The organism is Streptomyces sp. NPDC055955 (genome assembly GCF_042270245.1).
In the GTDB taxonomy this organism is placed as follows: Bacteria; Actinomycetota; Actinomycetes; order Streptomycetales; family Streptomycetaceae; genus Streptomyces.
Genome location: NZ_JBHJYS010000005.1, coordinates 227,330 through 336,461, shown reverse-complemented (window position 1 = coordinate 336,461; position 109,132 = coordinate 227,330). Strand labels below are relative to the sequence as shown.

The 109,132-nt window shown below is 68.0% G+C and carries 115 protein-coding genes and 8 pseudogenes (2 of these 123 cut by a window edge); 57 read left to right on the top strand and 66 right to left on the bottom strand.

Features of this window, described 5'->3' with window-relative positions; translation table 11 throughout:
- The 3 genes from ACFC96_RS12715 to ACFC96_RS12705 all read right to left on the bottom strand — a co-directional run.
- Positions 1–192, bottom strand: partial view of a hypothetical protein gene (locus ACFC96_RS12715; protein ID WP_376611971.1) — the start only. The gene continues 273 nt to the left of window position 1, outside the view; only the first 192 of its 465 coding nucleotides appear in the window; the start codon lies at positions 190–192; its stop codon lies off the left edge, out of view.
- Between the two features lie 87 nt (positions 193–279).
- On the bottom strand, positions 280–1,122 hold the full coding sequence (locus ACFC96_RS12710) for a helix-turn-helix domain-containing protein (RefSeq protein ID WP_376611970.1): 843 nt from the start codon (positions 1,120–1,122) through the stop codon (positions 280–282).
- Positions 1,119–1,859: a DUF6879 family protein gene (locus tag ACFC96_RS12705; protein WP_376611968.1), complete on the bottom strand. Its 741-nt coding sequence runs from the start codon at positions 1,857–1,859 to the stop codon at positions 1,119–1,121. Before ACFC96_RS12705 ends, ACFC96_RS12710 begins: the two co-directional genes overlap by 4 nt.
- 501 nt (positions 1,860–2,360) lie before the next feature.
- On the opposite strand from ACFC96_RS12705, the gene ACFC96_RS12700 reads away from it, so the two are divergent.
- The 4 genes from ACFC96_RS12700 (at position 2,361) to ACFC96_RS12685 (ending at position 4,076) form a co-directional block, all read left to right on the top strand.
- Entirely contained in the window at positions 2,361–2,594 is a 234-nt protein-coding gene (locus ACFC96_RS12700) for a hypothetical protein (protein ID WP_266667535.1), read from the top strand.
- Between the two features lie 11 nt (positions 2,595–2,605).
- Positions 2,606–3,127, top strand: a complete 522-nt coding sequence (locus ACFC96_RS12695; protein WP_376611966.1) for a hypothetical protein — start codon at positions 2,606–2,608, stop codon at positions 3,125–3,127.
- Between the two features lie 108 nt (positions 3,128–3,235).
- Positions 3,236–3,754, top strand: a complete 519-nt coding sequence (locus ACFC96_RS12690; protein WP_376611964.1) for a DUF6221 family protein — start codon at positions 3,236–3,238, stop codon at positions 3,752–3,754.
- A gap of 82 nt (positions 3,755–3,836) precedes the next feature.
- Complete coding sequence (locus ACFC96_RS12685) at positions 3,837–4,076, top strand: hypothetical protein (RefSeq protein ID WP_376611963.1); 240 nt, start codon at positions 3,837–3,839, stop codon at positions 4,074–4,076.
- Positions 4,077–4,128: 52 nt separating this feature from the next.
- Here ACFC96_RS12685 and ACFC96_RS12680 read toward each other — a convergent pair whose 3' ends face one another.
- Entirely contained in the window at positions 4,129–4,692 is a 564-nt protein-coding gene (locus ACFC96_RS12680; protein WP_376611962.1) for a hypothetical protein, read from the bottom strand.
- A 389-nt stretch (positions 4,693–5,081) separates the two neighbouring features.
- Here ACFC96_RS12680 and ACFC96_RS12675 point away from each other — a divergent pair, with 389 nt between their 5' ends.
- Complete coding sequence (locus ACFC96_RS12675) at positions 5,082–5,294, top strand: hypothetical protein (RefSeq protein WP_376611960.1); 213 nt, start codon at positions 5,082–5,084, stop codon at positions 5,292–5,294.
- 476 nt (positions 5,295–5,770) lie between these two features.
- Here the strand turns inward: ACFC96_RS12675 and ACFC96_RS12670 are convergent, their stop codons facing one another.
- From ACFC96_RS12670 to ACFC96_RS12635, 8 genes are all read right to left on the bottom strand, one after another.
- On the bottom strand, positions 5,771–6,265 hold the full coding sequence (locus tag ACFC96_RS12670) for a phage antirepressor KilAC domain-containing protein (RefSeq protein ID WP_376611958.1): 495 nt from the start codon (positions 6,263–6,265) through the stop codon (positions 5,771–5,773).
- 328 nt (positions 6,266–6,593) lie between these two features.
- Positions 6,594–6,896, bottom strand: a complete 303-nt coding sequence (locus ACFC96_RS12665) for a hypothetical protein (RefSeq protein WP_376611956.1) — start codon at positions 6,894–6,896, stop codon at positions 6,594–6,596.
- 343 nt (positions 6,897–7,239) lie between these two features.
- Complete coding sequence (locus ACFC96_RS12660) at positions 7,240–7,851, bottom strand: DUF4913 domain-containing protein (RefSeq protein ID WP_376611955.1); 612 nt, start codon at positions 7,849–7,851, stop codon at positions 7,240–7,242.
- A gap of 241 nt (positions 7,852–8,092) precedes the next feature.
- Positions 8,093–8,218, bottom strand: a complete 126-nt coding sequence (locus ACFC96_RS12655) for a hypothetical protein (RefSeq protein ID WP_376611954.1) — start codon at positions 8,216–8,218, stop codon at positions 8,093–8,095.
- Positions 8,219–8,264: 46 nt separating this feature from the next.
- Complete coding sequence (locus ACFC96_RS12650) at positions 8,265–9,443, bottom strand: DnaB-like helicase N-terminal domain-containing protein (protein ID WP_376611952.1); 1,179 nt, start codon at positions 9,441–9,443, stop codon at positions 8,265–8,267.
- Positions 9,440–9,676: a hypothetical protein gene (locus ACFC96_RS12645; protein ID WP_376611950.1), complete on the bottom strand. Its 237-nt coding sequence runs from the start codon at positions 9,674–9,676 to the stop codon at positions 9,440–9,442. Before ACFC96_RS12645 ends, ACFC96_RS12650 begins: the two co-directional genes overlap by 4 nt.
- A 105-nt stretch (positions 9,677–9,781) precedes the next feature.
- Positions 9,782–11,575, bottom strand: coding sequence for a type IV secretory system conjugative DNA transfer family protein (locus ACFC96_RS12640; protein ID WP_376611949.1), 1,794 nt, complete (start codon positions 11,573–11,575; stop codon positions 9,782–9,784).
- 351 nt (positions 11,576–11,926) lie between these two features.
- Positions 11,927–12,643, bottom strand: a complete 717-nt coding sequence (locus tag ACFC96_RS12635; protein WP_376611948.1) for a hypothetical protein — start codon at positions 12,641–12,643, stop codon at positions 11,927–11,929.
- A 386-nt stretch (positions 12,644–13,029) separates the two neighbouring features.
- Here ACFC96_RS12635 and ACFC96_RS12630 point away from each other — a divergent pair, with 386 nt between their 5' ends.
- From ACFC96_RS12630 to ACFC96_RS12615, 4 genes are all read left to right on the top strand, one after another.
- Positions 13,030–13,299: a hypothetical protein gene (locus tag ACFC96_RS12630; protein ID WP_376611947.1), complete on the top strand. Its 270-nt coding sequence runs from the start codon at positions 13,030–13,032 to the stop codon at positions 13,297–13,299.
- Positions 13,300–13,354: 55 nt separating this feature from the next.
- A complete protein-coding gene (locus ACFC96_RS12625; protein ID WP_376611945.1) occupies positions 13,355–13,714 on the top strand; it encodes a hypothetical protein in 360 nt (119 codons plus the stop codon).
- A 130-nt stretch (positions 13,715–13,844) separates the two neighbouring features.
- Positions 13,845–14,387: an SLATT domain-containing protein gene (locus tag ACFC96_RS12620; protein ID WP_376611943.1), complete on the top strand. Its 543-nt coding sequence runs from the start codon at positions 13,845–13,847 to the stop codon at positions 14,385–14,387.
- A gap of 8 nt (positions 14,388–14,395) precedes the next feature.
- Positions 14,396–15,265 carry a nucleotidyltransferase gene (locus ACFC96_RS12615; protein ID WP_376611941.1) on the top strand — a complete coding sequence of 290 codons (870 nt, stop codon included), beginning with the start codon at positions 14,396–14,398 and terminating at the stop codon, positions 15,263–15,265.
- Positions 15,266–16,180: 915 nt separating this feature from the next.
- On the opposite strand, the gene ACFC96_RS12610 is transcribed toward ACFC96_RS12615, so the two are convergent.
- On the bottom strand, positions 16,181–17,701 hold the full coding sequence (locus ACFC96_RS12610; protein ID WP_376611939.1) for a TerD family protein: 1,521 nt from the start codon (positions 17,699–17,701) through the stop codon (positions 16,181–16,183).
- A gap of 533 nt (positions 17,702–18,234) precedes the next feature.
- On the opposite strand from ACFC96_RS12610, the gene ACFC96_RS12605 reads away from it, so the two are divergent.
- The 3 genes from ACFC96_RS12605 to ACFC96_RS12595 all read left to right on the top strand — a co-directional run bounded on the left by ACFC96_RS12605 (position 18,235) and on the right by ACFC96_RS12595 (position 22,259).
- Complete coding sequence (locus tag ACFC96_RS12605; RefSeq protein ID WP_376611937.1) at positions 18,235–19,452, top strand: VWA domain-containing protein; 1,218 nt, start codon at positions 18,235–18,237, stop codon at positions 19,450–19,452.
- Positions 19,449–20,120, top strand: coding sequence for a DUF6308 family protein (locus ACFC96_RS12600; protein WP_376611935.1), 672 nt, complete (start codon positions 19,449–19,451; stop codon positions 20,118–20,120). The genes ACFC96_RS12605 and ACFC96_RS12600 overlap by 4 nt, the downstream gene beginning before the upstream one ends.
- A gap of 480 nt (positions 20,121–20,600) precedes the next feature.
- Positions 20,601–22,259, top strand: a complete 1,659-nt coding sequence (locus ACFC96_RS12595; RefSeq protein ID WP_376611933.1) for an IS1182 family transposase — start codon at positions 20,601–20,603, stop codon at positions 22,257–22,259.
- Here ACFC96_RS12595 and ACFC96_RS12590 read toward each other — a convergent pair.
- The 8 genes from ACFC96_RS12590 to ACFC96_RS12555 all read right to left on the bottom strand — a co-directional run bounded on the left by ACFC96_RS12590 (position 22,219) and on the right by ACFC96_RS12555 (position 29,782).
- A complete protein-coding gene (locus ACFC96_RS12590; protein WP_376611931.1) occupies positions 22,219–22,551 on the bottom strand; it encodes a transposase in 333 nt (110 codons plus the stop codon). The genes ACFC96_RS12595 and ACFC96_RS12590 overlap by 41 nt on opposite strands.
- Positions 22,552–22,594: 43 nt before the next feature.
- The gene (locus tag ACFC96_RS12585; protein ID WP_376611929.1) at positions 22,595–24,097 is read right to left on the bottom strand and encodes an ATP-binding protein; all 1,503 of its coding nucleotides are present in this window, start codon (positions 24,095–24,097) and stop codon (positions 22,595–22,597) included.
- A gap of 19 nt (positions 24,098–24,116) precedes the next feature.
- Complete coding sequence (locus ACFC96_RS12580; RefSeq protein ID WP_376611927.1) at positions 24,117–24,572, bottom strand: DUF6238 family protein; 456 nt, start codon at positions 24,570–24,572, stop codon at positions 24,117–24,119.
- 44 nt (positions 24,573–24,616) lie between these two features.
- Entirely contained in the window at positions 24,617–26,086 is a 1,470-nt protein-coding gene (locus tag ACFC96_RS12575; RefSeq protein ID WP_376611925.1) for an SCO6880 family protein, read from the bottom strand.
- An 81-nt stretch (positions 26,087–26,167) separates the two neighbouring features.
- Positions 26,168–27,538, bottom strand: a complete 1,371-nt coding sequence (locus tag ACFC96_RS12570) for an ATP-binding protein (protein ID WP_376611923.1) — start codon at positions 27,536–27,538, stop codon at positions 26,168–26,170.
- Positions 27,539–27,572: 34 nt separating this feature from the next.
- Entirely contained in the window at positions 27,573–28,259 is a 687-nt protein-coding gene (locus tag ACFC96_RS12565; RefSeq protein ID WP_376611922.1) for a hypothetical protein, read from the bottom strand.
- Complete coding sequence (locus ACFC96_RS12560; protein ID WP_266557819.1) at positions 28,259–28,558, bottom strand: DUF6112 family protein; 300 nt, start codon at positions 28,556–28,558, stop codon at positions 28,259–28,261. Before ACFC96_RS12560 ends, ACFC96_RS12565 begins: the two co-directional genes overlap by 1 nt.
- A gap of 84 nt (positions 28,559–28,642) precedes the next feature.
- Positions 28,643–29,782, bottom strand: a complete 1,140-nt coding sequence (locus ACFC96_RS12555; protein WP_376611920.1) for a C40 family peptidase — start codon at positions 29,780–29,782, stop codon at positions 28,643–28,645.
- 598 nt (positions 29,783–30,380) lie between these two features.
- Here ACFC96_RS12555 and ACFC96_RS12550 point away from each other — a divergent pair.
- Positions 30,381–30,484 (top strand): annotated as a pseudogene (locus ACFC96_RS12550) (site-specific DNA-methyltransferase); the annotation flags it as partial.
- Positions 30,485–31,265: 781 nt separating this feature from the next.
- Here the strand turns inward: ACFC96_RS12550 and ACFC96_RS12545 are convergent.
- The gene (locus tag ACFC96_RS12545; RefSeq protein ID WP_376611919.1) at positions 31,266–31,547 is read right to left on the bottom strand and encodes a hypothetical protein; all 282 of its coding nucleotides are present in this window, start codon (positions 31,545–31,547) and stop codon (positions 31,266–31,268) included.
- Between the two features lie 558 nt (positions 31,548–32,105).
- Between ACFC96_RS12545 and ACFC96_RS12540 the strand changes: the two genes are divergently transcribed.
- Positions 32,106–32,483, top strand: a complete 378-nt coding sequence (locus tag ACFC96_RS12540) for a hypothetical protein (RefSeq protein WP_376611917.1) — start codon at positions 32,106–32,108, stop codon at positions 32,481–32,483.
- A 171-nt stretch (positions 32,484–32,654) separates the two neighbouring features.
- On the top strand, positions 32,655–32,858 hold the full coding sequence (locus tag ACFC96_RS12535; RefSeq protein ID WP_376611915.1) for a helix-turn-helix domain-containing protein: 204 nt from the start codon (positions 32,655–32,657) through the stop codon (positions 32,856–32,858).
- Between the two features lie 40 nt (positions 32,859–32,898).
- On the opposite strand, the gene ACFC96_RS12530 is transcribed toward ACFC96_RS12535, so the two are convergent.
- Positions 32,899–33,168: a hypothetical protein gene (locus ACFC96_RS12530; RefSeq protein WP_376611913.1), complete on the bottom strand. Its 270-nt coding sequence runs from the start codon at positions 33,166–33,168 to the stop codon at positions 32,899–32,901.
- Between the two features lie 252 nt (positions 33,169–33,420).
- Here ACFC96_RS12530 and ACFC96_RS12525 point away from each other — a divergent pair, with 252 nt between their 5' ends.
- The gene (locus ACFC96_RS12525; RefSeq protein WP_376611911.1) at positions 33,421–33,612 is read left to right on the top strand and encodes a DUF6381 family protein; all 192 of its coding nucleotides are present in this window, start codon (positions 33,421–33,423) and stop codon (positions 33,610–33,612) included.
- A 1,351-nt stretch (positions 33,613–34,963) separates the two neighbouring features.
- Here the strand turns inward: ACFC96_RS12525 and ACFC96_RS12520 are convergent.
- Together ACFC96_RS12520 and ACFC96_RS12515 are read right to left on the bottom strand one after the other, a co-directional pair.
- Positions 34,964–35,389, bottom strand: coding sequence for a hypothetical protein (locus ACFC96_RS12520; RefSeq protein WP_376611909.1), 426 nt, complete (start codon positions 35,387–35,389; stop codon positions 34,964–34,966).
- A 359-nt stretch (positions 35,390–35,748) separates the two neighbouring features.
- Positions 35,749–36,942: a tetratricopeptide repeat protein gene (locus ACFC96_RS12515; protein ID WP_376611907.1), complete on the bottom strand. Its 1,194-nt coding sequence runs from the start codon at positions 36,940–36,942 to the stop codon at positions 35,749–35,751.
- A 102-nt stretch (positions 36,943–37,044) separates the two neighbouring features.
- On the opposite strand from ACFC96_RS12515, the gene ACFC96_RS12510 reads away from it, so the two are divergent.
- On the top strand, positions 37,045–37,485 hold the full coding sequence (locus tag ACFC96_RS12510; RefSeq protein WP_376611905.1) for a hypothetical protein: 441 nt from the start codon (positions 37,045–37,047) through the stop codon (positions 37,483–37,485).
- A gap of 26 nt (positions 37,486–37,511) precedes the next feature.
- Here ACFC96_RS12510 and ACFC96_RS12505 read toward each other — a convergent pair whose 3' ends face one another.
- The gene (locus ACFC96_RS12505) at positions 37,512–37,985 is read right to left on the bottom strand and encodes a hypothetical protein (protein ID WP_376611904.1); all 474 of its coding nucleotides are present in this window, start codon (positions 37,983–37,985) and stop codon (positions 37,512–37,514) included.
- Between the two features lie 557 nt (positions 37,986–38,542).
- Here ACFC96_RS12505 and ACFC96_RS12500 point away from each other — a divergent pair.
- The 3 genes and pseudogenes from ACFC96_RS12500 to ACFC96_RS12490 form a co-directional block, all read left to right on the top strand.
- The gene (locus ACFC96_RS12500; RefSeq protein WP_376612299.1) at positions 38,543–38,746 is read left to right on the top strand and encodes an XdhC family protein; all 204 of its coding nucleotides are present in this window, start codon (positions 38,543–38,545) and stop codon (positions 38,744–38,746) included.
- Between the two features lie 234 nt (positions 38,747–38,980).
- Positions 38,981–39,148: pseudogene (locus ACFC96_RS12495) on the top strand (IS256 family transposase); the annotation flags it as partial.
- Between the two features lie 319 nt (positions 39,149–39,467).
- Positions 39,468–39,701 (top strand): annotated as a pseudogene (locus ACFC96_RS12490) (transposase); the annotation flags it as partial.
- A gap of 24 nt (positions 39,702–39,725) precedes the next feature.
- Here the strand turns inward: ACFC96_RS12490 and ACFC96_RS12485 are convergent.
- Positions 39,726–40,042, bottom strand: a pseudogene (locus ACFC96_RS12485) (transposase); the annotation flags it as partial.
- A gap of 478 nt (positions 40,043–40,520) precedes the next feature.
- Complete coding sequence (locus tag ACFC96_RS12480) at positions 40,521–41,276, bottom strand: alpha/beta hydrolase family protein (RefSeq protein ID WP_376611902.1); 756 nt, start codon at positions 41,274–41,276, stop codon at positions 40,521–40,523.
- A 414-nt stretch (positions 41,277–41,690) separates the two neighbouring features.
- On the opposite strand from ACFC96_RS12480, the gene ACFC96_RS12475 reads away from it, so the two are divergent.
- Complete coding sequence (locus ACFC96_RS12475) at positions 41,691–41,906, top strand: hypothetical protein (RefSeq protein WP_376611900.1); 216 nt, start codon at positions 41,691–41,693, stop codon at positions 41,904–41,906.
- Between the two features lie 97 nt (positions 41,907–42,003).
- Here the strand turns inward: ACFC96_RS12475 and ACFC96_RS12470 are convergent, their stop codons facing one another.
- A complete protein-coding gene (locus ACFC96_RS12470; RefSeq protein WP_376611898.1) occupies positions 42,004–42,324 on the bottom strand; it encodes a hypothetical protein in 321 nt (106 codons plus the stop codon).
- A 178-nt stretch (positions 42,325–42,502) separates the two neighbouring features.
- On the opposite strand from ACFC96_RS12470, the gene ACFC96_RS12465 reads away from it, so the two are divergent.
- Positions 42,503–43,735, top strand: a complete 1,233-nt coding sequence (locus ACFC96_RS12465; RefSeq protein ID WP_376612297.1) for an IS701 family transposase — start codon at positions 42,503–42,505, stop codon at positions 43,733–43,735.
- Positions 43,736–43,831: 96 nt separating this feature from the next.
- Complete coding sequence (locus tag ACFC96_RS12460; RefSeq protein WP_376611896.1) at positions 43,832–44,311, top strand: hypothetical protein; 480 nt, start codon at positions 43,832–43,834, stop codon at positions 44,309–44,311.
- A 69-nt stretch (positions 44,312–44,380) separates the two neighbouring features.
- Here ACFC96_RS12460 and ACFC96_RS12455 read toward each other — a convergent pair whose 3' ends face one another.
- Positions 44,381–44,755 carry a hypothetical protein gene (locus ACFC96_RS12455; RefSeq protein ID WP_376611894.1) on the bottom strand — a complete coding sequence of 125 codons (375 nt, stop codon included), beginning with the start codon at positions 44,753–44,755 and terminating at the stop codon, positions 44,381–44,383.
- A 955-nt stretch (positions 44,756–45,710) separates the two neighbouring features.
- Between ACFC96_RS12455 and ACFC96_RS12450 the strand changes: the two genes are divergently transcribed.
- Both ACFC96_RS12450 and ACFC96_RS12445 read left to right on the top strand, forming a co-directional pair.
- On the top strand, positions 45,711–47,246 hold the full coding sequence (locus tag ACFC96_RS12450; RefSeq protein ID WP_376611893.1) for a CHAD domain-containing protein: 1,536 nt from the start codon (positions 45,711–45,713) through the stop codon (positions 47,244–47,246).
- 228 nt (positions 47,247–47,474) lie between these two features.
- Entirely contained in the window at positions 47,475–47,642 is a 168-nt protein-coding gene (locus ACFC96_RS12445; protein WP_376611891.1) for a hypothetical protein, read from the top strand.
- On the opposite strand, the gene ligD (ACFC96_RS12440) is transcribed toward ACFC96_RS12445, so the two are convergent.
- Positions 47,620–48,630, bottom strand: coding sequence for a non-homologous end-joining DNA ligase (gene ligD / locus ACFC96_RS12440; protein WP_376611889.1), 1,011 nt, complete (start codon positions 48,628–48,630; stop codon positions 47,620–47,622). The genes ACFC96_RS12445 and ligD (ACFC96_RS12440) overlap by 23 nt on opposite strands.
- Positions 48,627–49,265, bottom strand: a complete 639-nt coding sequence (locus ACFC96_RS12435) for a DNA polymerase ligase N-terminal domain-containing protein (protein WP_376611887.1) — start codon at positions 49,263–49,265, stop codon at positions 48,627–48,629. Before ACFC96_RS12435 ends, ligD (ACFC96_RS12440) begins: the two co-directional genes overlap by 4 nt.
- A gap of 273 nt (positions 49,266–49,538) precedes the next feature.
- Between ACFC96_RS12435 and ACFC96_RS12430 the strand changes: the two genes are divergently transcribed.
- The 8 genes and pseudogenes from ACFC96_RS12430 to ACFC96_RS12395 all read left to right on the top strand — a co-directional run bounded on the left by ACFC96_RS12430 (position 49,539) and on the right by ACFC96_RS12395 (position 57,890).
- Complete coding sequence (locus ACFC96_RS12430; RefSeq protein ID WP_376611885.1) at positions 49,539–50,096, top strand: hemerythrin domain-containing protein; 558 nt, start codon at positions 49,539–49,541, stop codon at positions 50,094–50,096.
- Positions 50,097–50,118: 22 nt separating this feature from the next.
- Positions 50,119–50,530, top strand: a pseudogene (locus tag ACFC96_RS12425) (CBS domain-containing protein).
- Between the two features lie 46 nt (positions 50,531–50,576).
- The gene (locus ACFC96_RS12420; RefSeq protein WP_340460860.1) at positions 50,577–50,741 is read left to right on the top strand and encodes a CsbD family protein; all 165 of its coding nucleotides are present in this window, start codon (positions 50,577–50,579) and stop codon (positions 50,739–50,741) included.
- Positions 50,742–51,028: 287 nt separating this feature from the next.
- Positions 51,029–51,148, top strand: a complete 120-nt coding sequence (locus ACFC96_RS12415) for an LPFR motif small protein (protein WP_376228873.1) — start codon at positions 51,029–51,031, stop codon at positions 51,146–51,148.
- Positions 51,149–51,352: 204 nt separating this feature from the next.
- The gene (locus ACFC96_RS12410; protein WP_376611883.1) at positions 51,353–51,544 is read left to right on the top strand and encodes a CsbD family protein; all 192 of its coding nucleotides are present in this window, start codon (positions 51,353–51,355) and stop codon (positions 51,542–51,544) included.
- A 262-nt stretch (positions 51,545–51,806) separates the two neighbouring features.
- Positions 51,807–54,920, top strand: a complete 3,114-nt coding sequence (locus tag ACFC96_RS12405; RefSeq protein ID WP_376611881.1) for an FAD-binding and (Fe-S)-binding domain-containing protein — start codon at positions 51,807–51,809, stop codon at positions 54,918–54,920.
- A gap of 16 nt (positions 54,921–54,936) precedes the next feature.
- The gene (locus ACFC96_RS12400; protein WP_376611880.1) at positions 54,937–56,766 is read left to right on the top strand and encodes a thiamine pyrophosphate-requiring protein; all 1,830 of its coding nucleotides are present in this window, start codon (positions 54,937–54,939) and stop codon (positions 56,764–56,766) included.
- The gene (locus tag ACFC96_RS12395) at positions 56,763–57,890 is read left to right on the top strand and encodes an enolase C-terminal domain-like protein (RefSeq protein ID WP_376611878.1); all 1,128 of its coding nucleotides are present in this window, start codon (positions 56,763–56,765) and stop codon (positions 57,888–57,890) included. The genes ACFC96_RS12400 and ACFC96_RS12395 overlap by 4 nt, the downstream gene beginning before the upstream one ends.
- Before the next feature lie 132 nt (positions 57,891–58,022).
- Here the strand turns inward: ACFC96_RS12395 and ACFC96_RS12390 are convergent, their stop codons facing one another.
- Both ACFC96_RS12390 and ACFC96_RS12385 read right to left on the bottom strand, forming a co-directional pair.
- The gene (locus tag ACFC96_RS12390; RefSeq protein ID WP_376611877.1) at positions 58,023–58,559 is read right to left on the bottom strand and encodes an isochorismatase family cysteine hydrolase; all 537 of its coding nucleotides are present in this window, start codon (positions 58,557–58,559) and stop codon (positions 58,023–58,025) included.
- Between the two features lie 64 nt (positions 58,560–58,623).
- Positions 58,624–59,580 (bottom strand): LLM class F420-dependent oxidoreductase, encoded by a 957-nt coding sequence (locus ACFC96_RS12385; protein ID WP_376611875.1) that lies wholly within the window; start codon positions 59,578–59,580, stop codon positions 58,624–58,626.
- A gap of 569 nt (positions 59,581–60,149) precedes the next feature.
- On the opposite strand from ACFC96_RS12385, the gene ACFC96_RS12380 reads away from it, so the two are divergent.
- The 3 genes from ACFC96_RS12380 to ligD (ACFC96_RS12370) are packed head-to-tail and all read left to right on the top strand — an operon-like array spanning position 60,150 to position 64,279.
- Complete coding sequence (locus ACFC96_RS12380; protein WP_376611874.1) at positions 60,150–61,490, top strand: NAD(P)/FAD-dependent oxidoreductase; 1,341 nt, start codon at positions 60,150–60,152, stop codon at positions 61,488–61,490.
- Positions 61,487–63,334 carry a transketolase gene (locus tag ACFC96_RS12375; RefSeq protein WP_376611872.1) on the top strand — a complete coding sequence of 616 codons (1,848 nt, stop codon included), beginning with the start codon at positions 61,487–61,489 and terminating at the stop codon, positions 63,332–63,334. The genes ACFC96_RS12380 and ACFC96_RS12375 overlap by 4 nt, the downstream gene beginning before the upstream one ends.
- A gap of 15 nt (positions 63,335–63,349) precedes the next feature.
- Positions 63,350–64,279, top strand: coding sequence for a non-homologous end-joining DNA ligase (gene ligD, locus ACFC96_RS12370; protein WP_340460650.1), 930 nt, complete (start codon positions 63,350–63,352; stop codon positions 64,277–64,279).
- A 70-nt stretch (positions 64,280–64,349) separates the two neighbouring features.
- Here ligD (ACFC96_RS12370) and ACFC96_RS12365 read toward each other — a convergent pair whose 3' ends face one another.
- Positions 64,350–64,901, bottom strand: coding sequence for a type 1 glutamine amidotransferase domain-containing protein (locus ACFC96_RS12365; protein WP_376612295.1), 552 nt, complete (start codon positions 64,899–64,901; stop codon positions 64,350–64,352).
- An 87-nt stretch (positions 64,902–64,988) separates the two neighbouring features.
- Positions 64,989–65,750, bottom strand: a complete 762-nt coding sequence (locus ACFC96_RS12360) for an ANTAR domain-containing protein (protein ID WP_376611870.1) — start codon at positions 65,748–65,750, stop codon at positions 64,989–64,991.
- A 129-nt stretch (positions 65,751–65,879) separates the two neighbouring features.
- Between ACFC96_RS12360 and ACFC96_RS12355 the strand changes: the two genes are divergently transcribed.
- Positions 65,880–66,233, top strand: coding sequence for a winged helix-turn-helix domain-containing protein (locus ACFC96_RS12355; protein ID WP_340460747.1), 354 nt, complete (start codon positions 65,880–65,882; stop codon positions 66,231–66,233).
- A gap of 73 nt (positions 66,234–66,306) precedes the next feature.
- Positions 66,307–66,675: a DUF6479 family protein gene (locus ACFC96_RS12350; protein WP_340460748.1), complete on the top strand. Its 369-nt coding sequence runs from the start codon at positions 66,307–66,309 to the stop codon at positions 66,673–66,675.
- A 120-nt stretch (positions 66,676–66,795) separates the two neighbouring features.
- On the opposite strand, the gene nrfD is transcribed toward ACFC96_RS12350, so the two are convergent.
- From nrfD to ACFC96_RS12330, 4 genes are all read right to left on the bottom strand, one after another.
- On the bottom strand, positions 66,796–67,758 hold the full coding sequence (nrfD, locus tag ACFC96_RS12345; RefSeq protein WP_376611867.1) for an NrfD/PsrC family molybdoenzyme membrane anchor subunit: 963 nt from the start codon (positions 67,756–67,758) through the stop codon (positions 66,796–66,798).
- Positions 67,755–68,684, bottom strand: a complete 930-nt coding sequence (locus tag ACFC96_RS12340) for a 4Fe-4S dicluster domain-containing protein (RefSeq protein WP_376611865.1) — start codon at positions 68,682–68,684, stop codon at positions 67,755–67,757. The genes nrfD and ACFC96_RS12340 overlap by 4 nt, the downstream gene beginning before the upstream one ends.
- Positions 68,681–71,926, bottom strand: coding sequence for a formate dehydrogenase (gene fdh / locus ACFC96_RS12335; RefSeq protein ID WP_376611863.1), 3,246 nt, complete (start codon positions 71,924–71,926; stop codon positions 68,681–68,683). Before fdh ends, ACFC96_RS12340 begins: the two co-directional genes overlap by 4 nt.
- Before the next feature lie 772 nt (positions 71,927–72,698).
- Positions 72,699–73,394 carry a UdgX family uracil-DNA binding protein gene (locus ACFC96_RS12330; RefSeq protein ID WP_376611862.1) on the bottom strand — a complete coding sequence of 232 codons (696 nt, stop codon included), beginning with the start codon at positions 73,392–73,394 and terminating at the stop codon, positions 72,699–72,701.
- Positions 73,395–73,868: 474 nt separating this feature from the next.
- On the opposite strand from ACFC96_RS12330, the gene ACFC96_RS12325 reads away from it, so the two are divergent.
- Positions 73,869–75,071 carry a PP2C family protein-serine/threonine phosphatase gene (locus ACFC96_RS12325; protein WP_376611860.1) on the top strand — a complete coding sequence of 401 codons (1,203 nt, stop codon included), beginning with the start codon at positions 73,869–73,871 and terminating at the stop codon, positions 75,069–75,071.
- A 515-nt stretch (positions 75,072–75,586) separates the two neighbouring features.
- Here ACFC96_RS12325 and ACFC96_RS12320 read toward each other — a convergent pair.
- Together ACFC96_RS12320 and ACFC96_RS12315 are read right to left on the bottom strand one after the other, a co-directional pair.
- Entirely contained in the window at positions 75,587–76,387 is an 801-nt protein-coding gene (locus ACFC96_RS12320) for a SigB/SigF/SigG family RNA polymerase sigma factor (RefSeq protein WP_376611858.1), read from the bottom strand.
- A gap of 347 nt (positions 76,388–76,734) precedes the next feature.
- A pseudogene (locus ACFC96_RS12315) lies at positions 76,735–77,345 on the bottom strand (glutathione-dependent formaldehyde dehydrogenase); the annotation flags it as partial.
- A 1,107-nt stretch (positions 77,346–78,452) separates the two neighbouring features.
- On the opposite strand from ACFC96_RS12315, the gene ACFC96_RS12310 reads away from it, so the two are divergent.
- Positions 78,453–78,902, top strand: a complete 450-nt coding sequence (locus tag ACFC96_RS12310; protein ID WP_376253033.1) for an SRPBCC family protein — start codon at positions 78,453–78,455, stop codon at positions 78,900–78,902.
- A 25-nt stretch (positions 78,903–78,927) separates the two neighbouring features.
- Here the strand turns inward: ACFC96_RS12310 and ACFC96_RS12305 are convergent, their stop codons facing one another.
- On the bottom strand, positions 78,928–79,419 hold the full coding sequence (locus tag ACFC96_RS12305; RefSeq protein WP_376612293.1) for a flavin reductase family protein: 492 nt from the start codon (positions 79,417–79,419) through the stop codon (positions 78,928–78,930).
- A gap of 393 nt (positions 79,420–79,812) precedes the next feature.
- Between ACFC96_RS12305 and ACFC96_RS12300 the strand changes: the two are divergent.
- Together ACFC96_RS12300 and ACFC96_RS12295 are read left to right on the top strand one after the other, a co-directional pair.
- Positions 79,813–80,282: pseudogene (locus tag ACFC96_RS12300) on the top strand (iron-containing redox enzyme family protein); the annotation flags it as partial.
- 633 nt (positions 80,283–80,915) lie between these two features.
- Positions 80,916–81,290, top strand: a complete 375-nt coding sequence (locus tag ACFC96_RS12295) for an SsgA family sporulation/cell division regulator (RefSeq protein WP_376612291.1) — start codon at positions 80,916–80,918, stop codon at positions 81,288–81,290.
- 173 nt (positions 81,291–81,463) lie between these two features.
- Here the strand turns inward: ACFC96_RS12295 and ACFC96_RS12290 are convergent, their stop codons facing one another.
- Positions 81,464–81,829: a GNAT family N-acetyltransferase gene (locus tag ACFC96_RS12290; protein ID WP_376612289.1), complete on the bottom strand. Its 366-nt coding sequence runs from the start codon at positions 81,827–81,829 to the stop codon at positions 81,464–81,466.
- Positions 81,830–82,155: 326 nt separating this feature from the next.
- Positions 82,156–82,536, bottom strand: coding sequence for a VOC family protein (locus ACFC96_RS12285; protein ID WP_340459829.1), 381 nt, complete (start codon positions 82,534–82,536; stop codon positions 82,156–82,158).
- A gap of 414 nt (positions 82,537–82,950) precedes the next feature.
- Between ACFC96_RS12285 and ACFC96_RS12280 the strand changes: the two genes are divergently transcribed.
- The 5 genes from ACFC96_RS12280 to ACFC96_RS12260 all read left to right on the top strand — a co-directional run bounded on the left by ACFC96_RS12280 (position 82,951) and on the right by ACFC96_RS12260 (position 85,768).
- Positions 82,951–83,277 (top strand): plasmid stabilization protein, encoded by a 327-nt coding sequence (locus ACFC96_RS12280; protein ID WP_340459828.1) that lies wholly within the window; start codon positions 82,951–82,953, stop codon positions 83,275–83,277.
- A gap of 209 nt (positions 83,278–83,486) precedes the next feature.
- Entirely contained in the window at positions 83,487–83,642 is a 156-nt protein-coding gene (locus ACFC96_RS12275) for a DUF6131 family protein (RefSeq protein ID WP_328541385.1), read from the top strand.
- Positions 83,643–83,716: 74 nt separating this feature from the next.
- Positions 83,717–84,109, top strand: coding sequence for a hypothetical protein (locus ACFC96_RS12270; RefSeq protein WP_340459827.1), 393 nt, complete (start codon positions 83,717–83,719; stop codon positions 84,107–84,109).
- Positions 84,110–84,560: 451 nt separating this feature from the next.
- Positions 84,561–84,785 carry a DUF5133 domain-containing protein gene (locus ACFC96_RS12265; RefSeq protein ID WP_340459903.1) on the top strand — a complete coding sequence of 75 codons (225 nt, stop codon included), beginning with the start codon at positions 84,561–84,563 and terminating at the stop codon, positions 84,783–84,785.
- Between the two features lie 164 nt (positions 84,786–84,949).
- Positions 84,950–85,768: a SigB/SigF/SigG family RNA polymerase sigma factor gene (locus ACFC96_RS12260; protein ID WP_376611856.1), complete on the top strand. Its 819-nt coding sequence runs from the start codon at positions 84,950–84,952 to the stop codon at positions 85,766–85,768.
- 209 nt (positions 85,769–85,977) lie between these two features.
- Here the strand turns inward: ACFC96_RS12260 and ACFC96_RS12255 are convergent, their stop codons facing one another.
- Together ACFC96_RS12255 and ACFC96_RS12250 are read right to left on the bottom strand one after the other, a co-directional pair.
- Complete coding sequence (locus ACFC96_RS12255; RefSeq protein WP_340459901.1) at positions 85,978–86,112, bottom strand: hypothetical protein; 135 nt, start codon at positions 86,110–86,112, stop codon at positions 85,978–85,980.
- Between the two features lie 196 nt (positions 86,113–86,308).
- Positions 86,309–87,214 (bottom strand): helix-turn-helix domain-containing protein, encoded by a 906-nt coding sequence (locus ACFC96_RS12250; RefSeq protein ID WP_376611854.1) that lies wholly within the window; start codon positions 87,212–87,214, stop codon positions 86,309–86,311.
- 135 nt (positions 87,215–87,349) lie between these two features.
- On the opposite strand from ACFC96_RS12250, the gene ACFC96_RS12245 reads away from it, so the two are divergent.
- The 3 genes from ACFC96_RS12245 (at position 87,350) to ACFC96_RS12235 (ending at position 90,527) form a co-directional block, all read left to right on the top strand.
- Entirely contained in the window at positions 87,350–88,618 is a 1,269-nt protein-coding gene (locus ACFC96_RS12245; RefSeq protein WP_376611852.1) for an MFS transporter, read from the top strand.
- Between the two features lie 110 nt (positions 88,619–88,728).
- Positions 88,729–89,751 carry a zinc-dependent alcohol dehydrogenase family protein gene (locus ACFC96_RS12240; RefSeq protein WP_376611850.1) on the top strand — a complete coding sequence of 341 codons (1,023 nt, stop codon included), beginning with the start codon at positions 88,729–88,731 and terminating at the stop codon, positions 89,749–89,751.
- Between the two features lie 62 nt (positions 89,752–89,813).
- Entirely contained in the window at positions 89,814–90,527 is a 714-nt protein-coding gene (locus ACFC96_RS12235) for an SDR family NAD(P)-dependent oxidoreductase (RefSeq protein ID WP_376253057.1), read from the top strand.
- Positions 90,528–90,541: 14 nt separating this feature from the next.
- On the opposite strand, the gene ACFC96_RS12230 is transcribed toward ACFC96_RS12235, so the two are convergent.
- Positions 90,542–91,255 carry a TetR/AcrR family transcriptional regulator gene (locus ACFC96_RS12230; RefSeq protein WP_376253060.1) on the bottom strand — a complete coding sequence of 238 codons (714 nt, stop codon included), beginning with the start codon at positions 91,253–91,255 and terminating at the stop codon, positions 90,542–90,544.
- A 128-nt stretch (positions 91,256–91,383) separates the two neighbouring features.
- Between ACFC96_RS12230 and ACFC96_RS12225 the strand changes: the two genes are divergently transcribed.
- Both ACFC96_RS12225 and ACFC96_RS12220 read left to right on the top strand, forming a co-directional pair.
- On the top strand, positions 91,384–92,061 hold the full coding sequence (locus tag ACFC96_RS12225; RefSeq protein ID WP_376253062.1) for an SDR family NAD(P)-dependent oxidoreductase: 678 nt from the start codon (positions 91,384–91,386) through the stop codon (positions 92,059–92,061).
- A gap of 292 nt (positions 92,062–92,353) precedes the next feature.
- On the top strand, positions 92,354–93,604 hold the full coding sequence (locus ACFC96_RS12220; protein WP_376611848.1) for an alpha-amylase family glycosyl hydrolase: 1,251 nt from the start codon (positions 92,354–92,356) through the stop codon (positions 93,602–93,604).
- 158 nt (positions 93,605–93,762) lie between these two features.
- On the opposite strand, the gene ACFC96_RS12215 is transcribed toward ACFC96_RS12220, so the two are convergent.
- Positions 93,763–94,218 (bottom strand): DUF2231 domain-containing protein, encoded by a 456-nt coding sequence (locus ACFC96_RS12215; protein WP_376253066.1) that lies wholly within the window; start codon positions 94,216–94,218, stop codon positions 93,763–93,765.
- Between the two features lie 215 nt (positions 94,219–94,433).
- Between ACFC96_RS12215 and ACFC96_RS12210 the strand changes: the two are divergent.
- Positions 94,434–94,607: pseudogene (locus tag ACFC96_RS12210) on the top strand (uracil-DNA glycosylase); the annotation flags it as partial.
- A 173-nt stretch (positions 94,608–94,780) separates the two neighbouring features.
- On the opposite strand, the gene ACFC96_RS12205 reads toward ACFC96_RS12210, so the two are convergent.
- The 11 genes from ACFC96_RS12205 to ACFC96_RS12155 all read right to left on the bottom strand — a co-directional run bounded on the left by ACFC96_RS12205 (position 94,781) and on the right by ACFC96_RS12155 (position 102,167).
- Positions 94,781–95,809, bottom strand: a complete 1,029-nt coding sequence (locus ACFC96_RS12205; RefSeq protein ID WP_376611846.1) for a cation diffusion facilitator family transporter — start codon at positions 95,807–95,809, stop codon at positions 94,781–94,783.
- A gap of 146 nt (positions 95,810–95,955) precedes the next feature.
- The gene (locus ACFC96_RS12200; protein ID WP_340461038.1) at positions 95,956–96,198 is read right to left on the bottom strand and encodes a hypothetical protein; all 243 of its coding nucleotides are present in this window, start codon (positions 96,196–96,198) and stop codon (positions 95,956–95,958) included.
- A 45-nt stretch (positions 96,199–96,243) separates the two neighbouring features.
- On the bottom strand, positions 96,244–98,055 hold the full coding sequence (locus ACFC96_RS12195) for a complex I subunit 5 family protein (protein WP_376611844.1): 1,812 nt from the start codon (positions 98,053–98,055) through the stop codon (positions 96,244–96,246).
- Positions 98,052–98,399 carry a sodium:proton antiporter gene (locus tag ACFC96_RS12190; protein WP_340460568.1) on the bottom strand — a complete coding sequence of 116 codons (348 nt, stop codon included), beginning with the start codon at positions 98,397–98,399 and terminating at the stop codon, positions 98,052–98,054. Before ACFC96_RS12190 ends, ACFC96_RS12195 begins: the two co-directional genes overlap by 4 nt.
- Positions 98,396–99,160, bottom strand: a complete 765-nt coding sequence (locus tag ACFC96_RS12185; RefSeq protein WP_376611842.1) for an MnhB domain-containing protein — start codon at positions 99,158–99,160, stop codon at positions 98,396–98,398. Before ACFC96_RS12185 ends, ACFC96_RS12190 begins: the two co-directional genes overlap by 4 nt.
- The gene (locus ACFC96_RS12180) at positions 99,157–99,426 is read right to left on the bottom strand and encodes a hydrogenase subunit MbhD domain-containing protein (protein WP_376611840.1); all 270 of its coding nucleotides are present in this window, start codon (positions 99,424–99,426) and stop codon (positions 99,157–99,159) included. The genes ACFC96_RS12185 and ACFC96_RS12180 overlap by 4 nt, the downstream gene beginning before the upstream one ends.
- Positions 99,419–99,889 carry an MrpF/PhaF family protein gene (locus ACFC96_RS12175; RefSeq protein ID WP_376611838.1) on the bottom strand — a complete coding sequence of 157 codons (471 nt, stop codon included), beginning with the start codon at positions 99,887–99,889 and terminating at the stop codon, positions 99,419–99,421. The genes ACFC96_RS12180 and ACFC96_RS12175 overlap by 8 nt, the downstream gene beginning before the upstream one ends.
- Positions 99,890–99,941: 52 nt before the next feature.
- Entirely contained in the window at positions 99,942–100,148 is a 207-nt protein-coding gene (locus ACFC96_RS12170) for a hypothetical protein (protein ID WP_376611836.1), read from the bottom strand.
- A 243-nt stretch (positions 100,149–100,391) separates the two neighbouring features.
- Positions 100,392–100,853 (bottom strand): hypothetical protein, encoded by a 462-nt coding sequence (locus ACFC96_RS12165; RefSeq protein WP_376253090.1) that lies wholly within the window; start codon positions 100,851–100,853, stop codon positions 100,392–100,394.
- Positions 100,854–100,874: 21 nt separating this feature from the next.
- Complete coding sequence (locus ACFC96_RS12160) at positions 100,875–101,432, bottom strand: hypothetical protein (RefSeq protein ID WP_328543537.1); 558 nt, start codon at positions 101,430–101,432, stop codon at positions 100,875–100,877.
- Between the two features lie 516 nt (positions 101,433–101,948).
- Positions 101,949–102,167, bottom strand: a complete 219-nt coding sequence (locus ACFC96_RS12155) for a hypothetical protein (protein WP_340459908.1) — start codon at positions 102,165–102,167, stop codon at positions 101,949–101,951.
- Positions 102,168–102,966: 799 nt separating this feature from the next.
- On the opposite strand from ACFC96_RS12155, the gene ACFC96_RS12150 reads away from it, so the two are divergent.
- Positions 102,967–103,209, top strand: a complete 243-nt coding sequence (locus ACFC96_RS12150; RefSeq protein ID WP_340459909.1) for a hypothetical protein — start codon at positions 102,967–102,969, stop codon at positions 103,207–103,209.
- 805 nt (positions 103,210–104,014) lie between these two features.
- Here ACFC96_RS12150 and ACFC96_RS12145 read toward each other — a convergent pair.
- Entirely contained in the window at positions 104,015–104,236 is a 222-nt protein-coding gene (locus tag ACFC96_RS12145) for a hypothetical protein (protein ID WP_376612287.1), read from the bottom strand.
- Positions 104,237–104,805: 569 nt separating this feature from the next.
- On the opposite strand from ACFC96_RS12145, the gene ACFC96_RS12140 reads away from it, so the two are divergent.
- Positions 104,806–105,021: a hypothetical protein gene (locus tag ACFC96_RS12140; protein WP_376611835.1), complete on the top strand. Its 216-nt coding sequence runs from the start codon at positions 104,806–104,808 to the stop codon at positions 105,019–105,021.
- Positions 105,022–105,522: 501 nt separating this feature from the next.
- On the opposite strand, the gene ACFC96_RS12135 is transcribed toward ACFC96_RS12140, so the two are convergent.
- Positions 105,523–105,735 carry a hypothetical protein gene (locus tag ACFC96_RS12135; RefSeq protein WP_376253095.1) on the bottom strand — a complete coding sequence of 71 codons (213 nt, stop codon included), beginning with the start codon at positions 105,733–105,735 and terminating at the stop codon, positions 105,523–105,525.
- A gap of 487 nt (positions 105,736–106,222) precedes the next feature.
- Here ACFC96_RS12135 and ACFC96_RS12130 point away from each other — a divergent pair, with 487 nt between their 5' ends.
- Positions 106,223–106,630: an Asp23/Gls24 family envelope stress response protein gene (locus tag ACFC96_RS12130; protein ID WP_376611833.1), complete on the top strand. Its 408-nt coding sequence runs from the start codon at positions 106,223–106,225 to the stop codon at positions 106,628–106,630.
- 248 nt (positions 106,631–106,878) lie between these two features.
- Positions 106,879–107,400 carry a hypothetical protein gene (locus tag ACFC96_RS12125; RefSeq protein WP_376611831.1) on the top strand — a complete coding sequence of 174 codons (522 nt, stop codon included), beginning with the start codon at positions 106,879–106,881 and terminating at the stop codon, positions 107,398–107,400.
- Positions 107,401–107,477: 77 nt separating this feature from the next.
- Here ACFC96_RS12125 and ACFC96_RS12120 read toward each other — a convergent pair whose 3' ends face one another.
- The 4 genes from ACFC96_RS12120 to ACFC96_RS12105 form a co-directional block, all read right to left on the bottom strand.
- Positions 107,478–108,005: an AAA family ATPase gene (locus ACFC96_RS12120; protein ID WP_376611829.1), complete on the bottom strand. Its 528-nt coding sequence runs from the start codon at positions 108,003–108,005 to the stop codon at positions 107,478–107,480.
- Positions 108,006–108,533: 528 nt separating this feature from the next.
- On the bottom strand, positions 108,534–108,824 hold the full coding sequence (locus ACFC96_RS12115) for a gas vesicle protein K (protein WP_376253104.1): 291 nt from the start codon (positions 108,822–108,824) through the stop codon (positions 108,534–108,536).
- Positions 108,821–109,012 carry a gas vesicle protein gene (locus tag ACFC96_RS12110; protein WP_376253107.1) on the bottom strand — a complete coding sequence of 64 codons (192 nt, stop codon included), beginning with the start codon at positions 109,010–109,012 and terminating at the stop codon, positions 108,821–108,823. The genes ACFC96_RS12115 and ACFC96_RS12110 overlap by 4 nt, the downstream gene beginning before the upstream one ends.
- Positions 109,009–109,132, bottom strand: partial view of a GvpL/GvpF family gas vesicle protein gene (locus ACFC96_RS12105; protein ID WP_376611827.1) — the 3' end only. It continues 674 nt past the right edge of the window; only the last 124 of its 798 coding nucleotides appear in the window; the start codon falls outside the window, past its right edge — the gene reads right to left on this strand; the stop codon is at positions 109,009–109,011. The genes ACFC96_RS12110 and ACFC96_RS12105 overlap by 4 nt, the downstream gene beginning before the upstream one ends.

The window sequence follows — 109,132 nt, the reverse complement described above, 5'->3', positions numbered from 1 at the left end:
TGGGATGCGTCTGAGTGCCTGGAGGGCGACGCTGAGCTGTGCCTCCGCGGCAAGCCAGTGGGTGCAGTGGATCGGCGCGAGGCCGTCCATGTCCCACACTTGGTGGGCGAGTTCCGGATGGCGAGCACATTCGGCGAGCCAGGTGTCACCTGCCTCGCGCGCGGGTGTGGTGGTGCGCGTCGTTGTGGCCATGACCAGGACCGTAGGAGAGCACCTCGTGACCGGGTTGATCGATTGCGCGTGATTGCGTGCGCCCGATCCGCGATTGCAGCGGATTGCTTACGGAGATTCCAGCGAGGCCCGAGCCCGCCCGATGAGGCGGCGCGCATCGCGGCCGTATGCCGCAGCCTCGGTGAGCCAGTCCCACGCCCGCTCGTAGAGACCGATGTCCGCGTCGCCGTCGAGCCACAGTTCCTCGCTGATCGTCTCGACAATGACGAGGCGCCGGTCATAGATCCAGAAGCCGTGCGCCGGGGTGCGCCGGAGCTGCGCTCCCAGAGGAATCACACCGAGCTGGACAGACGCCATCCCGACCACGTTGTACAGCCGGTCGAGCTGGGCCGCCATCACCTCCAGCGGGCACAGCCGTATGAAGAGCGCGCCCTCGGAGACGAGAAAGGTGAACGACTTCCCTGGCTGGTACAGCGCCTCTTGCCGCCGGATGCGGGATGCGACCGCCTCATCGATCGACCGGGGGATCTGCCGGAACTCGGCGTTCGCCTCGAACACGGAGCGGGCGTACTCCGGGGTCTGCAACAGACCGGGTATGCGGGCGACTTCGAACGCCCGGATCTCCCGCGTGGCTGACGTCTCGGCGATCGCGAGTTCCTGCCGAGCATGCTGGCCGGCCGAGAGAGTGCGCCGCAGCGAGCGGTGTTTCATCTCCAACCCGGCGAGCAGGCCGTGCAGTTCGTGGGCGACATCCGGCCTGCCGACTCCCTCGGCCCACGCCGTGAGGTCCTCGGCGCTGGGGGTCTGCTTACCGCCCTGCAGGCGGGAGACCTTCGAAGGCTGCCACCCCAGTTGCGCGGCGAGGTCCTTGCCCTCCAGACAGGCATCGGCGCGCAGCTCACGCAGCCGCGCGCCGAGGGCGTCTCGTGCCGTTTGAAAGTCCGTGCTCACACGGTGGAACGTACCTGGCTGACGACGTCTTCGGTACGGGTGGCGTGGTGCCAGGCGGCATCGCGGGCCTGGCAGGCGGCGAGGACTTCGGCAGGGTCCTCGGTGACGTACACACCAAGGGTGGTGTCGTCCTCGTCGAACGCGAAGCGGGCGACGACGCGGGAGTCGAAGAGCCAGAAGTCGTAGTCCGGCAACCGCAGGTCCTGCGCCTGCGTGCGAGTGAGGTGGCGGATGTCCTCGCCCGCGGCGACGTTCCCGAGTCCGCTGGTGAGGAGGAACTCCTGGCCCTGCGTGGCGGGCTCGTCGAGGAGACGGACGCGCTCGAAGCGCTTGCCCTGCGCGGTCTGGGCCCGGACATTCTCGCGCCACGAGTTGTCGGGGTCCTGGGTGATGTCCTCGCCCGCGATGAAGCGCGCCCACTTGGGGCTGTTGCGGTCGGAGGCGTAGCCCTTGCGGGTCTCCAGGCGCCAGGCGGTGTGTCGGAACTCGCGGAACAGGTGGGAGATCTCGCCGAACGGCACCAGTTCGGGCGCAGGGGTGCGAGGGGCGTAGCGAGTGAGGAGCGAGCGGGGTACACGGACGAACGTCTCGCTTGGCTTCACGTCGCGGAGGGAGACGAGGCGCTGGGGGTCGGTCTCGCGGTCGCCTTGCACGAGGTACTCATCGGTCTCAGGGATCTCGTACAGGGTGGGGCAGTCTCCGTCATCGCTGGTGGTGCCGATGAACCGCAGGGTCATGTCGTCCTCCGTCAGAGGGTGTTGGAGGAACAGCATGCGCCGAGAAGGACGCCAGGATGGCGGCATTGCGTCGGATTGCAGATCAGGGAGGGCTCGTTGTGATTGCGCGCAATCAGCCCTGACGAGGGAGCCTCTCCCGCACCTGTAGGCGGATCAGGCGACCGCGACCGACCACCTTGACCTTCTCAACGCAATGAAGGTCATGATCCTTCGCCTGGAGAGGGACGGCATCGCCGCGCAGCCGGAGGTGTCCGCAATCCTCGCGAATGACGAGGTTGGTCCGGATCTTCTTCTCTGCCGGCGGTGGCTGCGGCGGGAAGGCGGGCGACGGTGGCGGCGTGGTGTTGCTCGTGGGTCCCCCTGCGGTTGTGCTCTCTCTGCGCATGATGCGCCGTTGTGTGGGATCCGTGAAGGCAAAGTGCTGGATTCGTGACGCGGCAGCCGGTCACGAACTCATCACTCCCACACCCGACATCACACCCCTACGCCACACTCGCGCGCATGCCAGACACCACCGCCACGCGAGGCTGGCGCCCCTCGCGCACCACAAAGATCGTCGCCGCGCTGCTCGTCCTCATAGCCTGGACCGCCATGGCCAACTCCTGGACTGACAAGGGGTGCAGCCTCGTCCAGGGCTACAGCTTCACCATCGCCCACGGAGGAAGCCCCGACCGTGACCAGGGCTGCGAGGACGAACCCGGCGGGCCCGCGTATACCGACGAGTACTACGGCTGAGGTGGCGCGCAGTGAACTGGGGAGACGTACCCACGTGGGGCGGCGTGATCTTCGCTGCCCTCGCGGCGGCCGCAACGATCTGGACGTTGAAGAGCCAGCGAGACCAGATCGGCGAGCAGCGGCAGTTCATCGCAGAGCAGGCCGCCACGCTGGCTCTGGAGCGCGCGGAGCTGCACGCAGCCGCCCTGAAGTGGCGACAAGAGCAGGCGAGACGTGTGCGCCTAGTGAATTCGCGGCCGTACGTCGGGCTGGTCAACGACAGCGACGACCCGATCACCGACGTGACGTGCACCGACGATGGTGTCGAGATTGACCGCGTATTCGTCGCTGACAGTACGAATCGGGCGTCAGCTGAATTGCTCGCAGCGATCTTGCAGGGAGCGGCCAACACCCCTGCCGCAGTCGTCGGTGTCGGGCAGGCTGCGTCGTTTCCGAGAGAGCAAGGCAACAGGGGCCGACTGGTGTTCGAGTTCACCGACGCCGCGGGTGTGCGGTGGCGTCGCGATGATCTGGGCTCCGTATCGGAGGTATAGCAAGGCCCCGCCACGACGGGGGAACGTGGCGGGGCCTTCGACGGTGCAGGACATCGAGCGGGGATACACGGGCTCGGGCAAGGATCGCCCGCGCAAGGAGGCGTAGCCGTGGATGACCTCGTGCAGTGGCTCGGCGAGCAGCTCGACGAGGGCGAACGGATCGCGTGGACGACGGGCGGAAACGCCTGGCGTAGGCAGGAGTTCCCATCGGACGCGGTCGCGGTCTACGACTCGAACGGGGATGTCGCCGTGTACGCCGAGGGCTGGCCGTCTGAGGGGCAGGCTGAGCACATCGTCGAGCATGATCCGGCGCGGGCGCTGCGCGGGATTGACGCCAAGCGGCGGGCTCTCGACCATTACCAGGCCATCCATCGACGCGTGGTCGTCCAGGGCGCCGAACCGTATGTCCTGGCCGAAGGCGTGGTGGCCAAGCAGATTCAGATCATGGCCACGGCCGCGGCCCGGGTGCCTCGAGGAGTGGCGGCCGTAGTTGCGTGCGGCCGAGCCTCCGTCCGTGGGTGTCGTGGCGTGTGTGCGCCATGTGTTCACACGCCACACTCTCCCCTTTCGCATCGGGCGCTCCCGGCGTACGTTCGATGCGTGGGTGCGGGCGAGCGTCACTTGTGAGCGGTCCGCCCGCGCCCCCTCTCCAAGCGCCAGCCTCGCGGGTTATGGCGAGGGCTCTCACGCAGCCACTTAAGATCCGCTCGTGACAGACATCCCCGATGAATTGATCGAGCTGGAGCGTTCGGCCGAGGAGGCGCGCGCAAGGCTCGCCGGCCTTGCGGACGAGGAACATACTGCGCAGTGGCGGCGCTGGCGTGAGGCATCCGCGGCCGTGCTGGCTGCGATCACGGAGCACGCGAAGGCCACCGGGCAAAACCGGTACGACGTCGAGCGGGCCGTGAAGACGGCGGTCCGGCATGCCGAGGAGGACCCGGCCGAGTAGCCGAGCAGGACGTGAAGACAAAGGCCCGGAGCGGCGCCTGAGTTGACGACAGCTACGCCGCGCTGTCCGGCCACGCCTTCAGCTCGGTCCACGTCTCGTCCGCGGACTGCTCGGCCAGCGTGACACGGGCGCCCGGCATGCTGCCATAGCTGCCGATCCATGACCGGAATTTCCGCTCCCCGGTCTCGCGGATGGACCACGAGCCCTGCATGACGACAGCGCCCCCGGTCGTGAGGGTGACGCGGTATCGCTCCAGGTTGGCCATGACCTGCACTCTGTGACGCCCCTTCGGCGGGTCGACGAGGACCCGCGCAATGACGCCGGCCTCCTCGGCGGCGTCGCGCAGTACGTCGAGCGTGGCGGCGATGGGCGCGGTCGGTCGGGTGCGGTCGGCGGTGGCGAGCATGCAGTCCCGGCATAGGTCGAGCCAGCGCCGCCCGTGGCTGAGGGTGTCGACGATGCGGGTCGAGCGGGCCGGAGTGCCGCAGGCTGCGCAGGGGAGAGGCTCCGGGCCGAGGCGCTCGGCGGCGTCCTGCGCGTTCGCCGGTCGGCGCGGCGCCGGTTTCAGGTCGGCCGGGTCGAGGGCGAGTGATCGCAGCAGGTCAGGGACGTTCACGGCTACCTCCTGCCCTGCGATGAGTGCGTCGACCGCCGACGTATTATCGAACATATGAACGATAGCTCGGTCCCGCGCCTCGACATGCTGCGCTTCGCCCGCCGCATCGCCGTGCGATCTCCGTCGGCGGGCATGTGGTGGTGCTGGGCGTGGCAGCCTGGCTGATCATCGGCAGCTTCTGACCATGCCCGGCCGGGGCGGGGCGATGCGCACGGAATACGTCCATGCTTGCCCGCACTGCCAGCCCGACACCGGGCTCGGCGTCCTCGACTGACGGAGCCCGCGCGGGCTGGAAGAGGGTAGAACTCTGGGCGGGGCTCTCTGTGATCCTCACGCGACCGAGCTTGCTGCCGCATGCGTGGCCCCGCCATTCGGGCGACCATGGAGCTATGGAGGTCGCACTGATCATCGTGCACCCGCCGCTCGGCACGGGCGGCCGACGGGTGGTTGCGCGCGGGCAGATCCTGGGCCTCGCCTACTCGGACGGGGACGTCATCGAGTTCCTGCGCCGTGCCGGACTGCCGGATGCGGAGGAGCTGCTCGACAATCCGTCGTGGGTGAAGTGGCGCGGCGGACGAGCCCACCACTACGAAGCGGCCTGACTTCGACGGCCTAGGAGCAAGGCACGCACGCAGCCCGCCCGGGCCGCCAGGCCAAGTGGGGGCGCGGTGTGGATCGTGCATGGGTCGGTGACCTCTACACGCGTTCACTGCTATGCATGACCCTAGCGGTCTGCCGAGTTCTCAGGGCACCGACGGAAAGCCTCTCGTGAGGTAGCGCTGCCCCTTCACGTGCTGCCTCACTTGCTCCGTCCGTGGAGCTGCGGGTCCGGGGCCATGCCCGCTGTGTAGGCCGCGAATGGAGGGGTGGAGCCGCGCTGTCGGCGGTGCGGCTCCGCTCCTCTACGGCCTGTTGGCGCGGCGGCCGGGCGCACCACTATGAGGCGGCGTAGGTGGATCGCGGAGGCCTGATCCACTCGGCCGCGGGCGCACGCTGAGGAGCCTCAGTGTGCGCACCACAGCGCTCCGCGCGGTGGCTACCCCTTGCCATGGGCAACGGCAGTCGACCCCCTGTCGCGTCAGGCGGCGGCGCGCCCCTGCCGGCGATCGAAGATGAGGTCGGCGCCCTGTGTGGTGGCGTACGCCACCTCGTAGGAGACGCGGCCGTTGGACTCGACCTTGATTTTGAAGTGGCCCGATGACTGGTACATGCGGCGGGGCATGTTCTGGTTCGAGCCGAACCTCGATACTTGCTTACGGAAGATGTTCTCCGCGATGAGCCAGTTCGTCATCTCCTTCACGGGCATGTCGAGAATGTCCGCGATGGCCGTCATGCCGATCAGTCCGTCCGAGTTCATGAACTCGTCCCACTTGCCGGCCTTCGGGGCGAGCACCTTGTTCTCGGCGGTGAGGGCCTTGTTCTCCCGGACCTTGGCGAGGAGCTCGACGAGCGCCTCCTCGTAGTCCTGCGGGAGGGCAGGCGCGGACGCGGCGTCTATTTGTGCTGCTGTGCCATGGAGCTGTACCTCCTGGTCTTTGCCCTCCGCAGGGTCATCACCCCTGCGAGAGGGCACAAATCGTTGGCCTTCGATTCGAAGGTCATGCCGGTCAATCAGGTTACGGCACGGTGACGACAAGGGTGTCGGACCATGTGGGCACTGAGTGTCGAACAACCTTCAAATTCATGCCGTCTGACGCTGCGTCGTGTCGATTCGTGACATCGAGTGCCGCCAAGTCGGGCGGAATCACAACGTCCTGTGACAGAGATCTCGCAGGTGTGTATGTCAGACACCGCATCAAGACGGCGGTGCCGCCGGACCCGCTGTGGGAGCCCTTGGAGGCGCAGAGGCCCGCCGATCGTAGGGGTACGGTCCCGGCGGGCCTTCTGCTACCCGCAGCTTCTCAGGCTGCGACGACCCCAGCCTCCGTCCAGATCCGCCCGCACCCCGCGCAGTGCGCAACCGGCGGCCGGCCCTCGCCACCGTGCATGTCGATCTCCCCACCGCACGCGCACCGTTGGGCCAGCGTCCGCGTGTGTGCGGCGATGTCGAGGGCCCGCTCCACGCGCCCGGCCGCGCCCGCGGCGTTTGCCCCGGCCAGCGCGGCCATGTGAGAGTCGCCGATGCGGGCCTGCCAGGCGTCGGTGTAGATACCGAGAATGCTGCCGTGCGGCGTGATGGTCGTTGCCAGGTTCGGCAGCGTCATCGGGCGAGGTGCGCGAGCATCGGCCCACCAACGGCGTGAACGCGTGCCACGTGGACAGCGAGCCGTCCTCGTCGTCGCGGGGGTCGGGATCTTCCAGCCGGTTTAACTCCGAGCATGACGTGGAACGCGACGTACTCCGCGGCGCCGGGTTCGCTCCACATGGCTGCCCGGTCGTAGAACAGCAGTAGTTGTGGCGGCCACCGGCATGTAGCACTCGTCGATGGGCCCGGACATGTCATCCGAGCGCGTGACCGAGAGGAAATCCTTCTCGATCCGCTCAGTGGCGGCATTGAAGCCGTCGATCTGGTAATCCGGCTCCGGGGGCACGTACGTGTTGGCCATGTCAGGCTCCCGGAGGCTGGGGGGAGGCCAGCAGTCGATGGTTGGGGCGGGTTGCGTTGGTGGTGCAGGCCCCGAATGGGCCGTCAGGCGCGCGGAGTTGTAGCAGCGTGGGATCGAGGTGATCGCGGTGCCAGGTCGATGGGCCGGTGAGGCCGGCCTCGACGTCGGTGAGCTGCTGCCAGGCCAGCCACAGGGCGTGCAACCGTGCCACCGCTTCGGGGTGGTCCTGCCACTGTTGGCACCACGGGCGGCTGGTGGTGACCTCCCGCCCGTACACCGGCAGCAGCAGGTCGTCCAGCCAGTTGGTCAGCGCGGCGAGTTCCTCGGTGTACGCCGTGCCGTCGAGTGCCAGGATGAAGATGGTGGTCGGCGCCTTCTCCGAGGCGGCTGGCGCGGCCTCCGCTGTAGCGGAGGCCGGGGTCTGGCTGTCATCGGACTTGGCCTCGCCCTTGGTGCCGTCGTTGATGGACGGCTCCTCGTCGGTGAGGCGGGCGAGCGTTTCGTTCTGCTTGCGGGTCGCCGTGACCAGTTGCGTAACGGTGGAGACAAGGTCGTTCAGGTCGTGGTCCGGTATGCGTACCGGCTCGGCGTTGTCCCGTGCGGGCTCGGACATCTCGACACCTCCGAAGAGTTCATGGGACGTCGAGAGTCCGGAGATTCAGCGGTTTGGCCCCGCCGGAGGTCTCGTGTAAAAGACCCGGCTCACCGCGCGATCCGACGAGGGCACCAGTTTTTCGAAGGAGCAAGTAACTCAAGGCGGGTGCCTGTTGGGGAGCGACGCCGTTGCAGAGCGCGGTCGGTTTGGCAGGCATGCCCTGCCTCGGGTGCCGGTTACTCATCCTTCGTCGAGGTGCCTACATCCACTCCAAGAACCGCGGGTTCAGGGAGCGAGCGTCGTCGGCGGGACGGGGCGCGAGCAGGGAGCCCGGGGTGTACGAGTGAGCGATCTCAGTACGGAGATTCTCGAACTCGTGGGCCATGGCGTACATCCGTCCTTGTCCAAGCAGTCCTGGCTGGCCTGATCGTTTATGACGGACGCCGGTGGGTGCGACGGCCGGTGCTGGCGGGCCGGGGGACTGCGGTGGACGCTGGCGACAGCTTGGTGTCCGTGAGGCGGCTGCGGGCACGTGCGGCATCCGTGCGGGCGCTCGGAGACGGGGGGCCGGGCGGGCCGAGCGATGGACGCGGTTCCCGCTCAGCTCCGAGCGCTGTGCGAAGGCGACGGCGGAGGTCGTCCAATGGACCGAGCGCGTGCAGGGCGTAGCTGATGAGCTGCCCAGGGGCGAGCGCGTCGCGGTCGGCTAGGGCTCCGACCTGCCGGGCTGTCAGAGTTGCGGTGCGGACGAGAGAGGCTTGGACGACCTGCTCGCCGAAGTGTTCGGCTGCTCCACCGAGCAGGGGGTCACAGATCCGCCGTACGCGCTCGGAATCGAGAACCCCGTCGGCCAGCGCACCGCGCCGCTGGGTCTCCCACAGCACCGTCAACTGGTCGATCGGTTCGCCGCGATGGTGCAGTGCACTGAGTGCGCGGTAGATCCGCTGATGACCGGGGTCGGCGAAGTCGTCGGGATGGAGCCAGCGCACCAGGTCGAGAAGCTGCTCGGGTCGGGATGCGAGGCAGCCGAGGAGGAACTCCTCATCAGCGAGCCCCTGTTCGCTGACGGGTTGGGGAGGGGCGGCTTGCGGCACGTACGCGGCGGGCGGCTGGGCGGGCCGGGCCTCGGTTCCCCAAGCGCGGGCAAGGTCGGTCAGCACGTCGGAGAGCACTTGGGCGTGGTGCAGCGTCTCCGTCACCGTCCCGTTCCGGTCGTCGGTGAGCGCGGCCTGGTGCAGGCGGGTGGCGTGCTGGGCGACGCTGCGGTGGATGGCGCCCTCCAGGACCATCCGTCCGTACACCGGGGCGTGGTGGGGGCGCGGGCACGAGGAGATCAGGAGGTGCGGGTACGACGGGGTCAGCCCGCGAGCGTGAGTGCTCGCCTCCTGCAAGGTGTCGGTGATCCAGGCCAGGGTTACGGGTCCACCCACCGGCGCGGTCGTCGCTGGGTGTTCGGCGGCCTGGAGCTTGAGCATCGCGGCGTAGAGCGCGGAGTGCGCGGGACGAGAGAAGTGCTCCGGGCGGAGCCAGGCATCAAGCCGGTCGAGCTGGTCGGGATCCAGGAACAGTGCGCCCAAGACGGCTTGCTCGGCGTGAACGAGCGGGGTCACCGCTGCGCCTTGCGTGCGGCCCGGCCCTGGGCGCGAATCCCAGCAACGGCACGGTCGGCGGCGGCCAAGGCGCTGGTCAATCGTTGCAGTTCGCCAGTGAACGTCGGGTCCGATGCGAGCAGGAAGCCGCTCGGGGACACGAGCCACCAGTGGGCGCCGCGCTTCACGACGGGGGTGCCGGCGAGACGTTCGGAGCGGCGAACGGAGGCCCAGGACGGTGTGGGGTGGGACATGGGAGTGAGTACCTCACGAGGAAGGGGCGAAGGCCCCGGGATGTACTGGCGTTCGGCGGATTACGCCGTCGCGTCTCGCCCTGCGGGGGTTCATCTTCGGCGGGGTCACGTGGCCGGACCCAAGCCGTCGCGGCGCAGGGTCTTGGCCAGGGCGCGCCCGGTGATGGCCGCGGTTTCCCTGGCGGACGCGGCGCCCAGCCGATCGGCGTTGGGCTCGCGGTACCAGGGCTTGAGGCTGAGGAGGGCGGGGCGGATGCCTGTGGCGAGCAGGAGCGCGGAGCCCTTGGGCAGGGCGCGGATCGCATCGGCAGGCAGCACCCGTTCCTGGCGCATGGAAACTGAAGTGGACTTCCCCGACTCGCTGGTAGACACCGAGACCGTACGGACATCGTGGTCGCCCACCAGGCGGGAGAGCTTGTCCGCGAAGTCGGCGTCGTCGATACCGGAGCCGACGAGCTTGATCGTCGCAGCCGACCAGAGCGCGTCCATGCCGGCCTCGCCCCACACTCGGACGCCCTGGCGGTAGGACTGCAGAATCGTGATCGGGATGACGCCCCGGCTGCCGAGGTGGGAGTACAGGTCCGGCAGGTCCGCGATCTTGCATACGTTGGCGGCCTCGTCGAGGATCGCGAGCAACGGGGCATCGAGCCGGCCACCGTCGCGCTCTGCCTGGACAACGGCCGAGCGCATCACGGCGTCGGCAGCGGCGGCGATGATCGCCGAAGCCGAACCGCCGCCGTCCTTCGACAGCAGGAACAATGTGTCCTTGCTGGTGGCGAACGCCTCGGGCTTGAACTCAAGGATCTTGTCCATCCCGCTGGGTGGGGTGACCCAGTCGGCGATGGCCGGGTTGAGAAGGCAACTGACGTACTGCCGGGCGGTTTCGAAGATTCCGTCACGGGTTTCGACGGCGCCGGCCACGGTGCCATGAAGTTGGGCGGCGACCGCGTCCAGCCCGGCGTCCTGGAGCAGGTCGATGGGGGAGCGGTCGGCTGGGGAGGCGAGCCAGGCCAGGACGTCGGTGATCGGCCGTCGGCCGCGGGCGGCGGCGAGGAACAGCGCGGTGAGAGTGTTCGCGGCGGCGGTCGACCAGAAGTCGCCCGCGCTCGATTCGTTCACGGAGGCGGTCACGAAGTGCCCGGCCAAGCGGCGGGCCCCGGCGAGATCATGGGCGTTGGCGAGGATGTCCCACCACATAGCCTGCGGGGTGTGGGCGATCTGTTGAGGATCGAGCGTCCACACCGTGCCGGCCTCGGCGCGGGCCGCGAGCGTGGCGGTGTAGGCGTCGCGCGCCGCCTTGTTGGAGGTCAGCAATACGGGGCCCGGCGCGCGGAGGATAGCCGGTATCGCCAATCCGGAGGTCTTCCCGGAGCGGGGCGCCATGATCGCGAGGAGCACGTCCTCCCACGATGAGCGGACCTCCCGCGCACCGGGGGTGAGCGTGCCGAGCAGGACCCCGCGGTCGTCGGGTGCAACAGCCTTGGGCTTGTTGCCATTGAGACTCGGACGGAGATCGATCGCCTTGGCCGCGACCTTCTTGGGCATCAGGTCGGCCAGGTCCCGCTGGTCGGCCAGTCCCTTGGGATTGCCGCGCAGCCGGAGCCACACCTTCATCCCGAGCAGGGCGGTGGCTAGGAGGATGAGTGCAGGGAGGGCGTAGCACCCGCTGATCACGGCAGGGTGGGCGAGATGCGGCCAAACACGACCGGGGTGCAACAGCGATTCTGTTGGTCGGAAGGAGGCCCACGGATCGGAGCCGATAGCCGCGTTGAGGAGGTTGCCGAACAGCCAGGCGAGTGTCCCGCCCCCCATGGCGAGCGCGGCGACCGCGATCAAGAGGTAGAGGAGGGCGTCGGTGCCGGTGGTGGTCGACGGTGTGCTGGTGCGTGCAGGAGACAAGGCGCGGTCCCGTTACGTGCTCAGTGGCGGGCGATGGGTGGGACCAGCGGCTTCTTCTGGTGATCATGAGGGGGCTCCAAGAGGCTGTGGCGCGAAGGAGGAAGGGGACGGCAGTCGGTGCAGTCCGGGTTGAGCGAGCCAGCCCGTCGGCCAGCCGGGCGGCCGGAGCGTACGAGCTGGGGTGTGCGGGGTGCCTGCACTGCTCGGTGCCGCCCCGTCGGGGTGCGGCGTAGCGCTCGCCGGGTGGTTGCCGAGGACGACCGACGCTCGTCTGCGATGGCGGCGGCCACCCTGAGGCGACGTCCGGCTCGAGCTGCAGATTCGTCGTGAGGTCTTGTTGGCGCGGATCAGCTAGCGGGTGCGGCTCGGCTCCGGGGCAGCTGGGGTGGGGTGGTACTTGACGGAAACAGCGGGCCGTAGTGGCGGCGAGACACCCGTACAGGCCGGGGAGAGGGCAGTGGCGGCCTGGGCTCGGCGCTGTTGCATGGTCGATACAGGGTCTGGCCTCCCGCTGTCGCGCACGGAGGAAAAGGCGTCGAAGGCGAGGTCGGTACGGACCTGCAGGGTCTCGACGTACTGGAGGTCGCCCTCGCCATGGAGCGGGACGCCCTCGTTGGTGCGGATCTCAGTGCCCATGGCCCCCAGGGTGCCTTCGGAGTCGCGGACCTGATCGTGCACGATGATCCGGTCGGCACGGATGTCGGCGTCGAGGGGGCGGGCCGAGGCGACCGTCGCCTCCTCGATGCCGGAGACCGGCACGATGGGAGGTTTCTCCGGCAGGTCAGTGGGACCTCGGCTCGGGCTCAGCCGGGTGTAGGGCTGAAGATCGTACGCGGCGTCGGAGGTGACGCTGTACTGCGCGGCCCGCATGGATTGCACGGCTTGTGCTCCGCGCCGCAACGGTTCGCGGGTCGGATCGGTGAGGCTGTACAAATCGCTGCCGGGGAGCCGCTCGAAACCGACGAGGCGAAGGATGTGCTCGGCGATGTGGTTCTGGTGCGATGTCGCTGCCACGACGCCGTAGCGGCCGTGATGGCCGACGGTTATGTGCGGATGTGTTTCCGCCACGAAGATGCACCTCGCAGAAGTCAGGGCCGTGCGGAGGACGAGAATGCGGCCCGAAGCCGGGTTTGGTGCGGCCGGTAATCTGAGCTATTGAGCGCGAGCGCGGCGGCCGGGCAGCGCGGAAGAACCGATCCGGCCGGTGGCCAGAGGCGTCTCGATCGCCGCAGCGGTGTGGGCAGGCCATGTGGCCACGTGTGGTGACCAGGCGGAGGCTGCCTCGACCCGAGCCGAAGGGGTATCCACCGGAGGCCGGCCGCGTCGGCGAGGGAGATAGGGCCTTCCTGGTCCGAGCCACGTCGACGCTTCCACGTTTCGTCACGGCCACCGCTATCGGTCTGGCCGTCGCCGCGGGTGCGGCTGCTCCGGCAGTAGCCGCACAGGCCCCGGTCGTGCACGAGGTAGCCAGCTTCGACCAGTCCGCCAAGGAGGAGCCGGAGGGCATCACCACCACGCCTGACGGCGCCACGTACCCGTCGTTCAAGTCGGCGCAGCAGGTGGTCCGGGTCGACCCGGACGGCTCCTACCACGTGGTGGCGACGCTGCCTGGCCAGTCGTCCGGAATCGGCGGCCTGATCAGTCTTACCTCGACCGACGACGGAACGATCCTCGGCGCACTCAAGAACGACGATCCGCAGTACAACGGCGTATGGGCGATCTAGCCCGACGGCAAGACGTCGCGCGTTGCCGCGATGCCGACGTCCGCCTTCCCGAACGGTGCCTGCTGCCAGTGTGCTCGGCCACATGCCGTCGGGCGCCCGCGTCGACCAGATCCTCCAGGGCAAGACAATCTGGAAGGTCTCCGCCATGGCGCTGACGTATCGGATGCACGACCTGGGACTGCTCACCGACTGGCAGTACCGCTCCGCGTGCGCCGAGCTCAGCACGCGCGGCAACCGCACGGATGAGCCGCAGGGCCTGAAGAAGCGGGAGTCATCCCAGGTCCTGAACAAGGTCTTCCAGGGGCTGCGCTCCAAGGGCGTGCGGCCCGGTGACGTCGCCGAGGAACGTCACCACAGAGGAGATGAAGGCGATGGTCTTCGGGCTGACCATGACGGCCGTGGAAGGCAGCGGTGAGCACGTCACCACGCCTAGAGACAGAGGTGTGTTGACGCTCGTACGGTGACCTGCTGATGCGGTCGAGCTGTTCTTCGTGGGGTGTCGACTGACGCGCACATTGTCAGTGCCGACTCGTACCGTGGTTCGCATGGCAGAACCTGACGGCATGACGAATGCAGCCCGACGGAGCGCGATCGAGGCCGAGTTGAGACGGCTTGAGGAAAGCGCTCTGTACAGCGGGCAGATGCAGTTCGAGATGACCAAGCAGTGGCGCGGCATCAACCTCTGGCTCGGCCTGCCGGCGAGCGGGTTGGCGGCCATCTCGGGCACCGTCGCTCTTGTCTCGGCCACGGGACGGGTAGCGGCCGGCGTCATCGCCCTCGTGGCGTCCGGCTTCGGCGCCATCCTCACCACGGTCAACGCCTCGCACCGGATGAACCAGGCTGCGGCGTCCGCCAACGCCTACCTGGAGATTCAGACCGCAGCTCGCCAGGCCCGGGAAGTCGACCTGCCGTACTTGGCCGTCGAGGAGGCGCGGCAGGTGCTGGCCGAGATCACGGCACGGCGGGATGAGCAGAATAAGACCGCCGAGCCGCCGAACAGACGCGCCTACAAGAAGGCCCGCCGCAACATCGACAGCGGTGGACAGACCTATGCCGTCGACGAGACGGCAGCACGGACGGGACGGTAGAAAACGCGATGGCACTCTCGGTATCCCAGGGCTTCGACATCTTCCTGGAACGACTGACACCTTTGCAGAGTGAGCGGGATGCCAAGGCGCGGCATCGGCGCAGCGTCGAGACCTCACTGACGAACTCTGCCCGATTCACCGTCCAGCGCTTCCGCGAGACCGGATCGTTCGGGCACGGAACCGGCGTCCGTAACCACTGTGACGTCGATCTGCTGGTCAGCATGAGTGCGAACCAGCCGACATCCGACACCGCCCTCCTCTGGGTGAAGGAGACGTTGCAGGCCAGCTTCCCGACCACCGTGGTTCAGATCCGGCCCCCCACCGTCGTCGTCATGTTCGCCGACGGGGCGGAGAAGTGGGAGATCCTTCCCGGCTTCCGTACCTCACCCACGGGCGACACGCCGGTCTATGACATCCCAGGACCGACCGGCGGGTGGATGAGTTCCGCTCCCACCTCGCACCTGGAGTACGTCAACGAGGTCAACCAGCGCGATGGCATCCGCGGAGGCGCGAAGAAGTTGGCCAGGCTCGCCAAAGCCTGGAAGTACTTCAACACGGTGCCGGTCTCCTCCTTTTACCTGGAGATGCGCGCAGCCCAGTACATGGAGGTGCAGACATCCTTCCGACCTCTCGTTCACCTCTGTGGCTACTTTGAATGGCTGGACAAGATCCAGTTGGCTGACATGAACGATCCGAAGGGGAAGGCCAGCCGGTTCGCCGCGTGCTCCAGCACGGCGCCGCGATCGAGCACTCTGTCGAAGCTGCGGACTGTCGCGGCGCGCGCTCGAAAGGCTGCCGATGCCGAGCACGCCGGGGATGCGTCGTCCGCCTTCGGCTGCCTGGATCTGGTGTTCGGCGGGAGGTTCCCCGGGCGCTGACTGCGATGATCGATGCGGCATTCCGTCTAGCCCCGCCGCGCTTCAGTTGATGAAACTCGTCGAAGAGCAAGTCTCCAGCCGGAAGCGGGCACAGGCCAGCTAAGCACCTGCTGGAGTCGGTTGGGGTCAGCGGTGGGCTCTCCCTGCGCATCGATCGAATTGCGATCCGTGCTTGGAGATGAGGCAGCAGGCAGAGGATCCATTGCGACAGTCAAGGTCACGTGAACGGATGCTGGGTCATGCGGACGCCGAATTGGGTGTCAGAACTGCGTGTGGGGCGGTGACCACTGTGATGTCAACGGTCAAGGGTCCTTTGCGGTCGCGGGCCTCGCTCAGGAGGATGGCGTAGTAGTCGAGGCGGAGGCGTAGGAGCGGCAAGGGGTGCGGAGCGCGCCTTGGAGGGCGCTGGCCTCGAGGACGGCAGACCTGGCCGCTGGTCCGCCGTTCTGTCGAAGCGCCAGAGCCCAAGGGCTGAGGGAGCGCTCTCCTTGAGCGACGCCGCACCACACCAAGATCAACTTGTGGCCTCAAGGTGGCGGGGGCACGGCCGGATGGCCGGTATAGGGCCCCATGAACGAAGTCCGCTTCCGGTTCGCGGGCGCCCAAAGTCTCCTCCAGCGCGGAGATTTGGCCGCGCGTCCGCGTGCTGGTCGTCACGAGCAGCTTTCCGATAACTAGCCCCATTTGAGCGGCGATCGATCCAGGAACGGCCGCCGAGGTCGAACCGTTGGCGCGTGCGGGTGACGGCTACGTAGGCGAGGCGAGCTTCGCGGTCGCCAATCGGTGTTGGCACAAGCAGGTCGAGAACGTTCCGTGGTGTCAACTGACGGGCGTGATCACAGCTTTGACCAAGATTCATAGTTGGAGTAAAGGAGGGGTAGTTGGTATAAGGGTCAGCCCTTCTTTCGGCGTCGATTATTCGACGTCGACTCCGTAGGCCCGAGCGAGGCCGTCGAGCCCATCCGCCCAGCCCTGGCCCAGGGCCCGAAGCTTCCACACGGGGTTGCCGTCGACACTGTGCCGATAGAGCTCGGTGATGACCATGGCTCGAATGGAAGGATCGGCGGGAGGCCTGAAGGTCCAGGCGGTTCTGCTTACGCAGTCCAGGTCCAGCGTTGCGTGAGTGAGGGACCCGCAGGTCAGTCCTGTGTCGACATCCATGTTGATGGCGACGGCCACCCGGTGCACCCGGTCGGGCAGGACGGAAAGATGGACGGTGGCGCGTTCCACCGTGTGTGATCCCTCCTGGTGCTTGCCGAGGAGACGCGCGCCTCCGTCGGCGGCGGAGGGTTGGTTGTAGAAGACGAAGTCTTCGTCACTGCAGACCCGGCCTTCGTTCCCGAGCAGGAACAGAGTGAGATCTGCGTCTGCGCCGGCGGTGGTGAAGGAGACGCGAAGACCCTGCCAGGCTTCCTCGGGCAGTACGAGAGTCTGACCCGGGATGAGTTCCGCAGACGTGGGCGGAGGGGCGACAGGTGCGGGGTGCGGCGCTGAGAGAGTCTGTTGCTTCCACTCGGCGAACGCTCTGATCTGGTACGGGTTGCCGACCGCGGTGCGGGGGTCGGGAGACGTGTTGGCACCGAGGGCGGTGTCCAGGTCGGCGAGGGAGGGTTCGCCGGAGATGGAATCGTCTTGGGCGCCGTCCAGCAAGGCTTGCAGACCGCCTACGCGGGTGGTGTCCAGCGGCTTGAGCGTGCTGGATAGATTGCCGGACGTGGTGGTGGTGACGGAACAGGCGGTGTCCTGCCCGATGTCCAGGAAGCGCAATGCGTCCTCGGGGTCCCGCCAGGGCGTGGACTCGATCGCACGCCGTGTCCAGCGGCCGTAGGCGACGAAGCCGAGTCGCTGGGTGTCGGGAAGGCGAGTCATGACTGCCAGGTCGATGGCTTCGATGCCGGGTGCGGTTGCGAAGCCCTCCTTGAGGGTGGCGATGATGTTGGAGCCCATGGCTGTCAACCACCACAGAGTCCGGTCGCGCTTGGTGAGGTTCTTCAGGGTGGGGCGCCCGCTGGGAGTCAGGCCGGCAGTCTGGGTGGGCATCGTGTCGAGGTCCTGCTGCCGCATCACGACCGACAGGACCGAGCCGTCCACGCCGACCGCACAGCCAGCGGCCGGATTGTCTGAGAACGCGGTGTTAACCGCCTCGCAGACAGTGGCCTCGTCGTTGGCGAGCAACGCGTGCCACCACTGTCCGGCCTCGGTGACCACCTGTTCACGGATGGCATGCAGACGTGCCGTCTCCGAGGCCAGGTACGCGGGAGCATCCTGTTGCGCGCGCTGTTTGGCGGTAGCCCGCTCGGCTCGTGCGAGTCGACCCACCCCTTGTAGGTGAAAGGTCTGAGCCTCGGCGAGTGCCCATGGCAGGCCAAGTTGTGGCGCGGCCGGGAGTAGGGGCGGTTGCGCAGCGGTGAAGGTCTGCAGGTGGATGCTGGTCATCTGCCGCCTTAGCTCTTGCAGCTGAGCGATGGCGGCATCGCGTTCCGCCTCTTGTTGTGCCCTCTCTGCTTGGCGGCGCGCTCGCTCCAACTGGCTGGCCGAAGGGGCGACCGACCGAGTCTGCGTGGTACGACGTGTGCTGGTGCGACGACTGCCCCTGAGGGAACTCGACGCGTAGAAGGGGCCGAGTCCCGTCGACACCCGCGCGCCACCGCTGCCCACACTGAGCCGCGCCGCACGTGGACCGACAGATGTCCGCACGCCGCGTGTAGAGACGCGCACACTCAGCCCTGGCACACCGACACGGAACCCGAATCCCATGGCCCACCCCTTTCCCCGGGGCACAGTGTGGCATTAACAGATGCTTCGGGAGTGCGTGCGAGGCTCATCCGCCCCTGGGAAGTTCGTCATCCGGGTCGGGAGTAGAGACCGCAGTCATCTCAGGGGGCGCATTCCGCCCAAAGCCGTGACGGTCGAGCACCAGCGGACTACCGTTTTCCCTCTCAGCGATCAATGGGGCGAGCATGCAGTCGATGTCGTTGCGCAAGGGTGAGAACAACACGCTCATGGCGGCGCCGGTGGTACTGGCGGTGTCGGTTCAGGGCTTGGCTGCGGACGTCTCGGCTCTGTTGCTGGGATCCGACGGCAGGGTTCGTAGCGACGACGACTTGGTCTTCTACAACCACCCGTCCCAAGACGGTGTGTCGATCGCCGGGTCGGCGGTCACGGCCGATCTCGTGCGCGTGCCGACCGACGTGGACCGAGTGGTCGTCGTGGTGAGCGCCGATCCGCTGCAGCCTGGCGCGGTCTTCACTCGGGCTCCGCTTCTGACGGTTAACCAGACAGGCTCTCCGGCCATGTCGTTCACCGCGCCGGACTTCACGTCTGGGGAGACGGTTGTGGTTCTGGCGGAGCTTTATCGGCGCAACATCGGATGGAAGATCCGTGCCGTGGGACAGGGGTACGCCTCCGGCTTGGCCGGTCTGGCCACCGACTACGGAGTGGATGTCGAGCCCGAGCCCGACCCCACTCCTGCGTCTCTCCCCGCCCAAGGGCGCCGGAATTCGGGGTCAGCGGGGCCTGCGGTGGATTTGTCGAAGGTCGAACGGCTGGCCCCCGGGCTGTTGTTTCCGGCTCGTCAGGCTGGCAATACCCTGGTGGACCGGGGCATCGCGAATCGGCGTGCGGCGGTGTACCTGATCTTGGACCACGACTGGCACATGGAAGAGCTGTACGAGTCGTTCGCGGTGCAGGCCTTCGCCGAGCGTGTCCTGGCGCTCTCGGCCAACCTTGATGACGACGGCACCGTGCCCGTGGTTTTCTCCAGCGGACAAGACCCCTTCCTGGAGGAGATCCGGCTGGACAACTACCGTGGTCGTATCGGGCAGCTGCACACCCAAGTCGACTGGGGGTGGGGCAATGTCGCCGAGGCCATGCGTCGCGCAGTGCGGCATTACCAGGAATCGAGAGCCGCTGACCCGGCCTTTATCGTGACCCAGGTCGGAGACGAGCCCTGGGACAAGGCCGAGGTTCGCTCCTTGCTGCAGAACACCGCATCACTTGGGGTGTTCTGGCTGTTTGTCGGGTTCGGGCGCGGCAAGCTTGCGTTCTACAAGAACCTCAACGCATCCACCTCCGCCACCTTCACCAACGTCGCTTTCTACGATGCGAGTAAGAACCCGGGATCGGTGCCCGACGAGCGGTTCTACGCTGGCCTCGTCGATGCCTTCGCCGTCTGGTTGCGGCGTTGAGTCAATCGCCGCTCGCCCAGCGACTGAGCAGCCTCATCACCTCTGATCTGGCTGTGTCCAATCTCCGGCGCTACTTTGGCGCCAGCCTGTTCCATGAAGCAGCGCCGTTCACGGGTAGTCGTTTCGAGCACCTGGCAGGCGGAGGGGACCGTGAGCCGGTTGCGAACGTAGTGACCGCCGATGACCTGATTGCTGTGCAGACCCTGTCGGTCAGGATTCCTGCGCAGGTGGCCCTGGATCTCCTGGAAGGTGACCTCGGCCTCCGATTGGCCACGCTGCTGAGCGATATTCCCTTCGACGTCGACATGGTCGAGGTCGAAGCAGCCGATTTGAGCAAGGGGGCGCCCGCGGATACCGCCTGGCGCGTTCTCTGGGATCAGCGCGGAATCGGGTGGGTGACGGCCGGAAAGCTCCTTGCCCGGAAGCGGCCGCGGCTGCTGCCCGTCTACGATCAGGTCGTTCGCTGCATCCTCGGACGGCCGAAGTCATTCTGGCTCGACCTGCATGGCGCGCTGCGCGCCGACAACCACGCGCTACACCGCGAACTGTTGGCCCTGCGGCAGGCCGCCGACCTCCCGGTGACCGTCAGTGCGCTTCGGGTCTGCGACGTGGTGCTCTGGATGCATCACCGTACGGATCATCAGCAGAGAAGCTGCATCGGTACCTGAACTCTGTTGGACGCACACAAGGGTCTCCGCCCGCAGGAGGGAGCTGGCCTCGTGGTCCCGGCGAAACACCTCCTGTGTCGGCGACGGCTGAAAAGTGATCCCGGCACTGAAAGTGATCCAGAACCACAATTCAAGCGTCGCCGACACCTCCTGACCTGCTGTGTACCAAAGTGCCAACTATCTCGCTGATACCTTACTTCCAGTCGCAGAACCTAGTTGGCATCAGCGCACGTCACGAACGTTTCCTAGTGCCAATTAGCGATCCTGGTCACAGCAGATCTGGGGTCTGCTTGACGTCCTTCCCGACACCTTCGACAAGATCCCGGAGACCCTGGACACGGCCTCTAAGAAAGCCCGTCCGCGTAAGCCCGGGCCTGTAGGACTTTGTTGGCGGATTCGGTAACTGCTCTTGGCGATCTTGTTCGGTCGGGCAGTCTGGTGGTTCGGTTCCATCGTGCGGGGAGGCAAGGAGGGGCTGCGATGTCGCTGCGCCCTGTGTCTGCTCTGTCCGTCCCGGAGGCCACCACGCGGGTGGCTCGCGCCGCATTCCGTAAAGGCTGCCTGGCCATGCGGATCCGGGATGAACTCGGTCCGCTGTTCGAGGATGAGCAGTTCGCCCGGGCATTTCCGCGCCGGGGTGGTCCGGCGTGGTCGCCGGGCCAGTTAGCGATGGTCAGCGTGCTGCAGTTCGCGGAGGGCCTGACGGACCGGCAGGCTGCCGACGCGGTGCGCGGGCGGATCGACGTCAAGTACGCGCTCGGCCTGGAGCTGGACGATCCCGGGTTCGACTTCTCCGTGCTCAGCGAGTTCCGGGACCGGCTGATCGCGCACGGCCTGGAGGAACTGGTCCTTGACCGGCTGCTGGAACGAGTGAGTGAGCTGGGGCTGCTGCGGGCGGGAGGCCGCCAACGCACCGACTCCACGCACGTGCTGGCCCAGGTGCGGACGCTGAACCGGATGGAGTTCGTCGGCGAGACGCTGCGCGCCGCGCTGGAGACACTGGCCGTCGCGGCGCCCGGCTGGCTGCGGCAGACCGCCGCGCCGGAGTGGTTCGAACGCTACGGCAAGCGCATCGATTCGTTCCGCTTTCCCAAAGGAGCCGACGCCCGGCAGCAGTGGGCGCTGACCGTGGGAGAGGACGGATTCGCGCTGCTCGAGGCCCTCTACGCACCCGGCGCATCGGTCTGGTTGCGGGAGATCGAGGCGGTGCAGGTCCTGCGGATTGCGTGGGTGCAGCAATATCACCGTGATGAGAAGGGGGTGCGCTGGCGGGAGGGCAAAGATCTCCCGCCTGGCAGATTGAGGCTGTCCAGCCCCTACGACACCGACGCCCGCTACAGCGTCAAGCGCGGCGCGGGCTGGGACGGCTACAAGGTCCACTTCACCGAGACCTGCGAACCGGACGCCCCGCACCTGATCACGAACGTGGTCACCACCGACGCCACCGTCCCCGACGCTCAGATCACCGAGCCCGTCCACCACGCTCTGGCCGTACGCGGCCTGCTGCCGGCCCTCCACCTGGTCGACTCCGGCTACACCTCCGCCGCACTGCTGGTCGCCGCCGCCGGGCAGAACATCGAACTGATGGGACCGGTCTTCGCCGACACCACCGCCCAAGGCCGCGCCGGACAGGGCCTGGGACAGGACGCCTTCACCATCGACTGGCCGGCCCGCACCGTCACCTGTCCCCGCGGCCGGCGCAGTGCCAGCTGGTCTGAGCAGCGTAAACCCACCGGCACCGAGATCATCCGGGTCCACTTCGCCAAGACGGACTGCGACGCCTGCCCGGTCCGCGCCCAGTGCACCAGCGCCACCAACCCCAAGCACGGGCGCAGCCTCACCCTGCTCACCCAGCCCCAGCAGCAAGCCCTCGACCAGCGCCGACGCGAGCAGGAGACCGATGAGTGGAAGGCCGCCTACGGCACCCGCGCAGGTGTCGAAGGCACCATCTCCCAGGCCGTCCGGGTGACACGCACACGCACCACCCCCTACCGCGGGCTGGACAAGACCCACCTCGGTCACGTCCTGACCGCCGCCGCACTCAACCTCCACCGACTCAACACCTGGTGGAGCGGGATCCCCATCGGCACCACCCACATCAGCCGGTTCGCCCGCCTCGGCTTGGAACTGGCCGCCTGAACACACCGAATCCGCCAACAAAGTCCTGTAGGCCGGTGAGCACAGCCGCCCACACGCCCTCGCGCTGCCAGCGGCGGAAGAGTCCATAGACCGTCTGCCGCGGCCCATACTCCGGTGGCAGATCGCGTCTGGGGCGCCAGTGCGCATACGCCAGCGGATCCCATCGATCAGCTTCCGTCGGCCCCAACGATGGCCGGCCCAGCACCGCGACCGGCAACAACGGCTCCAAGACGGCACACTGGCCAGACACCCTACGAACGACTCCGACAGAAGGCTCAGAACCCACTTTCATGAACCTCCGTCAGGTGCACACCTAGTGCTTAATGCACCTCGGCTCAGGCGTGCATCCGGGCGTCGGTGTCGAATATTTCGCGTTCCCGTGGGTGGAGCAGGTGTTGGGTGATGAAGGATCGGCCCGCGACCTTCCACAGGCCGCGCCCCTTGGTCAGTGCGGAGACCGCCTGGGTCTCGACCCCGGTTAGGCCCAGTAGTGAGGCAGCGGAACCCAGTTGGTCGGCTTCCTGGCGGTAGATGATCCGTGTGGAGCAGTCGGTGAGAAGGCCTTCGGCCAGCGCTCGGCCCCGGGAGCCGGCATCGCCCGCGGTGAGCAAGTCGGACAGGCGGTGGATGACCATCATGTTGGCGATGCCGAGCCCTCGGCTGAGTTTCCACTGGGACTGCATGCGCTCCAGCAGGGCGACGTGTCGCATCACCCGCCAGGCTTCGTCGTAGATCACCCAGCGTCGCCCTCCCGGGGGGTCGGCAAGCGCGGACTCCATCCAAGCCGAGGCGCAGGTCATCGCCAGGACGAGAGCCGTGTCATCACCTGCGCCGCCCAGGCGAGACAGATCGATGGAGAGCATCGGCGCGGCCGGGTCGAAGGCCACGGTCGAGGGGGCATCGAACATGCCGGCCAGGTCGCCGTGGACGAGGCGCCGCAAGGCGTGCGCCAGGTCCTCGGCGGCCTGCCCAAGGCGCCCCGACAGCTCCCCGAGCGCACCGTCGAGGCGCTGGGAAGAGCCGAGTACGTACGCCACTTCGCCGAGCAGTGGTGTGGTGCCCGTGGCCTCGGCATGCGTAACCACCTGGTCGAGTGCCACGTCGAGTGCGGTGTGCTCCATCGGGTGAAGGTCGCGCCGCAGGACGGTTTTCGCGAGGGAGCCGAGCAGGAGAAGGCGCCGCTTGCGGACCTCGCTGGCCCAGTCCGTCTCGCTGACACCGGACGCCTTGGCGGGCGCGTCCAGCGGGTTCAGGCGGCCCTGGAGCCCGGGTCCCAATGCGATGGTCTGCCCGCCCAATTCCTGGGCGACGATGGTCCATTCGCCCTTGGGATCGCAGGGTACGTAGATGCGGTAACCGAAGGCCACGGCTCGCACGGCCAGAGACTTGGCCAGTGCGGACTTGCCCATGCCGATGACCCCGGCGAGCAGGATGTTGGGGTTGGTGAAGCCGTCGAGCCGTCCGTACAGGGCGAACGGGTCGTAGGTGAAAGCCGCTTCCGCGTGCACGTCGCGTCCGACGTAGATGCCTTGGGCGCCGAGGCCGCCCTCGGCGAGGAAGGGGTACGCGCCCGAAGCGGTCGCCGTCGTCATCCGATGGGTTGGGAGTTTGAGGCGGCTACCTCGGGCGGACGCGGGACCGGGGCGCCCGGCGGGCGGATAGGTGGCACGCAGGTCGGGGTCGGTTCCGGCCTGCACTTTGCGGCCGTCGGGCCGGGCGGCATTGCGGGCCTGGTCGCTGGCGGCGGCGAACTGGTTACGGGCGGCGCGGGCCGTACGGCGGTCGCTCTTGCGGGGAACGAACAGCGGGCTGGCGGAGGCGCGAGTACGGGGGTACATGGCGTGGTGCTCCTGGTGGTCAGTGCCGGGTGAGGCCGGTGAAGGGGTCTCGCAGGTCGGCCGGGGTGTGGTCGCGGCGAACTCGGGCGGAGGCCGCCAGATGGCGCTGGCACACAGTGAGTTCGGGCGCGCCCTCGGGCAGCCGGGCCCGGCCCGCCTGGCGGGTGAGGTGGCGGCCGGCGCCTGGATGCGGCGCCGCGTGGAAGGCTGCGTGGAGGTGTTCGGCTGCTTGCCACAGCCGGATCCGACAGGCCCTGAGATGATCGCCCTCGGCATCGGCGACCTGGGCGGTGCGTACGGTGTGCGCGTCGAGCAGCCCGTAGAGGGCGACTAGGTGGGCGTGCAAGGTGTCCAGTTCGGTGCGGCTGGCAGCTACCGGGGCGACGGGCATGTTGATGGCCTGGTGGAAGTCGAGCGCGGCGGTGGCGAACGGGACGAAGTCCTCCGCCAGTTCGGGCAGGGGCTCGGTCGGCATGATGGTGCCCTTCGGTTGAGCGCGGTCGGTGGTGCTGGGGTGCGCTACGGGCGGGCGAGTGGCAGGGCGGCGTTGGTGAAGGCTTCGGCCTGCTGCCAGGTCAGCGGACGCAGATCGATGAGCGCGGCGACGGCGGCGGTCTCGATCGCGGCGCAGGCGGCGTTGAGCTGTACGTCGCTGTCGGCGCTGACAGTGAGCAGCCCGGTGAGGGCGACATCAGCGTGCCCAGCGATGAGCTGGCGTTCGCGCTGCTTGATATCGGCGTACTCGACCAAATCCTCCTCGGAATCGACCTGCCCCTTGCGGGCTCGCTCGGCGGCGTCCGCGATCACGGTGGCCTTCTTGCGTTGTACGTCCTTGAGGGCGGAGTCCAGTGCCTTGGGCTCGTACGTCAGCGACAGGGTGCGGCGCACGCCGGAGGTGAACAGGAGCTGGTGCAGGAAGCCCGGCGAGGTCTCGATGCGCGGCCAGTTCTCGATCCAGAACGTGGTGTGGTGGGCCGAGTCGGTGTGGATCCGGTCGGCCTTCTCGACCAGGACGACGGGACCAGCGGCAGCTGGGTCGGCTTGCGGGCGTCCCGAGGCGGACCACTGGTCGAGGGCGGCCGACATCTTGGGGTCATACGCGGTGCGGATCACGGCGGCGATCTGGGTCGCGTGCAGCCAATGGCTCGGCATGAGACCGGAGTTGCGGGCAGCCTGGTCGAAGGTGGAGGTGAGCTGGGCCAGGACGGCGAAGCCGCCGGTGAGTCCGCCGCCGGCCTGGTTGATCAGGCGGCGGGCTGCCTTGAGGTCGAGGGCCAGGGCGACGTATGCCTCGTGCGGGGCAGCTGCCGGACCAGCGGCGCTCAGCAAGTCACGGTAGATGGGTCCGGCAAGCGGCGACTGCGTATCGCCGTGCTGATTCCAGTAACGGTTCAGCGCGTCACCGGAGTCGGGGACGGTGCGCTCGAGGACCTGGACGCGGGCGATGTGCCCGGTGCGCGCGAGAGCGGCGAGTGTGCGGCCCCAGCCGGTGACGTTGCTGGTCTGGGTGGCGGGGTCTAGCAGGGCGAAGGCGCGGGAGGAGACCTTGACCACGGCGGTGAGGGTGCCCTCGTGCGGGTCGTGCACTGCGCCGAAGCGGCCGCCCGGGGCGGTGGTCACGCGCAGCGATGCAGCGGTACCGGGAAGGTGGAGCAGGCCCTCGCGCTGCGGCCGGGTCGAGGGCCGCGCGAGCCAGACCAGCTGGCCCCGGAAGCGACGCAGCGCGTAACGGGCCACGATCGGCGCCCAGTCGGCGAGCGAGCGCCCGCGGTGGCGCATGAACACGGCGGCGAGTGCCATAGCCCACAGCGGTATGAGCTTGAGTGCCCCGGTCACGCCAGCTGAGAGCAGCATCGCGAGCAGTAGCAGGCCGGTGACCGCGACGACGATCAACTGTGGGGCCGAGAGGCCGAGCAGCACGCCACGGTGTGAGCGGTGTGGGAATTTCACGGTGACCGGACTGTCGGGGTGAGGAGAGGCGGTGTGCATGGCGAAGCCGTCCTTGGCACGTGAGGAGAAGGAAGGGGGAGGGGCGGCCGCGCTGGACCTCCGGCCGACCGTGAGCTAGGGCTATGAGCCCGAATCACCCGGTGGCGCGGGATAGATCCACCGTTGCGGGGTGGCAGAGCCCTGCGGCGCGGGCCCGCCTCGTCGTGGTGCCGGCGGATCCTGGTGCGTGACCCGCGGCGGTGCGACGGAGGCATCCTGTGGCGTTGGCGCCGAGGCCGCTGGAGCGGAGTCGCTCGCGAAGCCCTGGATGGGGCGCTGGATGAGAGGTACTCCCCGGTCGCCGTCTGTGGGAGGGCGGCGGATCAGCGCCTGACCCTTGTCGCTGGAGGCGTTCGGTGCCTCGCCGAAGCGGAAGTGGGCCTGGTTCGGCTTCTCGTCTCCGCCAGAGCTGCCGGTCGGATCGATTCCGGAGGCAACACCTTCCGGTCCCTGGCCCGGCACCTTCGCCGGACCCTGCGGAGCATGCATCCCCATGCCGGCCTGTATGGCGAGTTGACCTGCGGTCTTGGCTGCGCCAGCGGCCACCGCCATGCCCGCGACACCGGAGCGGTGCACGTCGTCATGGCCGCCGCCGTCGGCTGCCCAGTGTACGAACTTGTACGTCGCATACGGGCAGAGCATGACGAGGACCATCACGACGATGCCCGCGAGCGCATCGGACAGGGCGCTGAGGCCGTCGTTCGCGTTGGACTTGCCCATGGCCGAGACGCCCAACAGGAACACGATCGTCATCAGGAGCTTGGAGACGATCAGGGTACTGGTGGCCTCGATCCAGCCACGCCGCCACCGCTTGGCGACCTCCCAGCCGCCGCCGGCCCCGGCGAACACGGCCAGTGTGACGAGCACGAGGATGCCGACCTTGCGGGCCACCATGACTGCCCAGTAGAGGAAGGCGCCTACAGCGCAGCCGAGTGCCATGAGAGAGGGGATGGCCCAGCCTAGGCCGTACATCGGCCCCAGTTCGTTGACCTTGATGACGCGGCGCACCGCATCGTCCACCGAACTGTTGGCAGCCTTGAACAGCCCCGCACTGAGCGCGTCGACCACGGTGATTGCGACGGTGGTGCAGGCGATGGCAGCGAAGGCGAACAGGACTCCGGCCATGGTGCCGTAAACCGCCTGGGCGAGGGCTCGCTCGTCCCGTCGCCAGGCGGCGCGGGTGAGTTGCAGACAGAACGTCCCCACGGTCAGGATCAGGCCGATGGGCAGGATCAGTTCGTAGTTGCTACGGAACCACTCGGCGTTCAGATCGATGCCCGTCGTCTGATCGACGGCCTTCGACGCCAGATCAGCTGCTGCCTGGGCCATTTCACCCATCGACTTGGCGATCCAGGCACCGATTCCGTCCGTGACTGCCTCGCCGGTCGCGCCGACAACACCGTCCACGGTGGCGCACACCGTGTTCATCAGAGGAAGGTCGCAAGCCCCCATCAGGTCACCTCCTTTCGAGAGTCGTGGGGGTGGGTCACGGCGCGACGCTCGGCAGGACCCCGACCAGGGCACAGCTCTGGTGCGGCCGGCACTGGACGGCGAGCGTTGTCGAGCGGGACTCGGCCCCGGCGCCTGAGCCCTTCCAAGCGATGGACTGCTTGCCGGTGACCGTGACGGCGTAGACGTACGCCTCCGTGATCGCGCCGGGATCCTGGGCCAGGGCCGTCTTGAACGCCTGCGGGAAGTGGCCCTCGCCGACCGTGGCCCTCGCGTGCTGCTGGTTGTCGTGCATCCGTGACCACAGCACCGGGCTGGGTACCTGGTCCGTGACCGACGTCCAGTCCGCGTACTTCTTCTCGCTGGTCATCCACTGTTTGAGGCCGGCCAGATGCTCGGCCTGGGAGGAGGAACGTGTGTCGTACGTCCACAGGACCTTGGTGGCCGCCTTGCCGAAAACGATCGGATCGCTGGAATTCGGCGGTGCGGCGACCGCCGAATCTGCGTGCGGAGCGACGGGCGCGGAGGCCGACGCCGAGGAGGATGGCGGAGCCTGGGTAGCCTTGGCCGAAGCGGGGCTCTCCGGACGTGTGACGTACGCGAGGAGCCCGGCGACCGCCAGAAGCACAGCGAGGACGACACCGCCGATCGCAGCGCGGCGCAGAACCGAGGCCGGAGCCTGGGGCGTTCGCTCGCCAGAGGAGAGGGTTGGCTTCTTCGGCATCAGTGGACCTGCGTCCCCATCGCCGAGAAGAACGCCACGATGCCGTTGGCCGCGCCGAGCAGCAGCGCGCAGCCGGCCGCGACGACAGTGCCCTTCTTGCCGTTGGCCTCCGCCTGGTGGCCGCCGCTGTGGTGGCCCCAGGCCCAGACGATCGCCGAGATCGCGAGCGCACCCACCACGGCGATGATGCCGAACAGGTTGATGCTGCCAATGACCTTCTTCAGGACATCGAGTCCAGGCAGCCCGCCCTCCCTCGGGCTGACGCCCGGGTTGTACGCCAGGATTTGGGCATGCTGCATGAGCTTCACTGGTACTCCAGTACGGTCTTGGGCGCGCGAGAGCCCGGAGAGGGTGGAGCGAGAGGAGAGGGGAGAGGTGGCCGGTCAGACGATCCGGCGGGCGGCCAGCACGTCCGGTCGCCAATCGGCAAGGGGCGAGATCTTGACCACGTCGCCGGTGCGCGGAGCCTGAAGGATCAGGCCCTCACCTATGAACATCCCGACGTGTTCCGGGACTTCGGCGGTGCCGTGAGTGAAGAGGAGATCGCCCGGCCTGAGGGCATCCAGGCTATGCGCCTTGCCCTCCTTGACCTGCGTGTAAGTGGTTCGGGAGATCGAGACCCCACCGGCTTTGTATGACGCCTGCATCAGGGAAGAGCAATCGCAGCGGCCCATCGGATCCTGACCGTGCGGATCCGAACACTCGCCACCCCACTGATACGGAGTGCCGAGCTGGCCGAGCCCCCAACGGATAGCCGTGCGCACAGACTTCGGAGCGTCGGTCGGGATCTTGTAGCCCTTGGGGACGGAGCCGGCGGGGATCGGACCGAGCGCGGACCCGTCCTCGCCCGTGCCGCACCCGGAGGGCAGAGAATCCGTCTCCCCGTCGTGGGTGTCCTTGGAGCCACTCTTGGCGGACGTCGACTCCCTGGACAGCGACTTGGCGATGGCCTTCTGCAGAGCTGTGGCCAAGGGAGTCCACTTGGCGTATGCGTCGGGTGATCCGCTCTGCTGGACCGCCTGCGCGGCCTGTGTGACGGTCATGGACTGCCAGCCCGAGATGCTGAGCAATTCATCGTAGAACTTCGTCGATGCCTGCACCGGATCACGGACCTGAGCGGACGTCCCCCAGCCCTGACTGGGACGCTGTTGAAAGAGGCCGAGTGAATCCCGGTCGCCGTAGTCCAAGTTCCGCAGACCCGACTCCTGCAGTGCCGTGGCCAGGGCAACGATCTGCCCCCGCGCCGGCACCTTCATGGCAACACCCATGGCCTGGATCGTCTTGGCATTCCGGATCTGCTCCGTGGGATCGTCCAGGCTCACAACCGAAGCGAGCCGTTTGCCGCCGCCCTTGAGGATCGACCCCACCTGTTTGGCCACCACCGAGGAATCGAAAGCCTCTGTATCACCATCAGAGCAGGCGGCCTGAGCGTCAGCGGCACCAGCTGCGGCGACAGCGATCGGCGCAATCAACAGCAGCGGACCGAGCAACACCACCCCCACTATGCCTGCGGCCGTCTTCAATGTCGCGGGCCATACGTCGAGTGGTGGACCGGAGCACAGGGTCCCGGTGAAGGGCGTGCCAGTGCCTGCTGCATCAGCAACTCCTTACGCGTAGGCGGCACGACACTGGCGTTCTCGTCGGAAGGGTCACCAACGTCGCGCGGGCAGGAATTAAGGGACTCGTGGAAATAGGGGGCCCAGGGGTCGGCAGCAGATAACTCCCTTCCCCTGAACGCCCTTCGCGGAGAGCGGCAGCAAGCCGCCTTCGTAATCTCAGACTCCACACGGAGAATCGCTCCTGCCCAATTCGCAGCACGTTCGGTGAGTGCCAGGGTGTCGTCGCCTGGATGCGGCAACGCGTATTGGCACAGCTCAACTGGTGCGTAGCCGGGCCCCGTCCGTTGAACATGGCTGGACTGTAGGGACGTATTCCGGCCGCACCAAACGAACCCGAACCTGATCGTCCCGCGCAGTCGTCGGGCGAGTTCAGGTCAATAGGTGCGGCCGTGAAAGGTGGCTAATCTCCAGCCACATGCTCGCCAGGGAAGGCTTCCTTCGCGGCCTCCAGGCGTGGCCCATTCACACGCACGGAGACCCCGCGGAAAGAGAGAACCGCGCAATGCCGTACACCCGGCACCGAGGCGACGCGCTGAGCGCCTCGCCACCATCCCCGACAACAGCGTCGATGCCCTCATCACCGATCCGCCCTACAACAGCGGCGGCTGAACCGGCAGCGACCGCACCGGCAGCAGTTCCCGCGCGAAGTGCACCAGGGAGCAGCCAGTGCTGCACGTGGAGGGGTACGTCCGTGCGGACGGCACGCGGGTCCGACCGCACTCGCGATGGGCGGCCGGCGCAAGGGGGGAGATGAGTGTCCTGGCTGTCATCGCCCTGGTGTTCGTCGGTTTCTCCAGCACTTCAGACAGCGGCCGCGCGGACGGCTCCGAAAAGAAGGTGCCCCGGCCCCGGTCAACCGCCGTGTATCCGGTGAAGTTCCCGGAATGGGACAGGCCACGGCCCCGGCCGATGCCAACCGTCTCCTATCCGATCCGGTGGGACCGGAGCCACTGAGCGACATGTGGAGGCATCCCGCGGGTAACTGCAGCCGGATTCGCGCGTTGGAACTACATGACCACGACGACCCAGCCCGCTCCGGTCATCGGACGCGAGGAAACGGTTCCTTCTTCGTCTGGTGAGCCGATCTTCGCGCAGCTGGCCACCCGCTGGAAGACGGAGGGGCGTGTCGTCCCGGGTCAAGTGGACCGGGAGTGGGCCAGGCTGACTGGCAGGTGTCCGTGGCCCACCCGATAGGTCAGCGGGTGCGGGTCCATCCCCCCAACCCCGCACCCGCTGTACCGGCCGGCAGCCTCGCCGATCTGCCCCGGTCACCGAGGCTGCTGGACCGGCGGGTCAGGTGGGGCCCCTCCCGGTCCCGGTGCAGGGTCTCGCAGGTCGCCGCGGCGGCGGCAACTTCCGGGGGCTGGTCCCGCTGGCGGGGAGGTGTTCAGGCGGTGTTCGTGGTGAACAGGCGTTGGGCGGCGGTGGTGGCTCCGGTCAGGCTGAGGGGGATGTCGAGGCTCTGGCACATGCGGTGGGCGCGGACGGCGACGCTGAGTGTGGCGGGTGTCGGTTCCCCGGCAGGGACCTGGACGGTGACGTGGCGGGGCCGGTGGGTGTGGACGAGGGTTTCGATCTCTGCGGCGGCTGCGGCCCGGGTGTGGGCGTCGAGGCTGTGGTGCAGGGTCATGTGCAGGGTGTCGCCGTCGACGCGGTGACTGATCAACATGAGGGCCTCCGCTTGCCGTGTCTTTGAGCCGTCCTTCGTCCCGGGAGTCCGGCGCGAGGCTGTTTGGTGTTCCAGGGTGACAGCTGGGCGGCGTTAGAGCAGTTCACGGCCGCTGTCGGCGGGTCGCATCGCACTCCCGGACCGCGCGGGGCCGCTGATCCGGAGACCGAGGGGCGGCTGTTCGGGGCGTGCGGTGAGGTGGCGTCCGCGCGGTGCGGGCGTGGCCCCCACCGCGCCCGCACCGCTCCCCCAAGGAGCTGCGAGGCGCCCGTCGGCGCCGCGCTCCGGGCTGCCCGTTGCCGGCACCGAGGTTGGGACCCCGCCGCTCGGGCAGCCCCACCAGTCCACCATCTCGGCCCGTTGGCACGAACACCGCCCCAGTGCAAAGCCCTGGCCATGCCCGTGAAGGGGGAGGCGGGCCAGGGCTGGCGGTCACGCGGTCCGGGAAAGGGAAACCGGGCCGTTGTCGCGCACCATCTCAACGATTGCTTTGCCCGCAGGGACACGCTCCGCGTCCACGCGGCGCGCCTTCGCCTGGCTGCTGGGAGGATGCTTGTCATGGAGCCGCTGCCGACGCCCTGCCCCGCCGACCGGATCCCGGACGCGACCGGCATGGACGCGTTCGAGGCCGCGTGCAAGGCGGCCAAGGAGCAGCGCGTCGTGTTCATCGCGGTGGAGGGCCAGGGCCTGCTGTGGACGGTCAAGGCCGACGCGCTCACCGCCCCGCAGCACACCATCACCCCCACCGTCCAGGACGCCGTGCGCGAGGCCGTCGCCCGCCTGATCCGCGCCCGGGAGATCCGCCCCGACTCCTCGGCCGGCCCCGTCGACTTCGTCCTGCACGACGTGGACAGTGAAGGACGGGCCCGTGAACTGGCCGCCGCCCTCTACGGCGACCTCGAACCCCTGTCCCGCGCCGTGCCCCCCACCACCTGACCACCGCACCGCGCCTGGCCGGCGAGAGGTCAATCGCAGCGCCACCTCCCGCGCCGCAGTCACCTCTCACTGGCACACGCCCCGGACAGGCCGCGGGCGAACCAGGCTGTTTCCCTGACAGGCCGCCGCAAGCTGCGCGATGATCGCCCTTCCAGCCGGGAGGAGACGGGCATGGACAAGGGCAAGCGGATCACCGGTGCGGCACGCGACCAGGTCGCCGCCGATCTGAAGGCCGCATATGAAGGCGGCGCCTCGATCCGGAGCATCGCCGAGAGCACCAATCGCTCGTACGGGTTCGTCCACCGCATCCTTACTGAGGCGGGCGTCACCCTGCGCGGGCGCGGCGGAGCCATGCGCAGCAAGCCCAGTTCATGATGCTCTACCGTGACCGGGCATCACAGACGGAACAGACGGGTCACTGCCCGCAGTGTGGGCACCGGTCGCTGCGGCGGGCCCGGGTCTGAACGACCAGGCCCCGTTCCCTGAGCCGTCGCAGGTGATACGCGACGCTGGATGCGCTGGTCAGTCCCACGTCCGCACCCAGCTCGCGCACGGACGGCGCCTCGCCGTGCTCGGTGATCCACTCCCGCGCGCACGCGACGATGCGGCGCTGCCGGCGAGCCGCCGGGTAGACAAGAGCGGAATATTCCGCGGAAATCCGAGCGGCCCGAACCTGCTCGACCATGGTTGCTGACATCACCTGACGCCAGCACCCGCGTGGGGACGTCTGCCGACGCCCACAGTCTCGTACCCGATCCCGTGGAACCGGAGCCACTGAAGGCACCCCGCAACGTGAGCAGGGCCCGGCACGCAAGCCGTCATGCGAGGGCTTTCCCAACTGCGTAGATAACGGTGGGTGACTGATCAACGTGCCGAGCGTGACGGGTCCTGTTTCGCTGATGTGGCCCGCTCTTCCCCCGTCACCCAAGGAGTGATCATGAGCGCTGCAGGCGAGTCCGGTCGTCGTGATGCCCAGCAGATGCGTGCTCGGGCCGCGGACCTGGAACAGGCCGCGGAACGTGCCACTGACCCGCAGGAGCGTCAGCAACTGAAGGACAAGGCCCGCGAGCTCAAGGAGCAGAGCGAGCATGCAGGCGGTACGGGCAAGCGGGACATCGACCCGATGTAGTTCCGGCAGTTCCGAACACAGACACCGGCCGGTGTCTTTCCGCTCAAGCGCCTCCGCCGCCAACGACACCGGCAAAGGCAGTACCGCCCAGCCGTCCCGGCTCCGGTTCAGGGGCAACCGGATGACCCGGCGCCGCCCGTGCCGTGGCTCCTTTACCTGTCGATCACGGCGGCGTACGAAGAACACGTGGCCCGGCCCGGTTCGGCGAAAGCCGGGCCGGGCCCTCCGCCGTTGGAGACGCAACCTCCACCCAAACGAAACCGCCCACGAATCGCCGTCGGCGGCCCGGAAGGCGGCGTACCGGACCTCGGCAGCCCGGTAAGGGGCGGCTACTCACCCGTTCGAGTGACCTTGAGGTCCTGGTATCCGAGTAGCCTCGTGAAGTGACCGAGTTACCGGGACCGGGGGAAACCGTCGGAGCGCTGATCGAGCGGGTCGTGTCGGCCGTCCGTGAGGGAGACGACACCGCCTTGCCCGCCTTGCTTGGCCGCTTCGCGCGCGAGGCCGACGTGCGTGCAGCCTTCGCACTGCGGCAAAGGCTGCTACGGGACCTGCTGGACGAACCGCAACCGGGATATCAAAGCCCTCGGCCAAGCACCCGATGACCTCGGCTTCGACCAATGCCCCAGTCCTCACTAACGCCACGTCCGGGTGGCGTTCCCAGACGCGCTCGACGCGTTCGCCGATCACATGGACGGCTACCGCGCCGAGGTCGCTTAATTAGCGGGGCGGGGGTGGGATTTCCTGCAGCCCGGCTCGAAAGGTCCGCTAGCGAAAAGGCAGGCTGGTCAGTCGGCGGATTCGCTGGACAGGCTCCGGCGGAGGCGCATCAGAACAGTGCGTCCTGATCTGGGCTCTCTGGGTTCTGCAGCGGTGAAACTTCTTCGCCTCGCCACTTGCCCTCAAGATGCTTGCGCCAACCTTTAGGCGGCGGCCACGGCACTCCCCATTCGGCGGGCTGCTTCCTCGTCCAGCGGCCATCGGGGGTCTGCGCGGCGGTGACTTCATCAGGCGAGGGCAGGTGGACATGACGGATGGCTGCCCAGTTGATCCGCCCTCCTACGCGTGGCGTCGGCCCGTACGAGGCGCAAGAGTGATTGGGGCAGGCGCACCACCCTGCCTGACATCAGTGCCCACAGTACGCGCATCGCCCGCTGCGGCGGCCGCGGGTATCCACCTCAATGCCCTGCTCGCGCAGCTTCCGCAGCTGAGACCCCGACCGCCGCGGCGAGGTCGCGCAAGCAGGGAACCTCTCCGTACCGGGTGAACGGCGATCACGTCCAGGCCCACCCCCGAGCCCAGCGGCCCTGCCAACACCCCCGGTGGCAGGGCCGCTTCACCTCCCGGTGCCTCACCCCTCCGGATGCTCCCGGAACCACGCCACCATCCGCTGCAACGGCAGTGACACCGCCAGCGAATTGCCCTTCGCCCCCAAGTTGTCCCGCCCAAAGTGATCGGCCTGGCGCTCCGCCTCCGCCACATCGCCGATCGGCTCTGCGTACGTCTGCCGGTCCTTCGCTTCCATCGCCTTACGGACCTTCACCGCGGCCGCCAGCTTCCGCGTCATGAACTGCTGGCAGTCATCCGCGTCAGTGCAGCCCGACGCGGTCTCCTGCTCGTACGCCGCCAGAGCATCGCGGGGCGCCACCGGTTTCGCCTCGGACGCCGACGCGGATGGCTTCCTGCCTCCGCCCGAGTCGTCTCCGCTACAGCCGGCCGCACCCCCAACCACGATCACTGCCACCACGATCGACCCCACCACTCGCATACGCCCCATGCGGGGCATGGTCCACCTGAACACCGGCCCGGGGAACCCGAACCGCAACGTCGGGGATCACCAGGACAGGCGCGGGGCCTCACAACAACACATGCGGGAGCCCCGACCGCCAGGCCAGCATCGCGCGCCTCCAGGGCGGGGCTCAAGGCCCCTCTCCTTGTTCTCGCCGCCCGTGTAGAGCCCTCCGGTGCCGTACCGGCTGGTCAATCGTCATGTTCTGAGTCATGCGCGCTCCGCGGCCGCGCTATCTGACCCGCGTCACCGTCACCCGTCTCCGCTAGGACCTCCACCACGACGCCCTGGCAGGTCGTCACATAACGGGCATGCAAGTGCCACGGCAGAGCTGGAGAACCGTCGGCCTACAGCCCGAATCGCCTCCACCGTTTCGCGCCTTCGGCGTCTCCGTCCCGCTCGTGTGCCCGCGCCAGTCGTATCAGGGCTTCCCTGCCTCCGATGTCGGTGGCCCGTTGGGCGAGTCGTTCTGCACCGTGGAGATCTCCAGCCTCCTCGCGCCGCCGCGCCAGCCGCACCAGGCCGTTGACGTTTCCCGCATCGGCGGCCCGTTGGGCGAGTCGTTCTGCACCAACGAGATCCCCAGCCTCCCCACGCCGCCACGCCAGCTCCACCAGGGGGCCCGTGTCCCCGGCATCGGCCGCCCGCTGGGCGAGGGTTTCTGCGCCGCAGAGGTCCCCAGCCCGCTGGCGCAGTTGCGCCAGCTGCGCCAGGGCGCCCGTGTCTCCGGCGTCGACTAGCCGCTGGAGCAGCTGTTCTGCACCGTCTGGATCCCCTGTCCGCCCGCGCCGCCAGGCCAGCTCCGCCAGGGCGCCGATGCCCCCGGCGTCGGCGGCCCGCTGGTACAAGTCTGCCGCGACGCGGAATCGGCCCCGGTGATCGGCCGCTTCTGCCAGGGCTTCCAGGTCTGCTGTGCTGGCTGCGTGGACCCGTGCTGCAGTCCAGAAGGAGTCCGGTGGGAAGACATGGGAGCGGATGGTGCGTGCGTGGTGGTCTAGGTAGTCGCTCAGGCGGTAGATGTCTGGGAGGGCACCCATACCCTCCGGGTTGGCGACAGGTTCCAAGGCTGCGGCCACGCCCATGACCTTTTCACGCGCATAGTCGAGAGCTTCGGCGAACCAGGTGTCAGGGTCCGCGGCGGCACGTTGTTGTTCGGTCAGGTAGCCAGGGGCGGCAGCCTTGAGGAGTGCGGCTGGCAGCGGTGAGGTGTGGCCGAGACGGCGGGCGTCCATGGCCGTGGTGATGACAGCGTGCCCGTAGGGGCTGTGGCTGGTTGCCTGGTGATAGTGGTCGACCAATTGCGGGCCTGCCGCGAGGGTCTGAGTGATCCTCCCGCCGGCGCTCGTGCTCATGGCCGTGGCCAGCGATCGGTCGCGGTGGACGAGCGAGCTTTGCAGGGCCGTGGCGGTGAAAGACACCGGAACGTCGACTGGTTTGACCTGATTGAGCAGGGCTCGGGCGATCGGGTACACGTCCTTGCCAGGCTTTGGGGTGGCTGTCAGGGTGCGGTGGTACTCGGGCCACAGCGTGCCTAGGATCACGACCGGTCCTGGGCGCTCCAGTCGGCTGTGCAATGCGGCGGCGGCATCCTCTGCGTCGGTCCCGATGAGGAAGTTCTGGGCTTCGTTGAGCCACAGGACGGTGTGAGGGGCGAGGGCGTCGGCATCGAGCAGGGAGAGGAGCCTCCTGGCGTTCTTCGGGAATACCAGTTGCCAGTCCTTCAGGCAGGCGCGGATGGCTTCGAAGGCGGCCCGGGTCTTGCCTGTGCAGGACTCTCCGCGTACGAGTACCAGCGTCGTCTGATCAGCGGAGGCTGCCTTGACCAGCTGCTCGCGCAGTTGCTGGTCGTGGTCGCGTTCGATGTAATCCGGGAGTACGAAGGTGCCGTCGTCAGCCGGTCGAGGCGTGCCATGGATGGCGGGGTGGACGCCGAGCTGCTGCGCCGTCCACGACGCGACAGGCCGCGGACGATCGATCCGGGCAACATCCTGCTGCTCGGAAATATGCTGGTGGATCTGCCCGATACTGTAGGCCGCGACCCCACTGCGTGTTGCCTGGACAGATACGAAGCGAGCTGGGCTTGAAGCTGGAGTGGTGGTGCCGGGCCCGCTCAGCCCTGGGGCAGTCCCGGCTGCGGAGGGTTTCCCAAAGTCACGCTGCCCATGTTCCAGGCGGCTGCGGACGCGTGGTCGGCATGGATGCCTACGTTCCCGCCGACGGCTTGCCCGCTCTGGCTGGCTGACACCCCGCCTTGGGGAATGCGCTGGCTAAGCAGGGCGCTCAGTTGCTCAGCGGCCTGGTCCCGCTCGGTGTCGTCGAGGCTTTCCAGAACGGTCTCGATACGGACCTGCCACGCCGCCTCCTGACGGATGCGCACCCGCTCCAGCTCGGCCGGGCCGGCCGTGTCCAGCTCGCCTGCGGTCTGATCGAGGCGCTCCAGTTCGGCGTTCTCGCGCTGCAGGTTTCCTCGGCCGAGCCAACGGCCCAGTTGCTGGCGGAGCCCTGCCCATGCGTCAGTGGTTGCGGCCTGCACCACCGTAGTGCCTCCCGCCGCGGCCAATGCGGTCAATGCTTCTGACAGCATCCTTGCCCTCTTCTCTGATAGGCCAGATCCACCCTGGGGCAAGCGCCATACCTGGCGCCTTCCCCCATTCACTCCATCAGACACGTACCTCCGTTGTCCCTGGTTCCGTTGTGAGATCGCCAGCAGCCGCTCCATCCCTTCTCTTGCGTGGGTATCCCCGGCTTCAGCCGGGGCGGGTAACGAATCTGCGGGCTGCTCTGACCGGTCATGTGTGCATGGGCGTTCCGTCTGCAGTGGGGTTGTCAGCTCGCAACAAGCCACGCTCCGGCGGTTGGACAAGGCGTTCGCGGCGTTCGCCGGTGTCGACGTGACCCTCGGGCGTGCCGCTGCCGGCGGCGATCGTCGCCCTCTCGCCGTGATCAGCGGCGGTTCGACCGAGTGGCGGACAGCATTGGATCGGCCCGGCCGGATGCCCTTCTTCGCTGGGACGCCCGCGACCTGGGCCGTGACGGTCTGCTGCGCTACGGCGCGGTCGGGCCGTGCCACGGCGAAGGCGCAGACGTGACGGGGGCGCGGCTCGCGAGGTGTTCGTCCAGTGCTTCGCGCCGCCGCCCCGGATGCTCGTGTTCGGTGCCGTCGACTTCGCGGCGGCGCTGGCCCGGACAGGCGCGTTTCTCGGCTATCGGGTCACGGTGTGCGACGCGCGCCCCGTGTTCGCCACCGAGTGCTGGCTGCCGGGCGCGGACGAGGTCGTAGTGGAGTGGCCGCATCGGTACTCAAGGCTGAGGCGGAGGCCGGTCGGATCGACGGGTACACCGTGATCTGCCTTCTGACCCACGACCACAAGTTCGACGCTTTACTGCAGGAGGTCGCGCTGCGGCGAGCAATGCTCAAGACCTGTGGATCGACCTCGGGTTGAATGCGAAGGGCGTACCTTCCCGAGTGATCGATTGATGGTCATCGAGTAGGCCGGTGCTGCGAACACCGGTCGGGAAGGCACGCCCGCGCTCAGCGTAGTCAATGCTGGCGGCACCACCACCGACGGTTCCTCGCTCATCGACGACATCGTCCGTGAGGGTGCGAGGCGGAAGCTGGCCGCCGCACTGGAAGCCGAAGTCAACACATATATAGCCGAGTTGGCCGAGCAACGGGACGAGGCGGTCCGTCGTCTGGTGGTCCGCAACGGCTATCACCAGCCCCGTGCGGTGACCACCGCGGCGGGGACGTCGTAGGCCTTGTCTGCGTGCAGGCGCTTGGGCTTGAAGTGGCGGCCGCCGATAGGGGTCGTGTCTCCTTACGTTGTTCCTGGGGTTGCTTCCGGTCACTCGCAGGATCGGAAGGCCCAGGGATGCTGGGTGTGGCTGCGTGTCTCCAGCCCAGTGGTGGCTTCAAACGATTGGCCGCCCGGCATCCCGCGACGCCCCGACCACTCATTGGGATGCGCGGCAAAGATCGCTTGGTAAGGACACGCTGGCGAGGTCGTCTGCTGCGACAGATAGAGGAACGACTTCGGAGGCGGCCGTGCCCCAACTGTGGGCTGTTATGGATGCAGGCAAGGCCGAGCACCACTGCGTGGTGCTCGGTGCCGACGGCACGCGGAAGCTGACGCAGCGTGGGGTCAACGACGAGAATGCATTGCTCAAACTGATCAGCGATGTACTGGAGTTGAGCGACGGTGAGCCGGTCACGTGGGCGATCGACCTCAACGCTGGCGGGGCTGCCCTGATGATCGCGCTGCTGACCGACAACGGGCAACAGGTCCTTTACATCCCCGGCCGCACCGTCCATGACGGATGCGAGGCTGTCGTGGACGTTGGCCGCGGAGACGCCGACGAGGAGGGGCAGTCCGTTCGCGTCCGACAGGACGTGCATCTTGGAACCTGGCTTAACCTGCGGTGGGCCGTCGACTTCGATATCCCGAAGCACGGCGGCAGCGCCCGCCAGGCGCATCCACTTACCAGGACGTAGATGATCGCGGCGAACAGCGTCTCATCAGGTGTGTCCTGCGTCCCGCCACCCTGCGCCCGCACCTTCGACGGCGGGATCAGCGGCTTAGCGATCTCCCACAGCCCGTCCGGAACAATCCAACTCGGTGTCTGTGCTCTTGTTACCCACAGGTCGGCCGGAGCACTCGACGTGGCTCCCCCCTCGGCCTCCGCCTTCGAACTGGCACTGTGAAAGGCGGATTTGGACTTCGTCTCCAGCGAGTCCCAACCGTACGAGACCCAGAGTCACGGACCAGGCGGTTGCCCCCAGCACAGCCAGGAACACAGCTGCGGACGAGCAGGGAACGACGCTTCCAGAAGGCGCCCTTGGATTCCTCGTTGTGGTTGGCTATGTGCTCCGTCAGCGTCGTCCAGAGGTCCGCGGCACCGTGTGCCGGGCCCACCAGCACGCCGCTGGGGCCAGAAAGCCGGCAGCCGCCTGTCGCTGCCGCGCCGCATTCGACGGCGATGGCGGAGCTGGCCCGCCGGGATCGGAATGACGGTGCGTGGCTCCGTTCACTTCAAACCGCAGCGGGTGCCCGCCCATTCGATGGCCAATCGGTGCTCTGCGGCAGCGGAGACCTTCACACGGCGGCGTGAGGCCGTGTGGTCAGGGGCGTGGCTCGTCGAGGTACTGGTCGGCCCAGGCGCTGATGATGTGCGCGGCCCGCTGCGCCTGTCCGCGCGCGGTCAGCAGGTGGTCCGCGCCTTCGAGGGAGATGAAGCTGCGGGGGTGGCGGGCCTCTTGGAAGATTTCCGCGGCGTTGTCGATGTCGACGGTGGAATCGGTGGGGGAGTGCGCGATGAGGAGCGGGAGGTTCAGCTCGCCGATCCGGTCGCGCAGGTGGGCCTTGCGGACGTCCTCGACGAAGGCGCGCTTGAGGACGAGGGTGCGCCCGCCGACGAACCACTGGTGAGAGCCGTCGCTGAGCACGCGGTCCAGGACCGAGTCATACTGCCGCTCGACGTGGCTCGGGTCGACGGGCGCGGCGATGGTGGCCAGCGCGCGCAGACCGGGGATCTCGCCGGCGGCGGCGATGGCGGCGGCGCCGCCCCAGGAGTGCCCCACCAGCAGGTCCACAGGGGTACCGCGCTCGGCCATGAAAGCCGCGGCGCGGATCGTGTCCTGTGTTTTGACGGTGAAGGACCCGTCTCCCCAGTCGCCGTCGGAGTCGCCGATGCCGAGGTTGTCGAAGCGCAGCATGCCGATGCCCTCGCGGGCCAGCTGCTTGCTGACGCGGGAGGCGGCCGGCGAGTCCTTGCCGAGGGTGAAGCCGTGCGCGAAGAGCCCCCAGCCGCGGACTTCGCCCTCCGGCAGGTCGATCACTCCGGCCAGTTCGGGGCCGACGACGCTTGGGAATCTCACTTTTTCTTTCATCTGTGGTGCTCACCTAGGCAGGAACTGATCGAGGGACAGAGGCGAGAGTGGCACCGGCCGGTGCCACCGAGAGCCGGTGAGCAGCATGCCACGCGCTGCTCGCCACTTTCGACAGGCCAGACGCCAACCGGGCAGGGGAGGGAACCCGGAGCGTCTGCGACTGGGTCTCTCGGGCCCGGTGGACGCCCCGGGCGATCGACCGCGTCGCCCGTGGGGGCGGGGATCGGGTCGATACCGGGCTGGACGGCCGGGGTCGGGTTCGGAATCCGGTTGACCGTGAACTGAGAGTCGTCCGAGGTCGGGTTCGATCACCTGCGCCACCGACCCCGGTCGCTCCGCGCCCTTTCCAACGGCACCTTCGAGTGCCGCGGCGGCCACCAACTCACCACGCAAGACCGCGACTTGGACGGCGACCACGTGTGGGCCGTGGACGCACATGGCACCTCGGGTACGTCGTCGACCCAGCACGCGCCGTCGAAGCCCTCCGCGACACTCGACGACCTCGGCTGCTCCGCCAACCAATGGCCCACCCCTGACTACGCCGTCCGAGTGGCGTTCCGAGACGCACTCGACGCATTCGCCGACTACGTGGACACCTACCGCGCCGGGGTCGCCTAGTACTCCAGCCGTAGATCGTGATCTTGCCGGCCCGGTACCAGCTCTCGGGCCGAACTGATCCTCGTCTTGATTGGTCCGGTCTGATGCGCTTGCTGTCTCAGCTGGACTGGTCAGTGGAGGGGCTGATGGTGCTGTCTGTGCCGTAGAAGCGGCCCTGGTCGCACAGAGCGTCGATCTCGGCGTTGTCTTCCTCGGTCAGTTGCGCATCCAGCGCGACGCTGATGACGCGTCGGGCGCGGGCCAATCGCCGAGCGACGTCCCAGTCGGCGATGAACTTGCCGACGGTGTACTCGTCGGCGGTTCCGGATGCCTGGCGGGATCCGAGTCGGTCGAGGGAGACCACGAACTCGTTCAGGTCCTGCAGGACTCCGACGACCTCGTTGAGGGGCATGCGGATCTCTCGGGAGGACATGTCCATCGGCCGATTCAACTCCAGAGCTGGTACTCAGGCCCAGAGCCTGATCTTGCTGGTCAAGGCTGGTCCGGGAACGCGTGCGGCCACCGGTGATCATCGGTTTGTGAAGACAGACGATCAGACAGTGGCCGCAGGTCACAGCATAGATCCTGCCCGCTGGCAGGACATGTTCGAGGTGTTGATGAGCCGCATCGCGGGGCGGTTCGCCCGGGTGGAACCACGGCGCCGGGCGAGGGCGCTGGTGCTCGGGTTGCTGTCGGACCTGCCACGCAAGAATTGCTGGACGCTCGCCGAGCACGCGGGGGACGCATCCCCGGACGGCCTGCAGCATCTGTTGTCGAGGGCCAGGTGGGACGCCGAAGCGGTCCGCGACGACATACGCGGCTTCGTCGTGGAGCAGTTGCACGACGACGACGCGGTGTTGGTCGTCGATGAGACCGGCGACCTGAAGAAGGGCACCGCCACGGTGGGGGTGCAGCGCCAGTACACCGGCACGGCCGGACGCATCGAGAACAGCCAGGTCGCCGTCTACCTCGCCTACTCCACCCCTCGTGGGCACGCGGCGATCGACCGGGAACTCTACATCCCGCGCTCCTGGGCCGAGGATGCGGCCCGCTGCAAACAAGCCGGGATCCCCGACACCGTTGGCTTCGCCACGAAACCCGCGCTCGCCGCCCGCATGATCGGTCGTGCGCTGGATGCCGGTGTCCCCGCGTCCTGGGTGGCCGGTGACGAGGTCTACGGAAGCAACCCGCACCTTCGGACCGTGTTGGAGGGGCGCGAGGTCGGCTATGTCCTCGCCGTCGCCTGCGACCATCAGATCACCACCCCCGCGGGCAAGTTCCGCGCCGACGCCCTGGTCAAGAAGACGCCGAAACGGGCTTGGCAAAAGCTTTCCGCCGGCGCCGGAGCCAAGGGGCCCCGCTTCTACGACTGGGCCCTGGCCGACATCGCCGACGACCGGCCCGGCCGCCGCCACCTGCTCGTCCGCCGCAACCGGCGCACCGGTGAACTCGCCTTCTTCCGCTGCTACTCGGCGGCCCGGGTGCCACTGTCCACCCTCGTGAAAGTGGCCGGGCGCAGGTGGACGGTCGAGGAGACCTTCCAGTCCAGCAAGGGTCTGGCCGGACTGGACGAACACCAGGTCAGACGGTGGACGTCCTGGCACCGTTGGGTCACGCTCGCGATGCTCGCCCACGCCTTCCTCGCCACGGCCACCGCCAACGAACGGGCTCAAGAGCAGGCTCCAAACGGCCTGATCCCGCTGACCTGCAACGAGATCCAGCACCTGTTCACCACGCTCGTCGCCCCGACCGTCCACACGGTCACGCACAGGCTCCGCTGGTCCGAGTGGCGACGACGCCATCAAGCCCGGGCCCGCGCCTGCCACTACCGACAGCGGGCCGCCCAATAACCACAAAGATCACGATCTACAGCTGGAGTACTAGCGTGGTGGGGTGGGGGAGGGATTCCCCCGGTCCCACCCCCGCCCTCGGGAAAAGGGCCCGGCATGCATTTCGTGTGCTGGGCCCTTTTCTTTTTCTGTATATGGCTGGTGTTGAGAATTCGGTATAGGGCCCGCGAGGCGTTCGATCGAGTTCGCACCGCGGTCCCGCCGCTCGACGGCACCCGCCGGGGACTCGGCGAGGTCGTCACCGCCTTGCTCGAAAATCCCGACGCCGAGCTGCTCACGATCCGGGCGGACGTCACCATGCGCTCAAGGTCACGGCAGGAGATCGCCGAGATCCTGCGCGAGCACGGCCAGAGCCTCGCCGAGGCGCTACTTCCCTCCGTCACGGCCGCGGTCCGCGCGGCCGGCCGCGAATTCGTCAGCGATCCCGCCGCGGCGGCGCTACAAGTTCTGCGAAGCCCAGTGCATCTATGTCTGCCACGGCGCGCCAGTCAGGTGAACTGTCTGGCGCGTCGGGCGCCTCTCCCGGGGCTGGTCGTCCCCATGGCGTCAGATCCCAAGGAGTTCTGGCTGTTGTAAAAGGGGAATTGCAGGCTATCGGGTACCGCAGTGCCCCAGGGATTCAAATGGGTCACGGCGTGGCTGCAATTAGAAGGGGGTGTCGTCCCAGCAGGTCATGGCGACCCAGCCCCACTGTCCACCGAAGGTCTTGACCTTGATCCAGCCGTTTGCGCGGTTGTATCCGCATCCTTTGTAGGGGTCACCTACGATGGCGCTGTTCGGGGAGCAGACACGGTTCTGGTCGTTTGGCACTGCCTCCAGGATTCGGGCGTTGTTCTTCGCGAATTCCCTGATCTGACCCCAGGTGCTGATGGGTGTCACCATCCCCGTTGCGCAGCTGTCAGTGAATGACGCGGACTTGGCGGAGTGATCAGCGGCGTTTGCGGTGCCTGGGATGGCAAGGCTGATGGCTGCGGCAGCCGCCAGCGACGCGACTGTCCTTGATCGCAGAGACTTCTTCACAGGCTTCTCCTCTTGTTTCATCTCGTGCATTCGACGCTGGCGTCTGCTGCAGGGTTGCTGACAGATTCGGTCACGCAGCCTGGAGGGCCGGGACGGTGCATGACGGGCAAGATCGTCATGCACCGGCGGACCGGCCTTCTTGACCCGCCTCGCGTCTTACCGAACACGTTCCACCAGCTGGTGTCCCGGCAGATCCGCCATGCGGTCCGGTCAGCTGTGCCAGCTCCCACGCAGCGGGCTTCGTCGGCCAGCAATGGGAGCCGAACTCCGCATCGCGCGGGGGCGTGGAACAACGCGTTCGCGCGGGCGCTTTCCGCGAACCGGGCACCGGCCTTTCCAGCCGGCGACAGTAGGGCTGTCGGGCGAGCTGGAGGATCCAGCAGGTGACCGTGCCGGGAATCCCGTCTCCGGCGAGCTCGCGAGGTTTTCGAGGTCTTTGGGGTCTGATGCCTGGACGGAGGCGCCGGCACCGATGTTGGTCAAAGCAGAGTGAGCAGGGCGGCCTTGCGAGGGCCGGTGAGCGTGTTATGTTCTGGCCACAGCCCAGGATCTCCACCCCGTCGGCAGCGGCCCGCATGCCGGGCACGAGTCGTAGCCCCGACTGGATGGAAGCCGCCGAATTGATCGGCGAGTAGCGGCGCGAGCGGCACTGTTTGTGTGCCGCCGAGCTGTGCACCGCGGGTGCTGGCCGCTCCCGTCGCTCCGGGCGGGCGGAGCCTGCGCGAGACCGGGCGCACATACCCCGGTGGATGCCCAGTGACCGACGTGACCTCCGCACGCGGTCCACGCCATTCGCTGGGCGGGAGGGCGGGAGGTGAACGCCAAAGCCGGCCAGCGCGGAGGGAAGAGTGGACGCCAGGGTTCGGGACGTACCTGCTTTGCTGGTGCGGCTCTCGTGCGCGACTTTATTTCCAAGGTTGTGTTTCGTTGAGTCAATCGTGCCTACCGGTAGAGCATGGTCCAGTCGATGCGAGAGACAGAGCGAAAGTACGAGGTCCCGTCGTCCTCCGATACCTCCTGGCTGACACCGTTGGACCGAGTGGAGGGCGTCGCCTCGGTTGTCGACCGGAGCCTCGAGGAGCTCGACGCGGTCTACTACGACACCGATGATCTTCGGCTGTCCGGTTCTTCGGCCACACTGCGACGAAGGACCGGCGGCTCCGACGCCGGGTGGCACCTCAAACTGCCATTGCCGGGCGACAGCCGGGAGGAGGTCCAGGCGGCTCTGACTGACGCCGTCCCGGACGCCCTGCGCGACCTGGCCCTGTCCCGCACCCGAGGAGCCGAACTGACCCCAGTGGTGCGCATCCGATCGACCCGTGAGGTGCGCGAACTCGTCGACGCCGAAGGTGGCGTGCTGGCCGAACTGAGCATCGACGCGGTGCGCGCGGAGTCCCTGCGAGCACAGGGTGGGAGGGCGGCATGGCGCGAGATGGAAGTAGAGCTTGCCGAGGACGCCGATCCCGCGCTCCTGGACGCAGTGGAGAGGAGGCTGCGCGAGCACGGCATCGTACGTGCGCAGTCGTCGTCGAAGCTGGCGCGGGCCCTTGACGAGATGGCGCCCGTTACGGCCGGCGAGCGTGACGAGGCCGCCGACCTCGCTGAGGGCTCGGCCGGCGAGCAGGTCCTTGCTTACGTACGGGAGCAGATCCGCGTCCTGACCGCCCTCGATCCGGCCGTGCGACGCGACCGGCCCGACTCGGTGCACCGGATGCGGGTCGCCTGCCGTCGCCTGCGCAGCTGTTTGCGCTCGTACCGATCCGTTCTGGACCGCGAGGTCACGGACGCGATCCGAGGGGATCTGAAGTGGCTGGCCGGCGAGTTGGGCGCGGAACGCGATCAGGAAGTGCTGATGGAGCGTCTCACCCGGGGCGTCAAAGCCCTACCCAAAGAACTCGTCCTCGGCCCCGTCTCGGCACGGCTACAGGCGTGGAACGTCGCTCGTGGCTCCGAGTCCCACCAGCGCAGTCTCGACGCCCTGGGCTCGCGCCGCTATCTGGCCCTGCTCGATTCTCTCGCCGCGCTCGGGCAGCAGCCACCGCTGCGTGCCAAGGCCGGCAAGGCGGCGGACAAGGTCATGGCCAAGGCGGTTCTCAAGGAGTTCGACCGACTGGCCCAGCGCATGGTCCCCGCTTTGGACCTGGCGCCGGGGCCCGAGCGCGACGTGGCCCTTCACCAGGCCCGCAAGGCCGCCAAGAAGGTGCGTTACGCCGCTGAGGCGGCCCGTCCGGCTCTCGGTAAACCGGCCAAGCGCTTGGGTAAACGTGTCAAGGCGGGCCAGAAGGTCCTGGGCGACCATCAGGACAGTGTCGTGGCCCGGGGCACCATCCGCGACCTGGCCGTGGCGGCCCAGACGTCGAGCGAGGCCGGCTTCACCTGGGGCGTGCTCTACGGCGGGGAGCAGGCCGTCGCACACACCCGGGAGGAGGAACTGCTGACGGTGTGGGAGCGGGCCTCCACCCCCAAGCTGCGCAAGCGGCTCAGCCGGTAGAGGGACTTGGTGCGAGGGGGAGCGGTTGCCGCGTCGTCGTGAAGGAGGTTGCAGAGCGCGCACTGAGCGCGGCTGACTTCAGCAGCGTCACGTGTGTGGGACCCGGAGGGTCTACGTTTTCGGAAAGGGCGGCGCGGGTGGCTTCATCGTATTGGTCGCGTTGAACATAGGAGGCGGGTTCCGCCACGCGCAGTTCGAGCACCTGGACAGCGGCGTGAGGGTGGGGGCATGGAAGCCGTGCTCACCGACGGCGAGTTCGAGGGCATGCGCATCACCGACGTCATGGTCGAAGACATTGGCGAGGGCAGCGATACGTGCTGCCGGGCAGCAACTGCAGGATCGGGTACGTACACGCACCAGGCTGCCTCGCCGCTCATGGCTCACCGCGCTCCCTGACGACGTCGGTCGGATCCTTGTCATCTCGTAGCCCCACGTAGCGGGGGTGACGCAGCATGCCGTCGCGTGTCCACTCCGAGAAGGCGATCTGCGCCACGAGCCGAGGGCGCACCCAGTGGGCGGTCCGCTCGGCGATCTGTCCCTCGAAGGGCGAGTCGACTGACTGGAGTTGGTCGAGTTCCTGCCGCAGCGCAAGCAGGGTGCGCCGGTCGAACCCCGTGCCGACCTTGCCCGCGTAGCGCATCCGCCCGTCCTCGTAATAACCGATGAGGAGGGCGCCGATACCCACCCGGCTGCCCGCGGGTTCGGTGAAGCCGCCCACCACGAACTCCTGGCCCCGGGCACACTTCAGCTTGAGCCAGTCTTCCGAGCGGCGTGTCTGGTACGTGCTGTCGGCACGCTTGGCGATGAGCCCTTCCCAGCCTCGTCGGCACGCGTCGGCGAGCAGTTCGGGACCGCCCTCATTGCGATGCGCACTGAACCGCAACGGCGCCGTGAACGTGATCGAACGTCGCAGGAGGGACTTGCGGGTACGCAGCGGCAGCCGCCGCACGTCCACGCCGTCGAGGCGCAGCAGATCGAAGACGTAGTAGGTCACTGCCACCTTGCTCGCCGCGACATCGGCACTGCGGGTGAGTCCCATGCGCTGCTGGAGCCGTGCGAAATCCGTCCGGCCGTGCGAGTAGGCGACGATCTCGCCGTCGATCGTGAAGTCCGTACCGTCCTGTGCGGCGAGCGCGTCGACGATCTCGGGGTAGGTGGCGTCGAGCCGTCGCCCGGAACGGGACCGGAGTGTGACGCTGCCGTTCTCGCGCACCGCCAGGACCCGCATACCGTCCAGTTTCCGTTCGAAGATCCAGCCCTGGGGGAACTCGCGCCGGTCACTGAGCGTCGCCAGCATCGGTGAGGCCGCCAGTTCGACTCCGGGAGCGGCCACGCGGGTGCGGCTGTCCAGTTCGGGCGGCAGTGCGTCCAGCAGGCCGGTCATTTGCGCTCACCACCGCTCGCCTCCCATGTGGGCGCGTCCGGCGCCTCGGCGACCTGGCGCAGCGTCCGGCCGCTGCGGGCCGAGCGGGCCCGCCGAGGATCGGGGGTGCTGCCACCACTGCCGTGTCCGTGACCGGTCCGAACGAGAAGCCACGTCGCCTTCTCGGGAGCCTCGCCGCTCGCCTCCTCACGGCCGCGGAACCGGGTGAGTGCGTACCGGCCGTGCAGCTTCTTGCCGTGCAGCTCGAACGTGGCGTGACCGTCCTCCAGGGCCTGCCCGAACGGCACCGGCCGGTTCCGCTTGTCATGGCTGGTCGGCCGGTACGTACCACGGTCCCAGACAATGACGGTTCCACCGCCGTACTCGCCCTTTGGAATCAACCCCTCAAAATCCCCGTAGTCCAGGGGATGGTCCTCGGTGGGGATGGCGAGCCGCTTGTTTCCTGCGGGTCGGGGGAGGGCCCCTTCGGGACCGACCAGGACTTCAGTACTCCTGTGGATCTGCACCACGAACGTGGGCTCCTCGTCCGTGGTCGGTGGCGCCTCGTCCTTCGTCGCGCGTTCGCCGATCGGCTCACGCGTCCGGTCGAAGTGCCGCTTCGCGCGATAGGTGCTCAGTTTGTCCTTCTCGCTCACGGCAGCTCCTTCCTTCGGGGCCGCGGGACCGCTGCGGTCGAGTACCCGTGATCGTCAGGGACACACGACCCTCGGCCACCGTGTGACGCCGTGGAATCGATGAGCTCGTGATGGCTCCGGGCGACGGTGGTGTGTCGGCGGAAACGAGCACGGGCGTGCCGGCCGGCGAGGTACGGGCATGTGTGGCGGCGTGGCCTTCGGGTACCCAGGCGGTCCAGAGGGCGAGTGCGCCGACTCGTTCTCGGTGACCAGATCGAAAAGGAGGACCCGGCCATGGGGCACGGTGGAAACGTCATCGCGGAGCTGACAGTCGACCATCGCGAGGTGGACGAGCTGTTCATCCGCATCGAGGCGCAGCCGGCCCGGGACACCCGGCGCCGCGAACTGGCGGATGAACTGACCGTCGAGCTGGTACGGCACTCGGTCGCCGAGGAGCAGTACCTCTACCCGGCGGTGCGTGAGCACGTCGACGGCGGCGACGTCTTGGCGGACAAGGAGCTCGAGGACCATGCCGAGGCAGAGCGGCTGCTCAAGGATCTCGAAGGCCGCGACGCCGACGACGATCAGTTCGACACACTCGTGGCGAAGCTGAAGTCCGAGGTCACCGAACACATCCGCGACGAGGAGGGCCGGCTCTTTCCGCTGCTGGCAGCTGCCTGCACACCGCAGGAGCTGGAGGAGCTGGGAGACAAGGTCCGCAAGGCCAAGAAGACGTCCCCGACCCGCCCGCACCCTTCCGTACCCACCACACCTCCCGGCAACAAGATCCTCGGCCCCGGCGTCGGTCTCGTCGATCGAGCCCGTGACCTTCTGACCGGCCGCAAGCGCTGAACGACCACCATGGGAGCGCATGATGGCGACTGCGAGAGAGATCATGACCGCAGACGCAGAGTGTGTCGGTGAGCACGAGAGCCTTCTGGCCGCGGCGCGCAAGGTGACGGGTCTCGGTGTCGGAGCGCTGCCTATCTGCGGCGGCAACGAGAGGCTCAAGGGCGTTCTGACCGACCGCGACATCGTGGTGAAGGTTCTGGGCGAGGGAAGGGGCCGGCGCACACGGCGGGAGAGCTGGCGCAGGGCGAGGCCGCGACCATCGGTGCCGATGACGACGCCGCCGAGATACTGCGCACGATGTCAGCGCACTAGGTCCGCAGGTTGCCACGTCATCGACGGGAACATGCTGATCGGCATGGTCGCGCCGGCCGACATCGCGCGCCCTGCCGGACCCGCGGGTCGGACAGCTCCTCGAAGCGCTGTCCACCGACTGACGATCGCCGGCCGCCCAAGCCGGCGACGTGGGAAGAAGGAGTCACCATGACTGGCAAGGTCGGTAGGAACAAGGCCAAGGGCAAGGTGAAGGAGATGGTCGGTAAGCTCGCCGGCCACCGCCGCATGCAAGCCGATGGCAAAGCTGACCAGGCGAAGGCGGAGACGAGCAAGGCCATGCGCGAGGTCCACGACCGTGGCCGCGATGCCTAGGACTCGAATCCGTAAGGACACGACCGAAACTCCCAAACATGCGGAGACCTTGCCCCTGTGTTTGAGGGGCCGAGGTCTCCCCCTGGGGCGGCACGCCAGTCGCCTTGTGCAGGAGTTCATGCGCACGCGCCTCCCACCGGCGCACCCCCGGCAGGTCTCGGCGTCGCAGCACTGCGCGGCGTAGACACACCGCCGTCATGTCGAGTGCCTGCAGCGCGCGAGGGTGCCCGAGCGCCGTACCCCCATAGACGCGACACACCCTGACAGACACGTCCAGGAGGCCGCCCATGTTCCGCGCCATCGCCGATGTGCTCCGCGCCATCGGCAGCACGCTCGCCGCCGTTGTGACCCTGCCGTTCAGGGCTCTCGCCCGGCTGTTCGGCGGGGCATCACGCTCGGCGGGCTGACGACGTCCCCGGACGCTCGGAGCGCGACCGTTCGTCCTGCTCGCGGTGGAACGATCGACCTCCTTCACTGCCCTTATGGGCGTGCCATCCCGACCATGAGGCTCGGTGACACAGTGTAACCGTACGGCGGGCGATCTCTCTTCGTCTCTCCTACGTTGGAGGAGCAGTCGTCACACAAGACGCCACAGAGAACGAGGAGTTGTCATGGCTGGTAAGGGCGGCACAGACAAGGTCAAGGGCAAGGCCAGGGAGACGACCGGCAAGGTCACCGGCCATCGCGCCCAGGAGGCCGAGGGCAGGGCCGATCAGGCGAGGGGCGAGGCCGGGGAGTCGCTGCGCGAGGTCCACGATCGTGCCCGAGGGGCTGCTGAGCCCCTCAAGCGCCGCCACAGCTGACCCTCACTTCGTGGAAGGCCCCCACCCACCAAATGGGTGGGGGCTCCTGCGTGCGCGGACTCGCCTACCCGTTCGTCACTGTCTGTGTCCGTTAGTCGGAGGGTGTGCTGGGAACTCGGGCCTGGATCTCGGCGACCCATGGCGAGGACGACGAGGCCGAAAGTGCCGAAGACGGGACCTGGACACCGCGGCTTTGGGTGCTGGGACGCCGAACGACAGACGCGGCACGGGTTCTCGGACCCATGGAGAAGGGAGGTGACAGATGGCCTCAAAGGGCGGCGCGCCGTCCGGCGAGGGCCCCGGCCTAACGGAGGCGGGCCCGACCGTCGACGTTTCGGCGCTGCGGCGTGAGCTGTCGCGGCGGGTGGATGGTGAGGTCCGCTTCGACGCCGGCAGCCTGGGCGCCTACGCGACGGACGGCTCGAACTACCGCCAGGTGCCGATCGGCGTGGTGGTGCCGCGAACCGTCGATGCGGGTGCGGAGACAATCGCCGTGTGCGCCGAATTCGACGCACCCGTGCTGTCCCGTGGCGGCGGAACGAGTCTTGCGGGTCAGTGCACCAACGCTGCCGTCGTCATCGACTGGACCAAGTACTGCGACAAGCTGGTGTCCGTCGACGTGGCCAGGCGCACGTGCGTGGTGGAGCCGGGCATTGTGCTGGACGAGCTGAACCGGCAACTGTCGGAGCACCAGCTGAAGTTCGGTCCGAAGCCCTCGACCCACAGCCACTGTTCATTGGGCGGGATGATCGGTAACAACTCCTGCGGAGGCTCCGCCCAGGCGTACGGCAAGACCGTCGACAACGTACGACGGCTGGAGATCCTTACGTATGACGGTACGCGCTGCTGGGTGGGGCCCACTTCTGATACGGAGTTCGAGGAGATCCTTGCCGCCGGCGGGCGCAGGGCCGACCTGTACCGAGGGCTGCGGGAGATCATCGATCGCTGTCTAGGGGATGTACGACGGGGCTTTCCCGCCATCCCGCGCCGCGTGTCGGGGTACAACCTGGACTCGCTCCTGCCGGAAAAGGGATTCGACGTGGGACGGGCGCTGGTCGGGAGCGAGGGAACCCTCGTCACCGTCCTGCGTGCCGAACTGGACCTGGTGCCGGTACCGCCCTGCGAGGCCCTGCTCGTCCTCGGCTACGACGACATCTGTACGGCCGCCGACGACGTTCCGCGCCTCCTTGAGCACAGCGTGCCGACCCAACTGGAAGCCATCGACGGACGCATGGCGCAGTTGATGAGAGAGGAGCACGCGTATCTGGATTCGCTCGATGCGTTGCCCCAAGGAGAGAGCTGGCTGCTCGTTCAGTTCAGCGGCGACACCCAGGATGACGTCGACCGCCAGGCGCGAGCGCTGGTCACGGCCCTGGGGCGTGAGGAGAAGGACGCGACGGTCGCGTTCTCCGACGATCCGGCCCGTGAGCACCAGATGCTTCGGGCACGGGAGGCAGGGCTCGGTGTGACGGCGCGGCCGCCCGACGGCAGGGAGACCTGGGAGGGGTGGGAAGACTCGGCCGTCCCACCGGAACGGCTCGGCGACTACCTGCGTGAACTGAGGGCACTGTTTGACGAGTTCGGCTACGACCACCCATCTCTCTATGGGCATTTCGGGCAGGGATGTGTGCACACCCGCATCCCCTTCGACCTGACGAGTGCAGACGGTGTGGCCGACTTCCGGGAGTTCCTGCTCCGTGCCGCGGATCTGGTCACCTCCTACGGCGGTTCACTGTCGGGCGAACACGGCGACGGGCAGGCGCGCGGCGAGCTCCTGCCGAGGATGTTCGGCGAGCGGCTCGTCGCCGCGTTCGGTCAGGTCAAAACGCTTTTTGATCCCGACAACCGGATGAATCCGGGCAAGGTCGTGGAGCCTCGGCGGGTCGATGAAAACCTTCGGCTGGGCCCGCTGTGGCGCCCGCGCGATGACGAGACCCACTTTCAGTTCCCCGACGACCAGGGTTCTTTCACCCGTGCCGTGATGCGCTGCGTGGGGATCGGAAACTGCCGGTCCCACAGCGGCGGGGTGATGTGTCCGTCGTACCGGGCCACCGGAGAGGAGGAGCATTCCACGCGCGGGCGAGCCCGCTTGTTGTTCGAGATGCTGAGCGGGCATGCGGACTCGGCGGTGACCGACGGTTGGCGATCCACCGAGGTGCGCGATGCTCTCGATCTGTGTCTGGCCTGCAAAGGGTGCAAGTCCGACTGTCCCGTGGGCGTCGACATGGCCACGTACAAAGCCGAGTTCCTGTCGCACCACTACGCACGCCGACTGCGGCCGGCCGCACATTACGCACTGGGCTGGCTCCCCGCGTGGGCGCGCCTGTCGCGGATCGCGCCGCGCATCGTGAACGCGGCACTGAACGCCCCCGGTCTCGCCCGCATGGGCAAACGTCTGGCAGGGGTGGCGGCCGAACGGCACGCGCCCGCCTTCGCACAGGAGTCGTTCGTCCAATGGTGGGCCGCGAGGGACACACCCGAACCCGATCCGGCGGACGAACGCACCGTCGTGCTGTGGCCGGACACGTTCAGCACCTACTTCCACCCCGCCGTCGCCAAGGCGGCAGTCAGGGTGCTGGAGCACGCGGGATTCCGCGTCGCGGTACCGACCCAGGCCGTGTGCTGCGGCCTCACTTGGATCTCCACCGGGCAGCTGGCCACGGCGAAGAGGGTGCTGAACCGGACTGTCGACGTGCTGCGCCCCTGGATTGCGGCAGGCACCCCCATCGTCGGCCTCGAGCCTTCCTGCACCGCCGTGTTCAGGGCGGACGCACCGGAGCTGATGCCGCACGACCAGGACGTGCAACGGCTGTCCCGGCAGTTCCGCACCTTCGCCGAACTCCTGCTCAACGACACCCCCGAGGACTGGCGCCCGCCGCTTTTGGCCCTGAGGGCGACGACGCAGACCCACTGTCACCAGTACGCGGTCACGCAGTTCGACGCCGACCGTGAACTCATGCGTCGCGCGGGCATCGATGCGGAAGTGCTGGACGCCGGCTGCTGCGGCCTTGCCGGCAATTTCGGCTTCGAACGCGGACACCACGACCTCTCCATGGCTATCGGTGAGCAAGGCGTGCTGCCGGCCGTGCGGGACGCGGCACCCGGCGCGCTCGTGCTGGCGGACGGATTCAGCTGCCGTACCCAGATCGAGCAGGGCGCGACCGGCCGGCGCGCGATCCACCTTGCCGAGGCCCTCGCACTCGGCCTCGACGGACACCTGCCCGTCGATCATCCGGAGAAGGCCGTGGACCGGCCCACCGTTTCGGCCCGTGCCGGCCGCCTCGTCTCGGCGGCGGTACTCGGCGCGGCCGGTATGGCGGCCGCCGGCGCCGCGTACGCCGCGAGGCGGCTGTTGAGGAACACACCCCACGACTGACGAAGGAGAGTCATTCATGTCGACCAAGGTCTCCGACTACATCCTGCAGCGCCTGCGCGAGTGGGGAGTCGAGCATGTCTTCGCCTACGCGGGCGACGGGATCAACGGTCTCCTCGCGGCGTGGGGACGGGCGGACAACAAGCCGCAGTTCATTCAGTCGCGGCACGAGGAGATGTCCGCGTTCGAGGCGGTCGGCTATGCGAAGTTCTCCGGCAAGGTCGGTGTGTGTGCCGCGACTTCGGGGCCCGGAGCGATCCACCTGCTCAACGGCCTGTACGACGCCAAACTCGACCACGTTCCTGTCGTGGCGATCGTCGGCCAGACGAACCGCAGCGCGATGGGAGGCTCCTATCAGCAGGAGGTCGACCTGCTGAGTCTGTACAAGGACGTTGCCTCCGACTTCTGCGAGATGGTGACCGTCCCCGAGCAGCTGCCCAACGTGATCGACCGGGCGATGAGGACGGCGTACGCCAAGCGGACGGTCACCGCGGTGATCATCCCGGCCGACGTCCAGGAACTCGACTACACGCCTCCCACGCACGCCTTCAAGATGGTGCCCTCCAGCCTCGGGATGGGGGCATACGCGCCCGTCCCCGACCCGGCCGAGATCGAGCGGGCGGCCCAGGTGCTGAACGCGGGGGAGAAGGTCGCGATCCTCATCGGACAGGGCGCGCGGGGCGCGCGGGCCGAGGTCGAACAGCTCGCGGACGTTCTGGGGGCCGGGGTGGCAAAGGCGCTGCTCGGCAAGGACGCGCTTGCCGACGACCTGCCGTACGTCACCGGGTCGATCGGCCTGCTCGGCACCCGGCCCTCGTACGAACTCATGCAGGACTGCGACACCCTGCTGGTGGTGGGATCCAGCTTTCCCTACACCCAGTTCATGCCTGACCTCGACCAGGCGCGCGCGGTGCAGATCGACATCGATCCGTACATGATCGGCCTGCGCTATCCGTTCGAGGTCAACCTCGTCGGCGACGCGGGCGCGACGCTCAAGGCCCTGCTCCCGCATCTGAAGCGGAAGAAGCACGGTTCCTGGCGCAAGAAGATCGAGAAGGACACCGTCCGCTGGTGGGAGGTCATGGAGCGGCGGGCCGCGGTGGAGGCGGATCCGATCAACCCCGAATACGTCGTACACGCCCTGGACGCGCTGCTGCCGTCGAACGTGATGCTGGCCGCTGACTCCGGCTCCGCTGCGAACTGGTACGCCCGGCACCTGCGGATGCGTGGGAACATGCGCGGCTCGCTCTCCGGCACGCTCGCCACCATGGGCCCCGGAGTGCCGTACGTCATCGGCGCCAAGTTCGCCCATCCGGACCGGCCCGCCATCGCCATCGTCGGGGACGGGGCGATGCAGATGAACGGCCTGGCAGAACTCATCACCGCAGCGAAGTACTGGCCGGAGTGGCAGGACCCGCGCCTGATCGTCGTGGTCCTCAACAACCAGGACCTCAACCAGGTGACCTGGGAGATGCGCGCCATGTCGGGTGCCCCTCAGTTCCTGCCCTCACAGGCCCTTCCCGATGTGCCCTACGCCGACTTCGCCCGCTCGATCGGGCTGGAGGGCGCGCGGGTGGAAAAACCCGGCGACGTCGAGTCGGCCTGGCACCGGGCGCTGGGCGCGGACCGTCCTTTCGTCATTGACTTCCGCACCGACCCGGCCGTGCCGCCCATCCCCCCGCATGCCAGCCTCGACCAGATCGAGGCTGCGGCCCTGTCGATCGTCAAGGGCGACAGTGACCGGGGAGCGATGATCAAGCAGGGCCTCAAGGCGAAGATGCAGGAGATGCTGCCCGGCCGGCGCCGCGACGACGCGGCGGACACCGAGGACGGGCAAGGAGGACGATGACCGGGGTCAACAGGCCCGGTCCCGACCCCGCGATCGACTCCGTCGAAGCCGCTGTCTACACCGTGCCCACCGACGCGCCGGAGGCCGACGGGACGCTGGCCTGGGACTCGACGACGCTGATCCTCGTGCGGGCGCGCTCCGCCGGCACTGTCGGCCTCGGCTACACCTACGGAGCAGCCGCCACCGCCAGTGTCGTGGACCAGGAACTCTCCCAGGTCGTGACAGGCCGTTGCGCATGGGACGTCCCCGCGGCCAACGAGGCGATGACCAGGGCGGTCCGCAACGCGGGCCGCCCCGGCCTCGTCGCCGGAGCCATCTCCGCCGTCGACATCGCCTTGTGGGACCTGAAGGCGCGCCTTCTGGAGCTACCGCTCACCCGCCTGTTCGGGGTGAGCACCAAGGACGTCCCCCTCTACGGCAGCGGCGGCTTCACGACGTACGACGACCAGCAGCAGGACCGTCAGCTGCGCGCCTGGGTGGAAGCCCAGGGCATTCCCAGAGTCAAGATCAAAATCGGCGAGTCGTGGGGAACGGCCGAACCGCGCGACCTGGACCGCGTCGCAAAAGCCCGCCGAAGCGTCGGCGGCGACAGCGAGCTGTACGTGGATGCCAACGGTGCCTACACCCGAAAACAGGCCACCCGCGTAGCCGGCCACCTCGAAGACCATGGCGTCACTTGGTTCGAGGAGCCGGTTTCCTCCGACGACCTGGACGGACTCGCGCAGATTCGCGCGTCGACGGCGATCGACGTCGCCGCGGGGGAGTACGGATACACGCTCCCGTACTTCTGGCACATGATCGACGCGGGATCGGTGGACTGTCTTCAGGCGGATGCCACGCGGTGTGGGGGAATCACCGTCTGGCTGCGTGCCGCCGCGCTGGCCGAGGCGGCCGGACTCGAGATCTCGGGTCACTGCGCCCCCCACGTTCACGCCCACGCGGCTGCCGCCGTGCCCAACATCCGTCATCTGGAGTGGTTCCACGACCACGTACGGATCGAGACCCTCCTTTTCGACGGAGCGCTGGACCCGGCAGGCGGAACCATTCGCCCTGGGGCGAGCGGCGCCGCAGGACACGGTCTGACCTTCCGCCACCAGGCAGCGGAGCCGTTCCGAGTCCAGTGATCGGCCAGGCAACCTCCTGCAACCGTTCGTACACGTGCTGATGCCGGAAGCGCCGACGCAGGCCCTGCGACGGAGCCTCTTTGAGTAGGCCGTAACCCCGGTCGGCTCCGTCAGCAGTCACCGACACCCGGGTCAGAACGCGATCTGATCGGCGACCACGATGTCGGCGCCCATGTTCCGCTCCATCATCCGCAGAGCGGCATCCGCCAGATCCTCGTGGATGTGGGCGACCGCGTCACGGGGCACCGTCACCTCGAGGTGACGGATGTGGGCGTCCAGCGCCGAATAGAGGATGCACTGCTCCGTGACCTGGCCGCACAGCACGACGCGATCGATTCCTCGCTGCCGCAGGAGATAGCTGAGAGGCGTCTCGAAGAAGATGGAATGCCGTGCCTTGACGATGAAGAGAGAATCCTCTTCCGGGCTGAGGGGGCGGACGAGGTCCGCGTGCGGGCCCGAGAGGGCGGTCTCCAGGAGCTCGCCGTGATGGGATCTCCACTGCCCGAAGTTGTCGTTCGCGTAGATGACCGGAACGCCGCTCTCGCGGGCACGTTCGAGCAGCCGCACGATGGCCGGGAGCGCGGCCTCCGCACTGGGCAGCAGCAGGTGGGCGTCGTCGTGGTCGTATGTGTTGATCATGTCGATGACGACGAGCGCGGTCCTTCCCATGCCTTTTCCCTTGCATGTCGTGTTCCGGTGCCCCCCTCCCAGTCTGCGGTCCGCGTCAGGTGATTCAGGTCCCGAGCTGCGACAGCACCTTGGTGCGATAGAAGTCGAAGAACCCTTGCTGGTCCTTGCCGATCTGATTGACGTAGACAGTGTCGAAGCCGGCGTCGACGTACTCCTTGACCGCCGTCACGTGGGCGTCGACATCGTCCCCGCAAGTCAGGTTCGCCTCGACGCGCTCGGGTGTGACCAGTTCTGAAGCCTGCTCGAAGTGGCGCGGAGTGGGCAGGATCTGGGCGAGTTCGCCCGGCAGATGCGCGTTCGCCCAGAGGCGGTGAGCGATGCGGACGGCCTCTGTCGCGTCCGTGCCCCAGCAGACCTTGAGACCCGCAGCCACCGGCTTGGTTCCGCCACCGCTGCGGCGGAACCGTTCGATGGCGGCGGTGTCCGGGGCCATGGTGATGAGGCCGTCCGCGATCCGGCCTGCCAGCTCGGCGGCCTGCGAGCCGAAGGCCGAGACATCGATGGGCACGGGCTCGTCAGGGACGGTGAAGAGCCGGGCGTTCTCCACGGTGTAGTACTTGCCGCGATGGCTGATCTGGTCTCCGGTGAACAGGCGCCGCATCACGTGGACCGCCTCTTCCAGCATCTCCAGCCGGACAGGTGCCTCGGGCCAGGCATCGCCCAGAATGTGCTCGTTGAGAGCTTCCCCGGTGCCGATGCCCAGTCGGAACCGGCCGCCGAGCTGGACGGCACTTGTAGCGGCCGCCTGAGCGACTACGGCCGGGTGCATCCGCATGATGGGGCAGGTCACGGCGGTTTCCACGGGAAGCGACACGGCTTGAGAGAGCGCGCCGATCACTGACCAGACGAACGCGCTCTGCCCCTGGTTGCCGTTCCACGGATGGTAGTGGTCGGAGATCCACAGCGAGGTGAATCCTGCTTGTTCCGCCATCCGCGCCTGTTCCACCAGCTCGCCCGGTGTGTGCTCTTCGCAGGACAGGAAATAGCCGAATTCCGTCATGAGGACTCCTCAGGGAGTGAAGGGACTCCTCACCCGAGTGGCCCGACGGCGGACGAGGAAACTTTCCCGCGCCCACTGCGACCATACGCAGCCGCGGACGGCGATGCTCCGGCGCTCGGTCGTCACTCTAGGGGCGGGCGGCCCGGACGCATGCGCGGCAGGTGGCGTCAGCGCGAGCGGTTCATGGCCGTGCACCCCACGAGGCACCGGCCAGGCTCTGCTCCGCTCGCAGTGCGGAGAACCCGGCCGGCTGCACACGCTCGATCGACGGCAGGACGGCAAGGCGGTCCCCTGCACGGCCCAGGTCCCTTCGTGTCAAACGGCGTGGAACGAATGGGCCTTGCCGGCCAAGGGCGGCGCCGCACACGCGACCCAGCTGCTCAGACCTCCGTGGCGCGGCGGCGGTCGTGTGGGGCGGAGCCTGGTGGTAGGCCCGATGGCTTCGTAAGACAGGGCTTGGGCGAGCATCTCGCCCGGGAGATTCTCACCTGGGCCGTCCTGCAGCGTTTGGCCGCTCCGGGCAGGGGGACGCGGTAAGCCCGTATGAGCGACCACCTCGGAGGCGAAACGTGGCGCGACCTCGCATCGTGATCGTCGGTGCCGGCTTCGCCGGATATCAGACGGCCCGCACCCTGTCCCGGCTGGCCCGGCACAAGGCGGAGATCATCCTCCTCAACCCGACCGACCACTTTCTGTATCTGCCCCTGCTGCCTCAGGTCGCCGCGGGCGTCCTGGAGCCACGCCGTGTCACCGTCTCGCTCACCGGCACCCTGCCCCACGTGAGGCTGGTGCTGGGCGAGGCCGACAGCATCGACCTCAAGGGACAAACGGTGCACTACAGCGATCCCGAGGGTGGCGAGGGCACGCTCACGTACGACCGGCTCGTGCTGGCCGCGGGAAGCGTCAACAAACTGCTGCCCATTCCGGGCGTCGCCGAGCACGCACACGGCTTCCGAGGACTGCCTGAGGCGCTCTACCTGCGCGACCACGTGACCCGCCAGATCGAGCTCGCTACTGCCGACGACCCCAAGACCTGTGCCTCGCGCTGCACATTCGTGGTGGTCGGTGCCGGCTACACCGGTACGGAGATCGCGGCCCACGGGCAGCTGCTCACCGACGCGCTGGTGCGCAAGCAGCCGCTACGGGAAGGCATGCGGCCCCGGTGGCTGCTGCTCGACATCGCCGAGCGCGTCCTGCCCGAGCTGGACGAGCGGCTCTCGCGCACGGCCGACCGCGTGCTGCGCCGGCGTGACGTGGACGTGCGCACCGAGACCTCTGTCAAAGAGGCGACCTCGAACGGAGTGCTGCTCAGCGACGGCGAGTTCATCGAGAGCCGGACCCTGGTCTGGTGTGTCGGCGTACGGCCCGATCCGCTCGCCGAGGGCCTCGGACTGCCCATGGAGAACGGCCGGCTGCTCGTCGATCCCCACCTCCAAGTCCCCGAGCACCCTGAGGTGTTCGCCTGCGGAGACGCCGCCGCTGTACCTGACCTTGAAAGGCCCGGCCAATACACGCCGATGACCGCACAGCACGCCTGGCGGCACGGGAAGATCGCGGGCCGCAACGTGGCGGCATCGCTCGGAATCGGAGAGCGCCGTGCCTACCGTCATCGTGACCTCGGCTTCACCGTCGACCTGGGCGGCGCGAAGGCAGCGGCCAACCCGCTGGGCGTAGCACTGTCCGGCCCGCTCGCCGGGGCTGTGACCCGCGGATATCACCTTGCTGCCATGCCCGGCAACCGTATCCGAGTTGCAGCGGACTGGCTGCTGGACGCCGTACTGCCGCGTCAGGCAGTGCAGTTGGGCCTGGTCCGATCGCGGTCGGTGCCGCTGAATACTGCGTCGCCCGAACTGGTGCATGTAGCGGGAGACGCTGACCGACGCGACAGCCCTTCGGAAGGAGCGACATGAACACTCGTCAACTCACGGAACTCGCCCAGCAGCTGCGCGTCGACAGCGTTCGTGCGTCCGCCGCGGCCGGCTCCGGGCATCCGACCTCCTCGATGTCGGCCGCCGACCTGATGGCCGTACTCCTGGCGAACCACATGCGCTACGACTTCGACCGCCCCGCACACCCCGGCAACGACCGTTTCGTGCTCTCGAAGGGGCACGCCTCACCGCTGCTGTACGCCGCGTACAAGGCGGTGGGCGCGATCAACGACACCGAACTGCTGACCTTCCGCAGGCTCGACAGCCGGCTGGAAGGCCATCCGACTCCCCGGCGGCTGCCGTGGGTCGAGACGGCCACCGGCTCGCTCGGACAGGGGCTGCCCGTCGGCGTGGGCATCGCACTGGCCGGCAAGCGGCTCGACCGTACGGGATACCGCGTCTGGGTGCTGTGCGGGGACAGCGAGCTCGCCGAGGGCTCCGTGTGGGAGGCCGCCGAGCACGCCGGATACGAGCACCTGGACAATCTCACCGCGATCGTCGACGTCAACCGCCTCGGCCAGCGCGGCCCGACCCGGCACGGACACGACCTGAAGGCCTACGCGCGCCGCTTCCAGGCCTTCGGCTGGCACACCGTCGAGATCGACGGCCACGACATCGACGCCGTCGACCACGCGTACGAAGAGGCCCTCTCCACCGCCGGGCAGCCGACCGCGATCCTCGCCCGCACCCTCAAGGGCAAGGGCGTGGCCTCCGTCCAGGACCGCGAGGGGATGCACGGCAAACCGCTGCCGGACCCCGAGGAAGCGATCGCCGAGCTCGGCGGCGTGCGAGACCTTCGCGTCGAGGTGCACCACCCGCCCGCCGCACGGATGCTGCATTCCGTGGAAGCAAGGCGTGCGGACCTTCCCCGCTACGAGACCGGCGACGAGGTCGCCACCCGCGACGCCTACGGGAAGGCGCTCGCCGCCGTCGGAACCGCCCGGGGCAACGTCGTCGCCCTGGACGGCGAGGTGAGCGACTCGACGCGCGCCGAGTTCTTCGCCAAGGCGCACCCCGATCGCTTCTTCGAGTGCTACATCGCCGAGCAGCAGTTGGTCGCGACCTCGGTCGGGATGGCGACGCGCGGTTGGGTGCCGTACGCCTGCACGTTCGCCGCGTTCCTCACCCGTGCGTACGACTTCGTGCGGATGGCCTCGATCAGCGGGGCCGGGATCAACCTCGTCGGTTCGCACGCGGGCGTCGCCATCGGCCAGGACGGACCTTCGCAGATGGGGCTCGAGGACCTCGCGATGTTCCGGGCGATACACGGCTCGACCGTGCTGTACCCGTGCGACGCCAACCAGACGGCCAAGCTCGTCGCGGAGATGGCCGGGCTCGACGGCATCCGCTATCTGCGCACGTCCCGCGGCGGCACCCCCGTCATCTACAGCCCCACGGAGGAGTTCCCGATCGGCGGAAGCAAGGTGCTGCGCGCCTCCGGCGAGGACCGGCTGACCGTGGTCGCGGCGGGCGTCACCCTCCACGAGGCCCTGAAGGCCGCCGAGTTGCTCGACAGCGAAGGCGTCCAGGCTCGCGTGATCGACCTCTACTCGGTCAAGCCGGTCGACCGCCGCACCCTGCGCGAGGCCGCCGATGCCACCGGTTGCCTCCTGACCGTGGAGGACCACCGCGAGGAGGGCGGCATCGGGGACGCGGTGCTCGATGCCTTCACCGACAGCCGGCCCGTACCGCGCCTGGTCCGCCTGGCCGTCCGGACGATGCCCGGCTCGGCGAGTCCCGCGGAGCAACTGCACGCCGCCGGTATCGACGCCGAGACGATCGCGGCCGCGGCACGGCTGCTCGTCGAGACGGCCGTCGTGCGCTGACTGGAGGACACCGACATGACCAGCACCGAGACGGTCCGCGTGGGCCGCCGCACGCTCGACATCCACCGACCGGACAAGGTGCTGTTCCCGGCGAGCGGGAGCGGCAAGGAGTACACGAAGAGCGACCTCGTCGAGTACTACCGAGCCGTCGCCCGCTTCATGCTCCCGCACCTGCGCGGTCGCCCGCTGATGCTTGAGCGCCATCCGGACGGCATCGACGGGCCCCAGTTCATGCAGAAGAACACCCCTGACCACTACCCGGACTGGATCGATCGGGTCGAGGTGCCCAAAGAAGGGGGCACGGTCGTCCACACCGTGTGCGACGACACCGCGACGCTCGTCTACCTCGCCGACCAGGCATGTATCACGCCGCACCGTTGGCTGTCCCGGACCGACCGAACCGATCGGATCGACAAGCCCGACCGCCTGGTCTTCGACCTCGACCCTCCCGACGGGGGTGACTTCACGTCCGTGCGCCAAGCCGCCAGATTCATGGGGGAGTTGCTCGACGAGCTGAAACTTCCCGCGGGACTGATGACCACCGGCTCGCGGGGCCTGCACGTCGTCGTTCCCCTCACGCGACGCCACGCCTTCGACGAGGTACGCGACTTCGCCACAGACGTCGCCAGCTCCCTTGCAGACGCACACCCTGATGATCTCACCATCGAGGCCCGCAAGAAGGACCGCGGCGACCGGCTCTACCTCGACGTGCAGCGCAACGCCTACGCGCAGACCGCAGTGGCTCCTTTCGCGGTCCGCGCCAAGCCCGGCGCTCCCGTTGCCGTGCCCATCTCATGGAGCCAACTGGATGACCCGCACCTGGACGCCCGCCGCTGGTCGATCACAGATGCCGCCGAACAGGGCCGCGCCGATCCCTGGGCAGGGCTGATGCAGCGTGGGCGGTCCCTCGGCCCGGCCCGACGTCTGCTGGATTCCCTGCGCTGACAGATGCGCTGTTACGAGATCCTGCCCGGCCTATGAGGCCGGGCAGGATCTCGTAACTCCCGGCGTTCGGTCACGCAGGCTTCGCTGAAGACTTCGCGAACTCTGAGATAAGCGCCTCGCAGAACGCCTTCAGGTCGTCCGGTTTGCGGCTGGTGATCAGCGTGTTGGGGCCTTCCTCGCAGATTCGCACCTGTTCGTCGACCCAGGTGCCACCCGCGTTGCCGATGTCTGTCCGCAGGCTCGGCCACGAGGTGAGTACTCGGTCGGAGACGACGTCGGCTTCGACGAGGGTCCACGGTGCGTGGCAGATGGCGGCTACCGGACGGCCCAGATCGAAGAAGTCGCGGACGAAAGAGACCGCCCGGTCATCCATGCGCAGCGCGTCCGGATTGGCCACGCCGCCCGGCAGGACGAGCCCGTCGAATGACTCGGCCGTGGCCTCGCCGACGACCTCGTCCACGGGAAACGTGTCGGCCTTGTCGAGATGGTTGAAGGCCTGGATCCTCCCGGACTTCGTCGACACGAGGACGGGATCGTCGCCCGCGTCGACGACCGCCTGCCAGGGGTCGGTGAGTTCGATCTGTTCGACGCCCTCGGGCGCTGTCAGAAACGCGATACGCATGTCTGCCCCATCTCCCTTGGTGTCTGTGTCCGTTCCCCGTCCGTCTGGGCGCATGTGAATGTGTGTGCTCAGGGCAAAACGCGCCGGCTACGTTTGCTGGAGTTCAGCGACTCTCGCGGCAAGTTCCTGTCGGACCGGGCTCGGGAGCGCCTCTCCTGTGACAGAGCGGACGAGGCCGTCGGCCACCTCGTGAAGTTTGGTGTTGGTGTTCTGGGACACCGAGACCAGGACGGACCATGCGTCCTCGGGCGCCAGGCCGAAAGAGGCCATCAGGACGCCCCGGGCGAGGTCGATGACAGGCCGGGTCTTCATGGCCCGCCGGAGCTGGACGAGTTCGTCCCGCTCTGCCTGGCCCGTGTCGGCGGGCCTCCGGTCGGCCACGTCCGATGCACTCGCCCCAGGCTCGTGGTCTTCGTGGTCCGTATCCAGGGCCCGACCGAGTCCGTTCTGCTGGCCGGCGGCGGCGAAGAGGGGCAGGGTGCCAGTGCCCGAGAGGATGCGGTGCACTGCAGGACTGCAGGCTTGCAGAGAGATGCTCTTGCCTTCGTCCACGGCGCGACGTTGCGCGCCCAGCAGGACGTAGAGACCGGAACCATCACAGAAATCCACGTTGCTGAGATCCAGATCGATTCCGCGAGCCGACTGGACGAGGGCTCTGTGCAAGCCGTCCCGCAAGGCATGCTCGCCGACGATGTCGGCGGCTCCGGACACCACCACGACCGTCCGTTCCGGCGAGGCGTCGAACTTGATCGTCAGAGGTTGGAGGTGACCCTCCACCGGGTGGGGAGGGACGTGGGGCCGAGGGTCGTCTCCCGGTATGAGTTTCCTGAGGTCTGCGCGTCCTGGCATAGCACCACTCCAGCCCGAATCCTGCGCTCTTCTCCCTCAGCCTCCGCCCGGTGCGCCGCACACGTCAAGCGATACACGAAATCTGATTCACCTTTTTGAATGCGTGAATCGGACCCTATCCTTGGCCCTATGCGTGGAGTACCGGAATCACACACTGGCTGGACATTCCTCACCAACCACGCTCGCGTGTTGGCGGCCATCGCCGAGGACCCCACCACCCGTATCCGCGACATAGCGGCCAGATGCCGGCTCACCGAGCGTGCGGTCCAGAAGATCGTCTCGGATCTGGAGCGGGACGGCTATCTCACGCACACCCGTCGCGGACGCTCCAACACGTATCGCGTCGAGGACGGGACCATTCTTCGTCATCCGGCCGAGTCCGGGTTGAGTGTGGCGGATCTCCTTGCCCTCTTGATCGCGCACGACACGGAGCACCGTGACGGGCAACCGGCTGCGCAGGCGACTGCCAATGCAGAGAGCTGAAGCCGGACCGGCATAGCGCAGGGTGTAGGGCGAGACAGATGATTCAGTTCCTGGACCCGGGTACTCGCCGACCATGAACCCGACATACTTCGAACTGGCCGCGGCAACCGCAGCGCTCTCCGCTGTCGGCGCCTTCGCCGGAGGCCTCATTATCGCGGGAGCGCTGGTGTGGGCCGTCCGACTGGGCATCAAGGTGCGCAGGGGAGAGTCCAGGCCGCCCAGGCCCGATGAGCAGCCGCATCTTCCTGAAGGCGGGGCGGTCCGTGAGATCCGGGAAATGCGGGAGCCGGACGAGGTCCCAGTGGCCAAGGACGAGAGCGAGCGCCTCATGCCGTACGAACTCCGCCATGCCGGCGGCAAGCGCAGCGAGGACCAGCGAACTCCGCGGTGGGCCCCGGGATCGAGCGGCTCGTTCGGCAGCGGGGGCCCCGGCCGGACTTGAGCCTCAGCCGCCGGCACGGAGTAAAAAGGGAGGCACAGGGCGGGTGACCAGCGGCCCGGGCGTTCCGTGCTCAGTAGGCGCCCGAACGGGCCCCTGCCTCACAGTCCCGGGGCCCGCATTTCACTCCTCCCGAGTAGGCCGGTCATCGAGTTGAGGCACCACGGTGTACTTGGGGTCCCCGGCCGAGGCCACTCCCGCCGCGAAGATGCCGAACCGGGTGCAGGCCGAGCCGGCCAGGAGGGCCAGACCGCCGGCCACGGCCGCCGTGCGGCTGCGGCGACCGAGCACCAGAGCGCCTGCGGCGCCCGCCGCAGTGAGCAGCCGCGCGGCGCGCAGGAGGTTCCCGGCCTGGCCTTGACGGTAGGTCTCGGCGACCATTCCCAGCCGCTTTTCGGCCTTCCTGGTCGCCACTGCCTCCGCTGCGGCGGCCACCGCCGCGACGCAGCGAGCCGGTTCGGTCTCGCCCACGGGGCCGACGACCAGTGCCATCCCCGCAGCGGCCGCTGTCGCGGAAGCGGCGAAGACATAGGGGAGTTCGCGGTGCGCACCGTGCCAGGCAGGCACCGCGGTGTCCGCAGCCAGGACCGCGGTGTACGAGGCGACCGCCGGCCCGAGCAGCGCCGCCGTCGCTGTCGCGGCGGCGCCGACCCTGGTCAGCCGCTGCGTCATGGCGCAGACGGCGGCCGCGGCGGTCATGGGACCGTACCCGGCGAGCAGCCAGGAGCCCACGCTCATGGGCGAGGTCGGTTTGAGCACGCGGAGCATGTTCGGGAACCGGCTCGGCACCCCGAGGTCATTTACGAGCGCGACGGCCGACAAGGAGACCGCGGCAAGCGAGGACGTCTTCATCGCGGTGGCGGTGGTCGTGCGCCCCGTGAGGTGGGCTCCCGCGGCGAACACCGAGCCTGCGCCCGCGAGTCCGCCGAGGAAGAAGTATCCGGCGATGTCCCGGGCGGCCCAGGACGGTGCCTTGATCACGGGACGCCCGTAGTACGACTCGAACTCGGCGCGCGGGACCATGCGTTGTTCGCCACGACGCCCTTGGTTCCTGCTCTTCTCGGAGTGGCTCAGGGAGTCGCTCATTGTGTCGTATTCCTTCGGAGCAGCGTGGGCAGGACGAAGGACGCGGCCACGGCTCCGGCCAGGGAGAGGGCCGCCGCGCCGGCGTGCTTCCACATGGTGGGGAGATCTCGAGTGGTGACGACCGGGTCCGGCGGCAGCCCGTAGACCTCGGGTTTGTCGAGCAGCAGGAAGAACGCGCCGGCGCCGCCCACCCCGTCGGCGGGTTCGTGACCATACAGCTGGGCACCGTCGACTCCCGCTTCGTGCAGCTGGTCGACTCGCAGTGCCGCGCGTTCACGCAACTCGTCAAGGGGACCGAACTGGATGGACTCCGTCGGGCAGGCTTTGGCGCACGCCGGTTCCTGGCCGGCGCCCAGGCGGTCGTAGCACATCGTGCATTTGAACGCCCTGCCATCGGAGGGGCGTTGCTCGATGACTCCGTAGGGGCAGGCGGGCACGCAGTACCCGCAGCCGTTGCAGATGTCCTCCTGGACGACGACGGTGCCGAACTCGGTGCGGAAGAGCGAACCGGTCGGGCAGACGTCCAGACAGGCCGCATGGGTGCAGTGCTTGCAGACGTCCGACGACATCAGCCAGCGCATCTCGCCGGGCGCACCTGCGCTCTGAGGACCTTGCGGGTCAGCGGACGAACCGTCGGCGAGGGGGAGTTGGGTGCGTCCCTCGGGCGCGGGGACCTGCTGTTCGATGAAGGCGACATGGCGCCATGTCGAGGCACCGAGCCCTTGGGTGTTGTCGTAGCTCATGCCGGTGAGGGAGAGCCCGCCTTCCGGGATGGCGTTCCACTCCTTGCACGCCACCTCGCATGCCTTGCACCCGATGCAGATTGAGGTGTCGGTGAAGAAGCCGACGCGCGGCGGGTGTTCGGTGTGGCCTGCATCGCCGGCTGGATCCGGCTCGATTCCGCTGAACAGGTTCCGGTCCGTCATGTCCGGGTCTCCGTCCCCGTCGTGTCGGTGATGCCCGCCCGCCTGCGGTAGTCGGCGACCAGCTTGGGCAGGTCGGGGCCGCGGGGCCGGCGTCCGGGGCGGATGTCGGCGGTAAGTGCCTTGTCCTCCTGGATATGGGAGTTGGGGTCGAGGGCCATCGCGATGAGTTCGTTCGCCGCGTCACCTGTGGCCACACCGTTGGGCCCCCAGTGGAACGGCAGCCCGATCTGGTGCACCGTTCGGCCGTGGACCGTGAGCGGAGTGATCCGCCCGGTGACCATGACCCGGGCCTCGATGGCGTTGCGGGCCGTGACGATGGTCGCCCACCCCATGTGTTCCAGACTGCGTTCGGCGGCCAGTTGCGGGGAGACTTCGCAGAAGAACTCGGGTTGCAGTTCGGCGAGATACGGTGTCCAGCGGCTCATACCGCCCGCGGTGAAGTGCTCAGTGAGACGGTGTGTGGTGACGATGTACGGGTACACCTCGGCGCCCTTCTCGTCGCCGCTCGGGTGATAGCGGTTGCCCTCTCGGGGCAGCAACTGCCGTGTGGGCGAACGAGGGGTGGACGGGTAGAGGGCGTTACCGAACGGCGAGGCCTGGGGCTCGTAGTGGGTGGGCAGGGGGCCGTCCTCCAAGCCGGCGGGTGCGTACAGCCAGCCCTTGCCGTCGGCCTGCATGATGAACGGGTCGTCACCGCGCAGTGCGTCGGGCCCGACCGCGTCCTTGTCCGGTACGAAGCCGGGGGAGCGGTCGGGGATGAAGTCGGGCACGTCGTGGCCGGTCCACTTGCCGTCGGCCTCGTCCCACCAGACGTATGCCTTGCGTTCACTCCACGGTGTGCCGTCGGGTGCCGCCGAGGCCCGGTTGTAGAGGATGCGACGGTTGGCGGGCCAGGCCCAAGCCCATTCGGCTGCCACCCAGTCCTGTTCTGATCCGGGCCGCTTGCGGGCGGCCTGGTTGATGCCATCGGCGTATACACCGCAGTAGATCCAGCAGCCGCAGCGCGTCGAGCCGTCGTCCTTCAGCTCCGTGTACGCGCTGAGCGGGCTTCCGTCCGGGCCATGACCGTTGATCTCGGCGAGCACGGCTTCGGCTACGGGATCCTGCTGAGGTCCGCTCACCGGGTAGTTCCAGGTGAGGTCGAGGACGGGTCGGTCCATCGGGTCCGTCGAGCCCGACAGCTTCTCCTTGATGCGACGGCCCAGGTGATACATGAACCACAGGTCACTGCGCGCGTCGCCCTCGGGCTCGACCGCCGCGTAGTGCCACTGCAACCACCGGTTGGTGTTGGTGAAGGAGCCGGACTTCTCGGTGTGTGAGGCTGCCGGGAAGAAGAACACCTCGGTTCCGATGTCCTCGGTGCGCAGCTCCCCGGTCTCGATCTCGGGGCCGTCCTGCCACCAGGTCGCGGACTCGATGAGGGAGAAGTCACGCACGACGAGCCAGTCCAGGTTGGCCATGCCCAGGCGTTGCAGTCGTGTGTTGGCGGAACCCACGGCCGGGTTCTCTCCCATCAGGAAGTACCCCTTGCAGACGCCGTCGAGCTGTGCCAGGACCGTGTCGTAGGTGGTGTGCGAGCCGGTCAGGCGCGGCAGGTGGTCGAAGCAGAAGTCGTTGTCAGCCGTGGCCGCCTCGCCGTAGTAGGCCTTGAGCAGGCTCACGAAGTAGGCCCGCATGTCGGCCCAGAAGCCCTTCTCCGTGCGGCTGGCCTCGACGAACTTGTCGAGGGTCTCGTGCGCGTGGGCGTGGGGCATCGGCAGATAGCCGGGCAGGAGGTTGTACAGGGTGGGGATGTCGCTGGAGCCCTGGATGGAGGCGTGGCCGCGCAGCGCCTGGATGCCGCCGCCGGGGCGGCCGATGTTGCCGAGCAGCAGTTGGAGAATACTGGCGGCACGGATGTACTGCGAGCCGACCGTGTGCTGGGTCCAGCCGACGGCGTAGGCGAAAGCACTGGTCCGCTCACGGCCCGAGTTCTGGGTCAGGTCCTCGCACACACGCAGAAACGTCTCGCGGGGGACACCACAGATCTTCTCCACCATGTCGGGTGTGTAGCGGGCGTAGTGCCGCTTGAGGACCTGGTACACACACCGCGGGTGTTGGAGCGTCGGGTCGGTGGGGGCGTGGTGGCCGGTCCTGGCGCCGCCCGATCCGTGGGTCTCGGGGCCGCCCGACCCGCGGACGCGTTCCTCGTACTGCTCGTCGACGTCGCCGGTGGGCTGCTGGACTTCGACGCCTTCGTACTGCCAGCTCGACGGATCGTAGTGGTGCTTGTCCTCGTCGAGGCCGGAGAAGACGCCGTCCAGGTCTTCGGTGTCGCGGAAGCCCTCGCTGACCAGGGTGGCGGCGTTGGTGTAGTTGAGGACGTACTCGCGGAAGTCCTTCTCCTCCGTCAGGACGTGGTTGATGATCCCGCCGAGAAAGACGATGTCAGTGCCTGCCCGGATCGGCACGTAGAGGTCTGCGAGTGCGCTGGTGCGGGTGAAGCGCGGGTCGACGTGGATGATACGGGCGCCGCGTGCCTTGGCCTCCATCACCCACTGAAAGCCGACAGGGTGGGCCTCGGCGAAGTTGGAACCCTGGATGACGATGCAGTCGGCGTGCTGCAGATCCTGCATGAACGTGGTGGCGCCGCCCCGTCCGAAGGAGGTGCCTAGTCCTGTGACGGTGGAGCTGTGGCAGACCCGTGCCTGGTTCTCCACCTGGACGACGCCGAGCCCCGTCAGCAGTTTCTTGATGAGGTAGTTCTCCTCGTTGTCGAGTGTCGCGCCGCCCAGGCTGGCGATACCGAGCGTCCGGGCCGTGCGCAGTCCGTCAGACTCCCACTCCCAGGTCCGGCGCCGGGTCTCGACGACTCGCTCCGCCACCATGTCCATGGCGGTCTCCAGGTCTAAAGGCTCCCAGTCGGTGGCGTACGGCCGGCGGTACAGCACCTGGTGGCGGCGGGCGGTGCCGGTGGTGAGCTGAAGCGTGGCCGACCCCTTGGGGCACAGCCTGCCCCGGCTGACCGGCGAGTCGGGGTCGCCCTCGATCTGGACGACCTTGTCGCCCTTGACATAGACCTGCTGGCCGCAGCCGACCGCGCAGTACGGGCAGACGGAACTCACCACACGGTCGGCGGAGTCCGTTCGCGGCCGGAGCCGCTCGGAGCCGGCCGACATCGCGGCAAGGCCACGACCGAGGGGGTCGGAGCCCTTGACCTGACGGAGAACGGGCCACTCGCCGACCCACTTGCGCACACCCATGCTGTGTCCTTTCGGCAGCTGCGCCGGTGGCGTACGTGCTGTTACAGGCTGCCCTTCTGCGTCGACTCGATGGCGGCCTCCCACGAGGCCGGACCGGTTCCGGCCCGCTGATCGGGCATGTCCCTCGGTGTGGGCCCCGAGTCTGGTGCTTGCCGGCGGTCGTCACTCACAGTGCTCTCGCTTCTTCGACGCGTTCGTTCGTCAGCGTGGCCCGCGGGTACCCCCTCGGACCGAAACGATGCGCGCCTTCTGCGACTTGGGATGGGGGTGAGCCACGAGGGTGCTGGTCCCGGCCAGCGGGCTTGGTAGACGCCTCCTCCATTCATTTCAAGTTCAAGGCGAAGGAACGTAAATCGCGACAGCAGTGGGGCATGAGGGTGGTCGACAGCGGCAGGGCAGCCGAGCACCGCCTGCACCGGTTGATTTCGGCGAGGGCTGTCGGGTATCCGGAAAGACGAGCGAGGACCTAGGAGGCAGCTCCATGCAACCGGGTACCAGTACAGACCGGCAGTCAGTATGTGAGGACCGCAGTACCGCGGACAGTGAGGCCAGCGTTCCCGAGGCCCAGATTCTTCTCGATGGCAGCGGCGACGGCGACGGGGGCGGGCCAGAAACCGCAGCCCCGGAGAGCAACATCATCCGGGGTGAGGACTGAGCGCGCGCCGTCGGGCACCTGCCTGTGCGGGTCGACAAGCACACACCGTGGCGTGGAGACGCATGGGCCCCGCGACCGCAAGGACCACCACGACGAGAACGAGGACTGCCTGATGACCTAAGCGAGGGCGGCGGCTGCCACGCCCAGGTCGGAGAGCAGTCCCGCGTACGCGCTCTTCCGGTCATCCGCTCTGAGAACTGCTGACGGGTGGATGGTACAGACGAGGCTTCGGTTGCCGCGCCGATCGTTTGCCGACGTGCCGTTTTCATCGGGGCTGTGTCCCAGTTCGTCCCATGAGGGTGCGGGTAGCAGGATGCCTCGCTGCTCGCTCACCCGAAAGGAGCTGCCCAACAGCGTCTTACCGGCGGTGGCACCCAGCGCTACGACGACGTCGGGGGCGACCGCTTTCAGCTCGGCGACGAGCCATGGCCGACAGGCCGTCATCTCATGAAGGTCGGGCGCCTTATGTATGCGCCGTTTGGAAGGGCCTTCCTGGCTGAATTTGAAGTGCTTCACCGCGTTCGTGAGATAAGTGTTTCCTTCTTCGATGCCGAGTTCGTCCAGGGCTTTGTGTAGCAGGCGCCCCGCCGGCCCGACGAAGGGGTGCCCCTGGACGTCCTCCTGGTCACCCGGCTGCTCTCCGATCAACATGATGCGGGCGGATCTGGTTCCGACGCCGAACACTGTCTGTGTGGCGTTCTCGTGCAGGGGGCAGCCCTGGCATCTGGCTGCTGCCCGCCGCAGGGTGGGCAGGCCACCGCGCTCCGGCAGATAGGGGGCGGCGGTGTGGGCTTCCTGCGGATGGTGCGGCATGTCTGCTCCCGCTTCTATGGTTCGCCGGAACCGGTGTGGCTGTCCGTCGCTGTGAACAGCTGTTTCGGTAAGGAAGCCAACCCGAAGGTCAGAGCGCCGCCCTACACTCCACGTGCCATGGCGTCCGCCACCTCCTCACCCCTTCCATGGCACCTTGGCATTCCACCGTTCGCATGCTGGCGAGCACGGGCCGGCACAGTCGATGCTGTGGGTGATGTGGCGGGCTGTGCGCCCCGTGTACTCCAGAACCGACGAGGAGTACAAACCCTTGCCGGGGGACCTCGGACACGTTCGACAGAAGCACTCGTTGACTTGGGTATTTCCGTGGCCGGCCAGCGAAACCAGGCACCGCGGAGACTCAGAAGTGTCGCGACGAGCATTCCCCCCCCACGCGCGATCCAGGCACCCCGGTGTGAGACTGCGTAGGTACGCATCGGCCGTGACCGGACGAGCTTCCGGGGAAGGGTTGACGAGGTGTCGGTCCCGGAGATCCCTGACGTCGGCCTGGGTGAGTTCCTCGCGGACCCTGGCACCTCGACGCTTGACCTGACCACCGCTGTCGCGCGTTGTTCCAAGGCGCTGGGGCTTGAGCATTCCGTGGTGTACCTGGCCGATCTGCAGCAGCGACAGCTGACACCGCTCAACGACGTGGTGCCGGCGCTTCCTATTGACGACTCGCTCGCCGGCTGGACCTACCGCACTCAGTCCCTGCGCGTCGAGGAGTCCGACTTCGGAGGGATGACGGCCTGGTTGCCGCTCGTGGACGGGGCGGAACGCCTTGGCGTCCTCGCTGTACGAACGCCCGCACTCGATCCGCTGGCGCTGCGCCGCGGCAGGACACTCGCGGCCCTACTCGCCATGATGGTCACGTCAAAGCGGGCGTACAAGGACACCTTCGTCCATCAAACCCGTACGGAACCCATGCGACTGGCCGCCGAGATGCTGCGCGCCTACCTCCCACCCCGCACGATCGGGTCCACACGCGCCGTGTCGACGGCCGTCCTGGAACCGGCGTACGAGGTCGGAGGGGACGCGTACGACCACGCACTCACCGACACGACCCTCCACACCGCGATCCTGGATGCCATGGGGCACGATCTGGCCTCTGGTCTGACCTCAGTGGTCGCCCTGGCCGCCTCCCGTCACGCGCGTCGCAACGGAGCAGACCTCCCGGACCTTGTGCGGTCTGTCGATATGGCCCTGTCCGAGTGGCTGCCGAACCGGTTCTGCACTTCCGTACTCGCCCAACTGGACCTGTTCACCGGCAAGTTGCGCTGGATCAACTGTGGGCACCCGGCGCCGCTCCTCATCCGCAACCAGCGCCTGGTCGACGGAGCGATGGACCGCGACGCCGACCCGCCCATGGGGATGCCGGCCGCCTTCACTGTGGAGCCACGACGGGTGCACGAAATTTCCCTCGAGCCGGGGGATCGCGTACTGATGTTCACCGACGGCGTCACGGAAGCCCGCACGGCGGACGGCGGCGAACTCGGGCTCGAACGGTTCGCCGACTACGTCGTGCGGGCCGCCGCGGCGGGAGAGCTGGCGCCGGAGACACTCCGGCGACTCATCCACGCGATCCTGAATGCCCAGGAGAACCGCCTCCGGGACGACGCGACGATCCTCATGCTCGAGTGGCGGAACCCGCTACGGACGCCGGAGGCGCACGGCAGCTGACGTCCGAATCCCGTCGGCAGGTTGCCCTAGAGGCAGCGGCCCGAGACTCGGGAGCCCCGTCCCCTTAAAGCGCGGTGAGAGTCCAGAAGCCTCGGAGTGGAGTGGACTGCCCTCCGCCCAGGGACGAGGACATCACAGCGCGCCGCGACGACGTCTGCGGCACGTCCAGTGCAAGAAACCGGGCCGGCGAACGTTCTCGCCGCCATCCTCGCCACGGTCAACAGCCAAGCGGGCGTGGTCATATCGGGGACACGCTGATTGCGAGGGAAAGAGCGTTCAGCACGACGCCGTTACCTGACGCCACACCCGCCCGGTGCGGTGACCGGGCACCTTTGCCCCTCCGGGGCGGAGGGGCAAAGGCTTGCGGCTCTCCCGCGGGGGGGCATGGAGGGCCGGGCTACGGTCACCCAGAGCGCGAGTTACCAATCATGCGACGCTGAAACCCGATTGAGGCCCTCCGCGCCGATGTGCCGGACCGATTGTGTTTCGGTTCAGGCTGCCTGAGCATCCTCGTTCTACTCCCAGTCGCGGGTGGCTTCTTCGCGTACGCGCCGGCAGCTGGTCTGGATGAGGCGGGAGACGTGCATTTGCGAGATCCCGAAGTGTTCCGCGATCCGGGACTGCGTCATGTCCTCGAAGAAACGTAGGTAGAGGATGCTGCGTTCGCGTTCGGGGAGGTGTTCCAGGCCGGCCTTGGCGGCTTCCCGGTCGGTGATCACGTCGTAGGACTCATCGGATGCGCCGAGCGCGTCCGCCAGGCTGAAAGCGTCGTCGTCGCCTGATGTCAGGAGTCCCGCGTCCAGGGACAGAGCGCTGAAGCCGTCGATCGCCTTGAGGCCGTCGCGGACCTCGTCCTCGGTCAGTTGGGCGTGGGTGGCGATGGCGGTCACGCTGGGTTCCGAGCTGCCGCCGGGTTGCTGGGCGAGGTCGCGGCGGGCGAGGCGGACCCTGTTGCGCAGGTCCTGCACGCGCCGGGGCACATGGACGTCCCACATGTGGTCGCGGAAGTGGCGGCGCAGCTCACCCCTGATGGTGGGGACGGCGTAGGGCTCGAACCGGCCACGCTGCGGGTCGTAGTTGTTCACCGCCTTGAGCAGCCCCATGGCCGCGACTTGGCGGAGGTCCTCGACATTTTCGCCCTTGTTGTGGAAGCGGACGGCGATGCGGTGCGCCACGGGCAGCCACGCCTCGACGACCTCTTCACGCAGGACATCCCGCTCACGTCCTTCGTCGAGGCCGGCGAGATGGGCGAAGGCCTCCGTCGTGTCGGGGCTGTCGTTGCGGCGGGAGACGGTATGCGTTCGGTGGGTGAGCATGAAATTCGCTCCTCAACGGTCTGTTACAGGGGCCGTCCGCGAGAAGCGAAGGGGGTCACAGCACCCGGCGTCCTCGACCAAGGAGCAATAAGCCGCTCGCGGCGGATGCCTCTGGTCCGAAGCACCGTTGTTCTCCGCTTATCCCATCATTGTCTCTCCAAACGCCGTCAGCCTCGAATCGGGGCCGACGGCGTTTGAGACCGAGGCGCGGCGGAGTCCAGCCGCCCAGCAGCGCGGCAACCGCTGTTCATGCCGCAAGTGCCAGCGGTCGATGCTCAGCGGGCCCTGAGCCCGAGGCCCGTCGGCTGGGCTTCGCCATAGGTCGCTGCTGGGCAGCGGCCGCGCTTTCAGCCCTCGGGCTTGAGGAGGGTTTTGATCATTCCGTCTTCCTTGGCCTGGAATATCGCGTATGCCTTCGGGGCGTCCTCTAGTGGCATGGCGTGGGTCTTGAACGTGTCGACATCGAGCGGATCTACGTCGGTGAGGAGCGTGGCAGGATGTCCTCCACCCACCGCCACGCGTTGGCCTGGCCCATCCGCACCTGAATCTGCTTGTCGAACATGGTCAGCAGGGGCATTGGGCTGGCAGCACCGCAGTAGACGCCGGAAATGGAGAGTGTTCCACCACGGCGTACGAGTTCGAGGCCCGCGTGCAGGGCCCCCAGCCGGTCCACTCCTGCATGCTCCATGAGCGGCTGGGCCACCACATCGGGGAGGAGTCCGGTGACCCACTGTGCCGCCTTGGCGAACGGCGCGCCGTGCGCCTCCATGCCGACGGAGTCGATGACCACGTCGGTTCCGCGCCCGTCGGTGAGGTCCCTGACGGCCTCCGCCAGTTCCTTGCCGTGCCGCCGGACATCGAGGCGGGTGACTCCGTGCGCGCCGGCTCGCGAAAGCCGCTCGTCCACGACTTGCCCCTCGGCAAGCCAAACCAGGGTGCCAAGAGGCCGGTGCCTCGCCCCGCACAACTACCACGATGCTCGGATATCCGGTTACGGGACCCCGGAGTATCGATACGAATCTCTCTCCTGGGGGTGCTTTTGCGCGTCAGCGTGCAACATCCTCCACTCACCGCTTCTAGGCGAATGCCCTACGTGGCCGCGTGCTGCTCCGAGTGGCGGGCGGGAAGTTGCGGGCGTAAGCCTGGAGTACATGCGGCGGCCCGGTGAGTTCGGTGCGTGGGGCGCGCGGGAATCGCCTCCCGGGCCGCCGCACGTGCAGGGAGGGCCGCGTTTTGACCCCGAGGAGCGACGCCCAGAGAGGCGTGCGATGCCGTCAGGCATGGTCAACTGCGAGTCCGGATCCCGGACCCGGGCGACCTACGCCTTCGACAGGTAACGCTTCCGCGTGACGCCTTCTTCGGTGAGGTCGAGCAGGTGCCCGCAGACCGAGCGGTCGGCAGGATTTGCGCCGAGATGCTCACACGCTCTCTCCCCCCGGGGGTGCCACCCCGTCCTCCCCGGTGAACTGCGCGACCAGGCAGTGGCAGTGGTGGATTACCTGCGGACCGACGTCGGTATGGGAATGCTCATTCCCGGCGCCGCCCACAGCGACATCGACACCATCCGCGTGTCCGTGCACGACGTGGACGCCGGCTGATCGGGCGCCTGCCGGCCAGACGCCCGTACGCTCCCTCGCCGTATGCGGAGCGTTGCCTGCTGGGGGAGTGTGCGGCGGCATCCTGGGTCAGCCGGGCCCTGACGGAATGGCTCCCAGTGCCTCCGCATGCGACAGCAGTCACAGGGCAGGAAGCGGATGCAGGAGGACAAGTAGCGGCGGTCCGCGGGCGGCAGCAGCGAACGCGAGGAATTGGCAGCTTTGAGGCGGGAGAACCGCCGACTGCGCGTTGGTCCTGCTTCTCCGCCTCGGTGAACGGGTGCCCCATCACCGGGAGTTGGTGACCAGGGCTGGGCGGCGCGTCAGGTTGAGGACCAGGGGTGATTCTCTTGTGCGTCTCGCCGGACCGGAGCCCGACAGCAGCGCACCGAGGAGTAGACGTGTGCCAGGAGCCGCCTCGGGTACGCGTCCCACTTCACTGAAAGTCGAGAGAGCAAGGAGCCACGTTCATGTCGAAGGTCGAAGAATCGATCGAGGTCTCCGTGCCGGTCACCGTCGCGTACAACCAGTGGACCCAGTTCGAGGAGTTCCCCCATTTCATGGGTGGCGTGGAGCGTATTGAGCAGCGGACACCGACCCTGACGCACTGGGTGACGAAGGTGGACGGAGTCTCCCGGGAGTTCGACGCGAAGGTCGTGGAACAGATCCCGGACGAGCGTGTGGCCTGGGCAACGGTAGCCGGCGACGTCCACCAGGCCGGTGTGGTGACCTTCCACCGCTTGGACGAGGACAGGACCAAGGTGATGCTGCAGATGGAACACGAACCCCACGGAGCGCTCGAAGGAGCGGCCGACAAGATGGGTCTGGTCAAGCATCAGATCACTCAGGACCTCAAGCGGTTCAAGTCGTACATCGAGAAGCGCGGTACGGAATCCGGCGCTTGGCGGGGCCAGGTCTGAGACCGGCGGCGGCGAGAGTCGACCGTCAGGCGACCGGATGACCCGGGGTGATGTCGCGCGCATCGTGCAGTGACAGCAAGGCCGCTTCGCCGCCTGAGACGTTCTCTGCCGCCTCCGGCGCAAGCAGGAAGCCGACGTGGTCTCCGCCGTCGACCCGCCTCTCCACACGGCCGACGAACCAGGCAGGAGCCTGCTCGTCCAGGATCAGCGACTCGCCCGGCCCCCGGTGCCAGGCGATGTCGCTGAACTTGTCCCTGCGGTCGCCGGTCTCGCCGCCGAAGACGCGGGCCAGCCCGGTCTGGTCGTGGCGCAGGAGGTGTACCGCGAGGCGCTCGGCGCGCGCGGCCACCCGCAATGTCAGATTCGCCTTGGAGAGCCAGACCATGAACCGGGCGGGCCGGATCGAACACTGGGAGGCGAATCCGACGAGGTATCCCGACTTCTCACCGGCGGTCGCGGCGGTGACGACGTACAACGGATAGTCGAGCGGATCGGTGAACGTATCCAGATCGGTCACAGGATGTGGCTCCTCGCTCAAGAGATCGGATGCAGGGCAATGTTCGATGGCTTCACGTCCCAGCCGACCCAGGCCGACGGCGCCTCCATCTTCGTCCGTCAGGGAGGGGACGGCCCTGGGGTACTGCTGCTCCACAGTCACCCAGAACCTCCGCGACCTGGCACCCCGTGGCCCCTCAACTGGTGGAGCACGGCTCCACGGTGACCTGCCCGGATCTCCGGGGGTACGGCGCTCCCGCAGGCCGGCCCCATGTAGGACCACTCCTGGTCCTCCGAGCGCGTGGTCGCTGGCGACGTGGTGGCGGTGATGCGGGCGCTTCGGCCACGACCAGGTGCCAGCGCGCGGGCACAAGCACTACGCGGGCGCCGCCCCCCCCGCGGCCGCCCTGGCCACGTCAATCTGATGTCACTCCTCGGCCTGCACCGGGCACTCCGCGGTGCGCTGGTCTGACACTTCGCCGCCGTGGAGGTGACCTCCCCGCCGGGTTCGCGGCGGCGACCGCAGCGATGCGTCGGGCGGGCACCGGCCCGGCCGCCGCCCGTTTCTACGACGAGCCCGTCGAGGCGGACGCGGTGCACGAGCAGGTCGTACGCCGCGAGGTGGTCGGCGGCCTGCTGGCGCGCGAGCCCGGCCTGGACGCTGACATCGCCTTCGGCGTCGGTGCCACCGGCCTGCCCGAGACCCGGCTCACGGAGCGCCTATTGACGAATTGGCGCGCGGGCGACAGCGCGCTGCGGCCTGCTGTCCCGCGCCGCGGAGGAGCTGAGCCAGGCGTGCCGATGCGCAAGGACAGCCACGAGGCCACCCGTCCACCCGTGAGGTGTTCCCCGCCAGTCCCGCCTCACCTGACGCGGTGGATCTGAAGGACGAGGACATCCTGCGGGCCTGGTCGCGCAGGCTTCACCGCGGGTCCTGGCTGATACACCCCGGTGACGGCGTCCTCATCCGGCACCGGTGAGCCGCGCGTTCCCTGGGCGTTCCGGCGAGGATCTGATCCTCGCCGCGGCCGTCGCCCGATCAGGCGAGGATTCTTTGAGGGAGCCCTCCGCTGATAAATAGTCTTCCGGTACCCGACTCTCGTCGGAACCCACGCTGATAGACGCGGACTGAGCCCTCCGAGCACGGCCCCCACCGCATCCCAATGAGACCGCGTCGCCTGCCGGCGCCGCGCTCCAGGGCTTCCGCGCCGTCTTGGCCAGTGAGGATCAGGTGTGGCTGGGCAGCCGCGTGGGTGACTTTCAGGGGACCTCGCGCAGGTGGAGCGCACCCAGGATCCGCGCGCTTCCTGCATAGCTCGTCGTAAGCGGGGCACACGGAAGCGCGAGATGCGCTTGAGAGGGCAGGTGCCGGCGCTCTGATGGATCTGCCGCTGACGTGACAACGACGTCGAATTTTGTCCACTCCACGGAAAGCGTGATCAGACCATGCCCAAGCCTGTCACCCTCATTGAGGAGCACCCTCACCGGGGCACCACGCTTCACCATCGTGCCGGGTTGGTGTGCAATGCCCGGTCGCCGGCGCCACTGGCGCTCGAGCTGTACTACACCTCATCCGACCCCTATGCGGTCCGCATCAAGCTCGCCGTCGAAGGCGCCGAGGTCCGCTGGGCGCTGTCCCGCGAGTCCCTCCTGGTCGGACTACGTCGCCACGACGGGCTGGGTGATGTCGCCGTATGGCCCGTCAGGGCGCCGAACGAACCACCCCTTCTCCGCATACGCCTCGGCCCCCCAGGCAGGTGCGCAGTCATGGAGACAGAACTGGGCATCATCGCGGAGTGGTTGGACGTCACGCAGCAGCTCGTCCCTCCCGGCTGCGAACCGTCCTACATCCACTGGGACGGCTTCCTCTCCGCACTCCTGGACGAGTTCTGAAGGCACCCCGCGAGTGGCCTACGAAGCCCCATCTGAATTGAACGGCCGACTACGACCCGCAGCATGCAGCCGTTGTCGATGCTCCGACGAACTGGCGCGCTATGTACAGTTCTTAGGCCGTATCAGCCAACTCTGCACGGATGTTGCGGGCATCCGCCCCGGTGCCTCCTGGCTCAGGTGCGACGCGGTGTCGACTGCCCTGCGACGATCCGGAACCTGATCACCGTGCGCGCACCAGGCCAGCTGACGAATCTCCGGACAGCACCCAGCCTCATAGCGCATTGCTCGACGGCGAGAAGGAGGCCCCGACCGAGACCCGCTCCCCGCCCTGCAGGGCGCACATACAACCGCTTGAGCTCCGCGGTCTCAGGAGTACCCCTCAGCAGCCGCAACCCTGCGCAACCCAGGAACTCGCCCCCACCGCTGCGCGCAACGAGAAACTCGCCGTCGGGCGGGGTGAGTACATGGTGGGGATCCTCATCAAGCACCGCACGAAGCTCTGCTTCTGTACCTGGACGGCCCAGGACCCGCCGCCCCATCTCGGTGAAGTACTCCCGCATCACCTCGTCGACATCCGCGCCGATGACAGGCTCTGCCTTGATAGTCCACGCTGACATACAGGGCATGATTCCCGAGCTGCTCGTGGCCGTCCAGGGTCTACCGACAGGTTCCTAGCCAGCCTCAGACGCAGAGATCGATACGGACAGGCCTTAGCTGGCCCCTGTCCGTAGAGCTTGGTATGCCGAGCAGGGAGGCGCTGTTGCCGCGCTCACGGGCTGAGTCGTCTCGCCCTGCGAGTGCACGGTCCAGCACTACGGAGTGGAGATCGACTGCCGTCGCCACCGCGGTGCGGGAGCTTGGTACGTCAAGACTGCCGGATGAGGCAGAAAGGGTGTCCGACGGGATCGGAGAACACCCGGAAGTCACGTTTTCCGCCGTCGTCCTCAAGATCGAGAGGACGCGCGCCCAGTGCGATGACCTTCTGCTGTGCCGCGTCGATGTCCTCGACGGCGAGGTCAAGGTGGAGTTGCTGAGAGTCGTGATCGGCGGCGGGCCAGTCGGGCGGCTTGAGGCCCGGCGAGAGCTGGAAGGACATGCGCTGACCAGCTGGCGGCCGAAGATCGACCCAACTGCCGTCTCCCCTGAAGTCGTCGATATCGCCGCCCAGCACGGCGGCGTAGAACTCGGCGAGCTGCCGTGGCTGCGGACAGTCCACGACGACAGTCAGCATGGTGGCGAAACCCATCGTTCTCGTCCTTCCTCAGTCGGGGCGCCGCATGGGGGCGCAGAGGACCGAGTGCCCCGGCGGATGCGCGTAACCCGGGAGCACGCTCTCTCTTTGGCGCCGGTCACAGCGGGATGGGGGGCAGCACTACCCTCCGGTCAGGTCCTGTCGTCGGGTGCAGAGGGCAGCTGCTCATCCGAGATGTATGGGCTCTTCACCCAAGTGGCACAGGGGCGCGTGGGGAAACGTGCCGTCCGCGCGCACCTCCACCTGCGGGCGGGCGGCAACAGCATGGCGCTCGATCGTCAGGAGGTACGTAGGTGGGCGTGCGCACGGCAGCGCACAGAGCCGGTCAGGGCTGCTGTTGCGGCACTCGGTCCGTTGGCGTGACCTGAATACCGATGTTTCCACGTCACCCGAGGCAAGGAGGAAAAGATGCCGCGAGGTTCCAGCACGAAGCGGGAACGTCAGTACGAGCATGTCAAGGAGAGCGCCGAAGACCGCGGAGAGTCGAAGGGGCGGGCGAAGGAGATCGCCGCCCGCACGGTCAACAAGGAACGCGCCCGGTCGGGGGAGTCGAAGTCAGCCAGCAAAACCTCCACACACGACAAGAAGTCAGCCTCGCAGCGTGGCGGCGAACGCTCCCACAGCGGCGCGCAGGGACCGACGAAGGATCAGTTTTACGAGGAGGCGAAGAAGCGGCACATCGAGGGGCGCTCGTCGATGAACAAGCAGGAGTTGCGAAAGGCTCTCGGTCGCTGACGCGCAGGCATCGCGTGCCGCCGTTGCTCTCAATTCGTCTGGCCTCGGACAGGGCGTCCAGTAATTGCCGAGAACTCGTCACGAGACCCCGCTGACAGCTCGCCCGACGGGCTCTCGCCCACTGGGATGACGTCACTGGGCACAGCGCGCCGCAAAATGCCGGACGTGCCTAGGCTGGATGGAGCGTCACAGTGAAATCGGAGGGCCTCATGATCGCCTTAGGTGTAATTCTGCTGGTCATCGGCTTCGTCACGGGAATCAGCATCCTGTGGACCATCGGTGTCATCCTCGTCGTCATCGGAGCCATCCTCTGGATCATGGGAGCGGTCGGACACTCCGTCGGCGGACGCAAGCATTACTGGTAGCAAGCAGGTCACTAGGGGGGAGCGCGGCAGGCGCGGTGGGGATTCTTCCCGCCACCAGAGAGGCAGGCCAGACCATGGCTAAGCAGCCGAAGTCATCCCAGCCCTCGCACGGCGAGGGCCCCGGCCGGCATAAGGGCACCAAACAGCACGGTTGGTCTCCCGATGTCGACGAGACCCGTCAGCAGGACAACCCGAGCGCCCACCGCTCCTTCCATCCGGGCGAGCACGCCCCCGCCAAGGGCCCCGGGCGCAAGGTCTCCAAAGAGGAGGCCGGGAACCCGCATGGCGAGCCCGTGAAGAGCAGGGGGCGCCGCGGCGAGGACCAGAGCAAGGCCGGCAGTGACGACAAGGGTATGCACGACACCGGCCCGCGAGGGCGCTCCCAGCGCCCCAGTGGAACCAAGGACGCATCCGCCCACACCGGCGTCGACCCCAAGGATCCGCCAGGCACGCGTAGCCGAGGCTGAACATCGCGACCCGATCCGCTGCCCGTGGCGGGTGCAGCGGGTGGCCCAGCCAGGTGCCCGACAGCGCCACAGCCGTGCCTTATCGCCCCGTACCCAGGTCCCGCCAGGCGCGCCACGCCGTCTCATACGTCGCTGTCCGCGTTTCAGCCCAACCGCCCGTGGCTGGCGGGCCGTACTCGTCGCGCAGGCGCAGGACCTCGCGGTGCGCCGCGTAAGCGGCGTGCTGTCTCTCAACCAGTTCATCGAAGGTGTGTGCCACGAGCGGATCTTGAGCAGGCGCGAGGCGACGCGATCGTTGACCGCCCTGCCCTGCCCTGCCCTGCCCGATACCAAGGGGTCGTTGAATCCCTAACAGGACGGCGGGTGCCGCGAACTGCACCATGATGGAGGCGTTGCGGTGCGTGATCACCTGCGGGGCCTCTTTGCCTCCATTCAGAGGGGAAGTCGGCGAATGTTGCTGCCAGCGAAGACCGAGGTCGCCCGTCACCTGCAGTTTTACCGCACATGGGAGCGCAGACTGCGCACTACACCCACTGATCACCAAGCCCGAAAGTGCTTCGAGGACGCCGCCTACACGCTTTGTGTCCTGCTGGGGCAACGCTGCGGCCGGGAGGCCGCCGACGCGGCCGAGGAGTACCTGCACCCCATGGGGCCCTGCGCTAACGCTGCAACGTGAACCGACTCGAAGGCAGCACGGTTACGACGGACAATGAACTTGCACAACGGTGCTTCGGCGCGGAGGCATCTTCGCGAGCGGGCCGCGCGCCGCTCCGGTCGATCCTGTCCGGGCGCCTCGCTTCTCGCGGGAGAGCAAGATTTCCGACCGTTGAGGAGCGTCCCATGCTCACCACCGCCGCCTTGCGACGCACTAAAGCCGCCCACGAGGACAGTCCCGACACGGCGGCCGCTTTCGGCTCCCTAGCAGGGCTGAGTGAAGGGCCCGAAAGGGATCGGCTGCGCGAGGAAGTCATCGAAGCGTGGTTGCCGATGGCGCACCGCATCGCTAGCGGCTTCCGCGATAAGGGCGAAAGCATCGAGGATCTGCGTCAGGTGGCGGCCATGGGGCTGGTCAAGGCCGTCAACAGCTACGACCCGCAGCGTGGCCGCTTTGAGCCCTACGCCGTGCCCACTATCAGGGGCGAACTTCGCCGGCACTTCCGCGACCACATGTGGGACGTCCACGTACCGCATCGCGTACAGGGACTGCGCAACAAGGTCCGCCTCGCTCGCCAAGAGCTGGCACAGCAGCCCGGCGGCAGCACGGAACCCGATGTCGGCGCTATAGCCGCCCGCGCGGCCCTGACCGAGGACGAGGTCCGCGAAGGCCTCACGGCCATCGACGGGTTCAGCGCTCTCTCCCTCGACGCGGAACTTCTCCCTGTTGACGGCCAGGGGGACAACCTCGTCGACTCGCTGGGCGCTCTTGATAGTGCTTACGACATCGTCATCGACCGCGAAGCCGCCAAGGTCGGCCTGGAGCATCTACCGGAGCGCGAGCGCAGCATCCTGTACATGCGGTTCTTCGAGGACCTGACGCAGAGCCGGATCGGAGCGAGGTTCGGCATCTCACAGATGCATGTCTCGCGCCTCATCCATGACAGTTGCATGCGCGTTCGTGAGGAAGCCAGTTGCGACTGCGACTGCGGCGAGGGCGGTTAGGCTGCCTGAATGCGGGGTCGGGCTCAAGGCCGACCCCGCAGTGAGAGTCGTAGGCAGACGGCGGGGCCGGCCGAGGCCGATCACAGATTGTGCACTCCGCCGCTTCGCCACAGCGGGAACTGCGGATTGGTCTCTGGGAAACCATGATTCATGGTCGGCTGGTTTTGTTGTAGCGCCGCGCGGTCGACGCCCTCTTGGCTGCGGTCAAACTAAGCCACCTCGACGATGCCAGCGCGCACAGCTGCGGCGGCCCACTTGGCGACGAGCTCCTCGTACCGCTGCCGCGTGTCCCCGGACAGCCAGCCGCCGCACGCCAGCACGAGCGCGCGGATCTCCTCATTCACCGCACCAGCGGGCCGCGCGGGACCTGGGTCCGGGGGGGGGGCGGTTTGGATCAAGCTTAGGTGTCCGGTCTGACACAGCCCAGCGGTCAGCGGGATCGGCATAGTCCGATCAGTCGGCGGAGCGGTCGGCTGCGCGGGTGAACCGTCGCCGTGCCTACGATTGAGCGGGACATTGGCTACCTTCGTGGCTCAGTCATCAGTCCCGGTCACCGGTAGGGCTTATCTCCTCGGAATGGGTTGCTGCCCAGCTTGCGAGGAGCTTGAGCCGGTCCTCGTCAGGGGTGCCCGGCTCGGCCGTGTAGATGGTCAGGGAGTGGACCTCGCGTGGAGAAATGGGCAAGTCCAGCGGTTGGTAGACGAGCTCGATGCTCCCGGCGTCGGGGTGCTGGAACTGTTTGACCCCGCCGTGGTGGATGCGCACGTCGTGGGCGGCCCAACGAGTGCGGAAGTCGGTGCTCATCGTGCACAGTTCACCGATCAGTTCGCGCAGCGCCTTGTCGTGCGGGTAGCGGCCGGCCTCGGCACGCAGCAGGGCGACGGTGGCGCCAAGGGCGCCGTCCCAGTCGGCGACGAAGTCGGGTGCCCCGCGGTCGAGGAACCAGTACCGGGCGAAGTTCGGCCGTCCTCGAGCATCGGTGGTTTCGCTATCGAACAGTGGCGCGAACAGGGCGCGGGCCAGTGCGTTGGTGGCGACGATGTCGAGACGCCCGTTGGTGACGAAGGCTGCGGACAGGGTCATGGAGTCGAGCAGCCACTGGATGCGGACCGGCACGTCGACGGCCTTGCGGCGGCGGGGGCTGCGGCTGGAGGGTTGTGCGGCGCGGGCCAGGTCGAACAGGTAGGTGCGTTCGTCGTCGTCCAGCTGCAGCGCACGGGCGACCGCGTCGAGGACGTCTTCGGACACGCCGTTGATGTGGCCCTTCTCCAGACGCGTGTACCACTCGGTGCTGACGCCGGCGAGGACGGCGACCTCCTCGCGCCGCAGCCCCGGAACCCGCCTTCGGCCACTGGTGGGCAGCCCGACCTGCTCCGGGGTGATCTTGGCGCGCCGGGTGGCGAGGAAGTCACGGATGTCGGCGCGGCGGTCGGGGAGGCGTTCCATGCCTCAACGCTACGGCGCGAGCCTCTGGGGGAGGGGGTTGAGCTTGTCCCCCCTATAAGTCCAGCCTCCCGCGCCTGTGGCAGAAGCGGTTTCGTGGGGTGCGCCCCCGATTTCGACCTGCTGCGGAGATGAAACATGACGACGCGAGGAGACACCCTCCACGCCCCCGACGTCCTGCAGGGCGCTGGCCCTGGGCAGCCGCCTGCCCGGCTTCCGCTCGTCGTCTACGTCCTGGCACTGGGCACGTTTTTGATGGGCACGACCGAGTTCGTGGTGGCGGGCCTGCTGCCGGAGATTGCCGGTGACGTGCAGGTCAGCGTGGCCCAGGCCGGTCTGTTGATCACTGTCTTCGCGGTCGGGATGATCGTCGGCGCGCCGGTGATGGCGATGCTGACGTTGCGGCTTCCCCGGAGGCTGACCCTGATGCTGGCGCTGGGGGTCTTCGCGGCCGGGCACGTCATCGTCGCCGTCGGCTCCAGCTTTTCGCTGTTGCTGGCCGCCCGGTTCCTGACCGCGTTGGCGACCGGAGCGTTCTGGGCGGTGGCCAACGTGGTGGCCGCCCGTGCTGCAGGCCCCGCCTCGAGCTCCCGCGCCCTGGGCGTCGTGGGCGCCGGCGCGATGCTCGCCAACGTCGTCGGCGTGCCGCTGGGCGCTTTCGCCGGACAGATCATGGGCTGGCGTGGCCCGTTCTGGGCGCTCGCGGCCCTGGGGGCAGCCGCCATGGTGCTCATCGCTCGCCACGTCCCGCACGACGAAGCAAGTCCCACGGTGGTGTCGATCCGCTCCGAGCTGACCGCTGTGCGCTCGGGCCGGATGTGGCTGGTCCTCGCGGCCTGCGCGACCACGACGGGCGGCGTGCTGTCGACGTACTCCTACATCTCTCCGCTGCTGACCGACCGGGCCGGGCTGGCCTCCGGCCTCGTGCCGCTGGTCCTGGTCGGATTCGGCGTCGGTGCCCTGGCGGGCTTCCTCGTGGGCGGCCGCCTGGGAGACCACCGCCCGCATGCAACGACCATCTCTGCCGCTGCGACCACCACGATCCTGCTCCTGGCGCTGTGCCTGCTGTCCCGGTCCGTCGCGCCCACGATCGTGCTGGTCGCCCTGCTGGGGCTGTTCGGACTTGGCGCCAACCCGGTACTGATCTCCCTCGGCGTCCGCTTCGCAGGCCGGGCCCCCACCCTGGGCTCCGCCCTCACTGTCTCGGCATTCAATCTCGGCACGGCCGTCGGCTCCTGGATCGCCGGCCTCGCTCTCGAGTCACCCCTGCAAGCCACCGGTCCCGCCGCCGTCGGCACCGCCATCGCGGCTCTCACGCTGATCCCCACGATCGCTATCGCGCTCACCCAGCGCCGCCGCTCGGCGGTCGTGATGTCGAGCCCGGGACCGGACACTTCGGCCCCTTGAGCGGGCGCGACCGCAAAAGCCTTCCACACCGAGGAAGGCCGGCGCCGTGCCTTCCCGAACACGAACTGGTGCCTTCAGGCACCCGCACCATGAAAGCAAGGAGATCCACGATGCGTGGAGTAGTGATGCACACCGCCGGCGACGTCCGCGTGGAGGAGCGCGAGGATCCGAAGATCATCGAGCCCACGGACGCGATCGTGAAGCTGACCGCGACCTGCATATGCGGTTCGGACCTGTGGCCGTATCGCGGTATCGAACCCGCCGACCGCACGCTCATGGGCCACGAATACGTGGGCGTGGTCGAGGAGATCGGTGACGCGGTGGAAACCGTCAAGCCCGGAGACTTCGTCGTCGGCTCTTTCGTCATCTCCGACAACACCTGCGAGATCTGCCGGGCCGGCTTCCAGTCCAAGTGCGTGCACGCCGAGTTCGTCCACGCAGGTATCGGCACCCAGGCCGAGAAGGCCCGCATCCCGCTGGCCGACGGCACCCTGGTCGCCACCCCCGGACAGCCCGACCCCGAGCTGGTCCCGGCCCTGCTTGCCGCGTCCGACGTCCTGGGCACCGGCTGGTACGCCGCCGTCGCCGCCGAGGCCGGTCCCGGCAAGACCGTCGCAGTCGTCGGCGACGGCGCGGTCGGCCTGATGGCGGTCCTGGCCGCCAAGCAGCGCGGCGCCGAGAGGATCATCGCGATGTCCCGCCACCCCGAGCGGCAGAAGCTGGCCCGCTACTACGGCGCCACCGACATCGTCGAGGAGCGCGGCGAGGAAGGCATCGCCAAGATCAAGGAACTCACCGACGGCCTCGGCGCGCACTCGGTCGTCGAGGCCGTCGGCACCCAGGAAGCGTTCATGCAGGCCGTCGGCGCCACCCGCGGCGGCGGGCACCTGGGCTACGTGGGCGTCAACTACGACGTGTCCATCCCCGGCATCGAGCTGTTCTTCGCCGGCATCCACACCCTTGGCGGCCCCGCCCCCGTGCGCCGCTTCCTGCCCGAGCTGATCCAGCTGATCTGGGACAAGAAGATCGATCCCGGCAAGGTCTTCGACCTCACCCTCCCCCTGGAGCAAGCGTCGGAGGGCTACAAGGCGATGGACGAGCGCCGCGCGACCAAGGTCCTGCTTACCCTCTGACAACCGGGCCGACAGCACGCTCGCGCCCTCCACCCCAACGCACGGAAGGAGAACCCGACCACATGGCCCTGATCTTGGTGACGGGAGCCTCCAGCGGGCTCGGCTATACGACGGCTACCGCGCTGGCCGAGGAGGGCCACGACGTGGTCGTCCACGCCCGCACCCCGGCACGCGTCACCGCGCCGGTGGGAGGGGGCCGGTGGACGGGCGTGGTGACCGGGGATCTGGCGGAGACCGGCGAGGTCCCCGGCCTCGCCCGGCAGGCCGCCGCGTTCGGCCGCTTCGATGCGGTCATCCACAACGCCGGCACCATGCACACCCCCGAAGCGGCTACCGTCAACACGATCGCGCCGTACCTGCTGACGGCCCTGATGGACAAGCCGTCCCGACTCATCTTTCTGAGCAGCTCCATGCATCGGGGCGGTTCCACCAGCCTTGCGCGATTGGCGGACGGCACGGCCTCCTACAGCGACAGCAAGCTGTGGGTGACCACCTTGGCCATGGCTGTCGCCTCCCGGTGGGAGTCGACAGGCGCCCAGGCCGTCGATCCGGGTTGGGTGCCCACCCGGATGGGTGGCCCCGGCGCGATCGACGACCTGGCCGCCGGCCACCAGACTCAGGTCTGGCTGGCCACCCAGGACGACATCACGCCGCCCACCGGCGGCTACTGGTACCACCAGCGCACCCAGGACCCGCACCCCGCCGCGCGCGACCCCGAGTTCCAGGACCGGCTTCTGCACGCCCTGGAGGAGCGCACGGGGGTTCGGCTCGACTGACCGCCGACCGGGCGTCAGCGCCCCTTTCCGGTCTCGGGGGAGGTGATGCCCGAGCTGGCGCGGCGCATGGCCTGATACAGCGCGGCATCCTCCGGAGGATCCGGCAGCGGGCCACGGCCGGGAGCCTTGAAGGACTGGATCATCCAGGCGACCGGGCGGCGCCAGGCATCGGGCGCGTCCTCACCGGTGGCGCTCAGAACGCCGGCGTTGGCCATAAGCAACAGGACCAGGTCCCGGCTGGTGAAGTCCTCGCGCAGGTCTCCGCTGTCCTTGGCGCGGGCGATGAGCTCCAGGAAGCCCTCATACGCCTCAGCGCGGCAGGCCTCCAGGGTCTCGGCTCCGGGCAGGCTCATCGTCAGGACATCGGCGAAGCCTCGGTCGGCCGCCTGCATCGCACAGACCGTTTCGATGTAGCCGGCGAAGCTCTGCCACGGGTCGGAGTTGGCGAGAGCCTCGGTGGTGGCTTGCACGTAGGCGTCCATCCGGTCCGCGAAGACGGCCGCGACCAGTGCCTCCTTGGTGGGGAAGCGGCGGAACATCGTGGCGATCCCCACCTCGGCCTCCCGGGCGACCGAGGCCATCGACGCGCTCAGCCCGTCGCGGCGGAAGACCGTGCGCGCTGCGGCGATGATCCGCGCCCGATTGCGCTCCGCATCGCTGCGCAGCGGCTGAGCTGCGGACTCGGCCGTGGTCCCGGCGCTGCCAGTGTGCTGATCCCGAGGGTGCATGCGGACCAGACTAGCAAACCGGATAGCCCTATCCGATTCCCGTGTTACGCTCGACCTTGAACCGGAAAGGGCTATCCGGATCGGAAAATGGATAGCCTTATCCACCTCTGCTCGACGGAAGGCTTCCCATGCCCACCATTGCCATCGTCGGCGCCGGCCCCCAGCTGGGGCTGGCCATCGCCCGCACCTTCGGCTCCCACGGCCACAACGTCGCCCTGATCTCCCGCAACCGCGCCAAGCTCGACGACCTGACAGGCAAGCTGGCCGCCGACGGCATCACCGCCGCTGCCTTCCCCGCCGACGTCCTCGACCGCGACGCACTCGCCCGCGCACTACAGGACGCCGCCCTGCGTTTCGGCGGCATCGATGTACTGGAGTACTCCCCGGTCGGCGGCATTGACTCCACCACCCTCACCACCCCGAGCGCGACCGAACCCGCAGATGTGCAGCACGAGATGGACTTCCAGCTCTACGGGGCCATCGCCGCCACCCGGGCGGTGCTGCCCGCGATGCACGAGTCTGGGGCCGGCACACTGCTCTACACCACCGGCGCCGGTTCCATCGACCCCGTTCCTCAGGTCGGCAACGTCAACGCCGCTGCCGCGGCCCTACGCAACTGGGCGATCAACCTGCACAAGGAGCTGGCCGGCAGTGGCATCCAGGCCGCCCACGTCGGCATCGACGTCTCCATCGGCATCTCGGTCATCCCCGGCTTCCCGACGGCACAGCCCGAGGAGATCTCCCCGGTCTACTGGGAACTGCACACCACCGACCGCAACAAGGCCGAACGCGTCTTCAGCCGCTGACACCACGCTGCGTCCCCTGGATCGTGCCGCGGCGGTCTCTGCCGCCGCACGATCAACGGGCGCGGCCCTGCGCCCCGCCAACATGTCCGCGAAGCACCGTGAACGCACGCAGCCCGGGCTTCGCCGCCTCGCGGGGCGCTTGCCAATGACCGCGATCGCCCGCCCCAAGCCCGCCGTACCCCTGGGTCGGCCGCTCGACGCACTCTCCGCCGCCGGGTGCCAAAGGATCTTCGCTCTTCGTCTCGCACTATCAACCCACCTCAACACCTTGCCCATGCAGAAACAGTCCAGGGTGCGAGGGTCACGTCTGTGCGGCGAGTACGAGTTGGTGGTACCCCAGGTCCGACTGGCTTGTGGCCTCGATGAAGAGGCCGACGCCGTCGAGCTGGTTGCTGAGGGCTGCGAGGACGTGCTCCGTTTCTGGCTGGACCTCGGCGTCGACGGATTCCGCTTCGACGTCGCCCACGGCATGGCCAAGGACCTGCGCGATCCGCTACGGGAGCTCGGCTCCGGTCAGGTCCACCACCGCATCGTCGGTGACGGCTGGGACGGGGACCACCCGTTCTGGGACCGCGACGACGTGCACGACATACTGCGAGGGTTCCGCCGGGTCACGGGTGCCTACCAGCCGCCGCGTGCCACCGTAGCGGAGTCGTGGGCAGCCCTCGACCGGCGCGCCCTCTACACCCGGCCCGACGAACTCCACCAAGCCTTCAACTTCGACTTCCTGACCTGCCCTTGGCGGGCGGACGCGCTGCGCGTCACCATCGACCGCTCCCTTGCCCTGGCTGCCACCACCGGCGCCGCACCCAGTTGGGTACTGTCCAACCACGACGACGTACGCCACGCCTCCCGACTATCCCTGCCACCGGGAACGGACCCCGACGAATGGTTGCTGACCGATGGCCGCACCCCACACATCGATCCCGTCCGTTCGGAACGCCGGGCCCGCGCGGCGGCCCTGCTCCTCCTGGCCCTGCCCGGTGCCGCATACGTCTACCAAGGCGACGAACTCGGGCTACCTGAAGTCGCCGACCTGCCCGAGGAGGTGCTCCAGGACCCGGTACGCCACCGTTCGTCCGGCGCGCGCAAAGGCCGCGACGGCTGCCGCCTCCCGTTTCCATGGACCCCCACGGGCCCGTCGTACGGGTTCGGCCCCGGCCCCGCGTGGCTGCCTCAGCCCGCTTCGTACGCTGCCTTGTGTGCCGAAGCGCAGACTCGGAACCCCCACAGTGCCTTGTCTCTCTACCGCGGGGCCCTGCACCTGCGCCGCACCCTGTTGCGTCCCGAGGCTTCCCTGCGCTGGAGTTCTCCGCCGCAGGCGGAGCTTCTCGACTTCAACGTCGGCGGACTGCGGTGCGTCGTCAACTTCTCCGAACAACCGGTCGCGGCGCCGGACCCCGACGAGCCGCTGTTGGTCAGCGAGCCTCTGCGGGGAGCTGAATATGGAGTGGGACCGGATGTGGCGGTGTGGTTCTCGTCGACGGGCGGCAGACGCCGCACCCCGGCCCCTGTTGTGCGGCCGCCGTATCCAGTCGCTTGATATCACCATGGGGCGTGGCCCGAGGTGTATCGCCCGGAGGCGTGTTTGTGCGAGGTGTCAGGTCGAAGGCACGGACAGCACCGGGCTTGAGACACGGGCCGCAGACGTGAAGCGCGAGGCGGCTGACAGGGGGCCGATCCCTCTTTGCGACGTCCAGGTTAAGGAAGAGGGCGGCTGGCTGACAGCAGCGCCATCCCGAGCTTGTGTCGTCCCCGTCCGCGGGCGATCCAGGACGCCGCCTGTACCGCGGACGCTGTCACGTTGCAGACAGCGTGCACGAGGCCGACTCGTTGCGTGCCGCCATAGGTGTCGGACCAGTCAGACGCCCCCGACGCTGCGGTCGGCAGCGCGGCGATCAGTCCGATACCGACGAGCCGACGGGCCGATGCGGCTCCTGCCCTGCCTGCGGTCACGTCCAGGACGGAGGCCATGGCCCACGCACCGATGGGCACGTCCGTCAGCATCGGGTGCACCGGGTGGCCCAGCCAGGTGCCCGACAGTGCGTTCTTGATCGCGTCGGGATGCGTTGCCCGCGCCACCCAATCGGCGGCCTTTTGCGATACGCCGTCGAGCGCCTGCAGGCCCTCGACCTCTTCGGTCAGCTTCGGCAACACGGTCGCTCCTCGTCACGGACGGACAGGCTGAGCGGGCTTCCGGAAAGCTACCGACCCATGGTCTCCCCTGGCCGGGCACCCGCCAACTTGAGCACGTCCCCCGGACGCGACCGCTGCTCTCAGACACTCTTCTCGCGGAAACCTCGCGTCATCTGTTTTCTCGATGACACCAGACGACGGTCGGCCAGTGACAGCGAGTGTGAAGCGGGTGAATCATGTCCGCCGCCGAGGATTGCCCGGGCCAGGCGGCTGCCGAAAGCCCCACCTTGGCCCAACTGGATGCGCGGCTCGTCCTGTGCCGAGCCTGCCCGCGCCTCGTCGCGTGGCGCGAGGAGACCGCACGCGTCAAACGCCTCGCCTTCCGGCCGTCCCGCGACGCGCGTCCCGTGTCGGCCATTGCCGTACAGCCCGGCAGTCGGCGGGCCCTGCGACGCGACGTGGGGGCGACCGCGTCAACTGCCGGGCGGCCGCACCGTTTTCCAGAGAGCAGGCTTCTCCGCCGCCATGGGTATTCGCGTGCTCCCGCAGTTCACTGCTGAGGTCCCGTGTCTTCGCCCTCGCCTCACTCACGTGCCTCCTGTGCTTCGACTGTCGCGTCCAGCTCCCGCCGTTCACCGGCGGCACGGGCACGGTCCTTCGCCGTGGCCTCGGTGACGTCCAGGAACACCTGGTCGGCGAGAGGCCAGCGGTCGGTCATGTCCGACTTGATGCGGACGAGTACCTCTTCGACATCCTCGCTGTCCATACCGCCGACCAGGTCGACGCGGACGGCGACGAGCGTCGAGCGGGTGCCCAGGCGCATGGTCAGCAGGGTGCTGACGGTATCGATCTCCCGCTGCTCGTCGAGAAACTCGTGGATCTCGCGGCGCAGTACAGGGTCGGCAGCCTCGCCGATCAGCTGCGCGCGCGACTGGCAGGCCAGTTGGAACGCGACGAAGACGAGCAAGGCACCGATGAGGAGCGAGGCCCAGGCTTCGTAGGCGATGTTGCCGGTGAGCATGTGCAGGCCCACGCCGGCGATGGCGAGCACGACACCCAGGCAGGCGGTGGAGTCCTCGGCGAGCACCGTCCGCAGGGCCGGGTCGTCGCCCGCGCGGATCTCGCGCACCATGCCACGCGAGGCGCGCCGGGCATTGCCGCGGATCTGCACCAGAGCCCTCACCAGCGAGGATCCCTCCGCGAGGAGCGCGACACCGAGCACGGCGAGCACCACGACGTAGCCGTCGCGTGTCTCGGAGCCGCCCGAACGCAATGCCTCGATCCCCTGGAAGAAGGAGAAGCAGCCGCCCATCACAAAGATGCCGACGGCAGCGAGCAGGGACCAGAAGTAGCGTTCCTTGCCATATCCGAAAGGATGCTTGGCGTCCGGGGCGCGGGTGCTGCGCTTGAGCGAGGCCAGCAGGAAGACCTCGTTGATGCTGTCGGCCACCGAGTGCGCCGCCTCGGACAGCAGGGCCGGCGAGTGCGAGAAGAGCCCACCGAGCAGTTTGGCCAGCGCGATGACGAGATTGGCGCCGAGAGCGACATAGACGGTGACAGCCGTCCTGCTGTCCTCGTCCGGGTCACTTCGCTTCTGCTGGGCGTCAGACATCGTTCCACCTTGGTCGTGAGCAGGGGCGAGGCAATTCGAGAGTGGGGTCTAATGGGGCGCGCCTGAGGGTCTGCGCGGTACCTGGCGCCCGGAGCGCGGCGGACTCCCCGTCCGATCACGGGCAGCACCCCTCTTTGAGCTACGGCTCACAGGAGGAGTACGGCGATCGTCGCGATACCCGACACCGCGAAGTCGGAGCACTCACTGACGTGCCCTGCCTGTAGCCGTGGTAGAGGTAGTACCCGGCGAGCGCGGTGCCACGTGCTGCGGTGCACGACTGTCCGGGCGAGCATGGCCGCGAGGCCGGTGGACAGCAGCCCGAGCAGCACTCCGGTGGCGCGCCAGGGCGGGGGCGTGGTGGACGGAACCGTGGCGATGGCATGGGTCACCTCAGCAACTTGACATGCTCCTCGTGCCCCAGGAGGGCGTACGAGTCAACAGAGGAGGGCGGTCAGCAGCGCGATGCCCGCCAGTGTGAACGCGACGTAATCGCCGAGGTGGCCCGACTGGAGACGGTGGAGGGGCGCGGCCCAGCGCGCCGGTTCGTCGGGCGCGGGCCGGCGTACCGCCGTCCAGGCGAGCCCGAGCGCCAGGGCCGAGGAGAGAAGCCCCAGGGTGACCCCGACTCCCGTCCAGTGGGGTGCGGGTGTGACCGGGGGCGGCGCCGTTTCTGCCGTCCCCAGTACAGCGGCCGTGTATCCGGCGTGATCGGTGAATGCGTCGGCTGCCCGGCCCACGGCCGGCCATAGCCCCGGCACCAGCCCCACGGCCAGCGCACCTGCCATGAGCACCACGGGTACGGCGAGCATCGTGTCCGGGATGCGCCTCAGCGGGCCGCCTGTCTCCGGTTCCTCGTCCTTGCCTGTGGTGGTCTCCAGGCTGCCGGAGGGACGGGGGCCCCAGCCCAGGAAGATCCGCGCGGAGGCGCGCAGGACGGCCCCTCCCGTGAGTGCCGAGGCGGCCACGAAGACGGAGGTCGGCCACCACCCCGCGGCCTCCTCGGACACGGCCTTGCCCAGGCCCGTACCAAAGGGCGGCAGCCCGGCGAGAGCCAGCCCGCCCGCGGAGAAAAGCACACCGACCAGGGGGAGTTGCCGTGCCCGGCCGTGCAGTTCGTGTTCGTCGACGCTGCTGAACCGGTCCAGGAGGATGCCCGCGCAGGCGAAGAGCGCGGCCTTCACCCCCGCGTGGGCGAGGACGTACAGGATGGTGCCCCCGAGGCCCTCCGGGCTGAGGACCGAGACGCCGATGAGGAAAAGGCCCGTGTGGGAGACGCTGGAGAACGCGAGCAGCCGCTTCAGATGGCGTTGCTGCCAGCACATCACGGCGCCGACGAGGGCGGTGAGCACGCCGAGGGTCAGCAGGGCGCGGTGCACGTCGGGCCCCGGGACGCCGCCGGGGCCGGCGAACACGGTCCAGTAGACACGTGCCGTGCCGTAGACGCCGAGCTCGACCATGACTCCCGACAGCAGCATGCAGACGGGCGTCGGGGCGACGGCATGCGCGTCGGGAAGCCAGAAGTGGAACGGGACGGCCGCCGCCTTGACGAGGAGACCGGTGAGGACCAGGACGAAGGCGGCCAGGACCAGCGCGTCAGGGCGTCCGTCGTGCGGGTGGCTGTCGAGCCGTGCGCCGATCTGCGCGAGGCCGAGCTCACCGGTGCGCGCGTACAGCAGGCCGATGCCGAACAGCGTGGTGTAGCCGCCCAGTGAATTGATGACGCCGAACGTCAACGCGCCCTGAACTGCCCGGGCTTCCTCCACCCGGTAGCCGGTGAGGGCGTAGGCGACGACGCCCATGAGTTCGAAGAAGACGAACGCGTTGAAGAGGTCACCGGTGAGGACGAAGCCGCACATGCCGGCCTGGAACAGCAGGATCAGGGCGGGGAACGCGCCCGCGTGCCGGTGCGGCGGTTCTTCGAAGTACCGCCAGGAGTAGGCGAGCGCGGCAACGATCAGGACGGAGGTGAGAGCGGCGAGTCCGACGCCGACCCGGTCGCCGACGAGCACGATCCCCACGCTCGTGCCGTCGCGGGGCCGCCATCCGCCCATCCACTCGACGGCGCGCGCGCCCGCCGACGGGGAGAGCACGAGGAGGGCGACGGCCCACACGGCAGCGCCCGTGGAGAAGACGAAGCCCAGAACCTCGGCGGCGAACCTGGGCAGCCGTCGGCCCGCCGCGACCAGAAGTGCCGCGCCGAGGAGCGGGGTGGCCACGATCAAGGGCAGGAGCTGCGCGGCTGTCACCCTCGGAGCTCCGACAGTTCGTCCGGGTCGACGGTGCCGTGCCGTTTGGAGGTCTGGATGACGAGGGCGAGGAGCAGTGCCGTGACCGTGGCGCCCACGACGACGTCGGTGAGGGCGAGAGCCTGGACGACCGGGTCGACGACGGGGCGGGAGCCGGGGGCGATGTCGGAGAAGACAGGGGCAGTTCCGCCCCGGCGGTAGCCCACGGCGAGCAGCAGCACGTACGTCGAGCTCTGGCACACGGAGAGGCAGCCCACCGCGTGGATCAGATTGCGGCTCGTCGCCAGTCCGTAGCAGCCGACGAGGAAGATCCATCCGGCTGCGAGGTACGGAAGCACGCTCATGACCGGTTCGCCTCCTCGTCCTGGCGCCCCGTCCCGCCGCCCTCGATCTCCAGGGCCTGGTCGAGGAACCGGGCGAGCAGTACGACGACCGCGCCGGCCACCTCCACGCCGATCGCGGCGTTGAGGAGCGGGACGGTGCCGCCGGAGGAGAGGGTGTTGAACGTCCCGTACGGCAGGAAGTTGGCGAGGAACGCCGACCCGGCGAGGAGCCCTGCCGTGCCGACGAGAACATATGCGGCCTCGCCCGCGGCGTCCGCGATCGCGTACGCGGCGGCCGGTCTGATGCGCTCGAGCGCCTTGTAGTCGATGGCGATGTAGAGGAGGTGCAGCGCGGTCGCCACGATGACGCCGCCCTGGAAGCCGCCGCCGGGACTGAGCTGGCCGTGCGCGATGACGTAGAGGCCGACGAGCAGAGCGACGGGCAGGGCGATCAGCGCGTAGCGACGCACATGAGGATCGACCTGGACGGTCTCGGGCGGTTCGCTGTGCTCGTCGCGGGTTTCGCGGAGCAGGACGACGGTTCCGAGGACGGCGGCGAACAGGATGGACTCCTCGCCGAGGGTGTCGAAGGCACGCTGGTCGAAGTTGACGGAGGAGATGACGTTGGCGGTGTGCCGGGCCAGGGCGCTACGGACCGCACGCTCGCCGTACGGGTGCGAAGTGCCGCCGAAACCGGGCAGGTCGAAAGCCGCGCAGGCGAGGAGGACGGCGACGCCGATGCCCCCCACCGCCAACAGCCACAGCCGTGCCTTCCTGCTCACGCGGGCCCCCTCTTCCCGCCGTCGCGTCGGCCACGGCCGCGCACCTTGCGGACGGTGAGCAGGAGCATCAGCGGAGTCAGCGCGGAGCCGACCGCGAGCTGCGAGAGGGCCACATCCGGGGACTGCAGAACGGTGAACAGGACGGTGAGCGCGAGCCCGAGTAGAGCCAGCACGAGTGCCTGACGGGCCGGGTCCCGGGTGAGGACGGCGGCGGTCGCGGCGGCGACGACGAGCGCGAGGGTCAGGAGGACCAGCAGATCAGCCATCATGTGCCTCCCGGGGGAGGGGCGTCCTGCCCGACACCGCCCGGCCGGAGATGGCGTTGCCAGCAGTCAGCAACACCCCGATGACCAGCAGTTTCACGAGGGAACGTCCCGGGCCTGTCGCTACGCAGAGCGGCAGGACGACGAGCGGCGGGGCCGCCGCCGACAGAACCGTCATGGCGTATGTCACCCGGGCGGTGGGTGGATCGGCCGCCAGCTCGTCGGTGAGCAGACGGGCGTAGACGAGCGTCCCGGCCGGTCCCAGGACCGCCAGGACCAGGCCGAGGTCGATGTACGAGGGGCGGGCGTAGCCCTGGGCGAGCAGCAGCATGACCAGGCACACGAGGAGGGTCGCGAGATTCTGTGCGAGGACCCGGCGCCGGAGAGGGCCGGTGGTCGCACCCCAGAGAGCCGGGGCGACGCCGAGTGCCAGCACTGCTGCGGCCGCGAGGAGCCAGCCGTTCACCGGGCCCGTCCCAGATCGCGGCCGAGGGGCGAGGGAAGGACGACGCGCGGCGTCACGCGGATCCGCTCCGCTCCGTCGCGGCCACGCGCGCGGCGCGGGCGCCGAAGGCGGCGAGCAGGGCGGCGCACGCTCCGACCACCCACTCCAGCAGGTCAACGCGGGAGATCAGGACGAGCCAGAGCCCCGTCAACACCGCCCACCAGCCGACCACTTCGGCGGTGACACGCAATGCCGCAGAGCCGGCGACCGTACGAGCCATCAGCCCACCTCCCGAGAACCGGGTGCCCGGCGGTCAGGCTCTCATGCCGTCGCTTGACGTCGCGTCAACCGCGCCGGTGCGGTTCCAGCCGTGTGTGCAGCGCGCTGCGGCCGTCCCGCAGGCCTTCAAGGGATGTCTGCCGAGGCGTCGAGGAGGAGGGCGGCCTGAACGGCGAGGGCGACGTCGGGGCGAGTTCCGGTGCGTGATCCCGAGAGGGAGCGTGCGTCATCCTGGTCGCACTGGCTAGGTGGTGAGGAGGCGGTTGAAGAAGGACCGGTAATGCCGCAGCGCCTTGCGCAGGTCTTCGGTGTTGGCTTCCTCGCCGCTCTTCCACTGGCCCTCCAGCCCGCGCTTCTGATTCGCGAAGGTGGTGGCCAGGGACTGCATGACATCGGTGACGAGGGCATCCGCTGATTTGACGGCCTCCCGTGGGTCGTCCACGAAAGTGCTCTGGATCTTGCTCCAGCGATCGCGGAAGTCTTGGGCGTCCCCGGCCGTCAGGAGCGGGGGCGCTTCTTCTGCGTTCGGCTGTGCGGCTTGCTCCTGCTGCGCCGGTTCGGTCGTCGCAGTTGCTTGCGGCCGTCCTCCTTCCGGCGGCGGTGTTTCATCCGGCGCCGGTGCGTCCGGCGGGCGGTCCTCGGACTGGGCGAGGTCTTCGGTGGACCGGCCCGTGAGGATCGGGTCCGATGTGGCGTCGCGTTGCACGGTTCCTCCTGTTGGCCCGGGTTAGGCGCGCGCGTGGCGCGACTGGCCGCCGTTGGTGAGCAGTTCGTCGAACAGGGCGCGGTAGTTCGTCATGGCCCCTCGCAACTGTTCGGTGCTTGCCTTGTGTTGCGTGCTGAGGGTGTCGATCTCGTGGGCTTCCCGGTAGTGCTTCAGGGTGCTTCCGTGCTCGACGGAGAGGTCTTTGAGGCGTTGGTCGAAGTCCTCTGTGGGGTAGCCCCTTTCGTGCATGAGCGAGGTCACCAGGCGGTCCGCGTCGTGCACGGCCGCCTCGGGCCGGTCGACGAACTCTTGTTGCACGTCATCCCAGTCGTGCCGGTAGCGTTCCCGGCGCCCCTCATCCAAGGGCTTGATGTCGAGTGCGTCATGACGCTTCTCTCGGGCCTTCAGGTCCCGCTCGCCGGCCGTGCGGCTGTCAGCCGCTTCCACCGTCCGGTCGTACTCCGGCCCGAATTGCTCGCGAAGGCGGCGACGGCGCATGAAGAGCGTCACGGCGACGCCGATCAGAAGCAGCACCACGACCACCGGGATGACGATCGCCAGAAGTGTTCCTGTTGACATGGAGAGCAACCTCCCTCGTTGCGGATCGCCCTACAATCTTATGCTTTGTTCTCTACGTGGAGTGGGGTGACTGACGGTTATCGGTGCTCAGCCCGTTGGCATCGCGCGGGTGGGGTGCCTGCGTCAGGGCAGGGACGCTTCAGGCTGCACGCAGCACGCCACCGTACGCCCGGTCCTCACCGGGCGAGTGCGGCCTTGGGCCAGCGGCAGGATGCGAGCGGCGAACGCGACCACCCGAAGAGCTTGCCAATGCGCTGCTGCCCGGTGAGCTCACCCAGGTCCGGCCCATTCCTCCCCACTTTGAGCAGGCGTCGGAACTGGTCACGGCCGATCGTGTCCGCGACAGCCAGACCTTCGGGCGGGCGTGGATACGCACGTGCCCTCCTGTACGGAGGGGTGAAGGCTTGTGGCTCCCCCAAGGGGGCTGAGAGGCGGGGCCACGGTCACCCAGAGCGCGAGTGCCCGCTAGCGTGGCGCCGAAACGGTCCGTGTGCGCAGAAGCCGAGTGGGTTTCGTTCAGGTGGCCTGATGGTCCTCGCGCTGCTCTACGTCGCGGGTGGCTTCCTCGCGTACCGGCTGGCAACTTGTCTGGATGAGACGAGAAACGTGCATCTGTGCGAGGGTCGCGTCCGCGGGAGTGGTGTATTGACGGCCACTCGGTGACAGATCCGGACTCGCCGCGGCAAGGTTGTCCTCGGCGAGGGCGTGCAGGGGCGCACTGTCAGGTGCGGTCATCGTGCTGATCTCCTTCGAGACTTCGACACTTCGAAGATCAGCCGGTGGCCGTTCATCTATACGGGCACCAGCCAGAAGCCGGAGCAAACCCCCGGATCAGGTCCAGCCCGTACACCACTTCCCGAAACGCAACCTCTGCGATCACGAAGTGTTCCGCGATCCGGCTCTGCGTCATGTCCTAGGACCTGCCAGCCACGCACAGCGCAGGCTGAATACCGCGACCGGATTCGCTGCCCATGTCCTGAGGCGGTCATGCTCCCCGCAGGAGTGTGACGGCCCCGCAAAGACCAGTACGCCGAGGCAGTGCGTCACGGAAGCGGCGTAGGGGCTGTGTCCTGGCCCTGTGCTCGCTGCCGCTGTGGCGGCTGGCCCTGACGCCCAGGTACACCTCTTCGGCCACACCGCCCTGCGGGACGGAACTGCAGACGTACGCCTATTGTCCGGTTTGCCGTATGCCGGTGGGGCTGGCGGATGTGACGACGCGCCGCGGGCGCGGTCGGGGCGGCCGAAGGGCGGTGGTCAGGCCGCTTCTATAGGCGCAGGCCTGTGCGTAGGCGAACAGCGGGTTGCGTGTGTCGTCGGGGCGCGGGGCCTGCAGGGCGTCATCGAGCGCGGCAAAGCTCGATAAGGCCACACTGACTTGACCTCTTGGCTGACCGGCAAGCTCCCTCAATGGAGTGCATTGCTAGCAGGCTGCGGCTGTCCCATGCATCCGTCGGGCAGGACTTTCGGTATAGGCGCCCGGCGGCCGTCGCCCAATGCTTTCGGGGACGGCCCCCTTCTACGAATGGAGATCCCCATGACCGAAGTCCTCGGCCACAACACGGACCCGGTCAGTGCCCTGATGCACCTGATCAGCGCGGACAACGGACGGTGGCTGAAGGAGCAGCCACTGTCGAAGCAGAAGGAGATTGCCGGGCGGTATTTCGACAGCACAGGCGTAGCGGTGGCCGACGTCATGGGGGGCCTGGCGGACCAGCCGAGCTCGCAGCAGAAGGCCGACCAACTCATCGAACAAGAAAGGAACGCCAAGCAGGACTAGGGGCGTTTTCGACACCTTCAGGCCAGGAAGGCACCCACGATGGTTTAGTACGGCCAGCCCCGCCATCGCTTTAGCTTGATGCACCGCTTCACAGAGTTGCTTGGTGGGTAGTTGTCGAAAGCAGACATCCTGCCACCGATCAGCCACGGTTCTTGCACCTGGTGAACTTGTCGGTGTGTGTGGACCTGGCCGGGAAGGCGTCTGATGCATGGTCGTCCGGTTTCCCGGCGGGGGGACTTTCGCATGAGGGGGATCCTGCCGGGAATGGTGGGCACGGGTGATCGTGGCGTCGACGCCGCCTCGGCGACGGCCTGCACGAGCGGGACGGTGAACGCTTTCGCCCAGGCACCGGCAGCTGGCCACTTGCGCAGCCTGTTTGTGAACGCCTTCCCCGACCCGAACGTATTAGGCAGGTAGGCCCAAGTCGTCCCTGGGCTGTGGTTGAGCGGGAGCGCGTCGATCACCCCTCAGTGTCCCCGCCACCGCCGCAGAGGTGGGAGATCCGGATCCGCCGCCAATGGGTGCGCAGCGACACGCCGACGTGCTGTCCCAGCGAGCCGTTTGCGCCCTGCGCTCAGCCCGCCAACGACCCCTCGATGCACCTCATGGCTATGCCGGGCTTCACCGAGCTCGCGCGGTTCGAGGAGCGCGGCGCCGAGTAGTGATGTGCGGCGAAATCGTCCGGCTGGTTTCTTTCCGGTCCCTCAACTTGCCGTGAATGCAGGCTCATTGGGGCTCGACGCGATGGAGGTGCGGAGAATCGCCCGTGGCCTAACGGTGTCCGCTGCGAACCTGTCACCGCGTATCAGAGACGGCGATCTCGCTTCTCGTTGATGAGCGGAGGGGGCGATGGCACGACGACCCGCCTGCGTTTGGCGATGCTGGTGAAGGCCAGTGCACCGATGACGTCGAGGATCATCATGATCGCGCCGACCGCATCGAGGTTGACGCTCCGCATCTGCCAGTCGGTGCCGAACGCGGGGATGGCGCCTGCGCCGATGAGCAGAATGCATCCGCCAGGGCCCATGGGATTCGCCTCCGTGTCCCTGCCGAGGTGCGAGCGCTGCCGGTAGCCGGCCGGGATCGGTGTTGACTGGGCCGTCAAGGAGACCGCGACCACCTCCCGTGATCTCCCGCATGTCCAGCACGGCAAGAAGGCCCGAGGCCAAAGACACCGACGGCGTAACACTCCCGGGAGCGCTGCTTCAGAGGCCGTCTGAGTCAGGAACCTCGCCGACGGCAAGCGCTGGTAGGACATCGCCGCTCTCAACGCCATCCCCCGAGCTGACGGCCGGCGACCCCATTCGGATGAGGACGTAGGGAACACCGGCGGTCAGGACCGGCGTCCTGCGGTTGTGTGTGCGACACAGCCGTTCACCTCACATCTGCCTCGTCCGCGCGAGCCGCGCCGCGCCATGACGGCCGGTCGAGCGTCTCTGCTGAGCATGCGACTACCCAACCGGCGCTCACTCACTGCCCTTCCGCCACGCGGAGCTGGCCTGGCCCTTTGGCTGCCTACGTGTGTGTGGTCACTAGATCTCCACAATGTCCTCCTGATTCCGGCCCGGTTGTGGGTACCTGGCAGGGGTGTTTGCCATGCAGAAGGAGGCTGGTGTTGTGATCGTCGTGGCTGTTCTGCTGCTACCGATGTTGGGCCTGCTGCTGTATGGAGTGGATCGCCTGGAGGAGCGGCTGTTCAGCAAGCAGCTGAGGGCCCGCCATGCTCGCGGCCACCGTTTGCGCCTGATCCAGAGCACGAGTCAACCAGCTGCTGATCGCCGCATTGTTGGGGGACATGAGGACGCTGCCTGATGACCTGGCCCGGCCGTCGCGTCACCTTTGACCGCCACGTGCGGGCGTCGGCGAGTCCGCCCCTGTAGGGGGCTCTGCTCAGACGCATAGTGAGCGGTGCCTGGTGGTACTGCCGCGCGCGTTGTCGCTGAGGACGACGGATCGTGACTGCTTCTTGAGCTGCGCAGAGGTGCTTTCGAGGTGCGGTAGGAGTGAGTGAGGAGGGGTACTCGGCGCGCATGACAGAAGTGTTGCTTCCAGGGCCAAAAGACCATCATGTCCGCGATGAGACGCCCGAGCCGGTCGAGGCCGGACGCAGGCCGGAGATGGAGCGCAAAGGGCGGAGGCACCGAAGAAGCTGGGCAAGTCGACCACCGACAAGGTGCTGAACTACATTCGTCGAGGCCGCACTGGCCCTTGGCGCTCTGGAAGCAGTCCTCGATCGTCCAGCTCGAGCCGACGACGGCGACCAACTTCTCGACGTTGGTGCCGACGGGAGCGTAGGCCAAGTCATCAGCGCTCTCATCTGGTGCAGCGGGCCAGCACCCAGTGCTCGTGCGTGGGTGGATCTGGGTGGAAGGCGATATTGGCGGGTAGCTGTGCCGCCGCCCAGTCGTAGACGCGCGGGCCCATGGCGCCGTGGCCGCAGGACAGCTGATGCCAGGCGTCGGTGGGGTCCTCGTCGATGGGGTTCGTGTCAGAGGGGGGAGGAGGAGCACCCTGGTGGCGCGTCACTCATCCTCCCAACGGCAGGGTGTGTCGAAGAGCTGGCACGGGTCGGTCTTGCCGGAGCGAGCGATCACGGCTTGTTTGTCGTCGGCGCTGTTGCCGGGCGACGCCGCCGTGGCGGGCATCATGGCGCTTCGGGAAGAAGAGAGGCACCCTGAAAGGGCAGACCTCCAGGTGCGGCTTGCTGTTGGGCAGCGTGGAGGCAGGCGCGCTCTTCCGGCCTGGCTCCAATAGTCCCTACTTGCCCCAGCTGCGCCAGGAGGAGAGTCCATGACACGGTTCCCTCTGTTGGGCAGGGTGGCTGGTGGCGATATTGGCCGTCCGATTGCGTCGTGGCCCGGCTGAAGAAAGTGCTTGATCCGTGTACAAGTACGGTTGCCCGGCTGCCTCGGGGGTGCCGAGCTGATAGTCGAGGAGGTGGCTTCCCATGGCGGAGGCGACCAGCGTAGACACCGGCCAGCCCCCAGTCAGGGACGGAACACCATCGCAGGGAATGCCCGGAGCGACCCGGGCGCCAGCGACCCGGGGCAGGACCACCATCGCGGACGGGGTCGTGGAGAAGGTCGCCGCGATGGCGGCGCGGGAGACACCCGGCATCTATGCCCTGGGCGGCGGCACCCGCAGCATGGGCTCGGTGCGCGGCATGGTGCCTGGCGGCCGCACCAGCGCCACCCGCGGGGTCAACGTCGAGGTCGGCGAGCGTCAGACCGCCATCGACCTGACGCTCGTCACCGAGTATGGCCTTTCTATTGCCGAGGCCGCGGCGGAGGCCCGGGAGAATGTCATTGCGGCGGTAGAGCGTATGACCGGGCTCGAAGTCGTCGAGGTCAACATCGCGGTCACCGACGTCCACCTGCCTGATGAAGAGAACGAAGAGGCGGCCGTCGGGCGGGTTCAGTAGTGACCGGTGGGCCCACTGCGACTTCTCCGAGGCCCGTGCGACTCGCCAGCTCAGCGTGCCAGCTCTTGGTTGCTGCGCATTGTGTTGCGTTCCTCGGCTTGTAGCCCCGCGCAGGAAGGGCCGGTTCCTCCTGCTGCGGCAGACGAGAAGACGACTCGAGGTAGTGCTGAGCGGCCACGTCGACACCTCGTGCAGGGCGCCGCGCCTATCGGGGGACCCCCTTCAACGACCTGGCAAGCTCTTAGATTGTGATCCGACAGACCGGCGGAGCCCGCAGCCCACGCACCCTGACCATCCCAGCTTCCGCGCAGACCCTTCGGGCCCGGCGGAAGGTGAACGCAGACGGCCGGATCACGGTCGAGGGCAAGCGGCTGCGGATCGGTCGCACGCATGCCGGGAGGATCGTGACGATCCTTTTCGAGGACACCTGCTATCGGGTCCTCGATGGTGATACCGAGCTGTCCACTCACCCCCGCACCGACGACAGACGGGTCACTCCCAGGGCACTCCACCGCACTGAGGCGATGGCCACCGCGCCGATCCCGGCTCGCGCCCCAGCAGATAGCGTCGGCCCCGACGATGGCGGCCTCGGGGCGCGCGGAGCTGGAGCGGAACAGGACTTCATGCATCGCGAAAGCGCCCGGCCATCCGACCTAGGTGGCCGTCGGCAGGTTGCTGCTGGCCACGAGATGCCGTTTGCGGCGGTTGATTTTTTTGCCTGGGTCGTGACGGCAGGAGTTCTTCCCGGCTCTCGCTGCCGTTTCGACTGACGAAAGCCCAATGATGATGGCCACTGCATCGGTTCCATGCCGTTCCATCCTGCTGGGCGCGGTGGGCGCACCGCCGTTCACGTCAATATGTTCCTGCCCGCAGCGAGGCGGTCGAGATGGCGGATGAGCGAGGCGAGGGACGCTTGCGGGTCTTGCCCGGCGGTGTCGATGATGACGTGCTCCCGGTTCCAGGGTTCGTAGTCGTGGTCGAGGACCTGTTGCCAGTTGGGCAGCTTCAGGTCGGGGATGTCGACCGAGCGTGAGGTCACGCGCTGTTGGTGCTCGGCCGGATCTGAGCAGATCACTTCGATCTCGATGGCGGTGACGCCGGCGTCTGCGCCAGTGTCCCGCCAGGCATCGCGGGTGATGGACAGGGGGTTCACCGATTCCGCGATCACAGTGAGTCCCTGCTGGAGGTGCTCCTTGGACAGGGCGTATCCGACCGTGTAGCCGACTGGTCCGAGAGGGCGCTTGGCGAGGCCTGAGCGGACGATTGCCTGCTCGATCGTATCGATGCGCAGGTGCACCGCGCCGATACGCGCGGCCAGGAGCCGCGCGAGTGTTGTCTTACCGGTGCCGGGCAGTCCGCCGATGACTATGAGCATGGACTCCATGCTGCCGTAACAGGCCGGAGGCGTATGGATGGCAGCGCACCGCGCAGGGCGCAGATTGGGCGAAGGCAAGCCCCATAACCCCTGTGAGCCCGTCGGGATCGCTCAGCATGCGCTCAGAGCGAACTGGCCCTCACGTCGAGGGGACAGCAAGCCACTCGGAGCAGGGCCTCGCCGCGAGGAAAGGTTCCAACGGCCGCAGCAGGGCAGCAGGGTGGTACGGCGGCACGATGTGGTCAGGTCATCGAGGGCGCATCCCGTCAAGTCGTGGTCCTGCGCTGCCCGCTCGCTCCGAACATGCATGTCGGGCGCGATCACGAGGTGGTGGGTGGCCGGCGGGGCGAGCACCTCGCTCCAGACCTGCCAGGTGTGCGGAAACCTCCTGGGGGCAGCGAGAGGGCGGGGCCGTGCCCGGCGAGGGCGGCGTTCCACTCGACTTCGTTGGCCTTCACCCGCCGCAGACCGACTCGGGGAGGGGGTACGGCCGGGTGTGGGCGATTGGCAGCGGGCGGGTGGACGGGTCTATGACGGCTCCCGGGGAAGCAGCGGTCCGAGGGGCCCGAGGTCGAGGTTGAGGTCCTCGGGCTGCAGGCTGTAACGCTGTCGCAGCTCGGCCATGCGGTCGTCGAGGAGCATCAGGGTGAGTCCGATCCGCTCCTCCTGGTCCTCGTCCAGGTCTCCGGTGTCGAAGCGGCGCAATGCCTGGCGTTCCATCAGCTGACGCAGCAGCTCGACGACTGTCAGGACGAGTTTCATCAGGTCGCGCTCGACGGTGTCGGGGTCGAGCGCGACCCGGTTCCGGTGCGTCGTCATGTCGGTCCGTCCCCCCAGGGCGACGGCACCTGGCCGTCGACTGAGCTGATAAGGGCGTTCAGGTCGATGCGGACGAGGTCCACGTCCGCGATCCGCAGCGTGACGTTGCCGACCAGGACGACCCCGCCGGCGAGTAGCCGGTCGAGGAGGTCGACGAGGGCGATTTCACGGCGCTCCATGACGGTCATCGCCCGGCCCCCTCCATCGTGAAGGAGTAGCCGGCCCAGGGCCCGGTGAGCTCGACGCGCACGTCGGGTTCCTCGTCTTTCGTCCCGTCGACCCGTTCGATGAAGTCTTCCGACGCCGTA

What these genes read in the sequence shown, in the direction of transcription:
- ACFC96_RS12150 (WP_340459909.1), top strand. Translation starts at nt 102,967, where the DNA reads ATGACCGAAGTCCTCGGCCACAACACGGACCCGGTCAGTGCCCTGATG.
- ACFC96_RS12590 (WP_376611931.1), bottom strand. Translation starts at nt 22,551, where the DNA reads ATGAAAGTGGGTTCTGAGCCTTCTGTCGGAGTCGTTCGTAGGGTGTCT.
- ligD (WP_376611889.1), bottom strand. Translation starts at nt 48,630, where the DNA reads ATGACCGGCCTGCTGGACGCACTGCCGCCCGAACTGGACAGCCGCACC.
- ACFC96_RS12525 (WP_376611911.1), top strand. Translation starts at nt 33,421, where the DNA reads ATGAGCGCTGCAGGCGAGTCCGGTCGTCGTGATGCCCAGCAGATGCGT.
- ACFC96_RS12385 (WP_376611875.1), bottom strand. Translation starts at nt 59,580, where the DNA reads ATGACGGAATTCGGCTATTTCCTGTCCTGCGAAGAGCACACACCGGGC.
- ACFC96_RS12615 (WP_376611941.1), top strand. Translation starts at nt 14,396, where the DNA reads ATGGCACTCTCGGTATCCCAGGGCTTCGACATCTTCCTGGAACGACTG.
- ACFC96_RS12360 (WP_376611870.1), bottom strand. Translation starts at nt 65,750, where the DNA reads ATGCCAGGACGCGCAGACCTCAGGAAACTCATACCGGGAGACGACCCT.
- ACFC96_RS12240 (WP_376611850.1), top strand. Translation starts at nt 88,729, where the DNA reads ATGCGTGGAGTAGTGATGCACACCGCCGGCGACGTCCGCGTGGAGGAG.
- ACFC96_RS12115 (WP_376253104.1), bottom strand. Translation starts at nt 108,824, where the DNA reads ATGACGACGCACCGGAACCGGGTCGCGCTCGACCCCGACACCGTCGAG.
- ACFC96_RS12285 (WP_340459829.1), bottom strand. Translation starts at nt 82,536, where the DNA reads ATGGGTTTCGCCACCATGCTGACTGTCGTCGTGGACTGTCCGCAGCCA.
- ACFC96_RS12310 (WP_376253033.1), top strand. Translation starts at nt 78,453, where the DNA reads ATGTCGAAGGTCGAAGAATCGATCGAGGTCTCCGTGCCGGTCACCGTC.
- ACFC96_RS12655 (WP_376611954.1), bottom strand. Translation starts at nt 8,218, where the DNA reads ATGGCCCACGAGTTCGAGAATCTCCGTACTGAGATCGCTCACTCGTAC.
- ACFC96_RS12280 (WP_340459828.1), top strand. Translation starts at nt 82,951, where the DNA reads ATGCCGCGAGGTTCCAGCACGAAGCGGGAACGTCAGTACGAGCATGTC.
- ACFC96_RS12355 (WP_340460747.1), top strand. Translation starts at nt 65,880, where the DNA reads ATGCGTGGAGTACCGGAATCACACACTGGCTGGACATTCCTCACCAAC.
- ACFC96_RS12660 (WP_376611955.1), bottom strand. Translation starts at nt 7,851, where the DNA reads ATGTCCGAGCCCGCACGGGACAACGCCGAGCCGGTACGCATACCGGAC.
- ACFC96_RS12395 (WP_376611878.1), top strand. Translation starts at nt 56,763, where the DNA reads ATGACCGGGGTCAACAGGCCCGGTCCCGACCCCGCGATCGACTCCGTC.
- ACFC96_RS12245 (WP_376611852.1), top strand. Translation starts at nt 87,350, where the DNA reads ATGACGACGCGAGGAGACACCCTCCACGCCCCCGACGTCCTGCAGGGC.
- ACFC96_RS12450 (WP_376611893.1), top strand. Translation starts at nt 45,711, where the DNA reads ATGGTCCAGTCGATGCGAGAGACAGAGCGAAAGTACGAGGTCCCGTCG.
- ACFC96_RS12520 (WP_376611909.1), bottom strand. Translation starts at nt 35,389, where the DNA reads ATGGGGCGTATGCGAGTGGTGGGGTCGATCGTGGTGGCAGTGATCGTG.
- ACFC96_RS12610 (WP_376611939.1), bottom strand. Translation starts at nt 17,701, where the DNA reads ATGACCAGCATCCACCTGCAGACCTTCACCGCTGCGCAACCGCCCCTA.
- ACFC96_RS12575 (WP_376611925.1), bottom strand. Translation starts at nt 26,086, where the DNA reads ATGCACACCGCCTCTCCTCACCCCGACAGTCCGGTCACCGTGAAATTC.
- ACFC96_RS12155 (WP_340459908.1), bottom strand. Translation starts at nt 102,167, where the DNA reads ATGACCGCACCTGACAGTGCGCCCCTGCACGCCCTCGCCGAGGACAAC.
- ACFC96_RS12445 (WP_376611891.1), top strand. Translation starts at nt 47,475, where the DNA reads ATGGAAGCCGTGCTCACCGACGGCGAGTTCGAGGGCATGCGCATCACC.
- ACFC96_RS12230 (WP_376253060.1), bottom strand. Translation starts at nt 91,255, where the DNA reads ATGCACCCTCGGGATCAGCACACTGGCAGCGCCGGGACCACGGCCGAG.
- ACFC96_RS12110 (WP_376253107.1), bottom strand. Translation starts at nt 109,012, where the DNA reads ATGACCGTCATGGAGCGCCGTGAAATCGCCCTCGTCGACCTCCTCGAC.
- ACFC96_RS12705 (WP_376611968.1), bottom strand. Translation starts at nt 1,859, where the DNA reads ATGACCCTGCGGTTCATCGGCACCACCAGCGATGACGGAGACTGCCCC.
- ACFC96_RS12470 (WP_376611898.1), bottom strand. Translation starts at nt 42,324, where the DNA reads ATGGACATGTCCTCCCGAGAGATCCGCATGCCCCTCAACGAGGTCGTC.
- ACFC96_RS12170 (WP_376611836.1), bottom strand. Translation starts at nt 100,148, where the DNA reads ATGGCTCGTACGGTCGCCGGCTCTGCGGCATTGCGTGTCACCGCCGAA.
- ACFC96_RS12675 (WP_376611960.1), top strand. Translation starts at nt 5,082, where the DNA reads ATGGAGGTCGCACTGATCATCGTGCACCCGCCGCTCGGCACGGGCGGC.
- ACFC96_RS12400 (WP_376611880.1), top strand. Translation starts at nt 54,937, where the DNA reads ATGTCGACCAAGGTCTCCGACTACATCCTGCAGCGCCTGCGCGAGTGG.
- ACFC96_RS12120 (WP_376611829.1), bottom strand. Translation starts at nt 108,005, where the DNA reads ATGCTCATAGTCATCGGCGGACTGCCCGGCACCGGTAAGACAACACTC.
- fdh (WP_376611863.1), bottom strand. Translation starts at nt 71,926, where the DNA reads ATGGGTGTGCGCAAGTGGGTCGGCGAGTGGCCCGTTCTCCGTCAGGTC.
- ACFC96_RS12460 (WP_376611896.1), top strand. Translation starts at nt 43,832, where the DNA reads ATGCATTTCGTGTGCTGGGCCCTTTTCTTTTTCTGTATATGGCTGGTG.
- ACFC96_RS12540 (WP_376611917.1), top strand. Translation starts at nt 32,106, where the DNA reads ATGGAGCCGCTGCCGACGCCCTGCCCCGCCGACCGGATCCCGGACGCG.
- ACFC96_RS12160 (WP_328543537.1), bottom strand. Translation starts at nt 101,432, where the DNA reads ATGTCAACAGGAACACTTCTGGCGATCGTCATCCCGGTGGTCGTGGTG.
- ACFC96_RS12570 (WP_376611923.1), bottom strand. Translation starts at nt 27,538, where the DNA reads ATGGGGGCTTGCGACCTTCCTCTGATGAACACGGTGTGCGCCACCGTG.
- ACFC96_RS12350 (WP_340460748.1), top strand. Translation starts at nt 66,307, where the DNA reads ATGAACCCGACATACTTCGAACTGGCCGCGGCAACCGCAGCGCTCTCC.
- ACFC96_RS12530 (WP_376611913.1), bottom strand. Translation starts at nt 33,168, where the DNA reads ATGGTCGAGCAGGTTCGGGCCGCTCGGATTTCCGCGGAATATTCCGCT.
- ACFC96_RS12430 (WP_376611885.1), top strand. Translation starts at nt 49,539, where the DNA reads ATGGGGCACGGTGGAAACGTCATCGCGGAGCTGACAGTCGACCATCGC.
- ACFC96_RS12290 (WP_376612289.1), bottom strand. Translation starts at nt 81,829, where the DNA reads ATGGGGCGGCGGGTCCTGGGCCGTCCAGGTACAGAAGCAGAGCTTCGT.
- ACFC96_RS12375 (WP_376611872.1), top strand. Translation starts at nt 61,487, where the DNA reads ATGAACACTCGTCAACTCACGGAACTCGCCCAGCAGCTGCGCGTCGAC.
- ACFC96_RS12180 (WP_376611840.1), bottom strand. Translation starts at nt 99,426, where the DNA reads ATGGCTGATCTGCTGGTCCTCCTGACCCTCGCGCTCGTCGTCGCCGCC.
- ACFC96_RS12265 (WP_340459903.1), top strand. Translation starts at nt 84,561, where the DNA reads ATGTTGCTGCCAGCGAAGACCGAGGTCGCCCGTCACCTGCAGTTTTAC.
- ACFC96_RS12275 (WP_328541385.1), top strand. Translation starts at nt 83,487, where the DNA reads ATGATCGCCTTAGGTGTAATTCTGCTGGTCATCGGCTTCGTCACGGGA.
- ACFC96_RS12415 (WP_376228873.1), top strand. Translation starts at nt 51,029, where the DNA reads ATGTTCCGCGCCATCGCCGATGTGCTCCGCGCCATCGGCAGCACGCTC.
- ACFC96_RS12585 (WP_376611929.1), bottom strand. Translation starts at nt 24,097, where the DNA reads ATGTACCCCCGTACTCGCGCCTCCGCCAGCCCGCTGTTCGTTCCCCGC.
- ACFC96_RS12545 (WP_376611919.1), bottom strand. Translation starts at nt 31,547, where the DNA reads ATGTTGATCAGTCACCGCGTCGACGGCGACACCCTGCACATGACCCTG.
- ACFC96_RS12665 (WP_376611956.1), bottom strand. Translation starts at nt 6,896, where the DNA reads ATGACGCTGCCGAACCTGGCAACGACCATCACGCCGCACGGCAGCATT.
- ACFC96_RS12140 (WP_376611835.1), top strand. Translation starts at nt 104,806, where the DNA reads ATGCAGAAGGAGGCTGGTGTTGTGATCGTCGTGGCTGTTCTGCTGCTA.
- ACFC96_RS12250 (WP_376611854.1), bottom strand. Translation starts at nt 87,214, where the DNA reads ATGGAACGCCTCCCCGACCGCCGCGCCGACATCCGTGACTTCCTCGCC.
- ACFC96_RS12405 (WP_376611881.1), top strand. Translation starts at nt 51,807, where the DNA reads ATGGCCTCAAAGGGCGGCGCGCCGTCCGGCGAGGGCCCCGGCCTAACG.
- ACFC96_RS12365 (WP_376612295.1), bottom strand. Translation starts at nt 64,901, where the DNA reads ATGCGTATCGCGTTTCTGACAGCGCCCGAGGGCGTCGAACAGATCGAA.
- ACFC96_RS12330 (WP_376611862.1), bottom strand. Translation starts at nt 73,394, where the DNA reads ATGCCGCACCATCCGCAGGAAGCCCACACCGCCGCCCCCTATCTGCCG.
- ACFC96_RS12205 (WP_376611846.1), bottom strand. Translation starts at nt 95,809, where the DNA reads ATGTCTGACGCCCAGCAGAAGCGAAGTGACCCGGACGAGGACAGCAGG.
- ACFC96_RS12260 (WP_376611856.1), top strand. Translation starts at nt 84,950, where the DNA reads ATGCTCACCACCGCCGCCTTGCGACGCACTAAAGCCGCCCACGAGGAC.
- ACFC96_RS12565 (WP_376611922.1), bottom strand. Translation starts at nt 28,259, where the DNA reads ATGCCGAAGAAGCCAACCCTCTCCTCTGGCGAGCGAACGCCCCAGGCT.
- ACFC96_RS12235 (WP_376253057.1), top strand. Translation starts at nt 89,814, where the DNA reads ATGGCCCTGATCTTGGTGACGGGAGCCTCCAGCGGGCTCGGCTATACG.
- ACFC96_RS12340 (WP_376611865.1), bottom strand. Translation starts at nt 68,684, where the DNA reads ATGACGGACCGGAACCTGTTCAGCGGAATCGAGCCGGATCCAGCCGGC.
- ACFC96_RS12535 (WP_376611915.1), top strand. Translation starts at nt 32,655, where the DNA reads ATGGACAAGGGCAAGCGGATCACCGGTGCGGCACGCGACCAGGTCGCC.
- ACFC96_RS12500 (WP_376612299.1), top strand. Translation starts at nt 38,543, where the DNA reads ATGCTCGTGTTCGGTGCCGTCGACTTCGCGGCGGCGCTGGCCCGGACA.
- ACFC96_RS12595 (WP_376611933.1), top strand. Translation starts at nt 20,601, where the DNA reads ATGTCGCTGCGCCCTGTGTCTGCTCTGTCCGTCCCGGAGGCCACCACG.
- ACFC96_RS12645 (WP_376611950.1), bottom strand. Translation starts at nt 9,676, where the DNA reads ATGTCCCACCCCACACCGTCCTGGGCCTCCGTTCGCCGCTCCGAACGT.
- ACFC96_RS12410 (WP_376611883.1), top strand. Translation starts at nt 51,353, where the DNA reads ATGGCTGGTAAGGGCGGCACAGACAAGGTCAAGGGCAAGGCCAGGGAG.
- ACFC96_RS12130 (WP_376611833.1), top strand. Translation starts at nt 106,223, where the DNA reads ATGCCCGGAGCGACCCGGGCGCCAGCGACCCGGGGCAGGACCACCATC.
- ligD (WP_340460650.1), top strand. Translation starts at nt 63,350, where the DNA reads ATGACCAGCACCGAGACGGTCCGCGTGGGCCGCCGCACGCTCGACATC.
- ACFC96_RS12390 (WP_376611877.1), bottom strand. Translation starts at nt 58,559, where the DNA reads ATGGGAAGGACCGCGCTCGTCGTCATCGACATGATCAACACATACGAC.
- ACFC96_RS12505 (WP_376611904.1), bottom strand. Translation starts at nt 37,985, where the DNA reads ATGCTGTCAGAAGCATTGACCGCATTGGCCGCGGCGGGAGGCACTACG.
- ACFC96_RS12605 (WP_376611937.1), top strand. Translation starts at nt 18,235, where the DNA reads ATGTCGTTGCGCAAGGGTGAGAACAACACGCTCATGGCGGCGCCGGTG.
- ACFC96_RS12145 (WP_376612287.1), bottom strand. Translation starts at nt 104,236, where the DNA reads ATGGGCCCTGGCGGATGCATTCTGCTCATCGGCGCAGGCGCCATCCCC.
- ACFC96_RS12620 (WP_376611943.1), top strand. Translation starts at nt 13,845, where the DNA reads ATGGCAGAACCTGACGGCATGACGAATGCAGCCCGACGGAGCGCGATC.
- ACFC96_RS12580 (WP_376611927.1), bottom strand. Translation starts at nt 24,572, where the DNA reads ATGCCGACCGAGCCCCTGCCCGAACTGGCGGAGGACTTCGTCCCGTTC.
- ACFC96_RS12420 (WP_340460860.1), top strand. Translation starts at nt 50,577, where the DNA reads ATGACTGGCAAGGTCGGTAGGAACAAGGCCAAGGGCAAGGTGAAGGAG.
- ACFC96_RS12465 (WP_376612297.1), top strand. Translation starts at nt 42,503, where the DNA reads ATGAGCCGCATCGCGGGGCGGTTCGCCCGGGTGGAACCACGGCGCCGG.
- ACFC96_RS12700 (WP_266667535.1), top strand. Translation starts at nt 2,361, where the DNA reads ATGCCAGACACCACCGCCACGCGAGGCTGGCGCCCCTCGCGCACCACA.
- nrfD (WP_376611867.1), bottom strand. Translation starts at nt 67,758, where the DNA reads ATGAGCGACTCCCTGAGCCACTCCGAGAAGAGCAGGAACCAAGGGCGT.
- ACFC96_RS12320 (WP_376611858.1), bottom strand. Translation starts at nt 76,387, where the DNA reads ATGCTCACCCACCGAACGCATACCGTCTCCCGCCGCAACGACAGCCCC.
- ACFC96_RS12560 (WP_266557819.1), bottom strand. Translation starts at nt 28,558, where the DNA reads ATGCAGCATGCCCAAATCCTGGCGTACAACCCGGGCGTCAGCCCGAGG.
- ACFC96_RS12190 (WP_340460568.1), bottom strand. Translation starts at nt 98,399, where the DNA reads ATGAGCGTGCTTCCGTACCTCGCAGCCGGATGGATCTTCCTCGTCGGC.
- ACFC96_RS12225 (WP_376253062.1), top strand. Translation starts at nt 91,384, where the DNA reads ATGCCCACCATTGCCATCGTCGGCGCCGGCCCCCAGCTGGGGCTGGCC.
- ACFC96_RS12270 (WP_340459827.1), top strand. Translation starts at nt 83,717, where the DNA reads ATGGCTAAGCAGCCGAAGTCATCCCAGCCCTCGCACGGCGAGGGCCCC.